Source organism: Paenibacillus sp. FSL H7-0326 (genome assembly GCF_001955535.1).
GTDB classification, from domain to species: domain Bacteria; phylum Bacillota; class Bacilli; order Paenibacillales; family Paenibacillaceae; genus Paenibacillus; species Paenibacillus shunpengii.
The window spans coordinates 57,672-173,014 of record NZ_MPVN01000003.1 but is presented as its reverse complement, the minus strand read 5'-3'; the positions used below and the strand labels follow the sequence as shown (position 1 = coordinate 173,014).

The 115,343-nt window shown below is 45.2% G+C and carries 96 protein-coding genes and 2 pseudogenes (2 of these 98 cut by a window edge); 22 read left to right on the top strand and 76 right to left on the bottom strand.

The annotated features are described in order from the left end of the window. Nucleotides 1-2,025, bottom strand: the 5' portion of a protein-coding gene (gene nirB, locus BK126_RS16700) for a nitrite reductase large subunit NirB (protein WP_076313695.1). The gene continues 402 nt to the left of window position 1, outside the view; the window shows 2,025 of its 2,427 coding nt (coding positions 1-2,025); it begins with the start codon at nucleotides 2,023-2,025; its stop codon lies off the left edge, out of view. A 412-nt stretch (nucleotides 2,026-2,437) separates the two neighbouring features. Here nirB (BK126_RS16700) and BK126_RS16695 point away from each other — a divergent pair, with 412 nt between their 5' ends. Both BK126_RS16695 and BK126_RS16690 read left to right on the top strand, forming a co-directional pair. Then, entirely contained in the window at nucleotides 2,438-3,025 is a 588-nt protein-coding gene (locus BK126_RS16695; protein ID WP_076313694.1) for an ANTAR domain-containing response regulator, read from the top strand. A gap of 21 nt (nucleotides 3,026-3,046) precedes the next feature. After that, complete coding sequence (locus BK126_RS16690; protein WP_076313693.1) at nucleotides 3,047-4,108, top strand: anthranilate phosphoribosyltransferase; 1,062 nt, start codon at nucleotides 3,047-3,049, stop codon at nucleotides 4,106-4,108. A gap of 134 nt (nucleotides 4,109-4,242) precedes the next feature. On the opposite strand, the gene BK126_RS16685 is transcribed toward BK126_RS16690, so the two are convergent. The 20 genes from BK126_RS16685 to BK126_RS16590 form a co-directional block, all read right to left on the bottom strand. Further along, nucleotides 4,243-6,798 carry a beta-mannosidase gene (locus BK126_RS16685; protein WP_076313692.1) on the bottom strand — a complete coding sequence of 852 codons (2,556 nt, stop codon included), beginning with the start codon at nucleotides 6,796-6,798 and terminating at the stop codon, nucleotides 4,243-4,245. Between the two features lie 102 nt (nucleotides 6,799-6,900). Further along, the gene (locus BK126_RS16680; protein WP_076313691.1) at nucleotides 6,901-8,646 is read right to left on the bottom strand and encodes a hypothetical protein; all 1,746 of its coding nucleotides are present in this window, start codon (nucleotides 8,644-8,646) and stop codon (nucleotides 6,901-6,903) included. A gap of 28 nt (nucleotides 8,647-8,674) precedes the next feature. After that, on the bottom strand, nucleotides 8,675-9,637 hold the full coding sequence (locus tag BK126_RS16675; RefSeq protein WP_076313690.1) for a sugar phosphate isomerase/epimerase family protein: 963 nt from the start codon (nucleotides 9,635-9,637) through the stop codon (nucleotides 8,675-8,677). Nucleotides 9,638-9,725: 88 nt separating this feature from the next. Beyond that, complete coding sequence (locus BK126_RS16670) at nucleotides 9,726-10,598, bottom strand: carbohydrate ABC transporter permease (protein ID WP_076313689.1); 873 nt, start codon at nucleotides 10,596-10,598, stop codon at nucleotides 9,726-9,728. Between the two features lie 22 nt (nucleotides 10,599-10,620). Continuing rightward, nucleotides 10,621-11,523: an ABC transporter permease gene (locus BK126_RS16665; RefSeq protein WP_076313688.1), complete on the bottom strand. Its 903-nt coding sequence runs from the start codon at nucleotides 11,521-11,523 to the stop codon at nucleotides 10,621-10,623. 82 nt (nucleotides 11,524-11,605) lie between these two features. After that, entirely contained in the window at nucleotides 11,606-13,207 is a 1,602-nt protein-coding gene (locus tag BK126_RS16660; RefSeq protein ID WP_076313687.1) for an extracellular solute-binding protein, read from the bottom strand. A 414-nt stretch (nucleotides 13,208-13,621) separates the two neighbouring features. Then, nucleotides 13,622-15,874 (bottom strand): helix-turn-helix domain-containing protein, encoded by a 2,253-nt coding sequence (locus BK126_RS16655; protein WP_076313686.1) that lies wholly within the window; start codon nucleotides 15,872-15,874, stop codon nucleotides 13,622-13,624. Nucleotides 15,875-16,189: 315 nt separating this feature from the next. After that, entirely contained in the window at nucleotides 16,190-16,996 is an 807-nt protein-coding gene (gene iolB, locus BK126_RS16650) for a 5-deoxy-glucuronate isomerase (protein ID WP_076313685.1), read from the bottom strand. Nucleotides 16,997-17,017: 21 nt separating this feature from the next. Beyond that, nucleotides 17,018-18,070: an inositol 2-dehydrogenase gene (gene iolG, locus BK126_RS16645; RefSeq protein WP_076313684.1), complete on the bottom strand. Its 1,053-nt coding sequence runs from the start codon at nucleotides 18,068-18,070 to the stop codon at nucleotides 17,018-17,020. A gap of 58 nt (nucleotides 18,071-18,128) precedes the next feature. Beyond that, nucleotides 18,129-19,229, bottom strand: a complete 1,101-nt coding sequence (locus BK126_RS16640) for a glycoside hydrolase family 88/105 protein (RefSeq protein ID WP_076313683.1) — start codon at nucleotides 19,227-19,229, stop codon at nucleotides 18,129-18,131. A 31-nt stretch (nucleotides 19,230-19,260) separates the two neighbouring features. Continuing rightward, on the bottom strand, nucleotides 19,261-20,157 hold the full coding sequence (gene iolE, locus BK126_RS16635; protein ID WP_076313682.1) for a myo-inosose-2 dehydratase: 897 nt from the start codon (nucleotides 20,155-20,157) through the stop codon (nucleotides 19,261-19,263). 57 nt (nucleotides 20,158-20,214) lie between these two features. After that, nucleotides 20,215-22,152, bottom strand: a complete 1,938-nt coding sequence (gene iolD, locus BK126_RS16630; RefSeq protein ID WP_143757740.1) for a 3D-(3,5/4)-trihydroxycyclohexane-1,2-dione acylhydrolase (decyclizing) — start codon at nucleotides 22,150-22,152, stop codon at nucleotides 20,215-20,217. Between the two features lie 24 nt (nucleotides 22,153-22,176). Further along, nucleotides 22,177-23,637 carry a CoA-acylating methylmalonate-semialdehyde dehydrogenase gene (locus BK126_RS16625; protein WP_076313680.1) on the bottom strand — a complete coding sequence of 487 codons (1,461 nt, stop codon included), beginning with the start codon at nucleotides 23,635-23,637 and terminating at the stop codon, nucleotides 22,177-22,179. 60 nt (nucleotides 23,638-23,697) lie between these two features. Beyond that, on the bottom strand, nucleotides 23,698-24,732 hold the full coding sequence (iolC, locus tag BK126_RS16620) for a 5-dehydro-2-deoxygluconokinase (RefSeq protein ID WP_076314087.1): 1,035 nt from the start codon (nucleotides 24,730-24,732) through the stop codon (nucleotides 23,698-23,700). 294 nt (nucleotides 24,733-25,026) lie between these two features. After that, on the bottom strand, nucleotides 25,027-26,037 hold the full coding sequence (locus BK126_RS16615; protein WP_076313679.1) for a LacI family DNA-binding transcriptional regulator: 1,011 nt from the start codon (nucleotides 26,035-26,037) through the stop codon (nucleotides 25,027-25,029). A gap of 202 nt (nucleotides 26,038-26,239) precedes the next feature. Continuing rightward, nucleotides 26,240-27,802, bottom strand: coding sequence for an ABC transporter substrate-binding protein (locus tag BK126_RS16610; RefSeq protein WP_076313678.1), 1,563 nt, complete (start codon nucleotides 27,800-27,802; stop codon nucleotides 26,240-26,242). A 40-nt stretch (nucleotides 27,803-27,842) separates the two neighbouring features. Further along, a complete protein-coding gene (locus BK126_RS16605; RefSeq protein ID WP_076313677.1) occupies nucleotides 27,843-28,751 on the bottom strand; it encodes a carbohydrate ABC transporter permease in 909 nt (302 codons plus the stop codon). A 21-nt stretch (nucleotides 28,752-28,772) separates the two neighbouring features. Beyond that, nucleotides 28,773-29,711 (bottom strand): ABC transporter permease, encoded by a 939-nt coding sequence (locus BK126_RS16600; RefSeq protein ID WP_076313676.1) that lies wholly within the window; start codon nucleotides 29,709-29,711, stop codon nucleotides 28,773-28,775. Between the two features lie 183 nt (nucleotides 29,712-29,894). Beyond that, the gene (locus BK126_RS16595) at nucleotides 29,895-31,511 is read right to left on the bottom strand and encodes a response regulator transcription factor (protein ID WP_076313675.1); all 1,617 of its coding nucleotides are present in this window, start codon (nucleotides 31,509-31,511) and stop codon (nucleotides 29,895-29,897) included. Next, entirely contained in the window at nucleotides 31,486-33,279 is a 1,794-nt protein-coding gene (locus tag BK126_RS16590) for a sensor histidine kinase (RefSeq protein ID WP_076313674.1), read from the bottom strand. The genes BK126_RS16595 and BK126_RS16590 overlap by 26 nt, the downstream gene beginning before the upstream one ends. Nucleotides 33,280-33,555: 276 nt before the next feature. Between BK126_RS16590 and nirB (BK126_RS16585) the strand changes: the two are divergent. The 3 genes and pseudogenes from nirB (BK126_RS16585) to BK126_RS16575 all read left to right on the top strand — a co-directional run bounded on the left by nirB (BK126_RS16585) (nucleotide 33,556) and on the right by BK126_RS16575 (nucleotide 37,185). Further along, nucleotides 33,556-35,974: pseudogene (gene nirB, locus BK126_RS16585) on the top strand (nitrite reductase large subunit NirB). Nucleotides 35,975-35,996: 22 nt separating this feature from the next. Then, nucleotides 35,997-36,320 (top strand): nitrite reductase small subunit NirD, encoded by a 324-nt coding sequence (nirD, locus tag BK126_RS16580; RefSeq protein ID WP_076313673.1) that lies wholly within the window; start codon nucleotides 35,997-35,999, stop codon nucleotides 36,318-36,320. Between the two features lie 31 nt (nucleotides 36,321-36,351). Further along, nucleotides 36,352-37,185, top strand: coding sequence for a formate/nitrite transporter family protein (locus BK126_RS16575; RefSeq protein ID WP_076313672.1), 834 nt, complete (start codon nucleotides 36,352-36,354; stop codon nucleotides 37,183-37,185). Nucleotides 37,186-37,263: 78 nt separating this feature from the next. On the opposite strand, the gene BK126_RS16570 is transcribed toward BK126_RS16575, so the two are convergent. The 4 genes from BK126_RS16570 to BK126_RS16565 all read right to left on the bottom strand — a co-directional run bounded on the left by BK126_RS16570 (nucleotide 37,264) and on the right by BK126_RS16565 (nucleotide 41,411). Beyond that, nucleotides 37,264-40,038, bottom strand: a complete 2,775-nt coding sequence (locus tag BK126_RS16570) for a family 10 glycosylhydrolase (RefSeq protein WP_256702887.1) — start codon at nucleotides 40,036-40,038, stop codon at nucleotides 37,264-37,266. Then, on the bottom strand, nucleotides 40,022-40,189 hold the full coding sequence (locus BK126_RS29850; protein WP_256702886.1) for a hypothetical protein: 168 nt from the start codon (nucleotides 40,187-40,189) through the stop codon (nucleotides 40,022-40,024). Before BK126_RS29850 ends, BK126_RS16570 begins: the two co-directional genes overlap by 17 nt. A gap of 147 nt (nucleotides 40,190-40,336) precedes the next feature. Beyond that, complete coding sequence (locus BK126_RS29125) at nucleotides 40,337-40,657, bottom strand: hypothetical protein (RefSeq protein WP_143042100.1); 321 nt, start codon at nucleotides 40,655-40,657, stop codon at nucleotides 40,337-40,339. A gap of 64 nt (nucleotides 40,658-40,721) precedes the next feature. After that, complete coding sequence (locus tag BK126_RS16565) at nucleotides 40,722-41,411, bottom strand: N-acetylmuramoyl-L-alanine amidase (RefSeq protein WP_076313670.1); 690 nt, start codon at nucleotides 41,409-41,411, stop codon at nucleotides 40,722-40,724. Between the two features lie 174 nt (nucleotides 41,412-41,585). On the opposite strand from BK126_RS16565, the gene psiE reads away from it, so the two are divergent. Continuing rightward, nucleotides 41,586-41,993 carry a phosphate-starvation-inducible protein PsiE gene (gene psiE / locus BK126_RS16560; protein ID WP_256209682.1) on the top strand — a complete coding sequence of 136 codons (408 nt, stop codon included), beginning with the start codon at nucleotides 41,586-41,588 and terminating at the stop codon, nucleotides 41,991-41,993. Nucleotides 41,994-42,115: 122 nt separating this feature from the next. Here psiE and BK126_RS16555 read toward each other — a convergent pair whose 3' ends face one another. From BK126_RS16555 to BK126_RS16535, 5 genes are all read right to left on the bottom strand, one after another. Beyond that, a complete protein-coding gene (locus tag BK126_RS16555; RefSeq protein WP_076313668.1) occupies nucleotides 42,116-42,571 on the bottom strand; it encodes a GNAT family N-acetyltransferase in 456 nt (151 codons plus the stop codon). A gap of 110 nt (nucleotides 42,572-42,681) precedes the next feature. Further along, on the bottom strand, nucleotides 42,682-43,698 hold the full coding sequence (locus BK126_RS16550; protein ID WP_218639254.1) for a pectinesterase family protein: 1,017 nt from the start codon (nucleotides 43,696-43,698) through the stop codon (nucleotides 42,682-42,684). A gap of 132 nt (nucleotides 43,699-43,830) precedes the next feature. Beyond that, complete coding sequence (locus BK126_RS16545) at nucleotides 43,831-44,157, bottom strand: antibiotic biosynthesis monooxygenase family protein (RefSeq protein WP_076313667.1); 327 nt, start codon at nucleotides 44,155-44,157, stop codon at nucleotides 43,831-43,833. Nucleotides 44,158-44,257: 100 nt separating this feature from the next. Further along, entirely contained in the window at nucleotides 44,258-44,848 is a 591-nt protein-coding gene (locus BK126_RS16540) for an SLOG family protein (RefSeq protein WP_076313666.1), read from the bottom strand. 84 nt (nucleotides 44,849-44,932) lie between these two features. After that, nucleotides 44,933-45,280 carry a hypothetical protein gene (locus BK126_RS16535; protein ID WP_076313665.1) on the bottom strand — a complete coding sequence of 116 codons (348 nt, stop codon included), beginning with the start codon at nucleotides 45,278-45,280 and terminating at the stop codon, nucleotides 44,933-44,935. Nucleotides 45,281-45,877: 597 nt separating this feature from the next. On the opposite strand from BK126_RS16535, the gene hflX reads away from it, so the two are divergent. Then, nucleotides 45,878-47,149 (top strand): GTPase HflX, encoded by a 1,272-nt coding sequence (gene hflX, locus BK126_RS16530; protein WP_076313664.1) that lies wholly within the window; start codon nucleotides 45,878-45,880, stop codon nucleotides 47,147-47,149. A gap of 74 nt (nucleotides 47,150-47,223) precedes the next feature. Here hflX and bshB2 read toward each other — a convergent pair whose 3' ends face one another. After that, a complete protein-coding gene (gene bshB2 / locus BK126_RS16525) occupies nucleotides 47,224-47,874 on the bottom strand; it encodes a bacillithiol biosynthesis deacetylase BshB2 (RefSeq protein WP_076313663.1) in 651 nt (216 codons plus the stop codon). Between the two features lie 15 nt (nucleotides 47,875-47,889). Then, entirely contained in the window at nucleotides 47,890-48,234 is a 345-nt protein-coding gene (locus BK126_RS16520) for a YojF family protein (RefSeq protein ID WP_076314085.1), read from the bottom strand. Between the two features lie 235 nt (nucleotides 48,235-48,469). Between BK126_RS16520 and BK126_RS16515 the strand changes: the two genes are divergently transcribed. Beyond that, entirely contained in the window at nucleotides 48,470-49,246 is a 777-nt protein-coding gene (locus tag BK126_RS16515) for a sporulation protein (protein WP_076313662.1), read from the top strand. 93 nt (nucleotides 49,247-49,339) lie between these two features. Here BK126_RS16515 and BK126_RS16510 read toward each other — a convergent pair whose 3' ends face one another. The 16 genes from BK126_RS16510 to BK126_RS16440 all read right to left on the bottom strand — a co-directional run bounded on the left by BK126_RS16510 (nucleotide 49,340) and on the right by BK126_RS16440 (nucleotide 63,714). Beyond that, nucleotides 49,340-50,092 carry a hypothetical protein gene (locus BK126_RS16510; RefSeq protein WP_076313661.1) on the bottom strand — a complete coding sequence of 251 codons (753 nt, stop codon included), beginning with the start codon at nucleotides 50,090-50,092 and terminating at the stop codon, nucleotides 49,340-49,342. Beyond that, nucleotides 50,089-50,958 (bottom strand): ATP-binding cassette domain-containing protein, encoded by an 870-nt coding sequence (locus tag BK126_RS16505; protein ID WP_076313660.1) that lies wholly within the window; start codon nucleotides 50,956-50,958, stop codon nucleotides 50,089-50,091. Before BK126_RS16505 ends, BK126_RS16510 begins: the two co-directional genes overlap by 4 nt. Further along, the gene (locus BK126_RS16500) at nucleotides 50,955-51,335 is read right to left on the bottom strand and encodes a GntR family transcriptional regulator (protein ID WP_076313659.1); all 381 of its coding nucleotides are present in this window, start codon (nucleotides 51,333-51,335) and stop codon (nucleotides 50,955-50,957) included. Before BK126_RS16500 ends, BK126_RS16505 begins: the two co-directional genes overlap by 4 nt. 200 nt (nucleotides 51,336-51,535) lie before the next feature. Continuing rightward, entirely contained in the window at nucleotides 51,536-51,682 is a 147-nt protein-coding gene (locus BK126_RS29460; RefSeq protein WP_179085557.1) for a hypothetical protein, read from the bottom strand. Between the two features lie 137 nt (nucleotides 51,683-51,819). Beyond that, entirely contained in the window at nucleotides 51,820-52,098 is a 279-nt protein-coding gene (locus BK126_RS16495) for a YkgJ family cysteine cluster protein (RefSeq protein WP_076313658.1), read from the bottom strand. A gap of 114 nt (nucleotides 52,099-52,212) precedes the next feature. Further along, complete coding sequence (locus BK126_RS16490; RefSeq protein ID WP_076313657.1) at nucleotides 52,213-53,085, bottom strand: DUF1835 domain-containing protein; 873 nt, start codon at nucleotides 53,083-53,085, stop codon at nucleotides 52,213-52,215. Nucleotides 53,086-53,143: 58 nt separating this feature from the next. Then, nucleotides 53,144-54,184: a DUF1835 domain-containing protein gene (locus BK126_RS16485; protein WP_076313656.1), complete on the bottom strand. Its 1,041-nt coding sequence runs from the start codon at nucleotides 54,182-54,184 to the stop codon at nucleotides 53,144-53,146. Between the two features lie 127 nt (nucleotides 54,185-54,311). Continuing rightward, a complete protein-coding gene (locus tag BK126_RS29845) occupies nucleotides 54,312-55,454 on the bottom strand; it encodes a C40 family peptidase (RefSeq protein WP_076313655.1) in 1,143 nt (380 codons plus the stop codon). Then, complete coding sequence (locus BK126_RS16475) at nucleotides 55,451-56,554, bottom strand: dipeptide epimerase (RefSeq protein ID WP_076313654.1); 1,104 nt, start codon at nucleotides 56,552-56,554, stop codon at nucleotides 55,451-55,453. Before BK126_RS16475 ends, BK126_RS29845 begins: the two co-directional genes overlap by 4 nt. A gap of 70 nt (nucleotides 56,555-56,624) precedes the next feature. Further along, nucleotides 56,625-57,548, bottom strand: coding sequence for a S66 peptidase family protein (locus BK126_RS16470; protein ID WP_076313653.1), 924 nt, complete (start codon nucleotides 57,546-57,548; stop codon nucleotides 56,625-56,627). A 104-nt stretch (nucleotides 57,549-57,652) separates the two neighbouring features. Beyond that, nucleotides 57,653-59,278 (bottom strand): peptide ABC transporter substrate-binding protein, encoded by a 1,626-nt coding sequence (locus BK126_RS16465; RefSeq protein ID WP_076313652.1) that lies wholly within the window; start codon nucleotides 59,276-59,278, stop codon nucleotides 57,653-57,655. A gap of 104 nt (nucleotides 59,279-59,382) precedes the next feature. Beyond that, nucleotides 59,383-60,459: an ABC transporter ATP-binding protein gene (locus BK126_RS16460; RefSeq protein WP_076313651.1), complete on the bottom strand. Its 1,077-nt coding sequence runs from the start codon at nucleotides 60,457-60,459 to the stop codon at nucleotides 59,383-59,385. 6 nt (nucleotides 60,460-60,465) lie between these two features. After that, on the bottom strand, nucleotides 60,466-61,392 hold the full coding sequence (locus tag BK126_RS16455; protein WP_076313650.1) for an ABC transporter permease: 927 nt from the start codon (nucleotides 61,390-61,392) through the stop codon (nucleotides 60,466-60,468). 3 nt (nucleotides 61,393-61,395) lie between these two features. Next, complete coding sequence (locus BK126_RS16450; protein WP_076313649.1) at nucleotides 61,396-62,328, bottom strand: ABC transporter permease; 933 nt, start codon at nucleotides 62,326-62,328, stop codon at nucleotides 61,396-61,398. A 15-nt stretch (nucleotides 62,329-62,343) separates the two neighbouring features. Then, a complete protein-coding gene (locus BK126_RS16445; protein WP_076313648.1) occupies nucleotides 62,344-63,168 on the bottom strand; it encodes a M55 family metallopeptidase in 825 nt (274 codons plus the stop codon). 222 nt (nucleotides 63,169-63,390) lie between these two features. Beyond that, nucleotides 63,391-63,714 (bottom strand): DUF3870 domain-containing protein, encoded by a 324-nt coding sequence (locus tag BK126_RS16440; RefSeq protein WP_076313647.1) that lies wholly within the window; start codon nucleotides 63,712-63,714, stop codon nucleotides 63,391-63,393. Between the two features lie 384 nt (nucleotides 63,715-64,098). Here BK126_RS16440 and BK126_RS16435 point away from each other — a divergent pair, with 384 nt between their 5' ends. The 4 genes from BK126_RS16435 to BK126_RS16420 all read left to right on the top strand — a co-directional run bounded on the left by BK126_RS16435 (nucleotide 64,099) and on the right by BK126_RS16420 (nucleotide 68,296). Then, nucleotides 64,099-65,775 (top strand): PhoX family protein, encoded by a 1,677-nt coding sequence (locus BK126_RS16435; RefSeq protein WP_256209680.1) that lies wholly within the window; start codon nucleotides 64,099-64,101, stop codon nucleotides 65,773-65,775. A gap of 63 nt (nucleotides 65,776-65,838) precedes the next feature. Continuing rightward, nucleotides 65,839-66,078, top strand: a complete 240-nt coding sequence (tatA, locus tag BK126_RS16430; RefSeq protein ID WP_076313646.1) for a twin-arginine translocase TatA/TatE family subunit — start codon at nucleotides 65,839-65,841, stop codon at nucleotides 66,076-66,078. Beyond that, nucleotides 66,075-66,815, top strand: a complete 741-nt coding sequence (gene tatC / locus BK126_RS16425; protein ID WP_076313645.1) for a twin-arginine translocase subunit TatC — start codon at nucleotides 66,075-66,077, stop codon at nucleotides 66,813-66,815. The genes tatA and tatC overlap by 4 nt, the downstream gene beginning before the upstream one ends. Before the next feature lie 161 nt (nucleotides 66,816-66,976). Next, on the top strand, nucleotides 66,977-68,296 hold the full coding sequence (locus BK126_RS16420) for an MFS transporter (RefSeq protein ID WP_445321889.1): 1,320 nt from the start codon (nucleotides 66,977-66,979) through the stop codon (nucleotides 68,294-68,296). 69 nt (nucleotides 68,297-68,365) lie between these two features. On the opposite strand, the gene BK126_RS16415 is transcribed toward BK126_RS16420, so the two are convergent. The 3 genes from BK126_RS16415 to BK126_RS16405 all read right to left on the bottom strand — a co-directional run bounded on the left by BK126_RS16415 (nucleotide 68,366) and on the right by BK126_RS16405 (nucleotide 71,308). Then, nucleotides 68,366-69,265, bottom strand: coding sequence for a chemotaxis protein (locus BK126_RS16415; protein ID WP_305954044.1), 900 nt, complete (start codon nucleotides 69,263-69,265; stop codon nucleotides 68,366-68,368). A 182-nt stretch (nucleotides 69,266-69,447) separates the two neighbouring features. Next, complete coding sequence (locus tag BK126_RS16410) at nucleotides 69,448-70,374, bottom strand: AEC family transporter (RefSeq protein ID WP_076313643.1); 927 nt, start codon at nucleotides 70,372-70,374, stop codon at nucleotides 69,448-69,450. Nucleotides 70,375-70,408: 34 nt separating this feature from the next. After that, nucleotides 70,409-71,308 carry a serine/threonine protein kinase gene (locus BK126_RS16405; protein ID WP_076313642.1) on the bottom strand — a complete coding sequence of 300 codons (900 nt, stop codon included), beginning with the start codon at nucleotides 71,306-71,308 and terminating at the stop codon, nucleotides 70,409-70,411. A gap of 359 nt (nucleotides 71,309-71,667) precedes the next feature. Here BK126_RS16405 and BK126_RS16400 point away from each other — a divergent pair, with 359 nt between their 5' ends. From BK126_RS16400 to BK126_RS16390, 3 genes are all read left to right on the top strand, one after another. Continuing rightward, nucleotides 71,668-72,297: a chromate transporter gene (locus tag BK126_RS16400; RefSeq protein WP_076313641.1), complete on the top strand. Its 630-nt coding sequence runs from the start codon at nucleotides 71,668-71,670 to the stop codon at nucleotides 72,295-72,297. 10 nt (nucleotides 72,298-72,307) lie between these two features. Then, on the top strand, nucleotides 72,308-72,844 hold the full coding sequence (locus BK126_RS16395; RefSeq protein WP_083655933.1) for a chromate transporter: 537 nt from the start codon (nucleotides 72,308-72,310) through the stop codon (nucleotides 72,842-72,844). Nucleotides 72,845-72,983: 139 nt separating this feature from the next. Next, on the top strand, nucleotides 72,984-74,807 hold the full coding sequence (locus tag BK126_RS16390) for a UbiD family decarboxylase (RefSeq protein ID WP_076313640.1): 1,824 nt from the start codon (nucleotides 72,984-72,986) through the stop codon (nucleotides 74,805-74,807). 177 nt (nucleotides 74,808-74,984) lie between these two features. On the opposite strand, the gene BK126_RS16385 is transcribed toward BK126_RS16390, so the two are convergent. From BK126_RS16385 to BK126_RS16365, 5 genes are all read right to left on the bottom strand, one after another. Then, nucleotides 74,985-75,662 (bottom strand): hypothetical protein, encoded by a 678-nt coding sequence (locus BK126_RS16385; protein ID WP_076313639.1) that lies wholly within the window; start codon nucleotides 75,660-75,662, stop codon nucleotides 74,985-74,987. 130 nt (nucleotides 75,663-75,792) lie between these two features. Then, nucleotides 75,793-76,758: an amidohydrolase family protein gene (locus BK126_RS16380; protein WP_076313638.1), complete on the bottom strand. Its 966-nt coding sequence runs from the start codon at nucleotides 76,756-76,758 to the stop codon at nucleotides 75,793-75,795. A gap of 16 nt (nucleotides 76,759-76,774) precedes the next feature. Continuing rightward, entirely contained in the window at nucleotides 76,775-78,253 is a 1,479-nt protein-coding gene (locus BK126_RS16375; RefSeq protein WP_076313637.1) for an ABC transporter substrate-binding protein, read from the bottom strand. Nucleotides 78,254-78,316: 63 nt separating this feature from the next. Next, nucleotides 78,317-79,195: a carbohydrate ABC transporter permease gene (locus tag BK126_RS16370; RefSeq protein WP_256702884.1), complete on the bottom strand. Its 879-nt coding sequence runs from the start codon at nucleotides 79,193-79,195 to the stop codon at nucleotides 78,317-78,319. A gap of 14 nt (nucleotides 79,196-79,209) precedes the next feature. Further along, complete coding sequence (locus BK126_RS16365; RefSeq protein ID WP_083655969.1) at nucleotides 79,210-80,079, bottom strand: ABC transporter permease; 870 nt, start codon at nucleotides 80,077-80,079, stop codon at nucleotides 79,210-79,212. 214 nt (nucleotides 80,080-80,293) lie between these two features. Between BK126_RS16365 and BK126_RS16360 the strand changes: the two genes are divergently transcribed. From BK126_RS16360 to BK126_RS16350, 3 genes and pseudogenes are all read left to right on the top strand, one after another. After that, nucleotides 80,294-82,060, top strand: coding sequence for a PucR family transcriptional regulator (locus BK126_RS16360; RefSeq protein ID WP_083655930.1), 1,767 nt, complete (start codon nucleotides 80,294-80,296; stop codon nucleotides 82,058-82,060). A gap of 160 nt (nucleotides 82,061-82,220) precedes the next feature. Beyond that, a pseudogene (locus BK126_RS16355) lies at nucleotides 82,221-83,433 on the top strand (MFS transporter). After that, the gene (locus BK126_RS16350) at nucleotides 83,430-84,062 is read left to right on the top strand and encodes a TetR/AcrR family transcriptional regulator (RefSeq protein WP_076313635.1); all 633 of its coding nucleotides are present in this window, start codon (nucleotides 83,430-83,432) and stop codon (nucleotides 84,060-84,062) included. The pseudogene BK126_RS16355 and the gene BK126_RS16350 overlap by 4 nt, the downstream one beginning before the upstream one ends. A 159-nt stretch (nucleotides 84,063-84,221) precedes the next feature. Here BK126_RS16350 and BK126_RS16345 read toward each other — a convergent pair whose 3' ends face one another. Together BK126_RS16345 and BK126_RS16340 are read right to left on the bottom strand one after the other, a co-directional pair. After that, nucleotides 84,222-85,568 carry a glycoside-pentoside-hexuronide (GPH):cation symporter gene (locus BK126_RS16345; protein ID WP_076313634.1) on the bottom strand — a complete coding sequence of 449 codons (1,347 nt, stop codon included), beginning with the start codon at nucleotides 85,566-85,568 and terminating at the stop codon, nucleotides 84,222-84,224. A gap of 83 nt (nucleotides 85,569-85,651) precedes the next feature. Continuing rightward, on the bottom strand, nucleotides 85,652-87,595 hold the full coding sequence (locus BK126_RS16340) for a glycoside hydrolase family 127 protein (protein ID WP_076313633.1): 1,944 nt from the start codon (nucleotides 87,593-87,595) through the stop codon (nucleotides 85,652-85,654). A gap of 217 nt (nucleotides 87,596-87,812) precedes the next feature. Between BK126_RS16340 and BK126_RS16335 the strand changes: the two genes are divergently transcribed. Beyond that, nucleotides 87,813-88,691 carry a helix-turn-helix transcriptional regulator gene (locus tag BK126_RS16335; RefSeq protein WP_076313632.1) on the top strand — a complete coding sequence of 293 codons (879 nt, stop codon included), beginning with the start codon at nucleotides 87,813-87,815 and terminating at the stop codon, nucleotides 88,689-88,691. A gap of 143 nt (nucleotides 88,692-88,834) precedes the next feature. Next, nucleotides 88,835-89,863, top strand: a complete 1,029-nt coding sequence (locus BK126_RS16330) for a serine hydrolase domain-containing protein (RefSeq protein WP_076313631.1) — start codon at nucleotides 88,835-88,837, stop codon at nucleotides 89,861-89,863. A gap of 119 nt (nucleotides 89,864-89,982) precedes the next feature. On the opposite strand, the gene BK126_RS16325 is transcribed toward BK126_RS16330, so the two are convergent. The 7 genes from BK126_RS16325 to BK126_RS16295 form a co-directional block, all read right to left on the bottom strand. Beyond that, nucleotides 89,983-90,933, bottom strand: coding sequence for an ATP-grasp domain-containing protein (locus tag BK126_RS16325; protein ID WP_076313630.1), 951 nt, complete (start codon nucleotides 90,931-90,933; stop codon nucleotides 89,983-89,985). A 21-nt stretch (nucleotides 90,934-90,954) separates the two neighbouring features. Then, nucleotides 90,955-92,097 carry a M20 family metallopeptidase gene (locus BK126_RS16320; protein WP_076313629.1) on the bottom strand — a complete coding sequence of 381 codons (1,143 nt, stop codon included), beginning with the start codon at nucleotides 92,095-92,097 and terminating at the stop codon, nucleotides 90,955-90,957. Continuing rightward, entirely contained in the window at nucleotides 92,097-93,107 is a 1,011-nt protein-coding gene (locus BK126_RS16315) for an ABC transporter ATP-binding protein (RefSeq protein WP_076313628.1), read from the bottom strand. The genes BK126_RS16320 and BK126_RS16315 overlap by 1 nt, the downstream gene beginning before the upstream one ends. Next, complete coding sequence (locus BK126_RS16310) at nucleotides 93,082-94,104, bottom strand: ABC transporter ATP-binding protein (RefSeq protein WP_076313627.1); 1,023 nt, start codon at nucleotides 94,102-94,104, stop codon at nucleotides 93,082-93,084. Before BK126_RS16310 ends, BK126_RS16315 begins: the two co-directional genes overlap by 26 nt. Then, on the bottom strand, nucleotides 94,076-95,011 hold the full coding sequence (locus BK126_RS16305) for an ABC transporter permease (RefSeq protein ID WP_076313626.1): 936 nt from the start codon (nucleotides 95,009-95,011) through the stop codon (nucleotides 94,076-94,078). Before BK126_RS16305 ends, BK126_RS16310 begins: the two co-directional genes overlap by 29 nt. Before the next feature lie 15 nt (nucleotides 95,012-95,026). Continuing rightward, nucleotides 95,027-95,977: an ABC transporter permease gene (locus BK126_RS16300; RefSeq protein WP_076313625.1), complete on the bottom strand. Its 951-nt coding sequence runs from the start codon at nucleotides 95,975-95,977 to the stop codon at nucleotides 95,027-95,029. A 77-nt stretch (nucleotides 95,978-96,054) separates the two neighbouring features. After that, a complete protein-coding gene (locus BK126_RS16295) occupies nucleotides 96,055-97,653 on the bottom strand; it encodes an ABC transporter substrate-binding protein (protein WP_076313624.1) in 1,599 nt (532 codons plus the stop codon). 156 nt (nucleotides 97,654-97,809) lie between these two features. Here BK126_RS16295 and BK126_RS16290 point away from each other — a divergent pair, with 156 nt between their 5' ends. Beyond that, nucleotides 97,810-98,694, top strand: a complete 885-nt coding sequence (locus BK126_RS16290; protein ID WP_076313623.1) for a LysR family transcriptional regulator — start codon at nucleotides 97,810-97,812, stop codon at nucleotides 98,692-98,694. 139 nt (nucleotides 98,695-98,833) lie between these two features. On the opposite strand, the gene BK126_RS16285 is transcribed toward BK126_RS16290, so the two are convergent. The 3 genes from BK126_RS16285 to nfsA all read right to left on the bottom strand — a co-directional run bounded on the left by BK126_RS16285 (nucleotide 98,834) and on the right by nfsA (nucleotide 102,013). After that, the gene (locus tag BK126_RS16285) at nucleotides 98,834-99,796 is read right to left on the bottom strand and encodes an aldo/keto reductase family protein (RefSeq protein ID WP_179085556.1); all 963 of its coding nucleotides are present in this window, start codon (nucleotides 99,794-99,796) and stop codon (nucleotides 98,834-98,836) included. Nucleotides 99,797-99,820: 24 nt separating this feature from the next. Next, nucleotides 99,821-101,185 carry an LLM class flavin-dependent oxidoreductase gene (locus tag BK126_RS16280; RefSeq protein WP_076313622.1) on the bottom strand — a complete coding sequence of 455 codons (1,365 nt, stop codon included), beginning with the start codon at nucleotides 101,183-101,185 and terminating at the stop codon, nucleotides 99,821-99,823. A gap of 75 nt (nucleotides 101,186-101,260) precedes the next feature. Further along, on the bottom strand, nucleotides 101,261-102,013 hold the full coding sequence (gene nfsA, locus BK126_RS16275; RefSeq protein ID WP_076313621.1) for an oxygen-insensitive NADPH nitroreductase: 753 nt from the start codon (nucleotides 102,011-102,013) through the stop codon (nucleotides 101,261-101,263). Between the two features lie 246 nt (nucleotides 102,014-102,259). Here nfsA and BK126_RS16270 point away from each other — a divergent pair, with 246 nt between their 5' ends. Further along, a complete protein-coding gene (locus BK126_RS16270; protein WP_076313620.1) occupies nucleotides 102,260-103,399 on the top strand; it encodes an NAD(P)-binding domain-containing protein in 1,140 nt (379 codons plus the stop codon). A 65-nt stretch (nucleotides 103,400-103,464) separates the two neighbouring features. Here the strand turns inward: BK126_RS16270 and BK126_RS16265 are convergent, their stop codons facing one another. The 8 genes from BK126_RS16265 to BK126_RS16230 all read right to left on the bottom strand — a co-directional run. Further along, the gene (locus tag BK126_RS16265; protein WP_076313619.1) at nucleotides 103,465-104,835 is read right to left on the bottom strand and encodes an ABC transporter substrate-binding protein; all 1,371 of its coding nucleotides are present in this window, start codon (nucleotides 104,833-104,835) and stop codon (nucleotides 103,465-103,467) included. 15 nt (nucleotides 104,836-104,850) lie between these two features. Then, nucleotides 104,851-106,194 carry an LLM class flavin-dependent oxidoreductase gene (locus BK126_RS16260; RefSeq protein ID WP_076313618.1) on the bottom strand — a complete coding sequence of 448 codons (1,344 nt, stop codon included), beginning with the start codon at nucleotides 106,192-106,194 and terminating at the stop codon, nucleotides 104,851-104,853. Between the two features lie 21 nt (nucleotides 106,195-106,215). Continuing rightward, nucleotides 106,216-107,565, bottom strand: coding sequence for an ABC transporter substrate-binding protein (locus BK126_RS16255; protein ID WP_076314078.1), 1,350 nt, complete (start codon nucleotides 107,563-107,565; stop codon nucleotides 106,216-106,218). 32 nt (nucleotides 107,566-107,597) lie between these two features. Further along, the gene (locus BK126_RS16250) at nucleotides 107,598-108,917 is read right to left on the bottom strand and encodes an LLM class flavin-dependent oxidoreductase (protein ID WP_076313617.1); all 1,320 of its coding nucleotides are present in this window, start codon (nucleotides 108,915-108,917) and stop codon (nucleotides 107,598-107,600) included. Nucleotides 108,918-109,134: 217 nt separating this feature from the next. After that, nucleotides 109,135-110,109, bottom strand: coding sequence for a carbohydrate ABC transporter permease (locus BK126_RS16245; protein WP_256702882.1), 975 nt, complete (start codon nucleotides 110,107-110,109; stop codon nucleotides 109,135-109,137). A 21-nt stretch (nucleotides 110,110-110,130) separates the two neighbouring features. After that, nucleotides 110,131-110,997, bottom strand: coding sequence for a carbohydrate ABC transporter permease (locus BK126_RS16240; RefSeq protein WP_076313616.1), 867 nt, complete (start codon nucleotides 110,995-110,997; stop codon nucleotides 110,131-110,133). Then, a complete protein-coding gene (locus BK126_RS16235; RefSeq protein WP_076313615.1) occupies nucleotides 110,994-113,267 on the bottom strand; it encodes a DUF5696 domain-containing protein in 2,274 nt (757 codons plus the stop codon). The genes BK126_RS16240 and BK126_RS16235 overlap by 4 nt, the downstream gene beginning before the upstream one ends. Continuing rightward, nucleotides 113,264-115,343, bottom strand: partial view of a YIP1 family protein gene (locus BK126_RS16230; protein ID WP_076313614.1) — the 3' portion only. Its footprint extends 71 nt past the window's final position; only the last 2,080 of its 2,151 coding nucleotides appear in the window; the start codon falls outside the window, past its right edge — the gene reads right to left on this strand; the stop codon is at nucleotides 113,264-113,266. The genes BK126_RS16235 and BK126_RS16230 overlap by 4 nt, the downstream gene beginning before the upstream one ends.

Sequence of the window (115,343 nt, the reverse complement as noted above, 5' to 3'; positions counted from 1 at the left end):
ACAACCGGATACCGCCATTTTCACTTTATGCGGAGCATTTAATCCTTCGAATGTCTTTTCAAGCCGGATGCCCATCGCGATGGAGTCCTTCGTTCCAAATCGACAGAAGGTTGATCCCACACAGGTCTTGACCGTGCGGAGTGTTTTGCCATAAGCATGACCAGAAGGCATATCGAGATCCTCCCACATGCTAGGCAAATCTTCTTTCTTGACACCAAGCAGATCGAGACGCTGTCCACCTGTGAATTTCACCATAGGTACATCATATTTTTCCGCAACCTCAGCAATCCGCTTCAGTTCACCCGGAGAAGTAACACCGCCATATATCCGTGGTACTACTGAGAACGTTCCATCCTTTTGAATGTTCGCATGATAACGCTCGTTCGTGAAACGGGACTCCTTCTGGTCTACATATTCAGACGGCCATAGCATGCCAAGATAATAGTTCAGTGCGGGTCTGCATTTGGTACAGCCTTCCGGCTCATTCCAGCCCATGACGTTCATGACTTCCTTCACATTCTTCAGACCCATTTCCTTAATACCTGCAATGATCTCCTCACGATCAAGTGTTGTACAGGAACAGATCCCTTCCTTCATTCCTGTCTTCGCTGCATCCCCTGCATAAGCGGTAATCAGCTGTTCAACGATCGGTTTACAGCCGCCGCATGAAGCTGATGCTTTGGTACAGCCCTTGACTTCAGCAACACTATGACAGCCCTGACCAATGGCATCAACGACAGTCTGCTTCGTAACGCCGTTACAGCCGCAGACGATTTCGTCCATGGGCATATCCATGATTTTGGCACCTGCAGAGGCCGTATCCAGCTTCATTCCAAGAAGCAGCTCTTTCTCTCGTCCCGCAATCGACTCCCCGCTGCGGATAAGCGAGAACAAGGAAGCTCCATCATTTGTATCTCCGAACAATACGGCTCCAACCAGCTGATCACCGCGGAGCACGATTTTTTTGTAAACACCGTCGATATCATCTTGGTAACGCAAGGAACGGGTATCCTCTGTATCCAGATAATCACCTGCCGAGAATACATCGACACCGGACACCTTCAGCTTCGTCGAAGTAACGGAGCCGTGATAACCCTGGTGCTCCACATTCGCCAAATGTTTAGCCAGCACATTCCCTTGCTCATAAAGGGGTGCTACCAACCCGTAAGTAATTCCATTGTGCTCTGCACATTCACCTACCGCATATACCCCCGGTATACTGGTTTCCATACTGTCGTTTACGATGATTCCACGTTTCACCGCAAGTCCGGCACTCTTAGCAAGTGTTACATTGGGCAGAATGCCGACAGCCATGACAACCAGGTCAGCAGCCAGCTTCTCCCCATCCCGGAATTTGAGCCCACTTACACGCCTCCGTCCGACTAGCTCTGCCGTTTGCTTATTCAGTAAGAACTTCATACCCTGCCCTTCAAGCTCCTTGCGCAGCATGGTTGATGCTGGAATGTCGAGCTGTCGGTTCATTAGATACTCACTGTTATGAATGACCGTCACATCCATGCCCAAATTCAGGAGACCACGCGCCGCTTCTAGGCCCAGCAATCCTCCCCCGATGACGGCCGCCTTCTTATAATTAGCGGAAGCTTCAAACATCGTTTCACAGTCCTTCACATCTCGGAAGCCGATAACGCCTTCTTTATCCGCGCCGGGCAGAGGGAGTATAAATGCTTTAGATCCTGTTGCAAAAATCAACTGATCATATGGCGCCTCTACTCCTGATGCGGAAGTGACCGTCTTCTTCATTGTATTGACTTCAATAACAGGATCCCCTGTATATAAGCGAATATGATGCTCCTCATACCAAGACCATTCATTTATGATAATGTCATCTACTGACGTTCCACCCGCGAGTACCGAAGACAACATGATTCTATTGTAATTTGGGTAAGGCTCCTCCCCGAAAACGGTTATTTCGTATTTCTCCGGTGCAAGCTTGAGCAGATGCTCAATGGTTCGAATACCAGCCATCCCGTTACCGATAAGTACTAATTTGCTGCGTTCAGACATATTGTACCTCTCCCTTCCGAAATCCCTCTCTTTATGAACAAAAAAAGCCTGCCGCGCTATCAACAGAGAACACAGTTGTTCCCTGGATCAAACGAGGTCAGGCTTCGTTGCCATTCCTAGACGAATACGCCATTGTATTCGAAGACGTTTATGAATTTGATGTTATTACTATAATTTGTTTTTTATTTTATGTCAATATACTTTACGCAGTGTTCCATGTTACATTAATATCTATGTATAATAAACTGATTTGACGTGAGGTTTTCTCACAAATTTAATAATAACAGTGTGTTTTTTCACAAAATAAGGATTGCTTTTTGGAAACAAACGAGAGAAAATGAACAAAATGATGAAACGGAACCAATCCATGGCATTATGATTTTTCAACAAATAAGGAGGTGCCCAGGCTTCCATGCGTTCTTTATTACTTGTAGAAACCCATGTCCAAGATGCCGGCCTGACGCAAGAGCATACTCGCCCCCAATCCCTGCTGGAGTCCAGTGGTTATCTTGTTCTCGCTGCGGGTAATGAAGCCGACATCCACGCGCATATATCCAAGGCAGACGCCGCCATCTTGCACCTGCCTGTGTACGAGATTCAGTCGTGGAGCGAGAAGCTGATTCAGATCAAGCCTCTGCCTCTCTTGTGGTGGTGCAGTCCGGATGCAGCTAGTGCTTCTATCACTTCCTGTGAAGTCGAGGCACCCATTGATGGAATATTGACTCCTGCCATGAAGGAGCATGAGCTTGATTGGACGCTGCACTTTAGTGAGAAACGTTTTTTTGAAAGACAGGAATGGGCCAGTGAACGCAAACAGCTGCTCGCCAGGATCGAGGATCGTAAATGGATTGACATGGCTAAAGGTATTCTTAGTGATATTAATCGTATTAGTGAATCCGAGGCTTACGACCTTCTCCGCAAAAAGGCGATGAATGAACGAAAACGGATCGTAGACGTCGCTGTCTCCATCGTCAAGGCCCATCAAATGCTCAAAGCTTAAGCATCGTAAGGAGGTAACCCTATGAATATGAACCATTTTCTTAAGGAAGTGGGCAGAGGTAAAAGAGGCTCTCGTGATTTGACCTACGAGGAAGCCGCTAGGTGTGCAGAGCTAATCTTGTCACAAACGGCAACGCCTGTTCAGATCGGTGCTTTCCTTGCATCAGCAAGACTCAAAATGGAAAGCACGGATGAATTAAAAGCATTTGTTGACATTTGCCGTAAATATGCTGATCGCAGCTATGCTCATGAAGGCATTGATTTTGCCGGGCCATATGATGGACGCAGTAATTCTTATTACGCCTCACTAGCGACCGCGTTTGTCGTTGCAGCTGCCGGTGTCAAAGTAACACTACATGGCTCCGAGCCGCTTCCTCCCAAATGGGGAGTAACCTATCCGGTATTGTTCAGAGCACTCGGTATCAACACAGATACCGCTGATGACGCCAGCTGCCAGCAGGCAGCGGAAGCGAGCGGCGTACGCTTCGTACAAGCAGAACGATACAGCGGTAGGCTGAGCGGGCTTCGTCAGCTCCGTGAGGAAATGGGGCTGCGCACCATCTTTAATACTGCAGAGAAGCTGATTGATTACAGCCACTCTCCTTATCTGGTGTTTGGTATTTTTCATAATACCGTGTTTGAGAAAACAGCCAAGCTGTTGACGGATTTGAACTATCGAAGGGCTATGATCATTCAAGGATCGGAAGGCTCCGAAGACTTGCATATCCACAGGCCAACCCGGACCTATCTTGCGCAGAATGGTCAGACCACACTGCTCGTGCTTGATCCCGAAATGTATGATATTGATTCTTATGTTCCTGATATAAAATGGACCGCAGCCAAGCAGGCTGAAGTCACGCTCGAAGTTCTGCAAGGCAAAGGGATGATGCCGTTTATGAATCAAGTCATCTTTAATGCAGGTGTCCGGTTATATATCGCAGAGCATGCACCTTCGATCGAGGAAGGTATTTATATCAGCAAATCTCTACTTGAGAATGGAGACGCCTGGAATACTTATCAGTTGTTCCGTGAGCATATCACCCCGAACCCGGAGCCGGCGAGTGTCGTGACGGAGTTGAAATGAATCCTTGTGAAGTAAACCATATAACAAACAAGCCCTCTCTCCTAATCATTGGAGGAAGGGCTTGTTTATGTGTGCAGCGTGTTATTCTGAGCTTTCAGTAATGAGTTACATCAGCTGCCGCTTCATCCATAAAATTAATGAATACGACTCGTCTGCTTCACTTGAGTAGCTGATGCCTCGTTAAGTGCACTGACTCTAAGCTCTGACCAAGGCAAATCTTCTCCATGACGATGTGTAATCGTTACAACTTTCTGCTCACCAGGAAGCAGATCAAAGTAGTTATCACTGAATTTGACATTTCCCTTAGGCAGGTCCAGCTTGACAAATCGAGCCATATGGTCCACAGCCGTTATCGTTACCGTGCTATTCATCTCATCTACCTGAACGTGAAGATGAGTCTTCTCCAGACTTAGATCCTTCGGGTCTCTTAAGTAATAGCGATTGGCAGGGACTTGCAGCGAGCTGGATGACAGCTCAATCATAACTTCACTAGGACCGAATCCTTGCAGGATATCTGCTTCATCAAGCACAGCATACACCTTCGACGAGATTGGATCTGCTTGTGCCTCATAGGAAGCCGCATAAATGATCTCTCCATCAAAAGTATATACCTTCAGGTCAATCACTCCACTCACGGACTTCGGCGTATCATTGACAAGCCATAAACGAAGCGGTTCACCAGCTTCATATTCAAGGGATAAGAGCAAAGGATGAAAGAATCGTTTCCCGTAGTAGTAAGAGGCCTTAGGCAGAAGCTCATAATCAATCATCGCCCAGCTTGTTCCCGGCCAGCTGTCATTTAACTGCCAGACCAGCGCACCACTATTGCGGTCATTATTTCGTCTGAAGTGCTCTATGCCATACTTCAATCCTTCCGCCTGTGTAAGCATAGAGAAATTCATGTACTCTTCAATATCGGACGGAATGCCTGTGTAGCCTTCCATTAACAATATCCCCTTCTGATGATTGGTGTCCTTGTTCCGGTAAGCCATTTCCTGGCTTCCCCAATAGAACTCGCCTGGGGGCATATTTTTCTCAAGTGTATAGCGATTAGCTGAGGCATGCATGCCAAATTCACTGCTAAACAGCGCATAATCTTGCTTATAATTCTTGAAGGTTACCCCTTGAATGCTGTAATCCAGCACGGGCTCTTCTCCATGCTTTCTTGGATAGACTGAGCCGTGCCAGACCTGCCAATTGTGCCGATCTCCTGTAGCGGGATCATTCGCATCCTGTCCTGACTCAGCGCCATAAGGTGATGAAGGCCAGTACGGACGGGAAGGGTCCAGCTCTTCAAGCAATTCAGGAATCAGCTCATGATAGATGCTCTCCCCGTAGAATGGACTCCGGATATCACCACTTGACGTCTTCATGTCATAGAGCCAATCAATCTCATTATTTCCACACCACAATGCAAGAGATGGGTGATTCCGCAGACGCAGCACATTATCTACCACTTCGCGTCTCACATTATCCATAAAATCCCGGTTAAAATCAGGGAACAGCGCATTTGCAAAAGCGAAATCCTGCCATACGAGGATACCTCTGCGGTCACACGCCTCATAAAAAACGTCCTTCTCATAAATGCCGCCTGCCCATACACGCAGCATGTTCATCTGACCCTCTGCCGCGAGATCAACCAGATCGCAGTACTTCTGATCCGGGATCGATCCGATCAGATGATCGGCAGGAATCCAGTTGGCACCTTTGGCATAGACTTTGACGCCATTTAGTATAAATGCGAACGAATTTCTATCCTGCGAGTCCTTCAGCGCCAGCTCGAGTGTCCGAATACCCAAGGCTTCTTCATAAGTATCAAGCAAGTCATCGCCATCATACAGCTTGACCTCAATGCTGTACAAATACGGCTCTCCCAAATCATGCGTCCACCAGAGCTTAGGCGCAGGAATTTCAAGCTTAAAGTCTGCACCCGCTTGTTCGACTGGAAGCTCAGCTGCAGCAGCGATCCTTCCATCATGCTCTACAATATTTATAGAAAGGCGATAATCCGCCTGCTTTACATATCTTTTAATAGCAGCGCTCACATGAACCTCTGCCTTTGCTTCCGATAGAGCTGCGGTCACTGACGCGATATGTTCAATCTTGGCATGGCGGTATTGCTTCACATGGACTTTACCCCACACACCGACAGTGACCATGCGGGGACCCCAATCCCAGCCAAAGTTCATGGCTGCCTTCCGAATCCATGGACGCTCTTTGGTATAGGAAGACCAATCAAATAACTCCTTGTCCTTATGATGCAGCGACAGCGGATCAAACTTGATTGCTACTGAATTCCACCCCTTACGGGCAATTCGGGTTATGTCAAACTGATGCGACATCAGCATATTGTCCGTCTTGCCAATCTCATGTCCATTCACATAGATGGTCGCGAACGTATCCAGACCTGCAAAATGAAGCTCGGTCTTCTCTCCGGCCTCACTGACCTGATCCAAGGTGAACGTTGTACGGTACCACCATTCTTTTTGCTCAATCCACCGGCTCTTGATGTCATTATGACCGTAATACGGCGGATCAATAATCCCCCGTTCCACTAAAGCCGTATGAACATCTCCCGGTACACTCGCCCCGATCCAGAATCGATCATCGAATCCTGGTGCGGCAAGCTCAAGCGGATTCTTCTCCCCAACGTCAAAATGCATCAGCTTCCATATACCTGACAGTTCCATCTCCAGTATGCCACTCCTCTTATTTTCTTTAGTGAACCTCTATTAGTGTACATCGGAGCAAACTATAATGGAAGCGTTATCAGTAAAATTAACCACAATCTGCTAATACAAAGAAGAAGATAATCTAATATGAATTGTCTTGCTGAAGGGTGTCATAACATTGGCGAGTACAACCTTACAGTTCGCGGGCATCGATGCCTCTCTTACTGAAGGAGCCTTGTGTTCAGGCCCAACTGCACCTGTCAGCTCAATCCAGTCTTCCCCGCAAGAATACCTCAGCGTACCACCGGTCCACATATAATGCCCTTCCTCTGTTTCCGACAATTCTCCAGAAGTAAACTCGCCTTCATTCCCAAATACAAATGATATTTGAGTCATAATATCCTCCAGCCCGCCTCCTTCCAGTTGGAGCGTCCAGCCATTCTCACTGCGAATGGCATCGATCTGCACTCGGAATGTCTGCTCATGTGTCAGCAAACGACGATGGTGTGGGAGCAGATACCATGGACTTATGGGCGTTTTTGACGTAGCAGGCAGGAGCCCTTCAGCTACAGGGCCGTAGTAGCCTTTTCTTTGTTCACCAGACATTCGATAACCGCCTGCCAGCTTCGTGATTTCCTGCATCGGTGTGTAGCCCGGATTAAAGAAGGAGGCCAATTGAAGTCCTAGCAGCCTTACCGTCCCATGACGCAGTGAGAAGAAAGAAGGTGTCTCTGTCATCAGCGTAGCACTGGTCCTCTCCTCCCGGATCCGAACAACAGGTGCACCAAAATCCGTATGGAGCCGGCTGTGGAATATACGTCCGTGATGGCCTGCTCCTTCCATGCTGTCCAAGTAACTCCCTCGCAGGAACTCTCCGTTCAGCATTTTTTCATATCGGCTTGGTACGGATTCCATAAGATTGGAAGCTTGCTGCAATTCCGGCTCCAGCAGCATCCTTACGAGCACATTAACCGAACAAACTCCCGGATTCTTCAGCACAGCTCCGGCCATATTCGCCATTCCGGCAAACTGGGCATCCTCATCTAACTGAGCCATGATGGCGTAGGGCAAAAAGTAAGGCGATAAATCATGATAACGCCCAAAATCCTGGCGCCCAGAATAATCAGTAACAATTTCTCCTGTTGGATGCACAAGATACATCATCATTCGCAGATTGAGCCGAACCGGATCAAGCAGCTGCGGAAGATTCAGCAGCCGGGCCGCATGTATAAGCATGATGTCACTTACCGCACTGTATATCCCGTTGCTCCGCTCCGTCCATTCTCCATCAGGAGTCATATCCATACCTTCCGCCAGCCATTCCTGTGCCCGTAGAACCGCCTCCTTCATCCCAAATAGCTCATGCAGAAAGCCGAGTGCAGCACACAGCACCCAGCGATGGTTGGGAGTATGACCTCCCCCTGTCAGTAGAGCTGGAATCGTGCGTTCCAGAAAGAGGCGCATATTTCCTAGTACAGTGGACAGAGGCTTCCAATCCTGAAGTTCCAGTAATTGGTACAGCTGAGCATAGCCAACTACGACAAAAGCCGTATCCGGCGGAGAATGAAAGTTCGTCCAGCCTGGAGAGATCGTGCCATCCTTGTGCTGCCTGCGCAGTACAAATTCCGTTGCAAGCTCCAGCCTTGAGAGCAGCTCCTCATCCCGGTAATAAGCTGAATCTGGGTTAACCAATGCAGCACCCCAATAGCTCATGTCTGTTGGTGTCCCTGTTGTATGGTTAACCCATGCAATCCCCGTTTCAGGATCCACCGTCCCCCCATAGTAACGACTGCCTCGATCAAGCACCTGTCTGGACAAGCCTTCCTCTACTGCTATGTCGTTGAATGCTACCAGTTGTTTGTACAATTAGGACTACCTCCTTATCCGTTCAAATTCACAGCGAATGTGAATGGGAATTTTCTTCGTTCAGCTTAGAAACAAGCAGCTGATGACTCTCGTGAATCTGTTCCGGCTGGCAGGCAGCCTTCAGTTCGTACACCTTGATCTGAGCCTGCTTAATCATCGGCAGATAAGCATCATAGAAGGTCACGTCATGGCTATGAACATAGGGACACCAATGATCGGACAGCCCGATCGTTTCGTGGATATGGACTCCTACTATATCATCCATCAGTCCCTCCATCTCACTTACACTATCGTATAATCCGAGCCGATCCATCATGATGGCATGCCCAGTATCATACCAGATACCAACGGGAGCACCTTTTAATGCGTTGATAATCACTTTTGCCTCTGCAAGTGTAGGAATTTGCTGCGGCTTAGAGCGGGTTTCAATGCCAAATCGCACATTAAGCCCTTTGGACAGTGTACGACTGCACACTTCATCCAAGCTCTCTATGATGGTTTGGACATAACCTCTGCTATATTCCTCCCGCCGCTCCATCAGCTCAGCCCATTTTTGACGATACGCATCAGTGTGTTTTCCTTCGCTGTTATAAATGGCGTACAGCTCCTTGCTTATATCCGTTGGAAAAGGTACCTCGCCGGGATGTACGACGACGGCCTGAGCACCATACCGATGTGCATACTCCGCCGATCCGATAAGCAATTCAACAGCCCGCTCCCGTTTATCCTTGTCTTCGAAGCCAAGTAATACGGAATCTGTTCCATAATCAGGATCGGGAATATACGGAAACGTATTATGGACACTAGAAACTTTAATCTTTCCCTGTTCAACCATCGGTTCAATTGTAGTCAGCATTTCTCGAGTTACACTGTAATTCAACTCCACCCGGCGAAAGCCAAGCTCAGCTATTTCGGCGAGCATGCTTTTGCCGACAGAATGACGCTTAATATTCCAGCAAGTTGAAAAAGAATACTCTCCTTTGTCCTGCATCCTCTGAAATCTCCCTTCTGAAGCTGTCCCACTGTGCAAGTGCAAATGATTAGTTCATAAACAAGCCCTGCCAGTACTCAGTGAATGCCTAGCCTTTAACAGCTCCAAGCATAACCCCGCTTACAAAGTACTTTTGCAGCCATGGATATACGCATAGAATAGGTACAGTAGCAAAAACGACGGTAGCCGCCTTTAAGCTCTCCGGTGTGAGCGGTGTACGGTTCGCCCCCTCCATCTGAGTCAGCTCGCTTACCATGTTGTTCTGTACCATCTGGTGCAGCTTTAACTGAAGCGGGTACAAATCCGGGTTGGTAATATACATCAATGAATCCTGAAATCCATTCCATCGTCCGACGGCGTAAAAGAGAGCCAGCGTGGCCATTACCGGCATAGACAGCGGCAATATAATTTTCAGCAGGGTGTGAAGATGGGAGCTGCCATCAATCTCGGCTGACTCTTCCAAACTGGACGGGATATTGTTGAAGAAAGAAATGAGGATAATCAGGTTAAACGGACTAACCAGACCCGGTAAAATAAGTGACCATACTGAATTGATCATCCCCAGATCTCGAATCAGCAAGTATTCGGGAATGATTCCGCCGCTAAAGAACATCGTAATAATGATGACGTACATAAACAGCTTGCGCCCTTTTAAATTCTTTTTGGTCAGCGGATAAGCGGCAGCAATCGTAAACAGCATGCACAGCACCGTTGTAGCCACGGTTAAGATCACTGTAAACCCTAGCGATTGAATCATGGATTGGTCTGAGAACACTTGTTTATATGCGTCCCAGTTCAGCTCAATTGGAAATATCGTCACTTCACCGGAAGTAATCGCTCGGTTAGAGCTCAGTGAAACGGCGATCGTATGCAGGAATGGAGCCAAGCAGAATAACACAAACAAAGCGACAAACGTAATATTAATGATGTCAAAAATCCGGTTTGAAGCACGTTCACTCATTTCTACATCCCCTTTCTCCTTGTTACAGGATTCCGTCACCCGTTACTTTCTTCGATATATAGTTAGAGCCGAGAATGAACACGAGTCCTACCACAGCCTGGAACAAGCCGACTACGGTGGCCAGCGTATACTGCCCGGATTCTAGACCGATCCGATAAACAAAGGTACTAAGGACGTCAGAATATTCACGCACTGCCGTATTTCCGATAATATACGGACGATCAAACCCGATACTGACCATTTTTCCTAGGTTAAGAATCAGCAAAGTAACGATGGTCGGCTTAATACTAGGCAGCGTAATATGCCATATCTTTCTCAAACGTGTAGCCCCATCCACCTCTGCCGCTTCAAACAATTCCTTATTAACACCTGTCAGAGCCGCTAAATACAGAATCGTCCCCCATCCCGCGCTCTGCCAAACTCCTGTGAACAAATAAGTAATAAGCCAAGAGTTTTTCTCGGTTAGAAACGGAATGGGATCGAGTCCCATGCTTATAAGCACTCCATTGACCATCCCTGACTGATTGCCAAACAGCTGATAGACAATTCCACCGATGATAACCCATGAAATAAAGTGAGGGATGTAAAGAATGGTTTGAGATATTTTCTTGAACCATGCCGATCGAATTTCAAACAGCATAATAGCCAGAATGATCGGGGCCGGGAACGAGACAAGCAGATCAAGGAAATTCAGCATAAACGTGTTTTTTAGTGTTGTGTAGAAATCCCGCATGGCAAAAACTTCACGGAAAGCGTCAAAGCCGATCCATTCACTGCCGCTGATGCCTTGGAACAAGTTAAAATCCTTAAAAGCAATCTGCACCCCATACATCGGGCCGTAGCGGAAAATGAGAAAGTATAGGATAGGCAGCAAAAGAAGCGCGTACAACTGCCAATAACGTTTAAAATATGCCGCTTTGGTCAATTCGGTCTCCTCCTATCGAGAAAAAAAGCCGGGACGATTAGCGGCCAGCACCACTCGCCACGGTTTCTTTAACTTATAGTTGTTACTCCGCTGGAAGTGCCTGAAGAGCCTGCTCCAGTTCTTTTTTCAGTTCCGCTCCGCCAATGGACATATAATCATTCATTTCCTGTTCATACACTTTCTCGAACTCCTCGGGTTTGGCCATGGCGGTCTTGACGATCATGACGTTAAGCTTGTCTTTTAATGCTGTACCATACTTGGACTCTGCTTCAATAGGCTTATCGAAGATAATCGGGCCGACTGTATCTGTATTGGCGATGTCTATCGATTGCCTTAACAGCTCTTGGTTATGCTCAGGGAAGCCCATAATCCATGCTTTCTCATTTGTGGCTTGATCTCCAATGTTCTTGCCATTCGAAATGATCGCCATGTCCCCAGCGTTAAACAGTCGATCCGCGAATTCCTGAGTAACATCCGTCTTCACTACCGGTATACCATCTACCAGATCGTAGTTTTCACCTTCAACACCGCTGTAAATGTCAATCAGATTATTCTCTGAAGCCATCCAGTCCAAATATTTGATCGCTTCCACAGCACGTTTGCTGCTCTTCGGAATCATAATGTACATTCCGTTAGTCCCGTAGCGGGATTTGATGTACTTGTTATCTGCATGAGCATTTGTATACACATCGACCGGAAGCACCTTGCTGCCTTCAACATTTTTGTACAAATTATCAAGTGTTCCGTCCTTGTAGAATAAAACGTCAACGTCTTCCGACCAATAGCCGACATTTCCGTTCTGAATATCCTTACCGAGCTGTGACTTGTCTTCATCCAAGCTGAAGTCCTTGCTGATTAAGCCCTCGTTGTACAGCTTGTTTAAAAATTGCATGGCATCCTTGAACCCTTCATGAAGAGGCAGCTCATAACGCTGTCCGTAGGTCAAGTCGCCTTTCACCGGCTTAATAAAGGAGTAGATCAAGGTTTCAAACTGAGCAGGGGCAAGCGCCATGCCCATCGGTATATTTTGACTGCCTAAATTACCGGGATCCTGTTCTTTAAACGCTTTCAACGTTGTGTAGAGCTCGTCAGTTGTCGTTGGTACCGGCAGACCTAATTTATCGAGCCAGTCCTGACGAATGTAGGAGCTGTAGCGGCCGGTTATCGCCCGCTTACCCGGGATAGCGAACTGCTGTCCGTTAAGCTGTCCGAATTTCAGCGTATCTTCACCAAGAAATTTCTTAAGATTCGGTCCGTATTGATCAATCAGCTCACCAACATCCGTCAGTCCGCCTTGCTGTGCGTAGCGATAAAATACGCTGGAATCGTACACAAAGACAATATCCGGCACATCGGTGTTGCTTGCCATAAGAACGTTTAGCTTGGTTACTTCCTCTGAGCGCTGAATGGGAACATATTCGACATCAATATTATTCGGGTCTCCAAATCGCTCTTGCACAAGATTGCTTAGATAGTTATTCGTGATCGTATACGGTGCCGGGCTGTTTCCCCTGTCAAACACTTCTACCTTTAAGGTAACACGCTCTCCTTCAGCAGTACTGCTGCCTGACGTTCCTTCATTAGAGCTTGCGGAACATCCAGCAAGCAGGGACATGATTAGAGCTGCTGTCATGCTAAGTCCGATTGCCTTTTTCAAGACTCCTCGATGTGCCTTTAGTGTCATCTTTCCATCTCCTTCACCGTTTGATGTGTTCAAAGTATTTCACAGGAGCTGCGATTTTGACAATAAACTAGTTTCGGCTCACCTCTCTAGGCAAAATCGGACTTTTGGTTTATGGGCAAACTATTTTCGTTAGGAGCAGCCTTATTCTAAGACAAGCCCTTACCAGCTTATTTGTTAACCTTGAATTCCCGAACTCGACGACTGACCAGAGAATAAACCATTTTCACATACTGCCTATATTCGCAAAAAAAGGCTTCTCTCCCTATTCCTCCGCATACACCACGTCAACTCATGAAAAAATAACGGCTTAAACAAAATGCATCCAAGCTTTCCCCTCACTTTAAGCAGAGGCCTGCATGGATGCATTCTTTATTGAGATTCAATCATGTCCTATGAATTCGTGACAGCTGTTTTCTATGTTTCAGTAACCGACGAATGACGCCTTATTCTCCGAAAATCCCCTGGTGTAATCCCTTCCAATCGTTTAAACACTCTTCCAAACGATATCGCATTAGCATAACCGACCTGAAGAGCTATATCTTGAAGCGAAGCGTCTGTAGCCAGGAGAAGCTTCTCCGCTTCCTTCATCCGAAGCTCTGTAACGAAATCCACAAACTTCATATTAAACTCCGTTTTAAATAGGTAGCTGGCGTATTTGCCGGAAATCTGAAAACGGTCACTCAGATGCTTTAAGGATAGATCCGGATTCGTGAAATGCTCCTCTATGTAATCCTTCATCTCATTAACCATCGCTCGATAGCTTTTGGTTTCACTGACTGAGACATAGGTGCGAAACAGGTCGGTTAAATATTCGAAGAGAATAGACTTAATGGTATCTAACGTCTCCGCTTCTTCCAGCAGTTTCATGGTGTTCTCAATACTCTCTCCCGACAGCTCCTCTTCAAGCTGTTCTGACATGACAGCAACCTCTCTGCTGAGCATTTGCAGCATGGTCTTGATTAAGGATCGGATATGGTCATCCGGTAAGTAATGCTTCTCGAAGGTGGCGAATATGTTCTCTAATTGATCCCGCCAATTACTGCTGGACATGCGAAACTGCTTAACAAATTCAGCGATCATCTGTAAATAAGTATATGTCTCTAACAATTGATGAGGCGATTCATTAGAACCGGAGAGCGTAATATCTCCGTTTCTCAGCAGTTTGTGCTGCATAGCTGAATCGGCAGCGATATAGGAATCACGAATTTTGGCCATTCCATCCGCTGCCGGTCCAATGCCAAAGCTGAGTGAGATTCGCAAATTTTGCTCAACCCAGGAACGGCACTCCTCAGCAACATATCTGATCGTATCCGTTAGATCCTTATTCTCTTGAGCAGCATGAAAAATCGCAGCTGAACGGTCATGTCCAATCCATTCTGCCCAGCACTGCAAGTTTGCGCCTCTTGCATGTTCCTGGAACACATTAATAAGTGCAAATTTGAGTGCGTTCTGGTCCCCTCTCGAATATCTCTCCTCGAAGAATTTCTCATAGCGATTAATTTCACACACGACAACAGCAAAGCAAGACGAAGATTGAATAACAGTAAATGGAGACAGCTCTCTAAGCCGCACAGCCATATTGTTGTCTAAATGTTCACCGTGTAACAGGTCAGAAAACAGCTTGCTGCGCTGCAGCAGTATATTCTCCCTGCTTTTCTTGTCATAGTCAGACATATGATGAATCAAATTTTCGAGCACGCCGTCAATCAGCTTCATTTCATCATTCTTTGACTCAGATAAATCCATCGTACGGATTTGATGAGCTTCGATTCGGTTCATAATGACCTGAATCGGCTTGTAATTACGCCGGGTAATGTATACCAGATATACAATTGCACATAGCACCGTCCCAAGAGCAATAGCAACCCATAGATAGGATATGACGGATACCCAGCCGAATAAATTTCCGGCTTTAATTCCGCTATCGATATACCACCCGAGCCGATCCAAGGGAATGGAATTAAGCACTTTCCCGCTCTCTTCCTCTTCACCGCCGGAATGCGCACGGTAGACAACCTGACCTTCACGGTCTACGATATGAAGAAAAGAAAGCTGACCATTAACCATGCTATCAACAATTTGCTCAATACCGCTCATCTTAACATTGACGACGAGTACTCCATCCGATCCGAATGGTAAAGGCAGACCCTTGTTAATGCTGAGCACGCGTACGGGCATACGCTGAATAAGACCCGCATCGTACTCCCTTACCCTTTGCCAGCCAGAGGGCAGATCACCTGCAGTTATCGTTCGAAGCCAGGCTTCATCCGAGAAGCCGTTTACTTCCTCCAGTCCGGTTTTCGTTAAAACGTTTTCATTATTCTTGTCATATAAATATACCGACTGAACAAGCGGAGAGCTGGAAGTAAGCTCCCGCAGACTTTTGGCGATCGCATAAACGTCATCTGTATCAACCTCGCTCTTGGTAAAATACTGCTTGTAAGCCTCGGTACTCTCCACAGACTCCAGTACTGACAATTCGATCTCCTTCAGTGTCTGGTCAATACGATCCACCAGATAGCTGGAAGCGATACGATCAGCCTTTTTTGTTTCCATCCGCGAGATATCATTAACAAATACAAAGGAGACAAATATAAGAATCGTTACCGTCAGCAAAAATATCGGAAAATAGGAAAGCAGCAATCGATGATACCAATTACGGGACAATAGACAACAACTCCTCTATCCTCGTCTGCTGATGAAGCCGTTCATAACGCTTCCACTTTCGTAACAGGCCAAATTAATTGGCTTGACGTACCCGTTTCTAGTTTTTGTCATTATAGCATACAGCTGTCCTATTGAGCCATACAAGTACATGAAGTACATCAATGAGCTGTATCACTATATAACGTCAAATCTCTTGCTTTTTTTTGCCAATAACAAAATGTAAAGTGAATAAGCTAAAGGACCTCACCTTGCGCCAATTAGCGAAGCTGAAGTCCCTCCCTGTCTTTTTGCACTTGAACTTTCACATGAATTCGTTCATTTTTTCTCAAAGAGCCATTCATGCTCTGGATCGTTTCGAAATACCCAGGTTCGTACCGGCCCTGCCATCACATTGAGATAATATGAATCGTAGCCGGGCGGAGCCGATACCGGATGATATCCTTCCGGAACAAGCACGACCGAGCAGTCTGTAACTGCCAGGGTCTCGTCGAGACTCCGATCATCATTGTATACTCGCTGAACTACAAAACCATGCGGCGGATTTATTCTGTGATAGTAGGTCTCCTCCAGATAAGACTCGTCTGGAAGCTGATCCACATCATGCTTGTGAGGCGGATAGCTGGACCAATTGCCCCCGCCTGTATGCACCTCGACAACAAGCAGACTCTCTGCTTCCTTCTGCTCAGGCAGGATGTTCACCACCTGGCGCGACATGCTTCCTGAACCGCGCGCTTCTATTCCCATTTCAGAAGGAGTGATGAGTCTTGCTGAATATTTACCTGTAGCCGGAGCTAAGCAAACTGCCAGCTCCACCTTGGTTAGTGCGGTTACAGTATAGCTCTTCTGAGCCGGAACATATACAGCATGTGGCGGGATGCCTTCAAACACCGACATGCGGCTGCCTATTCCCGCAAACTTCTGTCCCCCTGCCTCCACGTCAGCCTTTCCGGTAAGTAGAACGAGGCAGGCTTCATTTCCATCCGTGAATCGGGACAGCTTGTCTCCAGCTTGCAGCTGATAAACCTCAAATCCTACATATTTCCAACCTGCCGTCTCTGGTGTAACGGCCACAATGCACCCGTCCTTATCTGGTTCATCGGCCTTTATGATTAATCGAGACATGGACTCCCTCCTCTATCGTGATTATAAATTCACTGAGCTGCCGCTATCTGAAGAATGAGCGATAAGTGCAGCCAGCTTAACTGGCAATCCAGTCCGCAGTGATTCCTTCGCCGCTTCCGCTATCCTCTCTGCATGTAAACCGTCAAACCCTGAGCAAACAACAGGTTCATTCCGTGCAATGGCTTCTGCAAAGGCTGCCACCTCATCCATATAGGCCTGGTTATAGCGCTCTAAGAAAAAGTGGAACGGTTTATCGCGCAGAACAGCTGAAGCGGTAAATAATTCTACCGTTGTGGGACGACAGTTGTCCGCAGAAGCCGCACCTTGGTCACCGAATATTTCCACTCGCTGATCGTACCCGTAAACTGCCTGACGGCTGTTATCGATTACACCGATGGCTCCACTGGCAAAGGTAAGCGTTATAATCGCTGTATCTATGTCCCCATGCCGAGCAAACATTGGATCAATCAAGCTTGCACCTTGCACGTAGACCTCTGTAACTTCCTCATTCATTAAATAACGCGCCATATCAAAATCGTGGATGCTCATATCCATAAACATTCCGCCAGACGTCCGGACATACGCTTCGCTGGGAGGCATGGGGTCACGCGAGGTTATTTTTAGGACATGCGGCTTTCCTACCTTGCCTTCCTCCACAATTTGCTTCAATTTACGGAAGCTGGGGTCCATCCGCCGGTTAAATCCGATTTGAAGCTTTACCCCTGATTCCTCAACGATTTGAAGAGCCTCGGCTGTTTCTTCCTTTGACATGCTGATCGGCTTTTCGCAAAAAATGTGCTTGCCTGCTCTGGCTGCTTTTTTGATCCATTCAATATGAGTTAATGTAGGTGTACAGATAAACACCGCTTCAATCCCCGGGTCATTGATCACGAATTCACCATCGCTTATCACCTGTGTAATTCCGCGAACTCGTGCCCATTCCATCAGTTCCTCGGTTACAGTCATCTCAGCGATCGTTTTCAATGAAAATGCAGGCAGCTTGAGCAAATTGTCTGCGTGCAGCCTACCGATCCGCCCAGCACCGATAATACCGACTCCGATTGAGTTTTCCATATTTCTCAGCCTCCTGCACAGGTAATAATATTGAACCTTCATGTCTGAAGCATCAGTATCAACAGAAATACAGCGCCTCTCCTATGAGAACAATCGCCAGCGCCTGTCCATAAGCCATTGGAGCAATAATAATGTTCTTATAATCCTCTTTCACAGTTCCGATTGGTGTTCCGCCGGAGACGCCTTGAACCACACCGTCTTCATCCACTCTCTCGATTACAGCACGAACCGTTTTGAGAGCTGCCTGCTTATAAGAGGCAGGCAGCAGCCCCTTGCGCACGCCAAGCAAAATACCTGCGGCTATTGCAGCTGATCCGGACGTTTCTGTATAGCTGTCTGTATCGTCCAGCAGCGTATGCCACAGCCCGCTTTCATCTTGAAGTGACAGCAGTGCCATGACTTGAGCTTGGAATGTCTGCTGCAGATACAGGAATACCCCTTCGTCAAGATGAGGACGCATCAGATCAAGATACTCCGGTAATCCAAGTGCAAACCAGCTGTTCCCCCTGCACCAGAAGGCTTCGCTGAAATTGTGCCTTTCACCAAAATGCCAGCCATGATAGAACAGCCCCGTATTTTTATCATACAAATATTTGATATGTACAAGCAGCTGATGAATGGAAGTACGGCGCCAATCTTCGGCATCATATCGGACACCCATCTTGGCCGTAAACAGAATTGCCATAAATAAGGTGTCGATCCAGATTTCATTTTCGTGGAGAGTGATTTCGCTTGAAGCTGCACCTGTTGTCACATGCTGATAACCGTCTTCTTCTGTACGAGGTAGTTCATTCATCAGCCAATCCATCCATTCATGGCTCAGCTTCTGAGCTTCCTGCAGGTCCATCAATGAGAGAAGTGGTGCTGTTGTGTTGATATTGCGGCTGGGCAAGCCTTTGTTCAGCTGCTTTTGCAGCCAAGGCACTGCGTAGGAGGCGTACCTGTCGTCACTAAAATAATGGCCAATTTTGCTTAATCCGTACAGTCCAACACCTTGAGGCCAATCCCACTCCTCCATACCGAAGTCACGGGCGAAATACCCCCGCCGTTCTGCATCTGCCCCCATTTGCTGAAGCTCCTGTTCATTACTTGGACGCTCCAAACTCATGAGTTTATGCGTAATTAAATTCAGCTTGCCGATCAGTTCGCTTTTATCCATCTCGTGACTCTCCTTATCCCTCTGCAGCGAATTACAACCCGCATCGCTCCTTAATGTAACGCCGTGCTTTGATAGCGTATTCAAGGGGGTTTGCAATCGCCGGATCCTGTTCCGCCTCAACGACAAACCAGCCTGAATATCCTGAAGCCGCCAGCGTCGAAAAGATAGGATCAAAGTTAATACAGCCGTCACCCGGCGTTGTAAAAGCTCCGGCTTTGACCGCCTGCAGGAAGCTGAGTCCCTCCCTCTTAACCTGCTCCACCTGTTCCTTACGAATATCTTTTAAATGTACATGCTCAATACGCGATAAATGGGCTTTCAATACTTTTGCAGGATCTTCCCCTGAAAAAGCAAGATGACCTGTATCGAACAACAGCGCTACTTCGTCTGGATCTGTCATCTCCATCAGACGTCCAATTTCTTCGGCTGTCTGAACACCGGTACCCATATGATGATGGTAGACGACCTTCATTCCAATATCCCCCGCCAGCCTGCCGAGCTTGCCAAGTCCTTCTGCCAGCAAGGTCCATTCAGCATCGGTAAACACAGGCTTATGGGTAAAGAGCGGTGTCGTCATCTCACCCTGAATGCTCCGGCCCTGCTCAGAGACGACAATGACCTTCGCTCCCATGGCATGCAGAAAGTCACGATGAGGTATGAACTTCTGGGCCGTATCCTCATAAGGTCTGTTGGTAAGATATGCGCTGAACCATGCGCTGGCGATCTCCAGGCCCCGCAGGTCAAGAGCCTGCCGCAGCTCAACTGGATCGCGCGGATATTTGTTGCCGACTTCACTGCCTTGGTAACCGGCGAGTGCCATCTCACTAATGCATTGCTCGAAGGTATTGGCTCCCCCAAGCTCAGGCATATCGTCATTTGTCCAGGCGATGGGAGCAATCGCCAGCTTCACTGCATGTTCTTTGAACATTCTCAGGTTCGCTCCTTTACCGGTAAGGTGTATGTGGATTCACTATTTTTCTCTTCATTAATAAAGCCTGGCCTGCTCCAACCCCAGCCGTTTCCGTTCTTGTGCTGCGCGGATCGATTCGCTGTCCGCTTCCTCCGAAACTCCAACATGCCACCAGGCTCCGTATCCATGTGTCATGGTCTTTGGCAGCACCTTGACATCAATCAGGGTTGAAATCTTCTGCAGGCGAGCATCATCAATGGCAGCCTTAAGCTCTTCAATGGTACTAACCCGGTAAGTTACTGCACCATAGCCGGCTGCGCTTGCCGCATAATCTATCGCCATCAGTTTGCCGCCTAGCTGTCCGTCACTTCCCCGGTAACGAAATTCGGTTCCAATGCTGCCCATTCCATGCTCCATCTGCAGATTGTTTATACATCCAAATCCGCCGTTATCCAGCAGTATAATATTAATTTTCTTATTCTCCTGCAGGCTTGTCACAAGCTCTGAATGAAGCATTTGATAACTGCCGTCCCCGACAAGCGCGTAAACCTCGCGGTCCGGCTCAGCCAGCTTTGCTCCCAATGCACCTGCAATTTCGTATCCCATACATGAGAATCCATACTCCATATGGTAGGTGTCCGTTACGCTGCTCTCCCACATACGCTGCATGTCTCCGGGCAGGCTTCCCGCCGCACCGACTACGATGGCATCATTCGGAATACTTTCATTAACCACAGCCAGCACCCGGGTTTGAGTAAGTGTAGACCCCAGTACGGCTGCATACTCGTCAAGCTTATCATCCAAATGACCGGCAACCTCAGGCAGGAATCCTTCGACGGTATATTCAATTTCTGCTAGACGCTTTCGCTCACGCTCCCATTCCGCCTTAAGAGCGAAAATTTCGTTTTGATAGTCTGAATGGGTCCGGAATTCACGTTCTTCTAATGCAGAGGTCAGTGCATCAAGCCCCTCAGCAGCATCACATACGACAGGCAGCGCATCCAGCTTAGAAGCATGAAACGGTGAAGCGTTTAACGTAATAAATTGGACCTCCGGGTTACGAAACAGACTTTTGGAGCCCGTAGTGAAATCGGTAAAGCGAGTGCCTATTCCGATAACCAAATCCGCATCGGCAGCAAGCTTGTTTGCCGCTGCGTTGCCCGTGACACCGATACCGCCGAGATTGTAAGCATGGCTGCTCTCCACCGCGCTTTTTCCTGCCTGCGTCTCAGTGAAAGGTATTCCAAACACTTCAGCGAATGACTTCAGCTGCACTCCAGCTTCGGAATAGCGTACACCACCGCCGCTAATGATGATCGGCTTGCGCTTCTGGTTAATTAAATCTGCTGCTTCGGCTATATCACGCGGGTGAGGCAGGCGGCGTTCAATGCGGTGAATCCGCTTCTGAAAGAACGACTCTGGATATTCCCATGCTTCCCCCTGCACATCCTGCGGGAGCGACACGGCCACAGCACCCGTATCTGCCGGATCCGTCAGCACACGCATAGCGTTAAGCATAGCTGCCATCAGCTGTTCTGGACGGGATACACGATCCCAGTATTTACACACCGCCTTGAACGCATCGTTAACAGTGATTGCCGCACTATGAGTATGCTCCATTTGCTGCAGCACAGGATCAGGCTGACGTGAGGCGAAGGTATCGCTTGGCAGCAGCAATACCGGGATCTGATTGGCCGTAGCTGTTGCCGCTGCCGTCAGCATGTTGGCGGAGCCGGGACCAATCGAGGCGGTACAGGCCATAATACGTCTTCGTCTGCTTTGTTTAGCAAATGCCATAGCGGCATGCGCCATTCCCTGCTCATTACGGCCTTGATAGACGGTAAGCTCACCGGGATTCCTTTCGAGAGCCTGGCCCAAGCCAAGCACATTACCGTGGCCGAATACCGTAAAGATGCCTTGAACGAAACGCTGTGTTCCGCTGTCCGTTTCAATGTACTGATTATTCAAAAATTTGATCAGCGCCTGAGCCGTCGTCATTCTGATTTTACTCAAATTCATCCCGCCTTTCGTCCCTTATTACTGCCACCTGGCAGTGACCATTTTTTTACGGGTATAAAATTCAACACCGTCACTGCCATTCGCATGCAAATCGCCGTAAAACGAGTCTTTCCAGCCTGAGAAAGGAAAGAACGCCATCGGTGCCGGAACGCCCACATTCACGCCCAACATTCCGGAATCGATATTCTCGCGGAAATAACGCACCTTACTGCCGTCATTCGTGAAAATGCAAGCACCGTTAGCAAAACGCGAGCGATTTGCAATTTCGACTGCCTCTTCAATGTCTTTAACACGCATAATAGACAGTACTGGCGCAAACACTTCTTCCTGCCAGATTTTCATTTGCAGAGTAACCCCATCAAATAACGTCGGACCGATAAAGTACCCATCGCCTTTAACAGCCGTATCTGTGCGGCCGTCGCGCAGCAGCTCGGCACCTTCGGTAATCCCCTGTTCAATATAAGCGATAGTTCTGTCCTTATGGCTCTGGCGGATCACCGGACCAAGAAACGTACCTTCATTTAAACCATTACCGATAACTATGTCATCACATTCACGGAGCAGCTGGCTTATCAAATCATCCGCCACATCCTCCTGAACGGTTACGACGGAGCAGGCCATACAGCGTTCCCCTGCTGAACCAAACGCAGCAGAGATGATCTGTGAAGCGGTGCTGGCCAGATCTGCATCTTTTAACACAATGGAGTGGTTTTTGGCACCTGCCAAAGCCTGAACACGCTTCAAGTGGGAAGTCCCCTTCTTGTAGACATACTCCGCCACCGGCTGGGAGCCGACAAAGGAAATGGCCTTAACGTCCGGATGCTCCAGCAGCCCGTTCACCACATCATGTGCGCCGTGTACAATATTGAACACCCCTGCCGGCAGTCCAGCTTGCTCCAGCAGCTCGGCAAGTCGCGCTGCCAGCAGTGGTGTGCGTTCGGACGGCTTCAATACAAATGTATTTCCGCAGGCAATCGCGAGTGGAAACATCCAGCACGGAACCATCATGGGAAAATTAAAAGGGGTAATCCCTCCTACAACACCGACGGGGTAACGGTACATTCCTGATTCAATACCACCGGCGATATCCGGCAGCTGCCGTCCCATCATCAGTGTGGGAGCTCCGGCGGCAAATTCAACGCATTCAATGCCGCGCTGGACTTCCCCATAAGCTTCCTTATAGCTTTTTCCGTTCTCGACGGTGATCAGCTTCGCCAGCTCTTCCCAGTGATCCACCAGCAGCTGCTGGTATTTGAACAATATGCGTGCTCTTCTTGGCACGGGTGTCTTGGACCAGGCCTTGAAGGCAGCTTTTGCCTCTGCAACTGCCCGGCCCACCTCTTCCGAAGTGGATAACGGAACCTCCGCCAGTGTCTCACCCGTAGCGGGATTATAAACTGCTTCGGTTCCTGATGCTGATGCAGGAGTCCACTTTCCCCCAATATAGTTATCCAATACTTTCACTGCCTGCTTCTTCATACGACTCTCCTCCGATTCCTGATTTCGTGCATTCGGTTCTGTGATTAATCTGCTGCTTGGCTATGTCTTCGGAACTGTTTCCACAATTTCCTCATTATTCTGTATAAAATGGTCCAGCTCTTCAGCCGTAGGCATCGCGTCCGAGCAGCTGTGCCGAGAGATCACGATTGAAGCAGAAGCTGCACCTCGTTTCATGGCTTCCTCGACGCTCTCTCCTTTCATCAGTCCATATATAAACGCAGAGGCATAGGAGTCACCTGCTCCGAACGTTTTCAATACTTTCGTACGAAAAATACCACTTCGATGCGATCCTCCGTCAGCTGTATATGTGATGGATCCGCTCCCGCCGTGCTTGATGACAACAAGCTGTGCTCGATGCGAGAACCAGCGGCTCGCTGTGGACTGATCGTTAGAAACTGAATTACCGTACAGGCTTTCCATCATGTCGAACTCCTCGCGTGTTCCGATAATGCAGTCGCATTTCTCAGCAGCCAGATTGTAGTACACCGCCGTCTCGGCATTTGATTTCCAAGTATAAGGACGATAATCGAGATCAAAAAAAACTCTCGTGCCGTGCTTCACAGCAAAATCCAGTGCCAGAAACACCGCTTCACGGGAGGGGCTTTGTGCCAGAGCGGTTCCAGAAATAAGCAATATCTTCGTATTGCGAATATAGTCTTCCGAAATGTTCTCTGTACTGAGCAGCAGGTCAGCTGCATTATCACGGTACATCAATATGCTGCAATCTTGAGGACTTTTAATTTCGGTAAAAGCAAGACCTGTAACCGCGCCGGTCGTATCATCAATCACCTGGCTGTCGTCGATGCCTTCCTTGCGCAGGTAGCCTCGAATAAAACGCCCCATCTGGTCAGAGGCAAGTTTGCCGATAAAGCCGCAGCGTAAACCGAGCCTTGCCGCGCCTATCGCGATGTTAGCCGGTGAGCCGCCTACATATTTCGTAAAGGTTAATGTGTCTTCCATTGGGCGTCCTGTCTCGTTTGCGTTCAGATCGATGCATAGTCGACCGAGAGCTGCCAGATCCATCGATCTGTTGGGGTCAAACTTAAGAGGGAAGGGAGAGTGGATTGGTGTCATTTCGTGTTGATCGAAGTGGTCTAGGATCGGGCCACCATCAACATTAAAAGGCTTTCCTTTCATTGCTATTCCTCCTTAGGGATAGAAATCAACAATATATAGGGTAAGCGCTTAACCTACTATGATGCAGATTATATTCTATATGTAAGCGATTTACAATACAATTTTTGGATTAAGCGCTTCACTTAATTTTTTCTGCATCTATATTGCAAGGTGCGAAGTGTGAAGTGATAGATTCAGGAATGAAGCGTTTCATTTTAATGGAGAGTTGATATGCATAGTAAAGACCCCTGATTACTCAGGGGTCTTACTCGTGGAATCGCGAATAATAAGTTCAGGAGGCAGTGAAATCTTACGTTTTATCGCATCCGGATTGTCAATAGATTCATTCAGCAATTGCATTGCCTGCTCCGTCATGTCTCGAAGAGGCTGTGCAATACTGCTTAGAGAGGGATGGCAAATATCAGCAAGCATCGTGTTATCGAACCCGATGACGGATAGGTCTCTGGGGACGGACAAGCCGGCTTCGCTCGCCTCCTTTATTACCCCGATCGCCAGCAGGTCGTTGCATGCAAAAATAGCTGTCGGCCGTTTATCAGCCTGCTGCCCAAGCATTCGGCGGGCAACCTTGCGGCCGTTCTCCAGCGTAGCCGAGGTTTGAACCATCTGGTCTTGATGATCAAGGGAGAGCTCGTATGCCTTCAGCGCATCGATAAACCCTTGCTCTCTAAGCCTGCTTCCAGGCAAATTGTCAGAAATAATACCCAGCCTGCGATGACCGAGAGACAGAAGATATGCCGTTGCTATATAACCGCCTTTATAATCATCCACCGTTATGCTGTTGCATTCAAGCAATCGAATGTCAGCGGAGAAGAGAACAGTAGGCACCTTATCCTCAAGCAGCCGGTGAACCAGCTCGGGATTACCCGTATGGGAGGCAATGATGAGCCCATCGACACGTTTTCGCTGCAGGAGAGAGATATAGCGGGCCGCTTTGTCATCATCACGATCCGTACTGCAAATAATGAGGTCACTGCCTGTCTGCTGAGCATAATCCTCAAAGAAACGGGCAGCCTCTGCAAAGAATGGATTCGCAATGTCAGGAACCATCAGTCCAATGGTGCCCGTGCGCTGACTGGTCAGTGCTGAAGCGACCATGCTGGGCTGATAATTTAACTTCTCCATGACACTGCTGACTTTCTTCCGTGTCTTATCACTAATGCGGCCGTTATTATTCAGCACCTTCGATACAGTAGCAATGGAAACCCCCGCCTCCCTCGCTACGTCATATATGGTTGGTTTCATCCTTTTTTCGTTCACCTTTAAGATTTGTCGTCTAGTTCATGGGTTGCAAAGACGTGTTAACCTGCATGTCTGATATTATAGGAAATTTACATCGTATTGGCAAAAAAATTTGATTATGAGATCTCCTTGCTCCCAAAATAGGAAAGACCAGCACCCGCTTGGGGTGCTGGTCAGAAATGATGACACCAATAATATCCTAACCTTATTTCTTGGCCAAAAATGCATCCAGCTGCTTCTGCTTCTCCGCTATGATCTTATCGATACCCGCTGCCTTCAGCTTCTCTGCATACTTGGGAATCATTTCATTTGGATCTACGGCACCGGAGGTCAGTGCAGGCTTGAACTGCTTGTTAACATTGTTGACAGCAGCAATCTCGTTCTTGACCGGCTGGCTATTGAACGTGAATCCGAGTGCAGGCGATTTCACACCTCTGGCATTAAAGTCTTTAAATTTATCCCATTTCTCTGGATCTTCATTATCCCACAAGTAGTTTAGGAATTGGTTTCCAAGCTGCCACTGAGCACCCGGGTTATAGGTTCTGTTGTTCGGATCGGTTCCTTCAGGAAGACTGATGATGCTGTCACTGCCTTCTTTTTTCACATAATGTGTGCCTTCAATTCCAAAGTTAAGCAAATTATTGACAACCGGGTCGGAGTGCAGCAGGTTAATGACCTGCATGGCCTTCTCCGGATTCTCAGAAGTACGGGAGATGGCTAGCATGGCTCCTGAGGTATCACCTGTCGTTATGGTCGGCTGCGTCATCTCAATCTGAGTGAGCGGGAATCCGACATAGCTCTCTTCTTCCTTGTCCTTGCCCGGCTTCATCCCGTCCGTCCACATAAACACTTTACCTGCCTTGGCCTGATCTTTAGGGAAGACGGTCGAGGTTGCTGCATCACTATTAATGTAGCCGGCCTCATACCATTTGCGGGCAAGCGCTGCTGCTTCCTTGAATTCCGGTGTCTCCACCTCATTCAGCACTGTAGTTTCGGAACCCATCTTACGTATAACACCCGGAACAGAGGCGTCGCCGAGATAGTCCCAATCCAGGTTATCAAGCAGACCATTTCCTGTAGAGTTGGACATGTAGAATGGAGTCACGCCCGGTTCATTCTCTTTGATGGTCTTGAGCAGCGGTTCCAGATCTGCCCAAGTCTTCACATTGGTTATATCCAATTTGTACTTCTCCAGCAGATCCTTTCTGACGAGGACACCACGGGTCGCTGCCAGCTCCTTGTTACTCGGTACGCCATAATTCTTTCCATCGACCTGGGAGCCTTCGAGGAAGGCAGGATCCAAATTCTTGACAATTTCCTGTCCATGAGATTCCAGCAGATCATTCAGCGGCAGGAACGCGCTCTTCGCCACGTTGACTGTGTAATTCTGCCAGGCTGCCGTAAAGATAATATCCGATTTCTCCCCCGACGAGATCATGAGGTTCAGCTTGTTATCCCATTGGCCCCAATCGATGGCATTAATCTTCAGCGTTGCGCCAATCTTTGGCTCCATATACTTATTGATCTCCGCTTCTACGAGTGCAACGTCCTTCTGCGGAGTTCCCGGATAGAACAGGGAGACTTCATAAGGCTTCTCCGTTTTACCACCTGAATCTGTACCTCCGCTCGTTCCTGTATTACTGCTCACAGGCTCCGCTTCTCCTCCTCCTCCGCAAGCACTCAGCACCATGACGAAGGTTAGAATTGCAGCGAGGAATAAAGGCTTCCTCCTTGCACGTGTCCCCCGAGCCTTTCTCTGTTGATTCATCTGCATAGACCTCCCAATAATGATTTATGAAAACATAAAATCAGCCTTTTACAGCTCCTACAGTCAGACCCTTGATGAAATAACGCTGGAAGAACGGATATGCGAGCACAATTGGTCCAATCCCTACGACCGCCATAGACATCTGCAGCGTTTTGTTCGGAAGATCCAGCATTCCACCTTGTGAAGATATCTGCGAAGCAACGTTGGAATTGCTCGTTAAATACTGGATATCCAGCAAAGTACGGTACATTAAATACTGCAGACTGATCGTTTTGTTATCCGAAATAAAGATCATACTCAGATACCAGTCGTTCCAATAATTCAGCGTACTGAACAGCGCTACCGTAGCAAGTACGGGAAGTGATAACGGCAGCACAATTCTGATAAATGTCCGCAGCTCTCCTGCTCCATCCACTCTCGCAGATTCAAGAATCGAGACAGGTATGGAATTGGCGAAGAAGGTCCGCATGACGAGTACAAAAAATGGAGACATCAGCATCGGCATGATCAGAACCCATAACGTATTTTTCAGATCAAGCAGATTGACATAAACGAGATACCAAGGTACCAATCCGCCGTTAAACAGCATGGTGAAGAAGATGAAGAAGGCGAAAAAGCCTTTGTACGGCAGGTCCCGCCTCGACAGCGGATACGCATAAAATGCGGTCAACGCTACACTGATGACGGTTCCAACAACGGTTACGAAGATGGATACGCCGTAAGAGCGAACGATCTGCTCCATATCTTTGAACAAGAAATCGTAAGCGCTTATACTAAACCGCTCGGGAATGAACTTGTATCCGTTTGCGATGACTGTTGTCTCATCTGAGAGGGAAATAGACAGCACAAGCACAAGCGGCAGAATACATATAGCGGCGTAGAAGATAAAAAAGGCATGAATGACAACCTTCGATTTGCCCGATATATGCAGCGGTTTACGGGAACTCATATCAGGAACTCTCCTCCTTGACTAGAATAGTGCGTTATCTTTATCGATCCTGCGGACGATGGAATTGGACACCAATACAAGCACAAATCCAACTACAGCCTGATACAAACCTGCAGCTGACGACATGCCGATGTCTCCACCAATCAGGAACGTACGGTACACATACGTATCAAGCACGTTAGTGACCGGGAACAGCGCACCGGATTCAAGCGGTACCTGATAGAACAGCCCGAAATCTGCATAGAAAATACGTCCGATCTGAAGCAGTGTCATAACAATCATTAACGGATAGAGGAACGGCACGGTTATATACCATACCTGACTCCATTTCCCCGCTCCATCCAGTACAGCAGCCTCATAATACTCTTCATCAATGCCAATGACCGCAGCCAAATAAATAACCACATAATAGCCAATGTTCTTCCAGGTATTGACGAAAGGCAGAATGTAAGGCCAATATTCCGTCTCCGTATACCAATCAATTGGCTCCTTGCCGAATAACGGCAGGAAGCTGGTGTTCATAAATCCTGAATCTTTGCCCAGGAAGGCAAGCACCAGATAACTTACGACGATCATGGACAGGAAGTAAGGAAGCAGCATCACGGATTGATAGAACTTGGATGAGAATCTCCCCTTTACTTCACTGAGCAAGATCGCCAGGCCTGCACCAAGCACCAGATTGAGTAGAATGAATACGACGTTGTAGGCCAGTGTATTGCGTGTAATCTCCCATGCGTCAGAGGTACCGAACAAGTACTTGAAATTGTCCAGCCCCGCCCACGGACTCCCCATAATTCCATCCGCGTAGTTCACATTCTTGAAAGCAATGACAACCCCAAACATCGGCAAATAATTGTTGATCAGCAAAAATACGACACCCGGCAAAAACATAAGGTACAGCACCTTGTATTTCTTAAGGTTGTACAGTATGGTCCTTTTTTTCTTTACTGTGTGTGGCATAGCTTTACCTTCGACTCCCCCTTCTCATAAGCTTCACAGCCCCTCCTACTGCAGCGGTAGCTTTATTATAAGAAGGTGTCGGGCCTGCCGAATATCACGTCTCGTAACCCCAGGTATGTGTTTTCATGACATCCGTCATTTATGCAAAAAGAACGACCGTTCTTAAACGACCGTCCTTTGTGTTTATTGCCTTTCTATCCGCTGACTGTACTCTCTTCGATACTGCTGGGGAGTCATACCTGTATGCTTCTTAAACATCTTCGTGAAATGTTGATAATTGTAATACCCGACTTTACTTGCAATATCGGTTACTGTCGACAGGGTTGTACAGAGCAGCTCCTTCGCCTTTGCAATCCTCGCCTGCGCAATATAATCCGAAATGGACAAGCCTTTTTCTTTTTTGAAAAGCCTTGATAAATAAGCCGGATGCAGCTCTGCAAACTCAGCCAGCTCCTCCCTGCCCAAGTCCTGATCAAGCCTTCCATTAATATACAGACAGACCTTCTCAATCGCAGAATACGTATCCTCCCCTTCTGGATGGAGAAGTGCAAATGCACGTGTAATTAACTGATGCGCCCAATCTCTGAGCGTTTGGATCGAGCGTGTCACTTCTCTCTCCATAGGCTCATCTCCTGAGTATAAGCTGTGTAGAGCAATACCGTTCTTGTGCAGAAGCGAAATGATGGTGTGAAGCAGCGCGTGATAAAATGACTCCAGCAGCTCAGCGGTGAGCGAGCTCTGTTGCTGCATCCAGTCAATGAGCTCATCTGTCTTTTGCAGTACTTCTTTGATTTTTCCGGTTGCCAGCAGCACGGCGATATCTTCGATCCAAGGCAGAGGCACCAGTTCCTTCACATCTGTATGTCCTGCGCGGTCTGAGCGGAGATAATAAACATCCTCACTTCCTGCGATATGGTGCCGATGCTCCTGCATCAGCATCTTATAAGCATCGGGAAGCTTCCATATGCTTGTATAATTTCCGATACAGCATGAGATCCGGGCCGAGAGATATGTACTGCATCGGGCAATATAATCTTTGCAATGATCCAGTATTTGATGGGCAGGAAGCGGCTCCTGGAGCAGGATAAGGACATATCCCCTTTGATCTAGAATGACATGTCCCGCTGCACCGCTGAGCACAATCTCCTCTGCCGCATTGCAGAGCCCGAACTCCAGGATATCCAGGTCCTTGGCCGGGAATATTCTGAGCCACTCCTCGACTTTGAATAGAATTGGCAGTATGCTCGCACTTCCCTCAACATCTGCGTGATAGATCAGCTTCAGCTCATGAAACTGAGATTCTGTGAGCGGAGAACGGCCCGAATATAGATCCTTCCAGAATTTAGTGATTCGCTTCGTACTCCAGAATCTCTCTTCATTTAGATAATCCCTATACTGTTCTTTTAATCGAGCAAATTCATCGTCAAGACTCTTTTTCTCCATAGCACGCTTTACGGTATGGATCAGATCAGCGGATTGAATCGGCTTTAGCAAATAATCGAAGCTGTGCATCTGAATTGCCTTCTGCGCGTAAGAGAATTCAGCATGCCCTGTTAAAAAGATGGTCTCCAGCTGCGGCACTTGCTCCCGGACCCAGCTTTGGAGTGACAGCCCATCCTCCTCCGGCATTTCAATGTCACAGATCATGATATCGATCTTCTCTTGTATGAGAACCTCTCTTGCTTCGTCAGCCGACATCGCCGTATAACACCTGTCAAATCCGATATCACTCCAATCCACGGCATGCTTCATGGCTTCCAGCGCGTAATATTCATCATCCACGATGAGCAAGCTGTACATCCTTATTCTCCTCTCTCACGTTGCTGCTCTCTGTATAGTTAATCGTCAAGTATACTAAGGCTCCGCCATCAGGGCCGTTCTCAAACTGTATCCGAGGCTCGAATCCCTTGACTTTCTCAAGCCGATGCTTGACATTCCATATTCCAATGCTTCGTCCGGTTGCTTCTTCAGGATGCAGCTCTCCCTGCTGAAGCCTTACGAGTACGTCCTCGGAGAAACCCGTGCCGTTATCCTGAATTCGTATGGTCAGCTGCTGTTCATCGGGGACATAATCAAGCATAATATCCAAATGTAGTATGCTCCTCCCTTTTCGGAAGCCATGGACAATTGAATTCTCTACAAAAGGCTGTATGGTGAGCGGTGGAATCAGCATTTCTTCAATATCCGGATTCATGGTCAGCCCATATTGCAGACGTTCAGGAAAACGCAGCTTTTGAATTTCGAGATAATTTTTAATATGCAGGATTTCATCCTTGATCGTAATCAGGCTTCGATCCGCCTGCATACTGAAGCGAAAATAGCCGGCAAGATGCTCCGCCATCTTCTGAACGAGCTCATGCTTGTGAAGTGCGGCAAGACTATGAATAATGTGAAGTGAATTGAGATAAAAATGCGGATTAATCTGCATTTGAAGCTGCTTGAGCTCAGCCTCCTGTACACGAAGCTGCTCCTCGTACATGCTTATCTTCAGCTGCTGGACTTCTTCGGTCATTTGGTTAAACGTATCTGTTACAAAAGTAAATTCAGGCGAAGAGGATGGTCTTAGCTTCACACTCAGATCGCCCCTGCTGACCTTTCTCATTCCGGTTATCAGTGTATTCATCGGTTTAAACAACACCTGTCTCAAGAAGAACAATACAGAGACAAGCAGTAGAACAGCCACGACTGGGATAAACCGGATAATCTGCTGAAATACAGGCAGGTTCCGTACAATGCTCGCTTCGGGCAGCATAACGACATAATGAATGGCTCCGTCATGTGCGGGAACGTCAATTAGTAAATATCGTTCTTCGCGTTCAGAATCACCTACGATTTCGTAGAGCGAATCCTCTTCTGACTTCTCTAATTGAAATGCGGACGCAAGCTTCACCACATTGTCAGGCACCACTGTGCCGGAGAGCGCCTCCCCTTCTCCTGATAAAATAACCGATCCTCCGCCTTCGCCCCAATCCGCACGGTGTATACGCTCATTCAAGCTGTTGATCGGCACCCAGGCCCCAGCGATGAATTGCTCGTTAATACGCACCGTTTTTACGAGATGATAGGTTCCCTTGGTCTGAACAATTTCCCATTTATGTGTCGGGACTTCTGCGTCTGCCGAAGCAGCTGCAGGCATAATGGCTGAGAGAGCATTTATTTTCTCATCATACCCCCGCTGTGTAGCTAGCAGCGTATCCTTATGAACGGTATCATACAGAAACAAGCCGTCCAGGAGATCATAGAACCCGAGATCTGTCCTGAATTTATTTACGATCCTCTGCTTCGCAATCGTGTAGTCTCCACTGCCATAGGGCAGAAAAAACAACGAAATGATATCTGGATCCTGTTCCCCCAAACTATATAAGTAGCGATTGGTTTCTTTAAGGATGCGCTCGTTCTCTTCGACATTTTTGAGGACATAGTTTCGGTTGGTCAGAGATACCTGGTCGCGAACCACACTCATCGCATACACATTGTTAAAGTATAGAAACAGCACGAGCGGAGCCATAATCAAGCAAAAGCCGGTGATAAATTTAAAACGCAAGGATGATCTTGAACGGAGTTTCATCTGCTGCACTCTCCACTTTCTATAACGAATGAAAACGTTATCAACTATAGCATCTTCTCTAATTCGCTGGAATAATAAGGAATCCTTTTTCCTGTTCATCATAATTTAAGGAAAATTATGATTGAATTTCAATTGTCAATCATTCCAAGCGAATTGTCATGAAGGTTACATAACAAGTTATAGAATTACAATTTATGTGATATGAATCACAATATATTCTCTTCACTTTCATTATGATAATGACATAAATAACGGATTACCTGGGGGGCAAGCATGATGAATACAACGAAGGAAAAATTGGTCATCATCGGCAATGGTATGGCAGGGATCAGCACGGTAGAACAGATCCTTAAGCTGACAACAAGATTTGATATTACGGTCTTTGGCAGCGAGCCTTATCCGAACTATAATCGGATTATGTTATCTTATGTTCTGGAAGGCAGCAAGACGGTAGAGGATATTATTCTGAACGATTTGGAATGGTACGACAATCAAGGTATTCGTCTTTATACAGGAACCAAAGTGGAACGCATCGACGCAAATACGCGTGAAGTGATTGCAGTGAATGGACTCAAGGTACCCTATGACAAGGTTATCATTGCTACAGGCTCAAATTCCTTTATCCTTCCTGTACCAGGCAGTGATAAACAAGGTGTGGTTGGTTTCCGGGACATTGCTGACTGTAATGAGATGCTTGAAGCGTCTAAACAATATAGCAAAGCGGCCGTAATCGGCGGCGGACTGCTCGGTCTTGAAGCTGCGAAAGGACTCGTCCAGCTCGGAATGGACGTTACTGTAGTTCACTTGATGGACACCCTCATGGAGCGTCAACTGGATCGAGATGCTTCACAGATGCTCTTAGCAGAGCTTGAGCGGCAAGGAATTAAGTTCAAGATGGGAGCACAAACGAAAGAGCTGTACGGTGACAACAGGGTTCAAGGATTGCGATTTGCTGACGATACGGAGCTGGAAGCCGATTTTGTTGTTATGGCAGTTGGCATCAAGCCAAATATCGGTGTGGCACGGGATAGCGGAATTGATGTAAATCGTGGTATCGTGGTCGATGATTATATGCGCACTTCTATGGAAGATGTCTATGCGGTCGGAGAATGTGCAGAGCATCGCGGCACTTGTTATGGCCTTGTCGCTCCTCTGTTTGAGCAAGGTATGGTGCTTGCCAAGCACATCAGCGGAGCAGATACAGCTCCTTATGAAGGCTCTGTGGTATCCACGAAGCTAAAAATATCGGGTGTGGATGTGTTCTCGACCGGCGAATTTATCGAAGGACAAGAGCACACGGTTATCTTCCAGAAGGACGATTGGAAACGTACGTATAAGAAAATATTGCTTAAAGACAATGTAATGGTCGGAGCCGTCTTGTTCGGAAATATTGACAGCTCTGCCGAGCTTCAGAAGCTGATCAAGCAGCACGCTGTTATGACAGATGAACTGTACAGCTCCCTGATGGGAACCGGCTGCGGCGGTCATAAGAAAGCAAGCGCAGTGGATACCATGTCTGATGATGAAATTGTGTGCGGATGTAATGGCGTTACCAAAGGTACAATTGTCAATGCCATTACCGTTGAAGGCAAGACCACTCTCGATGAAATTAAGGCATGCACTGGTGCTACACGCTCCTGCGGAGGATGTAAGCCTGTCGTAGAACAGATTCTGCAATATGTGCTTGGAGACGGATTTGCAGCTAATGCCAAACAAGGAATTTGTGGCTGCACCGATCTCAGCCGAGATGAGATTGTCGCGGAAATACGTGAAAAAGGGCTCAGCACCACCAAAGAAGTAATGAATGTGCTTGGCTGGAAGCAGCCAGAAGGCTGCTCCAAATGCCGCCCTGCCATTAATTATTATCTAGGCATGGTTCATCCGGGAACGCACAAGGATGAGAAAGAATCGCGTTTTGTTAACGAGCGCTTGAACGCCAACATTCAAAAAGACGGCACATACACGGTTGTACCTCGGATGTATGGCGGTATGACGACTCCTGAGGATCTCAAGAAGATCGCCGATGTTTCTGTGAAATACAATGTGAAGCTTGTCAAAGTAACGGGTGGCCAGCGCCTGGATTTGGTCGGTGTCAAGAAGGAAGACCTGCCTAAAGTATGGGAAGAGCTTGATATGCCATCAGGTTATGCATATGCCAAATCATTAAGAACCGTCAAGACCTGTGTCGGTTCCCAGTTCTGCCGATTCGGAACGCAGGATTCCATGAGTATGGGCTCCCTTCTAGAGCATAAGTTTTAAACGGCTCGATTTTCCTGCCAAGTTCAAGATGGCCGTTAACGGATGTCCACGGAACTGCGCTGAAGCCTGCACGAAGGATATCGGGATTGTTGGTAATGACGGCGGCTGGGAAATTTTTATCGGCGGAAACGGCGGAATCAAGGCTCGTCTTGCAGATTCCATCGGTAAAGTGAAGACAGACGAAGAGCTTATTGAAGTATGCAGTGCTGTAATACAGTATTACCGTGAAACCGGCAAGTACCTCGAAAGAACGTCTGAGTGGGTTGAACGAATGGGACTTGAACAGATCAAAGCCGTTGTCATGGATAATGAAGAAGAGCGCAAGGCACTTCAAGACAGAGTCGAGCTGGCCCTTCGTTATGTAGAGGATCCATGGAAGAAGGTTCTTGGAGACACAGAAGTACAGCAGCAATTGTATGGCGTGAAAGTGAATTGATCTCGAAAGGAGAATGCTCCGCATGAACACTGAGGCTAAAACATTCCACACCGCAGGACAAATCTCTGATTTCCCTGCACAATTAGGCCGGGTTGTTACTATTGAGGGTATAGAGATTGCCGTCTTCCATCTGTCGAACGGGGATATCTGTGCTGTAGAGAATCATAATCCTCATCCCAAAGGCGGTCCTCTTGCAGAAGGCATCGTATCAGGTCATTATGTGTACGATCCGCTGTATGATTGGAAAATTGACCTGTACACTGGTCAAGTACAGGAACCCGATACCAGCGCGGTTCAGGTCTTCCCTGTAAAAACCGAGAATAATACCGTCTTCATTGTAGTCTAGCACACCCTATAGGAGTGGAGGAATCGAATCCATGTTTAAACCCACAGTAGAAGCCATCATCGAGGCAGCGGTAAACAAGAGAGATCATATGAATGAACAGCTGCCCCGATATTTTATATCCACCCTGCTTGCAGGAGCCTATGTTGGTCTAGCCATTATCTTAATATTTACCCTGGGAGGCCCACTAGCGGCAGCCGGATCTCCCTTCCAGGGCTTGGTCATGGGTGCATCCTTCGGACTCGCCCTCACCCTGGTCATTTTCGCAGGATCAGAACTATTTACGGGTAACCATATGTTTTTTACCATGAGCACATTGGCTGGAAGAACGACGTATAAGGATACGTTCAAGAATTGGGGAATCGTATTTGTCGGCAATTTAATCGGCGCATTGCTGCTATGTCTTCTGATTCTCGGTACCGGATTATTCAAGGCAGCTCCTGCCGAGCACCTTATATTTACAGCTGCAGCGAATAAAATGACCGCTCCTTTAACCGAGCTGTTCTTTCGAGGAATATTATGTAACTGGCTCGTCTGCCTTGCCATCTGGATGAGCTTCCGGGCCAAGGACGATATCTCAAAGCTCGTCCTCATATGGTGGTGCCTGTTCGCATTCATCGCCAGCGGCTATGAGCACAGTGTCGCTAATATGACCTTACTGTCACTCGCCTCCCTGCTTCCAAATGCACCCGAAGTGATCACACTTGGAGGCTGGCTCCACAATATGATCCCGGTTACCCTTGGTAACATGGTTGGGGGGATCTTGTTTATGGGCATGGCTTACTGGTTTATCTCGCCGGTAAAATCCAAGAAAGTATCCAATGCTCCTACGGAACATGCAGACGCCGTTCATAAGCATGTATCATAGATTTATCCTTTAGTGATGGATTAACACAAACTAATAAATATGGCTCTGTGGATGATCCACAGAGCCATTCCTATTTCTTTATTTTTGGGAGGTAATCGTAACTGCCCTGCTCCCTAGACTCTCATTATGAAGCCGATCTGCAGCCGTAATGACATAGGTGTAAGTTCCTGGCGAAATCCCCGCATCCTCAAAGCTCTGCTTTTTCTGATCCGATCGCTGTACGATCATCCTTATATTTTCCGCATGATCCAAGTTACCTGCACTATCTCCATTGAAGCGATAGATGACATAATAGCCCTCATCACCGCCTCCTGAATTCCACTCCAGCCTTACTGCTTTTTTGGTGGAGTTGGCTTTCACTTTAACTGGAGCGTTTGGTGCCTGATTATCAAGCCATGGCATCTCCGGAACAAGTGCCGGTGCACTAAAGAGGTCATTACTAAGTCGATCCGTGATTCCAAGCACATTATCTGTAAACCATTTTGCACTGAAGAAGGCCCCGCCCTTGACCTCCTCATAATTCCGGTTATAAGCAATCTGATTCGGAATTTCCTCGGGGTTCAGCCAGCCATCTACTGTGCCATTACGGTATAGTGCCTGCCCTATATACAAATGAACATCCTTATTCGTGACAATGCCTTTCCACCAATCTGTCAACTTGTCGTATGCGGCCGGTCCATAACCCATGTACCAATATATTTGAGGCATAATGTAGTCGATCCACTCTTCATCGACCCATTTCTTAGAGTCGGCATAAATCGCATCATAGCTGCTAAGACCATTCGTATCTGAACCAGATGGATCTGTCGTTTTGTTTTTCCATATTCCAAAAGGGCTGATACCATATTTTACATTACTCTTCTCTTGCTTGATCGCTTCTCCGACTTCCTGAACAAAGCGGTTCACATTATCCCTGCGCCAATCTGCAATGCTTGAGAACTCGTTACCGTATTCCATATACGTATCACGATCTGGAAATTCTCCGCTTGCTGCGGGATATGGATAAAAATAATCATCAAAATGAACACCATCAATATCGTAATTTCTTACAACCTCTATAATGCTGTCGATAATATATTCCTTCGCCTCAGGGACACCCGGATTAAAATACAGCTTGCCTCCGTAAGATTCTACCCATTCTGGATGCAATCTTGCCGGATGATCCTCTGTCAGCTTGGTGATATCGTTGTGCATGCTGACTCGATAAGGATTAAACCAGGCGTGAAATTCCATTCCACGCTGATGCGCTTCCTCCAGCATAAACGCTAACGGATCATATCCTGGATCCACACCCTGCACTCCCGTAAGCCATTCAGACCATGGCGCATATTCGGACGGATAGAAAGCATCTGCTGTCGGCTTCACTTGTACGATTAATGTATTAATGCCGGTGTTTTCAAGCCGGTCGAGCAAATCACGGAACTGCTTCTGCTGCTCTATCGGTTGAGTTGTTCCTTTGATCGGCCAATCTATATTCTCTACGGTTGCAATCCACGCTGCGCGTACTTCACGCTTCGGTGCCTCCTGTGGAAGGTTTACTACGATATAAGCTGAGGCACTGATCCCGTTGTAAGTTGTCGTGATTCGAGAACCACCCACAGCATGTCCTGTCAATACACCATCCTCGGACACCGAGACAATCTCCGGCCGGCTGCTGGTATAACGAAGTCCTTCTGTAATTGGCACCGGCTCTGGAAGCAAAGAATAGATCCCATTCACTTGGAATTCATCTGTATTTCCGATGGTAAGAGCCGAGGGTCCAATAAGCTCCAAGCTTTGCAGCACAGGTACAGGTTCAGTTACCCTAACCGTAAGCTCAGCTCTGTGACCGCCATATTCAGCAATAAGCTTCGCCGTACCGGCTGTATGAGCTTGAATCATGCCGTATTCGTCTACCGTCAGCACTTCCGGATGGAGGCTAATGAGCTCAGCTTCATTCGTTATTAGAAAAGGTGAAGCATAATCCGCATATTCGGCATACAACCGAAGGGTATCAGAATCGCCTATTTCCAGCTGAGAGGGTCCGGACATATGAATAGATATAGGAAGAACCTCACCTTCCGTCACTTCTATTTCAATCTCTTCGGATACGCCGTTATGGACAGCCGTAATGAGTGCTCGGCCTGGTGATATAGCGTGAATTGTTCCATAGGTATCACTAGAAACTGTAGCGATCGATTGGTTACTGCTAGTGAAAGTGACCCCTTCTTCGAGCAGAACCGGGTGAGTTCCTCCTTCGCAGGTAGCATAGGTCGTTAGTTCAGCGGAGTTTCCCGCTTGAATAGGCTGTCCTCCGATAATATCAAGCCCATAGATATCCTGATCCGTATAAAAAGCGCTCAGTTGATCGAAATAGAGAGCACCACTATTTTTGTTGGTATCTTTTGTTTCTGCCACATAAATGTGGTTGAGTTTGAGCGGGGGAGTAAGCGCAGCCGGGATTTGCAGGGTAATGTACTTCCAGCCGGTCCAGCTTAATCCTGAAGCTGAGGTGAAATCTGCAGCGGTTTTGGTTCCGAGGGAGTCCTCTATTTGTGCTCTGAGCCAGTGATTACCACCATCACCATACACCCATATACCGAGTTTGGACGGCATTCCGGGCAGAGGTTTTCCGATTCCTCCCTGATCATTCTTAAACTGCATATATGCAGCAGAGGTTCCAGATTTTCCAGTGAAATCATAGGTAAGATTAACGGCATGATGACCATAATATATCGTTTGGGGTCTGTCTACGAGGGACAAAGAGGCCGAATTGGCTCCCACATAGAAGCTGGATAGCAGGCGGAGTGACTCAAATTCTTCAATCGTTTGCTTATATCGCTCTGTATGATTATCCTCAGCGTAAGCTGTCAACGTTGTTAATCTTAGACTGGAACTTCCCAACATTAGAAATAAAGAGATTATGAGTATGCATGACAGTAGCTGCTTCAATGAAAACTTGTTCAGCATTGACACGATTACTGATCACTCCTTCGTAAAGGCGGATTGTTGTAACTTGCGTCATGACCGCAGCTCCTGTTAAGGCTGCATCTTGTACGCTAAAGCTCTCTTCCAATCTATTCATATGTTCTAAGTCTATGAATTATTATGCAAAACTCCCAGCACAAAAAAATCAGCCTAAATAAAGGCCGACTCATCAAAAAAAGGAGTATTAGTCTAGATGCCGCTCGTACATAAACCACGAACAGAATCGAACTAGGGGAACAAGCAGAAAGATAGCACCCACATATCCATTAATAAAAATAAATGAAATGATGGAGAGCAGAATTGATACAGCAGTCATCCAATTGGATGCGGTCCCGTTGATCGGCTCATCACTGATAACGAAGGATTGACATCCCTTGAGAGCGCTGGCATAACAAGCATTATGGTAAGCCAATAATGACATGAATGATAAGCTGACGACCAAATCGTGTCTGGATTCAATCTCTGCATGACAGTGTACACAGAATATAGTTCTAGTATGTCCCACAGCGGTGCCTCCCTATCTGCTACAATTCCAGCTATTATACCACAATATGGTAATTACATCATCTCTACTTCACTCGCAGTACTTGCCCTACATAAATGGTATAGTTCGCATCGAGATCATTCCACGCCTTAATATCCGCAAGGGTACTGCCATACCTCCGGCTCAGTGCATACACCGTATCTCCGCTTACGACCGTATGATAAATAACATTTGTTTTCTTGACCAGGTTAAAATTTTTTACGAGTCCATTCACATGTCCGCGCGCTACAGCATCGAGATGCGCATTAGACGAGAGCAAAGCAGCATCCGCTGCGGAATCTATGAATCCATTCTCAGTTAGAATTGCTGGCATATTAGATTCTCTTAATATGTGAAAATTAGCCGATTTACGTCCCCGATCTGTCATTGCGATCATCTTCATGATTTCTGTATGAATGTTTGTCTGATAGGTTGTGGTGGGAGCTGTCGAACCTGGATAAATAAAGTCCTCATAGCCTGTACCCCCGCCGGCATTAATGTGAATAGACAAGAAGTAATCTGCTCCCCAAACGTTAGCAGCATCGGTTCTTTGCGTCAGTGTGACGGTCTCATCGCCTGTACGGCTCATCAGTACAGATACATTCTGATACTCAGCCAGCAGGATCGAGCGGATCTTGGATGCAATGGTAAGTGTCAGCGCTTTTTCTTGAAGTCCATTCCCTACTGCTCCGCTATCTGTTCCTCCATGGCCCGGATCAATAAATATTTTGACCATATTGATCACCTCCACTCCCATTCTATGATTTTGTACTGACTTATGCTTGGACACTTCCAGTCGATTCGTAGAGAGAAGTTACTTCTGTAATTGGACTGATATGCATAAACTAGTTATTGATTCATATGAAGCTATACAAGCTATATGCCTTGTTCGAGGTTAGGAGTGATTGAAGTGAAAGAAGCCAAAAGGGAATCCTTCATCGCCAAGTATTTACAACAGCTGTTAAACGTCATGCTCTTACTGCTTGCAATTATCCTGTCTATGTTTCTTGTCCGTAAAACGATGGTCATTCTTGACAGCTTATTGATTCAAAGCGAGCCAACCTCCTACTACTATCTTACCGAAGGAATATTGGTTTATTTTCTATATTTTGAGTTTCTATCTCTTATTGTGAAATACTTTACGCATAATTACCACTTCCCTCTGAGGTACTTCATCTATATCGGTATCACTGCCATTATTCGGCTTATCATTATTAACCATGAAGATCCAATCGATACCTTTACGTATTGTCTCTCTATTCTTGTTCTTGTGATTACCCTCTTTATAGCAAATACGAGGAATTTAGATGCGAATTAATATCAGTAAGCTGCACATTTATCAAAAAAATAAAAAAGCAAGGGAGCATTATCCTTGCTTTTTGGTAGTTTACATATTCAAGAAAGTCCAATCCAGCTATTGAAAATTCCGCACAGCTTACGTTATAACACTTTCGTCATGAAGACACTATATGGATCTTCTATGTAATCCGCAAACGGAGGGCAGTACTCAAAGCCGCATTGTTCATACATGATCCTTGCGGGGATAAAATCATCCGTCGATCCTGTTTCCAGTGAAAGTCTTCCGTATCCACGATTCTTCGCCTCGGTTATAATGTGATTCAGCATCAGCCTGGCGACACCCTTTCGCAGATGCCCATCAGCGGTTCGCATGGACTTTACTTCACCATGTTCAGAATCGAGTTCCTTAAGAGCTCCGCACCCCAGCAGTTCACCGTCTTCCCATACACTCCAGAACGTGACCTCAGGCTGCTTCAAGCCGTTCAGATCCAGCGCATGTACGCTTTCAGGAGGAGAATGATCGAGCATGCTTGCTATATGATGTCTTATCAAATGTTGAATCTCCACACCGCTTAAATCGTCAATTCTAATCTCCATCCGTATCTGTCACACTCCTGTTTTTATTAGCAATCATCTCGTAATCTGAATTCATCTTAACAGGATATGGGGATGTACAAAAGTAGAATTTTCTGCTGCCGCTAGGTATTTCAACTCTTCTTCAGAGTCGGATTCCAACCGTCATTCCCCTGTAGGACCACAGCCGGTGAATAGGTATGAAGCTGCGCTGGCTCAATTCCCTTAGCCCACTCGACTCTCTCACCTTCAGCGCCAGGACCATGACTGTCATACTCCACATAGCCTACCGTCTGCTCTCGCTCCCGCTTCCCCCAATTGTGCCAGCCTGCGGTGTGAATATGCTGCCCGAGTTCGCAGTTTATAAATGCGGTTTTGGCATATTCACGCCATGGTCTGCCTAAATACACTGACTTCGGCTCTGCATTACCCGTTAAGGTGCAGTTCCAGAACACATACCCGAAATTCACGTCTCTCGCCGTCGATGCAGCAGTTATATATCCTGGGGCTGTACTGTCTATAATTCCGTCTCCATTTACATTTCTGCGCTTGGAGAACACCTCGCATTCTACAAATACCGCCGTCGCCGTACCAAAAATAAAATCAACATCTCCTTCGATATAACAGGACTCATAATATTGACGCACAGGGCGTCTAGGGAAAATGTCACGCGGACCTCCAAAGCTGCCTCGATCGATCGGCTGTTCCGGAAGCGGCCCCGTAAATAGAGTGTCCTGATGTCCAAGCAATCGACAATGGTAAAAAGATACCCGATCACCATCCACATAGGCCGCGATGGCTTGACCAATCGACTCCCCATTTCCTGCACTGTTTTCTATGGTCAGATGACTGACCGTTACATCGTCACTGGAAATTAAGAGGGTATATGTATTAAACGTGTGATACGGACTGCCGTCCGAAAATAACTTGCGTGCATAATCTCCGTATGTAATGATGGTCTCTTCCGCATCCTCGCCTACAAGATGAATCCCTGGATGGCTTAGATGAATCTTCTCTTGATATGTACCTGCTCTTATATATATGGTACAGCGCTCAGAGCTCCCGGCTCTAAGATTGGGGATTTGATCCATCGCTTCCTGAATTGAAGTAAAGTCAGCCGTGCCATCTTGTGATACCGTTATTTCAATCACTTGATTAGCCCTCCTTTAGCAAAAAGAACCCGATCAATCCTTAGACTGAATGAGTTCTCCTATGGCTTATTATTCATTATTCATCGTCATTCAACGACAGTGGTTGATATTAACATATTAATAGAGAGGTAGTTATTCAGCAACCGTCGCCTTCACCTCGTACATGGATACTTTCGTCTCCAGCAGATAATCCGGTTTCTCTTGATTCCGGCTGTTCCGATGTCCTGCAATATGAGCGGGGCTCTTCTCCCAAGCCTTCCAGGCATCTTCAGATTCCCAGCGGATCATCACGACAACCTCTTCTACTTCTTCGTCCTTCTTGCGATTTTTCTTCACCATCACAGTACGGTCAATAAATCCAGGAATTTCAGTCATCGGACCGCCAGGCTGGCCGAAACGCTCAACGACAGCATCGCTGTAGCCTTCTTTAACGGTAATTGCTCTTATTTGAATCAGCATGTGAACATCCTCCATATCATAGACAAGTATAAAAATATAGTAAACGATAATGATTATCAGTGTCAATGAAGGAGTGTTCTTTGATTGCAAAATTGTAAATTCACATCCACTCGTCATCCTCGCCCTGTCTATCCTCGAGCATTATAGAAGCACTCATTTCGTCTGCCATATTCTGAATATCCTCCGAGTAGATCAGAGTCATTCCGTAGCCGTCCTCTTGATGCTTTTTAAGCGCTTTTTCTTTAATATAACGCGGACTGCCGGGACCGTTATCTTCATCATAAACCAGTAGAATATGATCTGTCTTACGAAAGAGAAGCTCGTCTCTCGCCGCAAACTGCCATGGACCCGCATAGGGCTGCTTGCTGACAATACCATAATAATCGACATTTCTTATAATTTCTTCGTAATATTCCTTCTTGTCGTCAGACCATTTTTCTTCCGGATTCATAAATGCAGATATAATGGACAGCTTCAGCTGCGGGTATTCTTTCTTAAGTTCATTGACCACCTCGCATGCCCACAAATCTACACCATATTGACCTGGGGTGATAATCCACTCGGCTCCTTCTTCAATGAGCGTAATCAGCTTGGATCGGATTGCTTGCTTAATATAAGGAATACCAGGGTGCTTCTGATTGAAGATGCCGAGCTCATTGGCCCGGTATCCAGTAACTAACACGTTTTTCATAGCCTGTCTTTGTCATACCGCCCTTCAATGTCATGTGCTTCTATATATCCTAACATACATGAATCCATTTCATAATAACTCCCGCTATTTTCTGTTCACAATAAGCAGCTCTGTTCTTCGTGTCTCATACGTATGCGAGATCCCTTCCTCGGAGAGGACTCCCAGTTTAATCAGGCTTGCTATTTTTCCACTATCCGCCTTCGACAGGAGCTTCCACACCTCTGGATCCGGCAATGCTTTATACAGCAGCTCGTCATCATATTCCTTCCTGTTCTGGACAACGATTCTGGCTTCATATTCTCCATGCTCCATACGGACCGCATTCTCTGCTGTAAGATGACCAATCATCTCCAGGCGCAGGCTTGACAGCTCGTCATCTATTTCTTTCTTCAGCTTCTTCAGCTCAAAATAACGCTCCATTTGATCCATCATCTCATCATCACGCTCCTCTTCATGTAAGTGTATGCAGTCAGCCCAGGTTCAAGGACAGATCCACCGCTTAACGGGTAGAAAACAGTTATAGTCAATGCATGCCCATTGAATTATGTATAGAGCTATGCTAAGATAGCGTTAACTTTAGGAACGGAGGGATACCGCTATGATTAATTGGATTCGAGTTAGATTTTCTTTTGCCCTTAACTAAATAGGCAAAGACTCTGCACTTATGTGTAAGGCAGAGAACTCGGATTCGATCTATCCATATGCTGGTATTTCACAGAAGATAGACGAAGAGGACAGGAGTGAGATCCCTGGCCTCTTTTGTTATACAAATAAACGGGTGTGTCCTTAACCATGTAACCATGCCTATTGTGCGTGCGGTGTGATTTTAGGACCCATGCGGTATAGGATGCTGTGGAAATCGCAGTTAAGCACTGGCTATTTCAGATGTTTAATGCTTGTTCACAGATCTAGTCCCTTACCGGGCTGTACTCCCGTAGTAACTCCGAGTTCTCTTGAACCTGTACACAGGCAGAAGGTTTAGCCTGTGTTTTTTTATATTTCAGGTGTAATCATAAGGAGGACGATGGTATGACACAACCATTTAAAGATAAAGCAGTAATTGTAGGACTACAAATGAACAGCCAAGAGGATTTTGAACACTCCATGGAGGAGCTTGGCAATCTCGCCAACGCCTGCGACATTGAGCTCGCAGCCGTGCTCACACAAAAGGCAGAACGTATTCACCCAGCACACTATATAGGCAGCGGGAAGATTGAGGAGCTCTCTAATCTGCTGAAGATGCTGGAGACTACCATTGTGATCTTTAATGATGAACTCTCTCCTTCTCAGGTTCGTAACCTCGAGAAGAAACTGGATGCCGCTGTCCTGGACCGGACAACACTGATCCTGAATATTTTTGCGGAGCGTGCAAGATCAAGAGAATCCCAGCTCCAGGTAGAGCTGGCAAGACTTCAATACGTACTACCTAGATTGTCTGGAATCAGTTCTTCCTCAGGGAGACAACGCGGCGGGGTCGGTACCAAGAACAGAGGCTCAGGAGAAACCAAGCTGGAGCTAAGCCAAAGACGGATTGAAGAGAAGATTACAGAGCTGAACCGTGAACTGGAGCTGCTCGTATCCCAGCGTCAAACCCAGCGCAGACGACGCCAAAAGACCGAAATGCCGGTAGTGAGTCTGGTCGGCTATACGAATACAGGCAAGTCCAGTCTCATGAATGCCATGCTTGATAGATACGATGCTGCAAATGAGAAGGCTGTACTGGCCAAGGATATGCTCTTTGCCACCTTGCAGACCTCGGTCAGACAAATCTCGCTCCCGGATCGAAAGAGATTTCTGCTGACCGATACGGTTGGATTTGTAAGCAAGCTTCCGCATCATCTCGTCAAAGCCTTTCGTTCAACACTGGAAGAGGTGCTTGAATCCGATCTGCTTCTGCACGTTGTAGATGCGAGCAATCCCGATGCCGAGCAGCTGATTGAAGTGACCAATCAAACGTTGAAGGAGCTGGGTGCCGATAAAATTCCGGTTGTCTATGTTTATAACAAAATCGATCTCAGCAGCGAATTAATGAACGAGATCCAGGTTCGGAAGCCAGCTGTCTTTGTATCGGCCAAAACAGGTCAAGGACTGGATCAGCTGGAAGCTGCTATCAAGCAGCAGCTGTTTGGGCATTATGAGCGAGTGGCACTAAACATTCCATATGACCAAGGACATCTTCTCTCCTATTTCCATGAGCATGCGAATGTCGAGACGATTCATTATGAAGAGGATGGCACGAAGCTGACCATAGAGGCTTCGCCTGTTGAAGTGAAGAAATGGAGCCATCTGCAAGCAGAATAAGAAGATAAAAAAATAGCCAACCCCTTGTAACGAAGGGATTGGCTATTATCTTTATTATCCGTATAATGCATCTGTTATTTTAGTGGGTAAGTCCAGAAGTATTCCGTCATCAGCCGCTCTGCAAATTGCTTGTCCTTGAGAAGCGACTCACCTGATAAGATACGGAACTGTGAGCTGTGTGCTGCGATGGACTGTACCTTATTGAGCTTAAATTTCTGAATGTCATAGAATACATCCGGTTCACCGATAGCTTCCTTGTGACCGTTCGAGAACGCCAGGCATTGCACAACAGGTCTTCGCTCCCGATCCATTGCTTCAACTACTCTGACAACCGCTGCACCCGTTGCATCATGATCTGGATGTACACTGTAGCCTGGATAAAATGTAAATACAATCGAAGGATTCAATTCTTCAATCAGTGCAGAAATCGCTCCATCCAGCAGATCACGGTCTTCGAACTCAATCGTTTTGTCATGGAAGCCAAGCATCCGTAAATCTTGAATTCCGATCGCTCTACAGGATTGCTTCAGCTCTTCTTTGCGAATTTCGGGCAGCGTGACACGGTTCGCTATTGGAGGATTCCCCATATTCCGCGCCATTTCGCCCAGAGTAAGACAGGCATATGTAACCTGTGCTCCTTCGCTTGCAAATTTGGCCAGTGTTCCTGACATTCCGAAAGATTCGTCATCCGGATGCGGAAGTACTACTAATATATTTTGCGTCATAAGAACCCCACTTCCTTAAAACAACGTTCTACTGAGCAGCAAAGATACGATCAATCGACCTTCTTTGTCATGGCCTGCCAGCAGAATGCGTCCTTCTTCATTTTCTTCCCAATGCGTCAAACCTTCTGTATAAACCCAGCCTTCTTGTGTCTTCAAGCCAACTCTATAGTAGGTATCACCAACAATGGTTCCTTTGCTGTATCTCACCGGCACGTTCTTGATGAAATTTGCGGCTGGATGCTTCGAGCTATCATTATGGGCTGCATAGGCACCCATCGTCATTTCCATATGAAGATACAAATCTTCGTTCGCGTACCGGTCAAGCTGCTCCTGCACCATGGCTATATTTATTAGCTGCATAACAATTCCTCCGTTACTCCTGCCATCCGTGAGCATTTGCAGATCACAGGTATGACTTCTCCTAGCCTTCACGATACTCCTTATTCGTTAACAGGCTCTTATAGCAGTATAGCTTAAAAAAAAGCGAAAATAAAATGATTCATTATAAATTTATTCCATCTCAACGAAACTAGTCTGACTTATGCTGCGTATATGGAAGAGTAATGTATGAATTTATAAGGAGGCTGCTTATTCTATGTCGTTCTTTAATAAAATGCTGGCCAAAGTCGGAATTGGGGCTGCAGAAATTGACACGCTATTAGAAAAAACATCTTATGTACCCGGTGAAACGGTGAAAGGTGTGGTTCGCATAAAAGGTGGCAGTGTTGAACAAGAAATCGAGAAAATATATATTCAGCTGATGACACGCTACATTCGTGAACAGGATGATCGGAAAGTAGAATATAACTATACACTTGCCAAATTCAACGTATCGAAGAACCTTCGGATTGAGAGTAACGAGCAGCTGGAGATTCCATTCTCCTTCCCACTGCCGCTTGAAACACCGGTAACATATAATCGTCAGCCGGTTTGGCTGAGTACAGGTCTTGATATTGAGATGGCTATTGATCCCAAAGACCATGATTCAATTCAAGTCGAGCCACATCATTATATGTCTGCTATTTTTGAAGCCGTAGAATATCTCGGATTCCGATACAAAACTTCATCCTGTGAGCATGCGTCTAAACTAGGCCGCGGTGTTCCTTTTGTACAAGAGTTTGAATATTACCCGAGCAGTTCCTTCTCTGGACGCGTTAAAGAGCTTGAGCTCATGATGAATCTGGATCATGACGGCGTACATGTGCTAGTAGAGGTTGACCGCAGAGCACGCGGACTTGGAGGATTTTTCGAACAGGCTTTCGATTTGGATGAGCGTCATGTCAGACTATACTTCGACCGGTCGGACATTGCCCAAGGCACAGAGCATATTGCTCGTCAGATTGAGCGTGTTATTCATGATCAATCCAGATAACTTATACAAAGAACGCTGGTTTATTCTCACTTCGAGTGAGAGAACCAGCGTTCTTTTCGTCGTATGATGGTAAAAGCATTCTTGTTACACGCGCTACTTTATTTTGATAACGATGTTTCGGGATATCAATCGGTGGAGGAGGATAAACACAGCAGCAAGGACCAATGAAGTAAGCATCGCCGTTGTCGTCGTGGGCTCTATAGGATAGATTGGAAGCCAGTCAGACAGCAGCTCCACTGCATCACCGCCGCCCCACACCATATCAAGGAGGATTAGACCAGCGAGTCCTACGGGTATCGATAGCAACCCGCCGAAGAAGCCAAAGCGATAGAAGCTCATAGAGACCATCCATCCTGCTAAATAATAAACTAGAAACTGCAATGTAAATATTATAAACGGCATCAAGCTAAACATCTCATATCCAATAACAACGGATTCTTGACGGGGTATTCCAGCCCATCCCAATATCAAGTACTGAACACCTGAAAGAATCCACATGAGGATCGGGAGAAGGATGGATAGAAGAATGACAGCTATTGTAGAACCTACAAAATAATCCTTCCTAGTTACCCCTTGATGAATATAGTGCTTCAGGAAAGCATAAGAGGATATAATTCCGATTACGAGCATGTAGGTCTTAGATGCAGTAAGTCCAAAATTCATAAAATACATGGAGGCTGGTGATTCCATTTCAGAAACGTTCAGCTTGATGAAATCCGGAAGCAGAAGTATCAAAAACTGAAACAGAAACAAAAATGAAACAAACCACAGGGTCCAAACCAGCTGGACATAAAACAGATCGAACGCGATCTTCTTGCTGTTCTCAAAAGGTTTCATTTCCATCATGATTCTTCCTCCTCCGTTAATTGAATGAATAAATCCTGCAGCGGGACATTCCCTAATTCAAGCCCCAATTGCTGAGCAGTTAGGCGCTGCTCCTGTGATAACTCCCCATAGATGACTGCTGATTTCGTACCGCCTAACTGCTGTACATTCAGCACTTTCATCCCCTTCGTAAATGCATCGACGGTGGAAGCTGCTCCTGTGACAGTAGCTCCTCGAGACAAGATCTCATCTGAAGTCTCTTTGAGTACAAGCTGTCCTTTGTTGATGATTATGACTTCTTCGAACAAATAATCCATTTCAGATACCAGATGTGTAGACATGATAATCGTCCGAGGATGGTTCGCATGATCCTCCAGCAGCTCCTTATAGAACAGCTCTCTAGTCGGTGCGTCCATTCCTAGATAAGCTTCATCAAATAAAGTAACGGGAGCTCGAGCCGCAAGTCCAATCGTTACGTTAACGGCAGACTGCATCCCCTTGGATAGACTGCTCATCGCCTTATTCAGTGGAAGCTTAAAGCGTTTCGCTAAATACAAGGCATAATCCATATCGAAGTAGGGTCTGTAGCGTTCAGCCGATTCCAGCATTCCTTTTACTTTTTCCGTCTCAGCCGAGTAATCCATCTCGTACACAAAAGCCACATGACGCATAATTTTGGCATTTTCATAAGCGTTCTCTCCATCAATACGAAGAGTACCTTGTGTCTGGCGTCTAAACGATGCGAGTATGGTTAATAAGGTGGTCTTACCCGCACCGTTTCTCCCCAGCAGCCCATATATTTTGCCACTGTCCAAACTTAGGGATAAATTATCGAGCGCTACATGCTTCCCATATTTCAGACCGAGCTGATTCATCTCAATGATCATGAATTCGTCCCCCTTGCTCTTCGTTGTTCAATTAACTTAATGAGCTCCTGATCTGTCATTCCGAGCTTCTCTGCTTCCTGCAGCATCGGCAGGATGTATTGATCCGCAAAAGCACCTTTACGCCCTTCAAGCAGCTTCTCTCTTGCCCCTTCCGCGACAAACATGCCTACACCTCTCTTTTTATAAATAATCTCTTCATCGACCATAAGATTGATCCCTTTCGAAACGGTAAGATGGTTAATCTTATAGAACTGCACGAGTTGATTGGTTGATGGAATTTGTTCGTGTTCTTTAATCTCACCGTTCACGATCTGGTCTTCGATCTTTTCCTTGATTTGCTGAAAAATAGGTTTGTTATCCGTTAATCCTCTACTCAATTTACGCTCACCACCTGTTCACCATCCGTCGTTCGATATATGGTTATATAGTCATGTATATAACCATATCACATATTTATGACAAGTCAAGTTGAATTGACACCTGATTTGCCTAAATACAAAAAAGACTGAAAAAGAGTCCAGTCCTCTTTATCCAGCCTTTTTCTCATGTCATATTCGTTGAGAGATCGATTCACTTATCAGCTAATCAGAAATGAGGCAGGAAGCTGCTCAGCCTTACCAGGCTCTTTCCATTTTTGGCTGTCTCTCTCCGGTCGCTCCACGAAAGTCAAACGTTCCATTTTTGGCTGTCTCTCTCCGGTCGCTCCGCGAAAGTCGTTCGTCATCCAAAAATTCCACTCGGAGTGTTTGTTAGGGTCCAGTGTTCCCCTCTGGACGTACAAAAAAGCAACCGTCCTCGGTAATAACCAAGGACGGTTGCAACGTAATCACGTGTGTTATGGATCGTTCTCCGCCTCTTATATCAGCTTGTTCTTGTCATTTTGGGAGCTGGTGCAGTCCATCTCTCCCATTCCGTCAGCGTGCTGAAGGCCTCATCATTCGTATCACCGCACATCGTCGGTTCAGCCTTTAGTCTGCTGCATACTTTGGGTCTTTCGGGAAGGCCAAACAGCCTGCATTTGTTGTCCTCTGTCAGCTGAACGCATCTTACGCCGGCGGGTTTACCTTCAGGCATCCCTGGAATCGGAGATGATATGGACACCACGATACAGCATGCCCCACAACCGGTTCTACATTCCATCTTCTACACCTCTCATTATAGCCAGTTCGCAAGCCAAGGCTTATTTGTACTAGCTTATGCGAAAGACATAGCGCATTATAACTGCCTGTTTTATAGAACTTGAAGAACCTGAATCTAGCCTGTCTTTACACTATAACGATGCAGCTGTCCGGGTGCTCCCTTGAACTGCAGCTTCTTGGTTTCAATCAGTGATCGCAGTCTAAATTCCAAGAAGTCTTTGCGCAAATAATAGCGATGAAGCTTAACAAGCACCTCAGCCACAACCCTGGAAGCAGGAACGTAGTGATCATCAAATTGTAAACCCAGCTCTGTCACAACCTCATCAATGATATCATCCAGTGCGTTCTCATCGCTGCATTTAAACTGATTGTTCTCCCATAGTCGGAGCGGTAGATCCTTTAGAGAGAGATCTTGCCATTCGTTGGTAAGCTGGATTCTTTGTTCATCACTTAGTGAAGCCTTCTGTTCCAACCGACCCAGCATTGGAATAAAATGTTCCTTTTTAAGCTGGGCTAGATTAACGGGTAATAGAACAGGCATCTTATTCTGAGCCTCTTTGTCACTAACTTCACTTAAAAATAGCGTTTGGAATTCCTCAGCAGCATTGTTTAATACGATCTGTACTTCCCGATCTTGTAGCAAATAAACCGCAAACCGCAAACCGATCTGATCATGTGCATGATCTCCATGCCAGATCGTAATTCTGCTGCCTTCCGGAATCGCCTTGATTGCTCTGATGACCGTTCCTATCTGATGCTCGGGATTGTACGTATACAGTTTGTCATAATTGGACAATCGCTGGGACATCCACGATATACGACTGCTCTCTCCATCCGTAAGATCGATGCCAGACAGTGGTCCATATGCAAACCAGTCATTAAACGAGAGTAATTTGTGTGAATGACGAATTTCCGCTTTATGTAATGCAGCTTTCATGACTCCCTGCTCTGACATCCCAAACATTAAATGAACATGCTGCTCCGTCATGTATGCCACCTCTTTCTAAAATAGGGATGTAATTCAGCCATTCCCGGTACGACGAATGTTATACCTTCGCAGGCTTCAGATAATACTGGTGAGTCTCATTAGGAACACCAACAAATTCAAGCTTCTTATTCGCTATTAATGATCGAAAACGATATGATATCAGATGGGCACTCATTAATTCAGGATAACGCTCAAGTATAGGATCAATCAATAGTCCTGCTGACACATATTCCTCGTTATGAATATATTTATCCTCCACCCTATGAAGAAGGTTACATTGTTCGTGAATGACTTCCATGATTACAGAATCGTAGGCATCTTCCGCCAAAAACAGCAGTTTACCTTCTATTAATACGCGCAGCATTTCACTGCGGCCTGAAATATCCCGCCATTCACTGGCATATCGTGCTCTATCCTCTTCTGATAACAAATTCCCCTGAATTCTCTGTATGAGCTGAGAGACATCTTCCGTTTGGAGCTGATGTAAGACCGTGTGGTCCAATTCTTTATCAACAACGGGTAAAAGATTTAGCGCAAGTAGACGCTTATACTCTTCTTCAGGATTTAAGATCCGGATTTCTGCCTTGACTCCACGAAGCAAATGCAAAACTAAACGTGAAAATGTATAGTCATGTGCATTGCTTCCTGCCCATATCGTAATCAATTTATGATCCGGAATATTCTCTAGAATCGGCTTCATTGCTGCAATATGATGTAGTCCGTTACTATAATAATGATCATAGCCCATATGATTCATCATCCACATGTAACGTTCTGTTTCATATTGCTGCTGGTCAATATGGCGCAACGGTCCAACCGCATAGAAATCTTCCAAGCTGTATACTATGGATTCCTGCCGTTGCCCTGCCTTCGACAAGGAGACCTTTAGCTTACCTGCAGTGGATAAATTAGAAGTTATATAGATTCTAGGAGTATCTTCTTGAGTTAATTTCTCGATTCGAGATTCTTGTAAAGATCCACGCCACATTTCCTTAATTCTACGGCCCAGTTCTTCGCTCTCCGAGCCTGAATCTCCGATTGAACAATCGCTTTGTTGCAGCACCCAATCTACAAATTGCTTTAATCTATAGTGATCCATCTCGTTAATTTCATTATTATAATTAACCCTAATTGTAAGTCCCCATTTCTATAGTTGTAAAATGGTTAGATGATAAAATGTTGTATAAATCATAAAGTACTATAGAATCACATGGTTGAAATACCGGCTAGTCATAGTATCTTCTGGATGCGCAATGCTCTTTAATCAATTTGTAACTTGTTAATTCCACCACCTCAATACAGCTCTTCGAATCCGGAGAATGAATCATTTTCCCGTCTCCTATATATATACCTACGTGATGAATGCGGCCTTTTCCTTCTTCATATGCAAAAAAAAGCAGGTCTCCCGGACGCAGCTGATTACTCGCTGCTTCTGTTCCTGCTAGAGCCTGATCTGAAGCATCCCGCGGAATGGTAATTCCTTGAGACGCATACATACTATATGCAAAACCCGAACAATCATAGCCATATGAGGACAGCCCCCCCCACAAATACGCCAGGTCCAGAAATCGACTTGCTTCTGCCGCAATGCGGCTCCCTATGTCTAAGCCTGTTCCAATACAGTGTTCTAAGATAGTAACATCCGTTTTGTTGAGTACACCTACTCCATGAGGAGAATGAACATAAACCTCTGTATCTCTCACTTCCATTAATGGAAGCCTTGTTAAATAGCTGAGTTCCAAGTAAGATACTCCTGCCTTTTCTGATAATAACGCCATCCTGGCAAATTTAGCACGAACTTGAACCCGCTTATTTTGAACTTGAGCATGCATACGAGTATTAACCACAGTATTCATTTGCTCTTGGACGTTATTCCCCAGAGGAGTATTCATTTGCTCTTGATTGGTATTCTGCACTTGAGCATTCATGTGCTCTTGAACTTTAATGTGCTCCTGAGCGCTCTTCTGCTCATATGAATTGATTTGCACCTGTGCATTTAATCGTACTCCGCTGTCATGTGCAACGTCACGGCTCCATTCCGTGAGCTGAATATAAGGAACCCAGCCCGGATATCCGAGCGGATCCTTCTTTGTCGCTTGGTTAGGTATGCGGATGTTCGCCCATCCATCTCTCACCTCTAAGACTACTACCTCCTCGGCATATAGAACCTGGGTTTGGATGCGATTGGATATGCACAAATCCAGCCGTTCACCCGTAGTCAGACTGCCAATCCAGCCTCTCATATCCATTGGATTGTGCAGCACGCTCACATCCATTGCCCGCGGGGACTCCGGTGTGGTCCATACCGCAGCAACCGGAACACTCACTGTCATGTTTTTCAGTCCGGGCCTGTATTCAAAAGGTTTCATCCGGTTACCCCCATTCCTTCTTGAATGCGTACATCATGAATTCCGAGTCCAGCTGCATCCGTAAATCGGATAATCCTGCCGTCATAAACAACACCGCCGTTTATATCTCTGCCATCCATCATTAGCGGCGCGTCAAAATCAAATCTTGTTATGTTTTTCTTGCTGGCTGCAAAATGGGCGGCCGCGGTTACCGCTACTTTGGATTCAATCATGCTTCCCACCATACACTCTACACCGTATTCTTCGGCAAGCTGATTAATCATTTGAGCCTTGTAGATCCCCCCGGCTTTCATCAGCTTAATGTTGATCAAATCGGCAGCTCGATGTTGAAGCACTTCAAGCGCCTGACTTGGAGTGAATACACTTTCGTCAGCCATAATGAGCGTATCCACAGCGTCTGTTACGGTCTTGAGCCCTGTCAGATCACCCGCTCTCACGGGCTGTTCCACCAGTTCAATATTCAGGTTCAGATCCTCCAGCTTGCGGATACAACGAATCGCTTCCTTTACCTGCCAGCCTTGATTGGCATCCAGCCTGATCCCTATCTCGTTACCGACACGGCTGCGAATTTCTTGAATTCTGGCAATGTCCTCTTCGATCGGATCTTTCCCCACTTTAATCTTCAGCACATTGAAGCCCTCAGCTACACAGCGCTCCGCATCATCTGCCATTTCTGCCATCGTTCCCACACTTACTGTAAAATCCGTCTCAATCCGGTCCCGATATCCACCAAGGAATTGATATAGAGGCATACCGCTGTACTGTGCGAGCAAATCGTAAATCGCCATATCCACTGCCGCTTTGGCGCTGCTCGAGCCGACCATGACCGTATGTATTGTCTGTAATAGCTGCTCGTAAGCAAGCAGGCTTCTGCCCTGAATAGCAGGCCCCAGGGTATGAAGTACAGCTGACTCAATACTGTCAAGACTGTCTCCTGTTATTACAACGGTAGCCGGTGCTTCACCCCATCCAATTCGTCCATCACTGGCTGTCATTCGAACCAATATGGATTCACTTTGCGTAACAGTTCGTAATGCGGTTTTAAAAGGCTTGATTAATGGCGTATATTTGCGCATGACCTCAATATTCTGTATTCGCACTTTAATGTACCTCCTTGATATTTTAAGCCAGGATCTATCCCAAATCCCACAAAAACAATTCATTCAACACCTACCCGAACTGGAGCAGCTTGCGACTTGTATCCAGCTGTGCAGGAAGCCCTAAAGGAATGGCGATATTCGGGGAACAGTGGCCGATTCGAAACCCACCCATGGCGGGTCTGCCCGCCTTCGTAATATAATGCTGTATTACCTCTTCCAGTGATAGGGACATTTCTCGCTTAACTGGATCACAATGATGAAAATCACCAACGATGATACCCGCTGCTTCCGTCAGCTTGCCTGCTTGAAGAAGCTGATTCAGCATGCGGTCTATGCGATAAGGCTCTTCGCCAATATCCTCGATCAAGAGAAGCCTGCCTTCCGTATTTATCTCGTAAGGAGTGCCAAGTGTCGTCACAAGCAGCGAGAGATTGCCGCCGACGATAACTCCTTCTGCCGTTCCAGGCAAGAGAACCTCAAGTGGAGAAATTGCCTCTGTATAGGGTGGTATATCCTTACCGAACAATATATCAAAGCCTTGTAGGGTAAGTGGATCAACGGAATCAGCGGCCAGACAGGTCAGCATAGGTCCATGAAATGTGATTAGACCCGTACGCTGAAAAATGGCGTTATGCAGGAATGTAATATCACTGTAGCCCCAGAAAAATTTCGGATGACGCCCAATAAGCTCATAATCCAGCAGATCTGACATTCTTGCCGTTCCATATCCGCCTCTGGCGCATACAATCGCTTTAATCTCTGGATTGGCGAACATGTCATTCAGTTCCTGAGCTCTGTCTTCATCCGTTCCGGCTAAATATCCGTATTCGTTGTAGACTGTCTTGCCAAATTGAACCTGTAAGCCAAGACGGAGCAGGTGATCGGCTGCCTTCGTTATACGAGCACTGTCCCCCGGACTTGCCGGAGCCATAATTCCGACCTTATCCCCCATACGTAATGGATCAGGATATATCGTATTAAACTCTGTATTCATCTCCTTCGCTCAACTCCTCTCGGGCACGTATAGAAAGGAACTCCCAGTGATCTGGTTCGATCACCGGGAGAACCTGCAAGCATTAGCATGTATGAAGTCTTTGCTTATTGTAACTCTGCGTACTTGTAATCAATATATCCGTATGCATGCCTCAGCACCCCAGTTAAATGATCCTTCTGCAAGTACACGGAATTATAGAAATACATCGGCATGATCGGCATCTCTTCCATAAGTATGCTCTCTGCTTCATGCAAATACGTAAATCGTTTCTCTACATCCGGCTCGCTGTAAGCAGCTTCTATCAGCTGGTCATACTCACTATTGCTCCAGCCTGTCCGGTTATTAGGACTACCGGATACAAATATGTCGAGGAAGTTAATCGGGTCAGCAAAGTCAGGGAGCCATGAGCTTCTTGACATTTGGAACTGAAGACTCTTCTGCTCATCGGTCAGCACCTTGCTCTCCTTGCTCGCCAGTGTGATATCAATACCTAGATTCGTTTTAATCATGGCCTGCATTGTTTCCGCAATTTTCTGATGAAGATCATTCGTGTTGTAGGATAAAGTAACGGACGGAAGCGTATCATATCCTTCTTCCTCCATCCCTTCGCTTAGAAGACGTTTCGCTTCTTCAATATCAAACTTTACCAGCTCGCCGCCCTGTTCACGGAAGTCCCCTCCGTTCTCACCTTCGAGCAGGCCATAGGAGACCAGCCCGGTTGCCGGCTTATGCTTCTGCTTGATCACCAGATCTACAATCTGCTGTCTGTCTACAGCCAAGGTAAAGGCTTTACGGATCTTCGCATTTGTGAAAGGTTCCATCGTAGTATTAAAACGATAGAAGTACGTTCCTGCTGAATCCTCAATTGTTGCTTTACCTTCGTCGATCAGAGATTGAATTACATCCGGCGGCAGGGTTCCCGTAATATGCAATTCTCCACTCTCATACAGCTGATAAGCTGTCGTCGAATCATCTACCATCTTCATCGTAATGCCATCCAGCTGAACATTTTCAGCATCCCAATATTGATCATTTTTCACCATTTGAATCTCAGCATCATGCTTCCATTCCGTCAATTTGAACGGTCCGTTGCTTAGAATGGAAGAAGCCTCCGCTGCCCACTGCGCATTTCCTTCAACGGTTGCCTTATGTACGGGGAAGAATGCAGGGTTCGACATCATACCGAGAAACCAGGGAGCGGGCTTGTTCAGCTTTATTTCGAGGGTATGTTCATCTACTGCTGTAACCTGTACGTCATCTACAGTTCCTTCTCCCGAGTTATACGCTTCAGCTCCTTCAATAACATAGGCGAGCGTTGCCGATGCAGCGCCAAGATTTGGATCCAGCATGCGTTTGAATGCAAATTCAAAATCCGAAGCCGTAACCGGGTCACCGTTAGACCACTTCGCATCCTCCCGCAATGTGAACGTATACTGCTTCTCATCTTCTGTAACTGTCCACTCACTGGCTACTCCTGGACCTGGGGTGTGGTCTTCCTGAAGACGGGTCAAACCTTCCATGAAATTATTCAACACATCATTTGAGACCTGATCAAAACCAACAGGCGGATCAAGAGACGTCGGCTCCTTACCATTATTAACGAGCAGAATCTTACTGTTCGCATCAGCAGCGTCTCCGTCTGCTCCACTACCCTCTCCTCCACAAGCCGCCAGCACAAGACACAGGATCACAATACAGCACGACAACAGCATGGACCGATGTTTCTTCATTGATTACTCCCCCTTAAGTTTATGAATGTGTATGGAATCAATTTCATAGCTGTTTCATATTGAAATTGATTCGAATTCCGGCAATATATGTGTCTATTATTCGCTCAACTAATAGAAGAACGAATCGCCGGTTCAAGCACTTTTGGTGTAGGTACAGATTTCTTCGGAAACACACCCTTGGAGCGTTCGTCGAGCAGCCAGCAGGCGGCTGTATGTTCAGGCGCTCCGTCCATGCTGACTGACGGCGGATCATAAGAATCGCACACTTCCATTACATATGGACAACGGGCAGTATATGGACAGCCTTTGGGTGGAGAAAATAAATCCGGCGGGGTTCCGGGTATGGATATAAGCGGCTTGCTGCGATCACCGTCTACACGGGGCATGGATGCAAGCAGTCCTTGCGTGTACGGATGCTTTGGATTATAGAAGATCTGCCTTACCGTACCGGATTCCACAATCTTACCTGCATACATGACACAAACACGGTGGGCTAAATTAGCAACAACTCCCAAATCATGAGTAATCATGATAATGGATACACCGGTTTCTGCCTGCAGCATTTTAAACAAGTCCAATATTTGTGCCTGGATCGTTACATCAAGTGCTGTTGTGGGCTCATCTGCAATAAGAATGGAAGGATTCCCTATGGCAGCGATCGCAATCATGACCCGTTGTCTCATCCCGCCGCTGAATTCATGCAGATACTGTTTCATCCGCGCCTCCGGATCTTTAATACCGATGAGCTGTAACATATCCATAGCGCGTTTCTTCGCCTCTCCTCTGGACAGCTTCTGATGATGCCTGATTCCTTCCATCAGCTGCTCGCCAATCGAGATTGTGGGATTTAGTGCCGTCATCGCATCCTGAAAGATCATCGTGAGTTCGCTTCCGCGAAGCTTTCGTATCTGTTTCTCGCTCATGCTGACGAGCTCCGTATTTTTATACTTAATGCTGCCCTTATTAATCGTAGCTGTTTGCTTGGGTAAGAGACGCATGATGCTTCTCGCGGTCACACTCTTGCCGCTTCCAGACTCCCCTACAATCGCCAGCGTTTCTCCTTTATAGAGGGTTAAATCAACGCCTCGCACAGCCTGTACACTCCCGCCGTATGTAGCAAACGAAACATGCAGGTTATGGACTTCGAGCAGCGGATCTGCCCCATCATTCCTCGTTGCCATCTTGTGTTACCTCCTCTGTTTCGGATCGAATATCTGATGGAGACCGTCACCCAGCAAATTAAATGCCAGCATCGTCAAAGAGATAAATAAGGATGGGAAGAGCAAGCGCCACCAATATCCGGACAAAATCGTAGACATCCCGTCATTGGCCATCGTCCCCCAGCTTGCAAGCGGCGCCTGTATACCAAGACCGAGAAAGCTGAGGAACGCTTCTGAGAATATGGCCGACGGAACCGAGAATGTAACCTGCACAATAATGACGCCGAATGCATTAGGCAGCAAATGTCTTCGAATAATGTTCCACGATCCTGCCCCCAGTGCTCTGGCAGCAAGCGTATATTCAGATGATTTCAACTGCAGAACCTGTCCACGCACGATGCGCGCCATTCCAATCCATCCCGTCGCAGTTAGTGCCACGATAATTGTAAGCAGCCCGGGACCCATGGCGACCATAAGCAGAATAACGATGAGCAAATAGGGTATTCCGTACAAAATATCTACAAACCGCATCATGACATTATCGATTCTTCCGCCGAAGTATCCGGCAATCCCTCCGTAGATAACGCCGATTACAAAATCAATAACAGCCGCAATCACACCAACGCCGAGCGAAATCTGCGCCCCGTATATAATACGGGCAAATACATCACGTCCGAGATCGTCCGTCCCAAACCAATGGGCCGCAGAGGGCTGCTGATTGGCATTCACCAAGTTCTGCTCTGCATAGCCGTGTTCAGCTATAAGAGGACCGAACACAGCGAGAATACCAAGAAGAATAATGACAATAAGTCCTGCAAACGCAAGCTTGTTCTTGTACAGCAGTATCCATGCCCTTTTCCATGCGGGAATGCGGGGTCTAACGATCGCCTCAGCCTCTCCAGCTTCACGCTTCATGGGTACAAATAGATGATCAGGTACGTTGGATGCTTGCATAACCTAGGCCCCTTTCTTATGAAGTTTGATACGCGGATCAATCAAGCCGTACAAAATATCAACCAGGAACATCATCATAATGAGCAAAGCACTATAGAATACAGTCGTTCCCATAATGACGGAATAATCCCGGTTGTTAATGCCATCAACAAAGTATTTTCCCATACCCGGTATGGCAAAGATCTTCTCAATGACAAAGCTTCCTGTCAGCACATTAGCCAGCAGCACGCCAAGCAGTGTAATCACCGGAAGTACTGCATTGCGCAGACCATGCTTCACGACGATGACGAGGGGTGGAAGGCCTTTGGATCTAGCGGTATCCATGTAATCTTGAGTGAGTACCTCAATGAGGTTTGCACGAGTTAACCTTGCGATTGTCGCAATCGGTCCTGCCGCTAGAGCCAGAGCAGGCAATACCATGTGCTTCCAGGTTCCCCATGTGGCTACCGGCAGAAGCTTCAGTTCAACCGCAATATATTTGATAAGCAGCGGGGCAAGCACAAAGCTTGGAATGGCAACACCAATTACGGCAAGAATCATGGCGATATGGTCAATGATCCCGTTTTTTTGCAGAGCAGCAATGGTTCCCAGAAGGATGCCGATGAGAATGGAGATGCATATGGCGACTATGCCCAGCTGAAATGAAACGGGAAATCCGCGTTCAATCATACTGTTCACGCTGTCGGGATAATGAGATATCGAAGGTCCGAGATCTAGGGTGAGAAGAGATTTCATATATTCAAAGTATTGAATGTAAAGAGGCTCATCCAGATGATAGAAGGACATCATGTTCTGAATGACATTGGCATTCGCTTCCTTGCCGTCACGATCAAACGGTGACCCTGGAATCGAATGCATCAATAGGAAGGTAATTGTGATAATCAGCCATAACGTGACGACCATCGATATGAATTTCCGAAGAATATATTGTGCCATGACAGGGCTCCTTTATCAGCAAAATGCAGTTCTCATTGCAAGCTCAGTCATCACAAGCATGGCTTGGTAGGCTTCGAGGATGTCGTCTGCCTGATAGGATACCACCGGGGAATAACGTTCCATCCGGGTTTTGGGCATGAGATGGGCCCACTCTGCTTGACCATAATTGGCAAACTCTAATGTTAGTAGCGGCTTCTCTGGTGGAGTCAGCGGATGAACCCGCTCTTTGTTCGCTATGGCCTGAATCGTCTTCTCCCGCAGGAGTTCACCGCTCTGGGCGGGTGTCAAGCACAGGGCTGACGTGCGTGAGATTTGTTTTTTCACGATGGCCGTTGTGACATGTGGTATCAGCTCCTCGGCTTCCGCGGCAGTCTCATCATCCCCTGCCACAAGCAGGATTGGAACGCCATGATGTCCTGCGACATAAGCGTTGAAGCCAAGCTCTCCTACGGCCACATCATTAATGTACATATTACGAATACCGAAGATCATCGAGTGACTCAGCACTCCCGGACGTGCCGCTCTGGAATGATAGCCTAGAAAAACAGCACCCCCATAGCTGGAATCGAGACCCTGCATCATGGAGTAGGGCTTCACATCTCCAGATATTAACTGAGCTCTTGGATACAGCTCCTCAATAATTAAATTATTCATTTTGGAATGGCTGTCATTAACCACAACCTCATGAATTCCTTCACCAAACGACGTTTCGATCACATGATTGGCTTCAGCCGTCATAATCCGCTGCCCCCGGTTGTAGTTCCGCTTCGCAGAATCGACAAAAGTGTCATCCACAAGACCCGTGACACCTTCCATATCTATCGAAATGTACAGTTTCATGCTGATTGGCCCCCTATTAGTCGTAATTTTAATTCTGACGTTAAGGTCTTACTTGAATATAAAAAAACAGCAAACCATAACATGGGCAGCTGCTCCTAGCATGAGAACATGTCTGACCCCGATTATGATTTGCTGGATTTCATTTACGATGTGCTGTACGCAAGGCCTGTAAAGATGACACAGCCGGTACATGCGAATAAATAAAGCAGCCTATCTCTATATTTAATTATGGTTAACAATTGAACGATATTTCTTCTGTGCATCCTTATAGGCGACAATAATCGCCTTCTGAGAAGACCCGTGATATCTCGAACGAACCTGCTCGCTGATCGAATCGAGATCATGCATCGTCTTCCCGACAAACAGGGTTCTGACAAAGGCCGAGGTGAGCGGAATGGTCGAAGAGCATCCGGCATCTACAATCTTATCATTCGTCGTATCAATCACCAGACCGATAAAAAAAGCACTGAACTGCTGAGTAATCGGATTATTGACCGAGGTCTGTGCGTCGCCCACGATATATATCGTATCCGTATTATAGTCCAATGGCTTGTCCTCCTGGATCAGCTTCAGTTTAAGGGTTAATCAAGGATGCAAATGAGTCCTGTCCCGAGCTCCTGCGACTTGATTAGACAACTGAAGATGAATTGTGTAATTTATTCTAACAACAAACTCACTTATTTGTAAATAACCTTTGTGAATTTGTTTCAGCTATGTAAAATTATGATCAATGGTCTCCTTCCCCCTCTTCATTCAAGCTTAGAACATGTCAGTTGTATGTTATATAACAGCTGGAAATCATCCATTCAAATCTGTTAATTTTACATTTCAATTGCACTGGGATGATTTAGAATTTACAAACTACACTTATGCTTGTTTACATGAGGATTTGGCAAAATCCGACTGATAAATGACAAGGAGTGTGTTCTTTTGAGCGAAAAAACGATCGATCGCAAAACCTTTCTATCCTATCTAGGTACAGGTGCTGCTGCACTTGCTGCCGCTTCTGCTGGTCTTGGTACACTTGACGGCAAAGCCTCCGCAGCTTCGAGTGCGAACCACCTCTTCGGATTTAACACGAACAAAGTTACAGGCTTCTTTGATCCAATTGAGCCTACTATGGAAGACGAGCTCGTATTGCCAAAGAACTTTAAGTATGACGTTGTAGCCGCCTTCGACGATATTATTAACCCAGCAGGAGAAAAATTTGGGCAGGGTGCAGATTACAACGCATTTTTCCCCATTGAAGGCTCGAATACGCGAGGACTCCTTGTTACGAATCATGAATACACCAACATCTTTGCAATCGGTCCTGTAGCGGACAGCGGTCCGACCAAGAAACAAATCGAGCAAAGCCTCTATTACCAAGGGATGTCCGTAACTGAAGTGTACCGGGATGAGCAAGGGGTATGGAAGCTTGATCCGACTTCAAAATATGCACGCCGTATCACAGGCTTCACCTCCTTCGACATCACAGGTCCTGCCAAAGGCTCCGCAACAATTGGAAATGCAACCAAAGCACAGGGTACATTTGCCAACTGCTCCGGCGGGGTCACATTATGGAATACGGTGCTGTCCTGTGAGGAAAATTTTGAAGAGCTTGCCGGACAAGCAAAGCTGCCAGAGACCCACTATGGCTGGGTCGTGGAGATCGATCCTTTTGAAGCCTCTTTCCGCAAAAAGCATACTGCTCTGGGTCGATTCAATCACGAGAATACGGCAATGGGTATTGCCAAGGACGGACGTGTTGTTGTATACATGGGCGATGACAAGAAGGATGCCTGCGTATACAAATTTATTAGCAAAGGGAAATACAACAAAGCCATCGGCCGTTCCAATTCTGCCTTGCTTGAAGAAGGCACACTATATGTTGCCAATCTCAAATCAGGTAAATGGGCTCCTGTTACGATTGAGGCCGTGAAGGAGGTTCTCTCCTCCGACAGCTATAAGAATCCTTATGGCGTAACGGGTACGAAGGAAGAGCTGCTGAAAAAGTTCACTTCCCAAGCGGATGTCGTTACATATTGCAATCAAGCTGCTCTAATTGTTGGCGGCACTCCAACCGATCGTCCGGAGGATATTGAAATTTCGCCTTTCGACAGCACCGTCTTTATCTGCCACACGAATAACGATATTCATGGCAATATCCACGGTCATATTACACGTATTTTTGAAAACAACGATGATCTCGGATCTCTTGAATTCAACTTTGAAATCTTTGCTGCCGGCGGCAGACAATCCGGCTTCAGTTCCCCAGATAACCTTGCGTTCGATTCGAATGGCAACTTGTGGGTCGTAACTGACATTTCCACCAGCAGTCACAACAAGGGCGTATATAAATCGTTCATGAACAACGGTTTGTTCGTCATCCCTACAAGCGGCAAGAGCCAGGGACAAGCACTGCAATTCGCATCTGGCCCTAAGGATTCGGAGCTGACCGGTCCATACTTTACACCAGATGAACAAACACTGTTTATCTCTGTACAGCATCCCGGCGAAATGACTACAGACCTGAACAACCCAACAAGCACATGGCCTCACCGTAAGGGAGATAAGAAGGCCCGCTGTGGCGTTGCGGCAATTAGCGGATTCAAGCTCGGACTGTAAGTTTCGACGATAAGCTTTTTCTTCGATCATATTGTAATCTAACATTCAACAGGAGATGATATTATGCCTGGCATCGGAAATATCGGAATCGGCGGACTCATTCTGATTCTTATTATCGCACTTATCATATTTGGCCCATCGAAGCTGCCTGAGCTTGGACGGGCCTTTGGCCGGACACTCAGTGAGTTCAAGGGAGCCACCCGTGGACTCATGGGCGGGGACAACGATGAGGATGAGAAGAAAAAACATTCCGAAGCTGGCACTTCTGCTTCGGTTAGCAGTTCCGGAACGAAGTCACAATGAGTAACAATCCAAACGAATTAAATATGATTGGGCATCTGGATGAGCTGCGAAGCCGGCTCATTCGGACGCTCGTCACCTTCCTGCTCTGGATGGTCATCGCCTTTATCTTTGTGAAGGACATCTATGATATTCTCGTCTCGGATATGGAGCGCAAGCTGATCATTCTTGGTCCTTCAGATGTCATGTGGGTGTACTTCATGATCGCAGGTGTGGTTGCTGTTACATTAACGATTCCTGTGGCTGCTTATCAAATATGGAAATTCGTTCAGCCTGCTGTACCGACTGCTGCTCAGCGGTCTACGCTGATCTTTATTCCCGTACTTACTCTAATGTTCATTCTCGGCATTTCCTTCGGTTATTTCATTTTGTTCCCGATGGTGCTTCATTTTCTGAATGAAATGGCAGCTGATTCGTTTGAGACGATGTATACCGCACAGAAATACTTCACGTTTATGATTCACATGACGGTCCCGTTTGGACTATTGTTTGAAATGCCTGTCGTTGTCATGTTCCTGACCAAGCTCGGAATATTAAATCCGGCCAAGCTCGCGAAGGCACGCAAGGTATCCTATTTTATTCTCGTCGTCGTTGCCGTCACGATCACACCGCCGGATATCATGTCCGATATTCTTGTCATTATCCCTTTATTTTTACTCTATGAAGTAAGTCTGACGATCTCAAGAATGGTCTACCGCAAGCAGCTTCGGTCTCAGTCTGAGACGAGCCTGGCCGCGTAAGCTGACCGTTCCGCTTTTCAGGTTACATCACCAACAGCCCTGAGCATGCTCCTTCATTCCCGGGTGGAGCATGCTCAGGGCTGTTTTTGTTTTATCATCCTTATCTTGACAAACAGCTCTGCATAGAGGCTTAATAGATGAGGACAGGAGGAGAAGACATCTTGAGTATCTGGCAAAAATGGAAAGCGGAAATCAGAAGCTGGCCCCGCAATATCCAGCTTTTTTTTCTTGCAAACATCCTATATCAAATGGGCGGAGGCATGTTCTCCGTGCTCTACAATTTGTACATACAAGATCTGGGCTACGATGCAACGATGAACGGCACCATTATCAGCGTGCAATCCATTGCCACGGCAATCATGTTCATCCCCATAGGTCTGCTCGGGGACCGTATAAGCAAGAAGCCGATTCTCGTTATTGGAGCACTCTTTAGCGGACTAACCTTCATTGGACGGGCCTTTGCTATAGGTGAACCCCACCTATTATGGCTGGCTGTATCTTCAGGATTATTTGCTTCCTTCTTTCAAGTGCTCGCGATCCCTTTTCTAGCGGCCAATGTCTCTGAGCATAATCGACTTCGGCTGTTTAGCATTCACGCTTCCCTCGTGCTGGCAGCCCAGGTCATCGGCAGCTTCGGCGGCGGGGTACTTGCTGATGTGCTTGGGTTTATTGGGATTCATAGCATTTCCAGCTTACAGATTGTTCTGCTCCTGGGCGGCATAGCTACATTTCTTGGGACGCTTCCGTTATTTCTAGTAAAAGACTCACCCGTCATACATAACCCTGTATCTGCTATTCGCTCGAGCACCGTTTCTGAATCGAATATGAACACAAGTGTACATTCCAACACGGCAGCAGAGCAGTCCAAATCGGACTTTCGAATTATTAAGCACTTTGTGATGACACAGCTGCTGATCGGCATTGGTTCAGGCCTCGTCGTTCCTTATTTAAATTTGTATTTTACGGACCGGTTTCATATCAGTCTCAGCTTGATGAGCGCCCTGATATCTTTAGGCCAAGTGATGACCATCATCTCGATGATGATTGGACCTTCTCTTGTCAATCGGGTAGGACCCGTGCGAGCCGTTTTCATATTCCAAACGATGTCTCTGCCTTTCCTGCTGCTGACCGGCTTCACTTATTCTGTGCTCATTGCTTCCGTCAGCTTCTTATTTAGACAAGCGCTCATGAATGCAGCCAATCCAATCTTTTCATCGATATTAATTGACCATGTGTCAGATCGAAGACGAGGTATTGCGAACTCACTCATGCAGACTGCCTTTATGATCGGCTGGGCTACCATGGGACCTGTCCAATCCTATCTCGTTACAACCTACGGCAGCTATCAGGGCTATGCCATCACCTTCACGATCACAGGAATTTTATATGTCTTGGCTTCTACCTGGTTCTATATGGTGTTTCGGAAAAAACAAACCCATAAGAAGGAGTCTTCTGGTGGGCACAAAGCCTCCTCCATATGAACGAATTAAAAAAAAGCGATTTGCTATAAACGAATCTACAATCAATCCGTCCAGCAAATCGCTTCTGTATTATTTCTTTTTTTGTCCTATTGTTAGAGAACTGCGCTTCCTCGAGTCCTGACCTTGATTAATGAACGTATATGTTTCTGCAAGCTTCTCAGAAATGTGCCTAACCACCTTGCGGCTCTTCATATATCCACTATGACAGAAAGGGTTCCAGAAGCTCAGCGGATTACCCACATTCGTATCAATGTCCTGCTTTACTGCCTTCTCATAGGCAGGATCAATATTGCGAAGCGGATACCCCAAAATATCATCCTTGTCAAAAAAGTTAACCCACTCCCCTTGAAGACCAGGGTAAATCTCTTGTCCTTCCCTTGAAGGCACCACAATCGGCTTGCTAAAATCACGGTATCTCAGACTCCATAGCGGAAGTGTTGTACCCAAAGAATAAAAATGCGTCAAAGTATCTCCTCTCTCCAAGGGAGAAGTCGTATCGATTACTCCAGGAAAGTGCCTCGACTTGTACTGCAAATCGTAGAAAAAGTTACTCGCAATGACACTGCCCAGACTGTGGGACACAACACATAAAGGCGCCTTCTTCCCTGCTCTTTGGGATAAGCTGTGCAGTGCATTACTGATCGCCTGGTGCACCGCATCGTAATTATGCCCGTTCGTATCTACTGGCTGATAAGCGACAGCATCCGCCAAGTAATAGATCAGATAACGACGCAAAAACTTGTAGCGAAGCTTTTTACTTAACACCAGCTCCTGATAGATCCGTTCCTCCTCCTTACCGAATACATCCGCCCAATATACAGGCTCTACTTCAATATATGGCCTGGCGGAAGGCACCTGCATTATATCTGAGAAGGTTTTGTCCAGCTTCTTCATGAACTTCTCGGCATATTCCTTCTTCTGAAGCCCGAGTCCATGCACCACAATGACCGCAATCTTCTGCACCTTCACCCTCTCCCTCCATCATTAATCAGACAATAGAGCTACACATTCACGAGCTTCATAAAACCGAATGATGAACAATCCTGAAGTGAATACTCATGGAGATATGGGTATGTATGTTCCCTTATTGTATACGATGGAGATTCAATCGACCATTAGTCATAAGTCTTATTTTCCAGTTCGAGTCTGGCTTAAATTTGCAGCACTGCGATCGTTCCCGTTACTGTCAGCGTACTCAAGAGTGTCGAAAAAAAGACCGTTTGCGAAGAAAATTCCGGTTCATTATCAAACTGTACAGCAAGAATCATGCTGCTGAGTGATGTCGGTACCGCAGACGAAACGATCAAGGCCTTGGCAACCAGCCCCTCAATCCCCATCGTCCATACGGTTAGTGCGGCGAGAAGCGGACCGGCAATGAGTCTTAAGAACACAGATATGGCTACATTCGTGCTGCCCTTTTTCGCAAAAGTCCATTTCATCGCTCCGAGCTGTACACCGAGCGTAAGTAATGCCATACCGATAAAGGCAGTATATAAATAATTCAGCGGCGTCTGGATGCTATTCGGAAGAGGTACTTCAAGGAACCTCAACAGAAGCGCTGCGGGAATCGCGTAGATTACAGGCTGTCCGGCGATGGTTCTCCAAATATCCTTCAGCTTGGCACGGTGCGCATTGACGCTGTAAATTCCATATGTATTGGGTATAAATGATTGAAGCATAAGAATAATGACCTGCACTCCAAGCGTCAGCGGGTTGCCCGAGAAGGCAAGCTGGTTAATCGGCAGCCCATAATTTGCGCTGTTGGCGAACAGGACACTGTTTCGCAGTGCTGCAGGCATTCCACCCTCCAGCTTGCGAATTTTGATCACGACAGAACATACGACATATTGCAGCAGCATGAAAATAAAGAAGAAGCCGATCACCTGCCCAAACAGAGACATGGTAATGTCTGTCGTATATAAAAGATTAAACACTACAGCCGGGGACAGGATGTAAAAGTTAATGTTGGATAAGGTTTTGACATCAAGTCCTCTCGTACGTCGTACAATAAAGCCCACAGCAATAACAAGAAATAAGGGAATAACGTTGTTTAGCAAAATGTTTAAAAATAAGGCCATGATGTAATTTCCTTTCTATAGAAGAAGACTTCCTCTACTTAGAGGAATGATTTTGTTTCAAAACATGCAAATCATGATAGAACTCATCTGTACTTGAATAAGGCTCCTTCAGCTCAAGCAGCCGCTCAATGACCTCCTGTAACTCAGACGAAATGGACAGCTCCTCCTGCCAGCTCCGCTCGGTATCGGCGCCATCCTCAGATTCATAGGTCGAATACAGCATGAACAGCATAAAATGTCCAATATCTGCAAGATCGGATTGCTCCTCTGCCAGCTTGAACTGCGCTCCATTGGCACTGCGGGCAGACTTCGGAGGCTTAGCCGTCTCTGGCCTCCTTGTCTTCCTCATCTTTTTGGATGTTATCAGGCCCTTTCGATTCCTCTGGTACCCTAGCGGAGGTTCTTCACCGATCTGTCTTGCCAGACCAAAATCAATTACAGAGAGCCTCTCCTCTTGAAAAAGCACATTCGGAATTCGCAAATCCAGATGAACATATCCCTTCTTATGAATATACTGGACTACATCCAGCAGCTTCAGTGTCATCTCAATACAAGAGGCTTCATCATATATGCAGCCCTGCTCAAAGATCAGATCCTCGAGTGTATCTCCCTCCAAATAAGTCATGACAAGATAGGTATGCTTGTCTTCAACAAAAAAATCCAGCAGTTCAGGAATTTGCGGATGACCGAGCGCCTGAAGTATATTCTTTTCTCTTCTAAGCAAATGTTCTGCATATTCCCCTTTACTGGGCCTCGACTGCTTAAGAGCAACGACCGCTCCACTCTTCTGATCCAAGCATTTGTAAGTCATGCCATAGCTTCCTTCACCAAGCAGCTGCAAATTGACATAACGATCCCCAAGCACCGTATTTATTTCTGCAGGATAATCCCGCCACGCGGATAAGAATGAGCTCAGGAATGAAAAAAAACGCATAAATCAACGATTCTCCTTTGATGAATAGACTGTGAACGCTATTTCTTATGTTCGCATTGCCCATCTATTATAGCACCAATCCGTGAACGTGGACTCCGCGATTACGCCAGGATAATTTTCGATATCTTCAATAATGAGAGGGTTAGCCAATAGTACATGAGTACATGAGTACATGAGTACATGAGTACAGACGAAGTTTATCCCATTTTAGAATAAAGATTACTAAATTTTACAAATATATTCGATTCAAGAGGTGGAAATTTCACGCATAATCGCTAATTTACCAGCAGTTAATTTCATTTTGATAAAAAGATGCTATAATAACGATATATTCAGTCAACAAGAGGTGAAGACACCGCATGACATCAGGCATGAAGAACAGCATTTCACGTTATTTACAATTATTCTGGCTCTTCTTTAAGATAGGACCGTCAACCTTTGGCGGAGGATATGCTATGATTCCCGTGCTGGAACGGGAGATGGTGGAGAAGCGGGGCTGGATCAGCAGGCAGGAAATGAATGACTTAATGTCCTTGGCCGGGTCTGCTCCAGGTGGTGTTGGCGTTAACGCCTCTGCTTTTATCGGGTATCGGATAGGTAAAGTGCCAGGTGCTGTTGCCGCCACCGTTGGGATTACGCTTCCCACCTTTCTCATCGTTTTTATTCTAAGCAGCATCTATTCTGTCTTTCAGCATGAACCGAAGGTTCAGGCCGCGATGAAGGGTATCCACGGGGCAATTATCGGTCTGATTGCCGTCGCCGCTTATAACATGGCTAAGAACGCCTTGTTTGACCGTACCACGATCACGATTGCTGCAGTATCTCTTATTGTATTAATGGTAACAAGCATCAATCCAACCTTCATGATCCTGATTGGACTTGTACTAGGGATGATCATTATCTCTGTTAAGAAAAAACTCGGAATGAGCGTACAAACGGAGAAAAAATCGGCTTCGGAACATGCAGCAACAATCGAATATTACATTTAGGAGACTTACTATGCTGTACTGGGAATTATTCATTACTTTTCTTAAGATCGGCCTTCTATCCTTCGGTGGTGGCTACGCTGTTATCCCGATGGTTCAGTTCGAGGTTGAAAAATATAGCTGGCTCTCCGCTGAAGAGTTTCAACGAATCGTCTCTCTCGCCGGAATGTCCCCTGGCCCGGTTGCTACCAACAGCGCTACATTGATAGGCTATCATACCGCTGGCATTCCGGGGGCAGTTACAGCAACAACAGGCATCATCCTTCCCTCCCTGCTAATCGTCATACTGATTGCCGCCTTCTTTTTCAAGATCAACAAGAATCCTCTGGTACAATCCTCGTTCTACGGACTTCGTCCGATCATTACCGGACTGATTGTCTATGCTGCCCTTCATTTCGGCTTCAGTGGAAATGGTGAAACAATTTTTCAATGGAGTACATTTGCCACCTTACTCACGGCTGCAGCTGCTTTTCTGGCGATTATCAAATATAAGCTGCACCCACTCGTGGTCATTCTGCTCTCTGCATGTGCCGGAATCGTCTTATTTTGACAAATCAGCGAATTAAGCAATATGAAGTTGAGTATTTAATGGCTGGAAAGTACTATTAAAGGAAGAGCCATTGTATTTAGCTCAGCTTCATATCGTCAGAACATGTAGAATAGGCTCAGCTAGGAGTGACTTTATTTTAATGTACACAACACTGGAATCATGTTTAATTGACCTAGAGCGCCACGGACATCTGGTTCGGATACGGGAAGAAGTCGATCCCGAGCTTGAAATGTCCGCCATCCACCTGAGAGTATTTGAAGCAGGAGGCCCCGCTCTCTTATTTGAAAATGTAAAAGGCTCGTCATATCGTGCGGTATCAAACCTATTTGGAACCATTGAACGCAGCAAATTTATGTTCCGGCAGACCTGGGATTCAACTCAAAATGTGATTGCGCTCCGCAACGATCCCATGAAAGCACTTAAAAATCCGATTCGCCACGTCAGTGCGGCGACTTCGGCAATGAAAGCACTGCCTCTTAAGCAGGGGATATCCGGGTTCAAGGAGATTAAAATATCCGATCTTCCCTTAATCAAGCACTGGCCCATGGATGGAGGAGCTTTCGTGACACTGCCCCAAGTGTACACAGAAGACCCTGACAAAGCGGGTATTATGAAAGCCAACCTGGGAATGTATCGTGTGCAGCTTACAGGGAATGATTACAAGACAAACGAAGATATTGGCGTGCATTATCAAATTCACCGCGGAATCGGAATTCACCAGCACAAGGCTAATCGTAAAGGGGAACCGCTTAAGGTGAGTATCTTCATAGGTGGACCACCCGCACACACACTCTCTGCAGTTATGCCGCTGCCTGAAGGACTCAGCGAGCTATTATTTGCAGGTCTATTATCTGGGAGAAGGTTCAGATACGGATATGATGCCGACGGATACTGTATCAGTCAGGATGCGGATTTTGTCATTACGGGAGAGATTCATCCCGGTGAAACGAAGCCGGAGGGTCCATTCGGAGACCATTTGGGCTACTACAGCTTGACTCATCTGTTTCCGATGATGCGGGTTCGGAAGGTGTATGCCAAGCAGAATGGAATTTGGCCATTCACTGTCGTCGGCCGTCCTCCGCAGGAAGACACCGCTTTTGGCGAGCTCATTCATCAGTTAACTGGAGGTGCAGTTAAGCAGGAGGTGCCTGGAGTCAAAGAGGTTCACGCTGTGGATGCGGCAGGCGTCCACCCTCTGCTGCTTGCCATCGGCTCAGAACGATACACACCATATATCAAGGTCAAGCAGCCGGCGGAGCTGCTAACCATAGCGAATCGGATTCTCGGCACTGGACAGCTCAGCCTTGCTAAGTACTTATTCATCGCCGCTGAGGAAGAACAGACGCTCAGCACACATCATATACCGGAATTTTTCTCTTACTTACTTGAGCGTATTGATCTCAAGCGGGATATTCATTTCCAGACGAATACGACGATTGATACGCTGGATTATTCAGGCAGCGGATTGAATCAAGGAAGCAAAGTCATCTTTGCGGCTTGCGGAGACAAGAAGCGGGAGCTCTGTATGGAAGCTCCAGAACAGCTTCAAGATCTCCGCAATTTCGTTAATCCAAGACTTGTCCTGCCAGGCGCTGTGGCACTAGAAGGCCCTGCTTTCAGCAGTTATTCTGATGCTGCACAGCAGCTTGATGAGCTGACAAACGCGATCTCTATGCGAGGAGACATGCCGGGATGCCCGCTCATTATTTTGTGTGATGACAGTCATTTTCTAAGTGAATCCATCGACAACTTCTTATGGACAACCTTTACACGGAGCAATCCATCTCATGATATTTATGGGGTCAACGCTGGGTTTACTTTTAAACATTGGGGCTGTGACAACGTCATTATTGATGCTAGAACCAAGCCACATCATGCGCCTCCGCTCGTCTTGGATCAGGCTGTTGAAAAAAGAATTGAAAAGCTATTCACGAAAAACGGAAGTTTGAATGGCGTACTGTAACATCAAACTCAATAGCCTGGCAAGTTCCGAGTCCACCGATTGGAAGAGGAGGAACTAGACTAAGCATACAAAAAGGCAGCTTGTCGGCTGCCTTTTGTATGCTTCTTAATTTACGAGACCTTTTCATAATGCCGAGAGAAAACATGCACCTCGTAATTAACAGGTGCTACGGATTGATTAATACCAATCGGTCAGTTTTATGCTAGCATAATCCACTCCATACTCAACATCATGTTTGATAAGATCCCATGATTCTGCATTAGAAACACAGTTACTAAATGTAGATTTAAAAATTTCCAACGTCTTAGGAACGGCTTTGATGACGCGTTCAATTGGAGAACCAGATGTCGAATTAAAGGTATAAGTCGCTGTTTCAGCCGCAGTAATGGATGCAAATTCTAGACAAGCGATCATCTCATTTAGAATAAATTGATCCAGATTCGTTGGATAGTAGATGTAAGCATAGATACAGAATTCAGAGTCGCGTCTTTTTAAGCAAGGATAAGTAAAATTAACTTTACCCAATGGTGTTTTAAACGTTTTTTTGCAAGGAACGACTTTAAACTCGGGAACTGTAACACCTAGCAATCTTTGAGCATGAAATTCTTTATTGACAAGATTCTGCTCGTTTGGCAAGCTCAGATGACTCTCCAAATCCACAAAAGTATACCCGACTTCCTCGGGGTCTGGAGTTGTAATGAAGAATTGTGGCATTGAATTCAGGAGCTTTTGCTGTTCATCTGTTGGCAGATCCTTTAAATCAATAGCATCACCTAAGTCGGCAACCTCTTCATAGGGTATTGGCTTATCAGAACGATAAAAATTGTACTTATATTGAGTTAAAGAAGATGTCATTTTTGTCCTCCCATATTTTATTTATGGGCTAAACTATGCTGACCATTAGCCTAAGGTGCATGTCAGTCAAATGATTTGTATGGATGTGCTACCTACAACATATAACAACCATCTCTGTACTTGTCCAGCCCTATACCTCTACTTCATCCATTAACTTTAACTGCCGCTCCAATCTCGGGAATAATGTATAAGCATTTTGATATGCTATTTTCCTAAGATTATCGATGCTGATCGACTCCGCTTCAGTCAGGACCGACTCTCGCTGCAGCTTAAGAATGCTGTCTGATGGCCAAGGAATGTCCGCTCCAAAAAGAATGCGGGAAGGATCCACCAGCTTCTGAACCGTACCCAGATTCAGCGTGCTGTCATAATAAAGGCTAGATAGCTTGGCTATCTCTTCGTCAATCATTTCACCCGTTAGCTCCGTTTGCAAGAACTGCTCTTGTAGAACGGCTAGAGCAATCCGCCATTTAATATAGGGAACCATCCCTCCTGTATGAGGCAAAATAAAGCGGACATCTGGATAAGTTTCAAAAATGCGATGCACTGCCATGGTGGTTACGGCCCTTGTCGTGTCGAATGTCCCTTCCAGCAAAGCTGGGTTTAGACCGGCAATATGCTCCTTGATTAGGATCGGGTGCAGAAAAACGACCGCTTTCCTGCGATTCAGCTCCATAAGCAGCTCTTCATAGTCCGGATGACTCAAATATTTCCCTTGGTAGCTAGTCAGCATCGCAACACCGTCCAGATTTAATTCATCAAGAGCATAGCTGACTTCATTAAGAGCGGACTCAGCATCAGGCAACGGCATAGTAGCAAAGCCTCCATACCTCTCTGGGTAGCGTTCAATATATGAGGCAATCTCTTCATTAATACTTCTGGCCATATGATTTGCATCGGTTTGTTTCAGAAAGGTAAGATCACTTGGTGCAGACAAGATCGAGTATGTTATACCTGCGAGATCCATTTTGTCTATTCCGATTTCAGGGGTCCATTTGGGCATAAAGCTTGGAATGGTCATGCCGAGCTCTCTCTGCTTGGCTTGAAGAGAAGTAGATATAATGTGGTGATGAACATCAATAACTGGATAATTCATAAACATAGCACCATCCTTAATCTTTTTTATTGGTCAAAAGCCATTCATCCATCTGTTTCTGCTTCTCTTGGATGATGTCTTCAATCCCCGCAGCTTTCAATTTGGACACGTATTCCGGTATCAAGGCCGGATCGGATATTCCCGTCATAAATCCGGTGCTGTATTGATTATCTACATTTGTAACGGCGGTAATCTCATTTTTGACACCCGTGATATCAAAACTGAACCCCATTGCCCTTGATTTCACCGCTGCGTCATTGGTCTTCTGAACGGCAGTCCACATATCCGGATCATTCCCAGACCACACATAGGTCAAGAAATTATTGCCGATCAGGGATGGATTTGAAGCATATCCTGTACTGTCCTTTCCTTCAGGCAAAGCGATCTGATCTCCTTGCTTGACGTAATGCACTCCCTCTACTCCATTCACAAAAAGATTGATCATCTCTGAATCGGTATATAACAGTTCCATGAACTGCATCGCTTTCTCTGGCTGCTCACTATTTCTCGAAATGGAGATCATATTAGAAGAAATGCTGTTACGTGTCATGTAAGGCTCCTCCATAGGGATGCAGGTCAATTCAGTTCCTGCCGGTACCGATTCAGAGTAGCAGTCGTTAATGTTGCGGATATAGGATGCGGCCTTTCCGTTCTTAACCAGCGTGGCCGCTGTTTCCTGAGTTGTAGCAATGTCTTTGCTAAAGTATCCTTGTTGATACCACGAGCGCATAAGATTTACGGTCTCGTTAAAAAGCTCTGTCTCTGCAGCCTGTAATAATTGATACTCCTTTCCTTCAAAAGGCAGCACGCCAGCAGTAAGACCCAGGGGATCAAAATACATCATCGCGGTTCCGGGAGCCTCGGAGGTATTATAACTAGCCATAGGCGTAATTTCGGGCTTCTGTTCCTTCAGCTTCTGAAGCACAGAGCTAAGATCTGTCCAGGTACGGATATCAGAGGAATTAATGTTTAATTCTTTTAATATATCTGTTCCGATAACAAAACTTGGCGTGAGCGCCCAACCCTTTAAGCTTGGAATACCATAGGTCTCTCCTTTAATTTGCCCGGCTTCCAGACCATAGGAAGGAACCTCGCTTAATATCTTCGCCCCGTGAGTCGATAGCAGTTCGTCCATTGGTAGAAGCTGTCCTCGGCTCGCCTGGGTTTCAAAGCCCATCCATACACTGGTATATACGAGATCCAGCTTCTCGCTACCGGCCAGCATGAGATTCATCTGGTTGCCGTAGTTGGATCCCGTAATCGGAATCAGTTTTACAGTAGCTCCAATTTTATGCTGTGCCAGCTCACTCATGGCCGTTTCAACGCGTGACACATCACTGACATCTCCGAATACTGGATAAGCCATAGCAACCTCGTACTCCCCCTCTACGGCTGCCGCTTGTTCGTTATCACTGCCGTTCACACCGCATCCCGTTAACAATACGAAGACCGACAGAAGTGTGTAAATTCCCGGCTTGAACAGCTTCTTGAACATGTACCTTCGCCCTCCTCCATAATAGACCCCATTCATCTTAAGAGTTCTCACTCAATCTTCGCTTCAACCCTTCACAGCCCCAATCGTTAAACCTTTGACAAAAAATTTCTGAAAGAATGGATACGTTAAAACCAGTGGTAAAATACCGATAACAGCAATCGCCATTCTCACGCTTCCAATAGGAAGTGAAGTACTGACAGCTGCCCCGGACAAATTGTTCTGCTGGAGATACTGCACATCGGCAAGCATGCGGTTCAGTAGATTTTGGATACTAAATAATTTACCATCGTTAATGAAGATCAGCCCGTTATACCAATCATTCCAATAAGATATGAGCAGCATGAGCCCGATTGTAGCCAGGCTGGGTAACGAGAGCGGCAACACCATCTTGTAATAAATTTTCCACTCGCCTGCTCCGTCGACATATGCGGATTCTACAACTTCTGGAGGTATAGATACCGAGAAAAAGCTCTTCATGATAAGGATGAAAAAACCATTGGTCAACAAGTTAGGAAGCAATAAAGCCCAGATCGTATCTTTCAAGTTCAGCAATTCGGTATAGACGAGATAGTAAGATACCAAACCTCCGTTAAACAGCAGTGTAAAAAATACGAAGAAGGCAAACGCATTTCGGAATGGCAAAGTGCTTCTGGACAATGGGTAAGCAAGCAAAGTGGAAATCAGCACGCCTAGGAAAGTCCCTACTAATGACACAAGCACAGTAATACCGTAAGCTCTCGTGATGGTCTCTGCCTGGTCAAATAGATAACGGTATGCGTCCAAGCTGAACTCCACCGGGATCAGACTGTAACCGTGCTCCAGAATCGCTTTTTCATCCGTCAATGAAGCGGATACTAGCAATAGAAAAGGAAATAGGGCCATCATACTTAGAACGGCTAATACCATATGGGTTATTGTTTGGAAAATTCGGTTTTCCTTCACTTGTGGGCCTCCTTCTAGAACAGTGCGAGGTCTTTATTTCTTCTCCTCACCATTCCATTCATCGTTACCACTAGAATAAATCCGACAACGGACTGGTATAACCCGGCTGCAGATGACATTCCTAAATCCCCAAACGTCATAAGCCCTCTGTACACATAGGTATCAATAACATCGGTCGTGGGCTGCAAAGCGCCGGAATTCAGGGGAACCTGGTAGAAAAGACCAAAATCAGAGTAAAAAATACGCCCAACGTCCAGAAGAAACAGTACGATTATGGTTGGTGTGATCATGGGCAGGGTGATGCTCCAAATTTGCTTCCATTTGGATGCACCATCCAGAGTTGCTGATTCATAAAGGTCATGAGGAATGGCAAGGATCGCAGCTAAATAAACGATGCAGGAATAACCTATGATTTTCCACAAGTGAACAAAGGTAAGAATATAGGGCCAGTACTCAGGCGAGGTATACCATGACACAGGGTCTTGTCCGAGCAATGGAAGCAGACTTTGATTAATAAAGCCATTCTCTTCATTGAGAAAAGCGAGTACTAGATATGCAATGACTACCATGGAGATGAGATATGGGAGAAGAATAACGCTCTGATAAAATCTTGCAAGGATTCTGGTTTTGATTTCGTTTAATAGAATCGCTACGGTAATGGAAGCCGTTGTTCCCAGGATGATAAAAGCCCCGTTATACAAAATCGTGTTTCTTGTGATTCGCAATACATCCTGAGAGCTAAACAAGTAAGTAAAATTACTCCACCCCACCCATTCACTACCCCAAATACCCTTGGCGAAATTGATGTCTTTAAATGCAATGAAAATACCAAACATCGGTAAATAATTGTTAATGATCAGATAAATGATTCCTGGCAGCATCATGAACAGCAATACCGGATTTTTACGGATAAGCTTTGCATTTCTTTTAAGAACTCCCGTCTTCGGTGATCCTCTCTTTTTGTTAAATACAGAAGCATGTTTTCTCGTAATCAGCAATAGAATCCCCCCCTAAACTTTCAATACAGTCTTTAATATGTCAGATTTTCTGACTTCTTTTATTCTTTTTTCATTGTATCTAAATGAATAATGTTCGTCATTGTACATAAAATCTAATTTTTTCTTGTGTTTTCAGACTTATATAACAAAAACATTCCAAAACCAAGTAATTTATGTTATCTTTCATTACACAATTTATTATAAGGGGGTACTGCGCTTGTATTTAAAGCAGCTATTAAGTAATCCTATATTCTCAAAATCCGTGCTTCTTACTGGCAAATTGGGACTTGATCGATTAGTTGATTCAGTGAATCTGATGGATGCTCCTGACATCATTCACTACGTCAAACCGGGACAGCTGCTTCTCTCTAATGGTTATTTCATGAAAAAAGAACCCGCGCTTATGATGGATTTGATTCAACAGATGGACAAGCTGGGCTGCTCAGGTCTTGCCGTGAAGACCAAACGCTTTAAACTCGACATACCCAAGTCCGTTTTAGAGAAAGCCGAATCTCTTAGCTTCCCCATTATTGAGCTTTCCTCTGTTAATCATTCGCTAGGAGAAATTCTAGAACAATCGACTGGCTATCTGTTAGAGAATAAAAATCATGAGCTTCAATATGCAATTTCGATTAACAAGCAGTTCAGCTCAATGACTTTGCAAGGAAAGGGAATGGCACTTATTATAGAAACGCTCGCTGGTATACTGTCCGCCCCAGTAATTTTACTGAGCCACAGGCTGCAGATTGTTGAAGAAAGCGAACACTTTCAGGATGGAATGATACGAAGCTTACTAAACAACATCCTATCTGCTTTACAAGTACCCTTTAGTAACAAAGAACCTGATACACTCGGCCTTGTCCATTCGCTTGCAACGGATTATAGATACATGACTGTCTTTCCGATTCATACCTACCGTAATGAAGGGTATATCATACAACTAAACCGCGATTGGAAGATGGATAAATTGTTAATGATCGCAATAGAACAGGCTGCGCATGTAATTGGGATGGAATTTTCAAAAAACCAGGCCGTTAAAGAGCGCTCTCGAAGATACAAGAATGAATTTTTCTCCGATTTAATCGATGGATTCATATCTGACCAAGAGGCATTGCACAGAGGAAAAAAATATGGCCTTGATGCCTCAAGAAGTATGCTCTTATGTATCGCAAAAGAGGATGAGATTTCGAATTATTTGAAGCAACCTTCCCTATCTTTTGATGAAACAGCCATATCTCTTCGTGATAAAAAATATGAGTTGATTAAAAGGAGAATTTCGCTGCTCGGCATCCCTTTTACAATGTTCACAAAAAGCGACCAGTTTATCAGCCTGTTCTACGTGGAGGAATTGAAGTGGGATGAAATCGTATTTGTCCGCAAACTTGAGGAATTATCGAACTTTTTATACAACAATGAAGGAATGAGCTTCTCTTTTGGAGCAGGTAACTTATTCACCCATATCTTGGACATTCGTTTTAGCTATGAGGAAGCAGCAAAAGCTTTAACCTACGGTCAACAAATGGGGAAGCCACGCTTTGTTCACACCTATCAATCAAATGATGTAGGATATTTGTTTCGAATGCTACCTGTGGAAGAGCTTAAACATTTCTATGAGGATACATTTAAAGGCTTCCTGACTCTAAATGAAAATGAACGAGAAGAGCTGCTTAAGACGCTTCATGTCTATTATAAAAACCACTGCCATCTGCTTGATACAGCCAAGGAGCTATACATTCATCGCAACACGGTTATATATCGTTTAGAAAAATGCGAAAAAATTACGGGTGTTCCTCTAAAAGAAAGTATGCAGAGTTTAAGATTTCAGCTGGCATTTGCCATAAAACCACTTCTTTTCTCCAAAAAGTAAATCTATAAATTATGATTTGACCTGAATAATATGCATTTCTCCTCTACCAAACAAATGTTAAGTTTTTAATATACAACCTTCTCTTTTTTTCTTATAATGGTTTACATGATGTAAAGTTTACAATCTGTAAACCATAAACGCGTTTTCAAGGAGAAGAATTATGAGCTTATATCGATCCACGAAATTTCCGCTTTTTATCTTGATGCTTAACTTGTTTATCGCTTTGCTGGGTCAAGGCATGGTTATTCCTATTTTGCCGGAGTATCTGAAGCAATTCGATGCTGCGGGAGCGGCTGCTGGATTTCTTGTCGCTGCCTTCGGTGCGGCACAATTTATATTTTCCCCGATTGGCGGCAAGCTCTCAGACCAGATGGGACGTAAAAAAATGATCATGTTCGGACTGTTTCTCACGGTCATCTCTGATTTCATGTTTGCTATATCCAATTCGCTGCCTCTCTTGTATCTCGCTCGTTTCATTGGAGGAATGGGGCTAGGATTCATGGTTCCTTCCAATATGGCTTATGTTGCTGATATCACGACCTCAGACACACGTGCCAAAGGCATGGGATATCTAGGAGCTGCGATGAATCTGGGAATGGTCCTCGGACCTGGTCTCGGAGGAATCATTGCCGAAATTTGGGATAAGGGTTCCATATTTTGTCGCAGCAGGACTCGGACTTATTGCCACCGCTCTGACTCTTCTCATGCCAGAGACTCTTACAGATGATAAGCGGCTAGCAGCACGTAATAAAGTACGGGAACCTCTTGGGCAGCAGATCTCACAGTCATTTAGAACTCCATATTTCCCTTATCTCATCTTAATCTTTGTTATTACCTTTGGCTTGGTAAATTATGAGACCGTCTATGCACTCTTCGTTGAACAAAAATACGGCTATACAGCCGCACAAATCTCAATAGTCATTACCACTGGAGCCATCATTGGGATTATCGTTCAAGTGTGGCTCCTGCATCGTTTTATAAAATGGATTGGGGAAATTGGGCTCATTAGGCTGTCGTTAATCATGACCTCAATTTCATTATTGCTAATGCTCTTCCAAGTCAATCTAGTTTATTTGTTGATCGTCTCTTCCCTGTTCTTTGCGTTTAATGCCTTTTTGAGACCTACACTCAGCACACTCATATCAAACGCAGCAGGTGACAGACAAGGATATGCTTCAGGATTGAACACTACCTATACCAGCCTTGGTACCATTCTTGGACCTTTACTTGCGGGTATTTTGTTTGACTGGCATCTGCACTTACCGTATATCCTTGGTTCCATCGTTCTGTTGACGGCTCTTATCATCACCTATAACATGAACAGAAGCAGGAATACATCAGTGAAAGAAAGGAAACAGGTGTCTTCATCATGAACGAAAACTGGCAGCAAACTGTAAAAAACAAAAACCGTGAAGAACTAATCGCAGCTAGCAAACAGCTGTTTATGGAGAACAGCTTCTTAAGTGTCAAAATTCATGATATATGTAAATCCGCAGGTGTCAGCCGAGTTACCTTCTATAAGCATTTCCCTTCAATGGATGATTTGATATTTGAAATTCAAATGGAAATATTGCAGGCGATGACTGAATTTATAATGCGAGAGGCTACCCCTGAAATGAACGGTCTAATGCAGCTAGAATCGATTCTGAATCTGTGGATTGAGTACGCCAGAGTTCATCCAGAATACATCAAATTCATTCTGTTGTTCGATCTTCATTATGAATCCTATAATTCCAACCAGGAACTGAAGCAACGCTATGCGGAGTTCATTCACAAGAACAAAGAGCAGCATTTCTTATCCGATGCCTTGATATCAGGAATACGCGACGGTTCGTTAAAAGCGGATATTGATCCTATCAGTACGGCACCATTTATATTCACTTCCATGATGGGACTCCTTCAAAAACTAAGCATTACACCAATCAAAGCAGCAGACTCATATCAAAATCAACAAATGCCAGAACAATTTGTGAGCATGATTCTTCAGTACTTAAGATCATAGGGAGTATTGAGTCGGTGACATGATGTTTGAATGAAATGTTAGGGGAAAAATAAAGCATTAAACAAGCAAGGCAAGCTCATGTAAGTTTGAGCTTGCCTTGCTTGTCTATAATTATTTAAGTTCTGTATTGCTGACTACAGTAATCACATTAGACGATAACTATCTTCTAGCAGCTAATTCACCTTGAATCCGATGTTCATTTCGTTCAAATTTCTTATAGAAGAACATAGGAATGGTCCCGATCAAGAACACGATAAACGGCAGCCATATGAAGCTGAACTGGATTCCGGACAAAGCGGAGGCGGTCTGTGATTGACCAGCAACATAACCCATACTGCCCATAATCCAAGCGGGTACCGAGCCACCGATACCGCTGCCTGCTTTAATACAGAAGGCGCTTCCAATTGAAGTCAAGAAACCACTTGCACGAATTCCATTCTTCCATTCTCCATAATCCACAGTATCTGACAGCATCGCAAACGGAAGTGAGCAGGCAAATCCGGAACCCAGCGCACCGATAATCCAGCCGATAATAATGACGGTTAGATTCGTACTTCCCATCAGAATCATAACCTGACCAAGAGCCGCCAGCACAAGACCAACAATCATGACTGTATTCTTGCTGAGCTTCTTCACACAGAATGGGATTAGTACCATGGATATTAACTGCAATGAAGTTAAACCATTAATAAGCGGAACAAGATCCTTACTGCCCAGATTATATTCAAAGTAATAGATTACGGTGGAGGACCTTACATTCAGTCCAATCCAGTAGCATAGATTGGCAGCGACAACGAGCATCCACGGCCAGTTTCTCTTGATCGCACCGAAGCTTTTACGAATTGGTATCGGCTTCGTCTTCACAGCAGATACCTCTCGCAAATCAGCAAAGGCAACGAGGAACATAATAACTGCCAGTACACCGAACAAGGCTACCGTCAATGAGAAACCTCTCTGATCATTACCCTGTCCAAAAAAAGCAACGAGCGGCAATGTAAATGTGGTCGCTATGAAGAATCCAACATTTCCACCTACCATCCGGAACGAGTTGAGTATAACCCGCTCATCAGAGTTTGTTGACAAGTTAGGTAATATAGAAGTGATCGGCGTACTGATTCCTGTGTAGAGGACACCGGCAATAATATAGGTTACGCAGGCATATATAATTTTCCCAGTCTCGCTCAAATCCGGTGTAGTGAAGGTTAACACCATAAACACAGCGAAGGGTATACACAGCCACAAGAAATAAGGCCGGCTCTGTCCATACTTCGATTTGGTTCTATCAATTAGAATCCCCCACATGGGAGCATCAATGGCGTCAAGGATACGGGTTACAAGCAATAGGGTACCGGCAACGCCGATGGAGAGCCCAAATACATCTGTATAAAAGTACAATAAATAGCTGGAGATAACACAGTACAGCAGATTACCCGCGGTATCTGTCAAGGAGTAACTTAACTTGCGATGCAAGGGTACCGAACCATGTGCTTCATTTTGTTTACTCATGATGACCTCACCTCAAAATTAATTACTGGCGATCGATAACGTACGCGAGGATCACAAGATCCTCGCCATAGATCGGATATATCCTAATCTTCGTAAATCCAAACGCGCATTTCACCCTTCTGACGATTGCACCACGCATAATATGGTATAGCTGTAATCGTATGAGGAACATGCTCTGGCTCCCCTGTATAATAAAGGGACTGTGGTTCACCGATTCGATAACCCTCCGATTGAATTCGGACAATCCCTCCCAGCAAATCGGGAATAAATTGATCTTCTAATGAAGCATTTCGTGGCAGCCTTAGAGCCGCAAGACCTCCCCCATTATCACACTCTTCAATACAGTAGACGACAGGACCTCGCTGTAGAGCAATTTGTCCCTGATTCATAGATACCAGCGGATGGCTTCTAACCCGTTCAACAGGCATGGACAATATAAGTGAAATGATATCCCCATCGTTCCATACACGACGATGTTTTGCATAACCCTTATCCAAGTCTTCCAAAGAGATAACTTCTCCATTAACAGAGAGAACTGCTTGTTTACACCAATCCGGTATTCGAAGGGCAATTGTAAATTCAGCAGGTTCTTCTGTTTGAATCGTTAAGTTAATACGAGAATCCCAAGGATATTCATGGGTTTGAGTAATGCCGATCTCCTGACCATTCAGCGTGGTTTGTACTTGGCTTGCGATATATAAATGGGTGTATATCGTGTTCTCGGTCTGGGTATAGATCAGGTCTTCGACCGAAGCGATCATCCTCGCCAAGTTGGGAGGGCAACAGGCACAGAAGAACCATTTTTGCCGTTCAGTCTTGACATGCTCTTGATCCTTTCGTGCGCCTTGGAAGGGATTCACCTCAAGTGGATTGACATAGAAGAAACGCTTACCATCCAAATCCATACCGCTTAAGGTGCCATTATATAAAGCGCGTTCAAGTACATCTGCATATTTCCGATTCGGGTCTAATCGCAGCATCCGGTTTGCCCAGAATGCGAGTCCTACGGATGCACACGTCTCACAATACATGCTGTCATTCGGAAGATCATGATTGCATGTGAATGCTTCTCCGTTAACGGAAGAACCGATACCTGCTGTAATGTACATCTTGTGGGCTGTCACATCATCCCAGAGTGTCTCACAGGTCTCAAAGAGGTTCACATCCCCTGTCTTGGCTGCAAGATCTGCCATCGCAATATTCAAATACATCGCTCTAACTGCATGTCCCACAGCTTCCTGTTGTTCTCTCACAGGCTGATGTGCCTGCTGATATTCAAAGCCAAGGCCAAAGTTGACATTCTCCTCATCATTCCAGGTTGGAGCTGTATTGATTTGTTTTCGCTTTTCTTTTTCTTCCTCAAAATAAACCGGCCGCTGGCCACGCTGATCTATAAAATATTGGGCCAGTCTTAAGTACTTCCTATTATCTGTTACTTCATACAGCTTCACTAATGCCAATTCAATTTCTTCATGACCATCGTAACCGTGAAGCTTGCCTTCCTCCGGTCCAAACACTTCATCAATTAAGGCCACATACCTCTCCATAATCTGAAGCAGTTCTGATTTACCGGTAGTTTCATAATAAGCAACAGCTGCCTCAATGAAGTGTCCTGCACAGTACAGCTCGTGATTATCTCTTAGATTCGTCCAGCGATTATTAGGTTCTTTCAGCAAGTAATATGTGTTCAAATATCCATCTTCCGCTTGAGCCCTTCCAAGGAGTGCAATGACCTCATCCGCATTTTGCTCTAATTTAATGTCGGGGAAGTCTCTTAAACTATACGCGACGGTTTCCAGCCATTTCGCTACATCACTATCCTGAAATACGGTACCGTAATGTTCACCAGTCGATTCCCCAGCAGCAATCTTGAAATTCTCAATAGCATGGCTCGGCTCTGTATCCGGAAGTACATCATTCAGTGCTTTCCATTGGTAAGGAATGACTTCTTCAGCCACAATCTTTTTGTACTTTTTCCAAAATGTATCCTGAACAGCGACACACTTGGTACTTCTAGCAATATGCATAGGACAAAAATCCTCCTTCATAAGTAGTAACGCTTTCAATGTTGTTATAATAGGAGTAAAGTAAATATAAAACCGTTAGCGCTAACCCGATTTATTGTTTTACAGCTTCATTGTAGCAATCACTTTCAATCAAAAAAATCAGGATATCCAACTAATAGTTGTACGATTTCACACTTCATGTTGAATCAGCACAGTCAAAGGAGGAGGCATTAACATCATGAGCGATTCATCCTATTTGTCTTTTTTAGTACCTCCAATGCCTTATTTTATTGAGGGTAATATTACGAAATATTCGAAGGGGGATTTGCATCCAAACCGATTTAAATTAGGGTATTTTGACGTCATTATTGTGAAGGAGGGCATGCTTCATATTGGTGAGGAAGAGCAGAAATGGAAGTTAACAGCGAATTCAATTCTTATTCTGGAGCCGGACAAACATCATTTTCCAATTGAAGCCTGCGAAGTGGATACCACTTTTTATTGGTTTCATTTTCAAACAAACAGCACCTGGTGCAGCCAAGAGGAGCCTGCTCTAATTACGCCGAAGTCTCCGGTTCCAACCTTACATTTTCATTCAGAACATACAACCATTCATCTGCCCAAATTCCAGACTGCATTGAATCCTAATGAGCTGTTTGCTTCACTGGATTTATTGCTGTCCTCTACACTTAAGCCGAGGAAGCTTGCCTTGTGGGAGTCCCAGCAGACCTTTGGCAGGATATTTCAAAGTCTCGAATACGATCAATATTACAAGAATAGTCCTATTCAGCTGGCAGAGCAGATTGAAATTTATTTGAAGCAAAATTACAAGCATCCCATTACCAACGCGGATCTTTCACATTATTTTCATGTACATGAGAACTACTTGGCCCGTTGCATGAAGTCTGCCTTTCATTGTACTCCACTGGAATATCTAATGTTGTACCGATTGGAGCAAGGAAGGATCTTGCTGCTCCAGACAGATTGGTCAATTCAGCGTATTACCGAGGAAGTTGGATTCTCTCAGGTGAGCTACTTTACTCGATGCTTTAAGAAGAAAAATAGACTCTCGCCGCTAAAGTATCGCAGACAATATTCTAAACCGATGAATGGATAAAGCAGCGCAAACAGCCCCTGTATAAATTAGATGTGCTAGCATCAGATGTTGTAAAGAACCATTATAGGCATTTACCACCACACTCGCGGTCATTCACCATGCTAACATGAATTATATACTTTGATAGTCTGGAGATGAATGAAATGAACACCAAGCTGCAGGAACGAATTCAGGGACTTATGGAACAGTATCATTTTTCGGGAAGCATTTACGTAAAATCTAACGGCGCTGAAGTGCTGAAGCTCAGCCACGGTTACGCAAACCGTTCAGAGCATATTCTAAACCAAGAGAATACTCGCTTCGGAATTGCTTCAGGTTGTAAGTTGTTCACTGCGATAGCGATCTGCCAGCTTGTTGAGCAGAAGAAACTCGCTTTCACTACAACAATTGAAGAATGTCTCAGCGCCTATTCCTTTCCATATTTCGATCCAGATATTACCGTTCAACAATTACTAACGCATACTTCAGGTGTCCCAGACTATTTTGATGAAGACGTAATGGATGACTTTGAGGAACTGTGGGTTCAACGACCTATGTATCATATCCGTCGTCTGGAGGATTTCCTCCCCTTGTTCCAGAATGAGCCTATGAAGCATCCTGCTGGCAGTAAATTTCATTATAATAATGCTGGTTATATTTTGCTCGGGCTAATGGTAGAGCAGGTAAGCCAAATGACTTTTCAGGAATACGTAGAAGAGCATATTTTTACGAAGGCAGGAATGACTGACTCAGGTTATTTTGAAATGGATCACTTGCCTGAACGGACAGCGCTTGGCTACATCCAGACGGAAAATGGCTATCGTACTAACATCTATTCGCTTCCGGCAAGAGGAGGGTCTGACGGAGGTGCCTATGTGACAGTGGGTGACATGATGAAGCTGTGGGATGCGTTGATCGGAGGAAGACTACTGTCTGCGGAGCTTACAGATCTGCTTCTAACTCCACATGTACAGGTGAGTGAGGACTTGGCGTATGGATATGGCCTATGGATCACACAGCATAAGGATACGCAGCAAATTGAGAAGTATGTACTTATGGGGTATGATCCGGGAGTAAACTTTCGTGCACTCTTCTATCCTGATCATTCACTGCTTGCAGTTGTATGTTCCAATCGTTCGGATGGCGCATTTCAAGTCATTAACGAAATCGAACAAGAATTCAAATTTAAGTAATATAGATATCTTCAGCAAAAAAAGTCCAAGGACAAATAAACAAAAGACAAATCATGCCTTCTTAATCCGAATGCATGGTTCTGTCTTTTGCTATTTGTTTGATATGGTTAACGTGCTTTTTAAGAACCTAATTGAATTTCACGTTTTAAATAGTCAGATAAGATTCTCGCAATTTCTTTCATACCGGATACGTCAGCGAGGCTTTCAGCTTCTGGATTATAGTTCGTGTTCGTATTAACGTCATAGGTGTAGGCTCGACCCGTGGAATCCGTTATAAATTCAATGCCTGCAAAGCTGATCCCGTTCTGCGCAAGAAAGGCTTCGTACTTAGGTATTAATGGACTATTAAAGCCATCGATGACTTCAAATTTTTTCCTGGCCTGCTCTTCTTCGCCAACCGGACAATACTGGTCTCCGATTTGACAAGCATCCGCCGGACATAACTGAAATCCTTCCGAGGTATCTACTCTCACAGCATAATAGAACTTACCGTCTATGAATTCACAGCGGGTAATATAATGTTCTTCATTCCGAATATACTGCTGAATCAATGTTACCCCATCAATGGATTCCTCAAAAGCTTCGCTGTCCACGTACGTCTCCAAGCTGTCTATGCTTTCAAACAAATAAACGCCGAGCCCCTTTCCTGCCCGATTATGTTTCGTGATAAAAGAGCGGTAAGGAAAGTTGTTTGCAGCCTCAACGATTGCTTTTTTTCCTACTGCAGCGATGGTAGCCGGTGTCTCAATCCCAAACTTTTGAAGCTCTAGGTACTGTTTAACTTTATTGACTTCAAGCTCTAATGCACGGCTTGTATTCAGCACGGTTCTTCCGTGATGCTCTAGCCAGGCGAGCACATTTGAGGTGTATTCAGGTGCGTAACGATGATTGCGAGAATGTGAGGAAGCACTCATTCGGTTATAGAATATGCCTTGTGGCGGACGCTGACTTAAATCCAACGCGCCCTCATCTAGATGCCAGAACTCATGGGGCACTTCCATTTCTTCAAGAGCCTCGCGAAGCGGGAGAATCCAGCTTTCATTCTCGTGAATAATATATGCTTTTGTCATAACTGCTTTTCCCCTTAAACTTTATTTATGACTGCTGAGTCGATCAATTACATTAGCAAGGAGCTTAACCCGAGGTACAAGTGATTCGATAACTAAATATTCGTCTTTACTGTGAGCATGGCCGCCTCTTGGGCCTAGCGCATCAATTGTAGCAATCCCGACAGAGGAGGTGATATTACCATCCGAACCGGAGCCTACCTTTTTATCACTCAGCTCCTCCCCGAGGTACTTTGCTTCCTCACGTATAATATTCAATAATTCCTCCGTAAGCTCGTTTTTGATCATTGGAGGTCGCGTAATGCCTCCTCTAAGCTCTAAAGATGTACCTTCAATATCCACTCGTGAACAGATATCCCTAATGCTCCGATCAAGCTCATCTGCTTGCTCCGGCGTTTCCATCCGGACGTCAATGTTAGCGAACGCATGAGGAGCAATTGTGTTGCTAGAAGTACCTCCGCCAATGACTCCTACATTAACATGGATGCCAGCTTCGGCATTTGTTAAAGCGTGGAGCTTAATAATCTTATGCGCCAACTCTCCAATTGCACTACGGCCTTTTTCAGGCTCAGCTCCCGAATGGGCGGCAATTCCGGATACGGTCAAGTAGTATTTGCCTCCCCCTCTTCTGCCGGTTACCAGCGTTCCGTCCTCATCGCTTGGCTCCACGATCAGCGCGTACTTGCTTAAACTTGCATGTTTCTCAATTAACGGCCGGGAATGAACGGAACCTACTTCTTCATCCGAATTCAGAATTACCTTAACGTTCTTATAACTGTGGCTACCCGTCTCGATCAAATGCTTAATCGCATAAAGCGTCGTGATTTGACTGGCTTTCATATCGAATACTCCAGGTCCATATGCATTTTTTTCATCTCTTGTGAAAGGGCGTTCTGCAACCGTTCCCTCTGGAAATACCGTATCCATATGAGCAATAATGAGAATCTCCGGCTGGTTTGCTTCAGGATGGGTAATGACCAGATTATTGCCTCTTTCTTCTTGAATGTCGGATTCAACCTGAAAACCGATATTTTTATAAAGATTAGCTAAGGTCGTTCCCACTCGATCAACGCCTGATTTGAGAAAAGTGCCGCTCTCGATATTGACGATCTCTTCAATTAACGATAACATTTCGTTTTCTTTTTGATTCCAATTGATATTGGACATTAGAAATCCTTCCCTTCTGCTTGATCGTTATATAAATGGCATTGCACGCTATGACCGGACGAAATTTCGAGTGAAACGGGACGTACCTGTTTACACACCTCCATTGCATATGGACAGCGCGTATGAAACACACATCCCGAAGGCGGATGAAGCGGGGATGGAATATCCCCTTGCAATATGATCCGTTCCTTCTTTAATTTGGGATGAGGGGCCGGAACGGCAGATAGCAGGAACTGAGTGTACGGATGAAGTGGATGAGTGAACAACTTATCGGTTGGGGCTTGTTCTACCAAATGTCCGAGATACATGACGCCGATCCGGTCGGCAATGTGCCTCACCACACTAAGATCATGAGCAATGAATAAATAGGACAGCCGATATTCGGACTGAAGCTCGATTAATAAATTTAAAATTTGCGACTGAATGGATACATCTAGCGCAGAAACCGGCTCATCACATACGATCAGCTTGGGCTGCAGGGCAAGGGCTTTGGCTATCCCAATCCGCTGCCGCTGTCCTCCGGAGAACTCATAAGGAAATCGGTTCGCATGCTGAGCAGTAAACCCTACTCGTTCGAGCAGTTCAAATACTCTTTCCTGTCTTTCCTTTTTTGTACCCTGTCCATGTATCATCATTGGCTCAGCAATGCTGTAACCGACTCGTTTTTTGGGGTCCAGTGAAGAATGCGGATCTTGAAAAATCATTTGCATGTCTTTTCTAAGCGCTTTAAGTGCCTTGGATGGAAGAGAAAATATGTCGCGATCTTCGAAATAGGCTTTGCCTGAAGTCGGTTCTGCCAAGCGAAGCAGGGTTCTCCCCGTTGTACTCTTCCCGCTGCCGGATTCTCCTACTAAACCGTAGGTTTCTCCCTTATAAATTGAAAAGCTGACGTCCTCTACAGCCTTCACATGATTTTTACGCAAAATCGATCCGCTTCTGGACACAAAGTGCTTTGTTAAATGCTCAATCCGTAGCAGCGGCTCTTCAGTATGGCTCAAATTCGAGTTCATGTTCCGCCCCTCCATTTGCTGCAATTTCTTTGTAGTGCCAGCATCTTACTCTGTGTCCATCCGAAGCTTCCTCTAATGCTGGAGGGCTTGTACGGCAAATCTCCGTTGCAAAAGGACATCTTGGTGAAAATCTGCAGCTGTTACTGACTTCGTCCATTTGCGGTACGGTGCCTTTAATTTCATATAATTTTCCCTTTCGTACACCTTCGATCTGTGGGACGGATTTCAGCAAACCGAGCGTATAGGGATGGAAGGGATGATCAAACAAAGTAACGACATCTGCTTCCTCTATGACTTCCCCCAAGTACATGACGATGACCCTTGAGCACATTTGCGCGACCACCGATAAATCATGAGTTATGAGCATAATGCCCATCCGAAGAGTGGACTTCAGCTCATTCATGAGTTCAAGAATTTGCGCTTGGATCGTCACATCAAGTGCGGTTGTCGGTTCATCCGCTATTAACAGCCGAGGTTCACATGAGAGTGCCAGTGCAATCATAACCCGTTGTCTCATCCCCCCAGATAGTTCATGAGGATATGCATGAAGCCTCTCTTCAGGATCAGAAATCCCCGTTAAACTAAGCAGCTGAACGGCTTTTCGTTTGGCTTGTGATTTTCCGAGCTTTTGATGCAGCATGATAGCTTCCGCAATCTGATCTCCAATCGTATATACGGGATTTAATGATGACATCGGATCCTGAAAAATAATCGAAATATCATTTCCGCGGACCGAACGCATTTTTTCTTCGGACAACTGCAACAAATCAACGCCGTTATAAATGATCTGCCCACGGTATTCCGTCGTCTTCTCATCGAACAGACGCATAATAGACTCCGCAGTAACGCTTTTTCCACAGCCCGATTCGCCTACAATTCCTACAGTTTCTTCAGGAGCAATATGGAAGGATACACCATCGACCGCCTTCACAATACCGGTTTCTGTCGGAAATATGGTCGTTAAATGTCTAACTTCCAAAAGTGGAGTCTGACTCATGAAGTTCCCTCCCTGTTTTGTTACTTATGTTGTTCTTCTTGAGCCGCTTCCTGGCCTTCGTCTTTGGATCAAGGAAATCCCGCAAGCCGTCTCCGAGCAAATTAAGCCCAAGAATCATCAGTATGATGCAAGTACCGGGATAGACGGTCATCCACCAGGCATTAAAAATGACGTTTTTCCCATCAAGCAGCAAATTGCCAAGACTCGGGGAAGGAGCCGGAATGCCTGCTCCCAAAAAGCTAAGAGATGCTTCAGTAAGAATCGAGACCGCAAAGATAAAAGAGGCCTGGACAATCAATGGAGAAAGCACGTTAGGCAAAATATGAAGACCAATAATACGAAAAGGACCTGCACCCTGTGCTCTGAGTCCCTCAATATAGGTTTTTTCTTTAATGACGAGCGCCGCGGATCTGACGATTCGGGCAATTGATGGAATGTATACGATAGATAAAGCGATTATGACATTAAAGGTTCGAGGACCCATAATAGCGACGATGGAAATAGCAAGCAAAATGGACGGAAAGGCATATAATCCATCACATATTCTCATTAAAATGTGATCACACAAGGAATAGTAAGCAGATAACAGTCCTACGAGCAATCCGAGAATTCCCGAGATTAACGTTACTGCTCCACCAACCATGAGAGATACTCTGAGTCCGTACATAACACGGGCGTACACGTCTCGCCCGAAATTATCCGTTCCGAAAATGTGTTCCCCGCTTGGCGGTTTTAACCGATTCAAAGTATCAATAGCCAATGGATCATGGGAAGTGATCCATGGAGCCAAGAGCGAAGCCAGCGTTACGAGACTAATTAATATCGTACCCGTAGCCAGCAGCGGATTCGTCCAGTACCTCCGCAGTGTGTTACCAGCAGGAATTTTTATTGGCTTATCTGATATCATCTGACTTCTTCCTTCCTATCGCCGGTTCAGCTTAATACGCGGATCTAGCAATCCATACAATAAATCAATCAACAGATTAAGCAAAACGTAAGTAATTGTAATAAGCAGGATGCTTCCCTGAATAAGCGCGAAATCTCTCCGTTCAATCGAATTAATGATTAATTGCCCGATTCCGGGAATGTTAAAGACGGTTTCAATGACAGATGCTCCTGTAATGAGCGTTCCGAATGTTTCGCCGATTACCGTGAGAATCGGGATGAACGCATTCTTAAGCGCATGCTTATATACAACGATCTTTTCTTTAAGCCCTTTGGCTCGTGCCGTTTTGATGTACTGCTCACTCAGAACCTCTATCAGGGATGAACGGGTCATACGCGCGATTAAAGCGGCTTGCATTGCTCCAAGTGCGATGGCGGGTAGCAGCAAATAACGCAAATGTTCCCATAATCCTTCGCTTATAGGTCTGTATCCAGCGACGGGGAGCCACTGCAGTTCAACGGCAAAAAACAGAATTAAAAATAATCCCAATAAAAAACTTGGCACAGAAATCCCCAGCAAGGAAATGCCCATAACAGCTTGATCTGCAAGAGTCCCTCTCTTCCTAGCCGCCAGAATTCCCATGAACAAAGCGATAACGACCGCAATAATTTGCGCCAAAACAGCGAGAGATAACGTTGGCTGTACCCTGCTAAAGAAAGCCTCCGTTACGCTCATATCCATAAATATGGAATCCCCAAGATCGCCGGTAAGGACGCCTCCGAACCAGGATATAAACTGCTGATACAGTGGAAGGTCCAGTCCAAGCTGTGCCCGAAGCTCAGCTACGCTTTCTGGACTAGCCTCGTCTCCCAAAATAACGCTGGCAGGATCACCCGGCGTCAAATGTATAAGCAGGAATACAACGACAGCCACGACTAGCAGAATAGGTATCAAAGATAAAACCCGCTGCAAAATATATTTGGCCATAAGAGTTAACTCCTTTGAATACCGTATTTATAGTGAACTGCCTACCTTTTTTGATAGACAGATCACATAATCAGGTCTTATTCGTCAAGTGAAACGTTCCATAATATAGGTCCTACGAGATCGTCAAAGCCTTTAACGTTATCCCGAACAGCAATTAAGTTCTGGATGTTGCCGAGCTTGATGATCGGGAGGTACTCCCAGTTCTTCTCGTTCAGCTGTTCAACGAGCGGTTTTGCTTCTTCTATCGATGCGGCAGCCTGAATTTCACCCAGCAAATTGTCAATCTCAGGACTGTCTGTCCAACCTGGATAATTTGCACTTGATTCCAAGAACGGGTATTGGTGAATGGTCGCACGAGTAGCAAAGCTCACCGCGAACAGATCAAAGTTGTTCTCGTCTGTCCGGCGTTCCTGAACTGTAGGCCAATCATAGACGTCCAGCTTCGCATTGACTCCGATAGACTTAAGCACTTCTTGTGCGACAACCGCCAAATTATACTGTTCAGGATAATCACGAGTCGTAAGGATCACTACTTCTTCACCGTCATAATTTGATTCTTCCACTAGTTGTTTCGCTTTCTCGATATCATTCACATTATATTGTTCCGCACCTGCATCACTGTACCAATCCGTCTGGGAGGTTAGCGCAAGCGACGAATCCAGTTCGTAAAAACGACTGTCACTGTATGCAGCCGTAAGAGCCTCGTCATAATTCAAGGCTGTGTTGAATGCTTGTCTTAACTTCTGATCCGAGAATGGACCTGCCTTCTTGTTGAATACATATGTCACTATACCGCCTTCGCTGAAATAATTGCTTACGCCGTCCGTCCCTTCAATTTGATCCGCGTTATCAAAAGGAATGCCGAACGCCACGTCGTATTCACCAGTCATAATCCCAGCAACTCTTGTTGATTCATCCGTTACATAACGGAAGTAAATCTCGTCTAAATATGCGTTTTTCTTGCCGCTGAGCCCATTCGATTCGGTTTCCTCCCCCGCGTAGTCCAAAAATTTATTCAGATGCACATATTGGTCCGTGTTCCACTCCTCCAGTTTGTAAGGTCCCGTTCCAATGAACTCCTTAACTCCCTCTGGACCTGCGGTGTCAATGACCTCTTTGGGCATGATTCCGGGAAACGGAGAGGTGTCAGCAAGGATGTAGGATCCGACAAGAGAAGGTTTCTCCAGTGTTAGCTTCACCGTATAATCATCCACTTCCGAAAATTGTGCTCCTTGCAGATTAGCCTGTCCTTGGGTCGAAGTTGACAGCCACTTTTCCATGGAAGCGACCACATCTTCTGCTTTCATTTCTTTCCCATTATGAAAAGTAACACCTTGGCGCAAATGGAAGGTGTAGGTTTTACCGTCCTCACTAATCTCGTAGGATTCAGCGAGCTGAGGCACGACCTCATAGTTTTTATTCAACGTCAATAGCTGCTCATAAATATTACGAGAAACATCCCTTGTAGCTTGATTGGTCGTCAAATGAGGATCGAGTGTAGCTGGATTGGCGGGATATGCGATGTCGAGTGTACCTCCCGAGACGGGTGTTGTTTCCTCGGTTTCCTGTTCTGAAGATTGGTGACCCGTTGATTCTGGGGTACTACTGCAAGCAGTAAGAATAAGAATGAGAACTGTAATTAACCCACGGGAGGCCCATTGAGAATAATGTTTCATGTACAAATTTCACTCCTTAGTCGTTGAATTGTCCAATATACTATAGTATTCCGCTTGGAATTGTTTATAATATATCATGAGCTTAATAGAACTCATATCTAAGGATCGTAATAGACTCTATTACAAAGTTTAATACTTCACCTATGGGGGAATATCATGGACATCCAGTACTTTATTACTTTCCGTGAAGCCGCACGCTGTCAGAGCTTGACAAAAGCAGCTGAGCAGCTGAATTATGCGCAGCCCACAGTCAGCGTTCAAATTAAGAAACTTGAAAATCATTTCGGAACAAAGCTGTTTGAAAGAAACAGCAACAAATTGAAACTGACCGATCATGGATCCAGGTTGCTTACTTACGCAGATAAGATTGTGGAAGGGTACATGGGGGCCGAAAATTTATTCATTCCTGATTCATCGGTAGATTTGAGGATAGGAACGACGGAAACGCTTGCCGCATTTCTGCTCCCTCCCTACTTTCAAATGTTCCGCAAGAAATATCCCAAGCTGAATGTCACTTTTTTCCCCACGTCCGACGAAGAGAATATTCGCAAGTTAAAAAACAACGAAATCGATATGGCGATCGTTCTGAATACGCCGATATCGGCACCAGATTTAAGATCTCTATCTATTCGTAATGAGGAGCTCGTATTCATTTGCCCTAATAACCACCCGCTGAGCGGAAGGGATGATGTATCCATTCATGAGCTGAATAACAGCCCTTTCATTTTTACGGAAAAAGGATGCACATACAGAGAAGCACTGGAACGATCCATGAACGAACATGGGGTATCCTATGAAACGGTGTCTGAGATGGGAAGTATCGAAGGTATTAAACAATGCGTAATTTTTGGAATGGGTATTGCCATGATTCCCAAAATTGCTGTTGCCGAACAGCTCTCTAAGCAATCTGTATCTGGTTTTTCGATTAAACATGGTGCAATCCAGCCATTCTACTCTCAAATTTTGTTATCTAAAAATAAACATATAACTGCACCTATCAATTACTTAATCTCCTTGCTATCAGCAAATGGAACCTTATAATGAAATACACAAATTACATATAAAAAGAGTACTTACTATACAGTAAGTACTCTTTTTATACATTCAGTTTTTACTATGATTGCTGTCCTGCTCCTTAATGATCACTATTTCTCATTTACTAAATAAAAAGTTCGACTAATTAAACTAATAGCGTGGTGTTCTGAATCACGTCAGTGATGCGTTTTTCTATTGCCTCGTCCAAAGTTATCCCCGAAGCCTTAACATTCTCCTCTACTTGCTCAGGACGACTTGCTCCAATGAGTGCACTCGAGACATTTTGCTCACGCAGAATCCATGCAAGTGATAATTGACTTAAAGTTATTTGAAGTTCATCCGCTATCTCTTTTAGCTGATATACTTTTTCTAGCTTGTCGCTAGTTATCTTGTCTTTGAAATTCTCATGTTTTGCTGCCCTTGAATTTGATGGAACATGTCCTCCGATGGTGTACTTTCCTGTCAAAAGACCTTGCGCTAATGGAGAGAAGACAACCTGACCAAATCCCTTCTGTCTCCCAAGCGGAATGATTTCTTTCTCGATATATCTCTCAAACAGATTGTATATTGGCTGATTTACGATAATCCGATCGAGCAAGTATTTATCTGCGATTGCAAAGGCTTCAGTAATTTGAGCAGCGGACCACTCACTGACTCCTATATATAGCACCTTTCCTTGTCGTACCAGATCATCGAATGCACGGAGCGTTTCTTCCAGAGGTGTTTGATTATCAAACCGATGACTGTACAGAATATCAACATATTCAAGACCCAGTCGTTTAAGACTTGCATTAGCAGATTCAATCACATGTTTACGGGATAAGCCACGGTCGTTGGGTCCATCACCCATCTTACCAAATACTTTTGTAGCCAGTACATATGATTCCCGGGCATAGTCTTTAAGCGTTTCTCCAACGACTTTCTCAGCTTCTCCCTTTGCATATACGTTTGCTGTATCAAAGAAGTTAATGCCTAATTCATACGCTTTTCGAATGGAGTTAACCGCATTTTCACGTTCTACATACCCACCGTATGTGAGCCAGCTCCCTAGGCTGATTTCGCTGACTCTTAACCCGCTTGCTCCTAATTGACGATATTGTATAGACATCTCGTATCCTCCAGTATAAGATTATTAATCTGCATATGTTTCAAGATTTTCATTCTGTTGTTTGATCGCCCATATCGCTCTATTTTTATTCTCAGGTCTTGATAAACCAAGATTTTCACGTAAAGTCTTTCCTTCATATTCAGTACGGAATAAACCACGGTTCTGCAGTTCTGGAATCACTTTATTCACAAACGTTTCCAATCCTCCAAAATAGATATGAGGCAGGATATTAAACCCATCTGCTCCATTCTCCTTGATCCATGTCTCAATGAAATCAGCAGTCTGTAATACGGAGCCTGTAAAGGATACATGGCCATGACCAGCTGCGCTTCTGGCGATGAATTGGCGAATGGTCATTTGGTCTCTGCGCGCAGCGTCAACAACAACCTCTTGCCTGCTTGTAATGCCTGACTTTATTGACCCAAACGGCTTAGCTTTATCAACCGGAACAGGTGCATCGAGCGAATACTCGGAGAGATCAACTTCAAAATAACTGGATAGCCTCTTTAGAGCAGCCTTCGTATTCAGCAAACCGTTAAATTCTTCTTCAATCTCTCTAGCTTCAGCTTCTGTATCTGCAACAATCGGACTAAGCCCAGGCATAATAAGGAGTTCATGGGGACTCCTTCCATACTTACTCAATCGGGATTTGACATCGGTATAGAACTCTTGAGCAGCCCCAAGAGTCTGTTGGGCTGTGAAAATGACTTCTGCGGTCTTTGCAGCCAGTTCTCTTCCTCCCTCCGATGAACCTGCCTGAACCAATACGGGGTAGCCTTGCGGTGGTCTCGGGATATTAAGAGGCCCTTTTACAGCATGATATTGACCTCGAAATTTAATTTCGTGGACTTTGTTTGTATCGATAGACACACCCTTCACCTTGTCATAAATTAAGGCGTCTTCCTCCCAGCTGTCCCATAGCTGCTTTGTGATCTCAACAAATTCATTGCCAATTTCATACCTTTTTTCGACGTCAGGGTGCTCATCTCTACCAAAATTTTCAGCGTCTGCTTGAGAATGTCCGGTTACAATATTCCAAGCGGCTCGACCTTTACTGATGTGATCTAATGAGGCAAACTTACGGGCAACGTGATAAGGATCATTATAAGTCGTGCTTACAGTCGCTATTAGACCTACCCGCTCTGTTAATGCAGCAAGTGCAGATAATAAGGTGAACGGCTCAAGCCTTCTTCCAAGACCAGAGTAATTATCAGCTGTGAATAAAGAGTCAAATAAACCACGTTCTGCTATCCTTGCAATTTCGACGTAGTATTCCAAGCTAAGGTCCTCTTGGGGAGCAGAATCCGGATGCTTCCAAGCGGCTGAATGGTGGCCTGAACCTCGAAGGAATACGTTAAAATGTGCCTTTTTACCGGTTAAACTACTCATTTGCTATAACCTCTTTCCGTTCGTAATCAGACGTTGTTTCTGTAATCAGTGGTAATCGAATTACTAATTATTTGGTCATGTCAAATCAAATCCTCGTCTTTTCAGAAAATCATACATATGCTCACGATGTCGCTCTCCGTTAAATCTTTTAAGCATCTCCTTAGACCATCTGGTGTTCGTCTCACCGCCTTTACCGCCGCCCTTGCGTGTCGCATAGTAACGAGAAGTGATTTCGTCATAATCCTGAATGTATGTCGAAAGTTTATCGCTTTGATACAACTCCTCATAAAAAACAGCATCAAAAGGAAGTCTTGGTCTAATGTCAGGCTCTTGGTTCGGCACACCGATACACATCCCAAATACGGGATAAACCAGGTCTGGAAGTGCCAGTAAATCACTCACTTCCTGCGGTCGATTACGAATACCTCCTATATAAACGATTCCGTAACCTAAGGACTCCGCTGCTACAGCAGCATTTTGTGCAGCTAGAGTAGCGTCTACCGTTGCTAGTATGAACAGTTCCGTGTTCTGTTTAAGCTCTGCAGATTCATGAAGTTGAATAGCTTTACTAATCTTGTTTAGATCAGCCAACCAGATGAGAAACAATGGACTTTCTTCAACTTGTTGTTGATTTTCTGCCAGTTCACCTAATCTGCTTTTTCTTTCTTTGTCCCTAACGATAACGGCACTATAAGCTTGAATATTGGATGAAGTCGATGCTGCTTGGGCAGCTGTCAAAATTTCATGCAAATGACCCTCCTCTAGTGGTACGTCTTTAAATTTCCGAATCGAACGATGGGACTTTAACAACGTTATCGTTTCGTTCATTAAGCATTTCTCCTCCTGTAGATGGATATAAAAAAAACCGAAGACACTCTGACCAAAGTGTCTCCGGTTGTCCGGTAGCCTAATTAACCAATAAATCCTAGTGATTTAATTTGATTTACAAACCAAATCTACCATTTATAAATGTTGTTGTCAACTAAATTATATATAATTTTACTTGTATTCCAATATTATGAATATATAATACAGATATAAAGTAATCTATCAAATGCATAAGGAGAATAACTTATGACAGAGCTAATTATCATTGGTGCAGGACCATACGGTCTTTCCCTTGCTGCCCATGCAGAAGCCGAAGGTCTTTCTTATGTTCTTTTGGGACTGCCAATGCATTTTTGGAAAGAGCAGATGCCGCAATCGATGTTTATCCGCACAAATCCCCAGTTTGTCAGCTTGTCAGATCCTCGAGAGTTATTCACTATTCAGAAATTTTCTGAGGCTACAAACATACCTCTTTCTTCACCGCTTCCTCGCCCTGTATTTGTAGATTACGCATTCTGGTTTGCACAACAAACTGCTATTTCAATTACGTGTGAACTTGCTGCTGATGTCAGCTATAACGGTGAGCAATATAAAGTCACAGGGGAATCAGGTAAAGAATGGTCTTCAGAGCATGTTATTATCGCAACGGGTCTTCAGCACTTCTCGTTTATTCCAGCCCCTCTCTCCTCCCTCCCTGATTCAAGGATCTCACACACATACGGTAAGACAGACTTTTCAGCCTATAAAGGCCACAAAACCGCCGTAATAGGCAGTGGACAAAGTGCCTGGGAAGCTGCAGCGTTATTACATCTTGCCGGAAGTGATGTTGAACTGATTTTCAGATCAAATGCTCCTAACTATTCTGAAGAAGACAACTTAATTTCCGGCCAAAAATTAATTGATTCGGCTAAGCAATTTTATTTATATTCTGATCACCAAAAGCAAGATATATGGAAAAGGCCTCGAAAGAGCAGTGTAGCGTATTTTTTAAAGCCATTTGTCGAAGGGAAGATTACAATGTTCCCAGCATCGCAAATTGTAAGAACCGACATTCTAGATAACCAAGCAGTTCTTAGTTTTTCAAATGGTAATGAGCGAAGCTATGATCAAATTATTGCCGCAACAGGCTACCAAATAAATGTAGAAAAACTTCCTTTTCTATCCCCGAATCTTCTGCATCTTGTCGAAAAAGACCCTTTCACTCATCGTTTTCCTATATTAAATGAGAGGTTCGAATCTAATGTTCCCGGCTTATTCTTTGCTGGTCCATTGGCAAGTCATTCCCACGGACCTGCATTCGGCTTTGTCGCTGGAATCCGAGCTGCATGTACCTCTATAATTTCTTACCTATCAGAGAAAACTAAATATCGAAGTGAAAGACTCTAGTAACCCTACCATTTTTGGCCGCCTCCTGATTTGAGGAAGACGAAAGGAGGCGGCCCATTATATGGTTACAAGTCTCCGAGTGTTGTCCGCAGTGTCTCCACATCTTTGTTAATGGCATCCGTTGCTTTCCGTATAGCTGAATTAACATCAAGTCCTTTCACAGCCATATCCTCTGCAGCCTCTGTTAAGCGCTGAGTGATTTCCAGCTCATATGGATGAATATAATGTTCCTGCAGGGGTTCGCCAATAAACACGTTTTCTACTGTTTTCCCTTGCAAGACAGGAATATCAAGACCATATTCCGACTCTAACTCTTCGTTTATAATGGCAGGGACCCGGCCATTACGGGCAAGGATGCGTTGTCCTTCATCCGACAAAATCTCTGAAATAACTTGAAAAGCCTCATCTTTGTACTCACTTTGGCTGTTAACGGATAGAGAATGAATTTGCGCTTCCCTGGTTTTACCTAATTGATCTTCAAAGTTCGGTGCAGGCGCAATGTCCCAATTGAACTCTACACCTTGCTGTCTAAGCTCCTCCAAGGGACCAACCATGTTAGCCAGCCAAGTCACACGCATCGCAATCACCTGATCCTTCATAAATTGATCGCGGCCCCAATTCCATGTTCCATCAGGAGTTACATATCCTTGTATATCAAATATCCGTTTATTGAGTTCAAATATACGGTGCCATTCCGGAGTATCTAAAGCAGCATTCCCAGTCTCCTTATCCACATACGGCAATCCAAGCCCCTTAGCAAGCCCTGTCAAATTGTCAACGGAAAGTCCGATATAGTTAACTCCGTTTTCTGTACGCGTCAACTTCTCGGCGATTTCCAACACTTCGTCCCATGTCATTTGTTCATTGCTTGGGTACTCGACACCGAACTTATCAAATATATCTTTGTTATAGTAAAGCACATGCTGATTGGCGTTAAATGGAATCGCATAGATCTCCTCACCCTTGCTCATTTCCTTGATATAGTCATACAAAATGGGTTTAATTCGGGAATCGTCAAACTGATGGCGTTCGATCAACTGGCGAAGATCTTCATATGCGCCTGTGCGAATAATTCTTTGATGGGAAGATGACGAGGAGTAGATAATATCAGGAACATGTGTTGAAAGTACCTCTTCCGGCGTCGTAGTCGCGGCCGGTGTTATTCTTTCAATTGTTACATTAGGATACTTCTCTTTGATGGGGTCCGCTATTAGAGTATTAAACTCGACATCAGGGAATGTTCCACTTGTGCTGTAAAAGGATAATGTAATTGGTTCATCACCAAGTTTTTTAAAGTTACCCGTCTGCTCACCGGATTCCCCAGATGGGGAGGTTACCGAACTTCCTTGAGCAGCTCCGCCGGACTCGTTGCCAGTGCATGCAGTAAGGAGTGTTAACACTAGTGCAATCGTCATCCATAATCTGTATTTACTCATTGTAATATTCTCTCCTTAGATATTCTGCGTATTAGTAATACTTGAAATTTGCCGATAACTTAAGCTGTTTTGCGGACGCCGAAGCCCAAAGCGGTCTCTTAAGGTGTTTCCTTCATACGAATTCCTAAATAAGCCCCTGTTCTGCAATTCAGGAATAACTTGATCTACAAATACTTCCAACCCATCTGGGTAAATTTGGGGCATAACATTAAACCCGTCAGCGGCTCCATTTAAAAACCAAGTTTCAATCACATCAGCAAGCTGTAATGGAGTGCCTGTAAATGTATAATGCCCTCTGGCCCCTCCAAGACGGCTGATCAGTTGCTTTAATGTCAACCGTTCTTCGTTGATTAAATCCAGTATCAATTGATGGCGGCTTTTATTACCATTCACTTCTTTAGTTTCTCGCAGGCGATGTATAGGAAGAGGAGAATCCAGCGGATGATCTGTTAAATCGATGCCCAGCCTTTCAGAAAGTCTAGCCACAGCCCCTTCCTTGTCAATAAAATTAAATAGGGCTTCCTCTATATCTCTCGCCTCGGACTCGGTTTCCGCTATAATTGGGCTAATGCCCGGAAGAATTTTGAGCTCATCTGGTGATCTTCCATACTTAAAGAGCCTAGATTTGACGTCGGCATAGAATTGCTGAGCACTGCCGATACTTTGATGTGCAGTAAATATGACTTCTGCTATTTTGGCTGCAAATTCTTTACCCGCTTCTGAGGATCCTGCCTGTACAAGCACAGGATATCCTTGCGGAGGACGCGCGATGTTTAAAGGTCCCTGAACGGAATAATACTTTCCCTGATGATCGATCGTGTGCACTTTATTCTTGTCTATAAGCTGCCCAGCCACTTTATCATTCCTTACTGCATCATCCTCCCAGCTGTCCCAGAGCTTCTTCACTACGTCTACAAATTCATCCGCCTCTTCGTACCTAAGTGAGTGCTCCGGATGCTCTTCCCTTCCGAAATTATGAGCTGCTGAGCCGGCACCGGTGACAATATTCCAACCGGCTCTACCTTTACTAATATGGTCCAATGAGGCAAATTTCCTCGCGACATGAAAAGGATCATTATATGTCGTTCCAACCGTTGCAATCAAACCAATATGCTTGGTTCGGCTAGCCAGCGCAGCGAGCTCCGTAAAGGGCTCTAATTTGTTTGATCGTCCGACATAACCATCTGCAAGAAAGACTGAATCCATCAAACCTTTCTCGGCTGTTTGTACTATTTTGAGTATGTGATTAAAGTCCAGGTTAAGCTCCGGTTCTGCCTGCGGAAGACGCCAGGAAGCTTCGTGGTGCCCCGTTCCGTACAAGAAAGCATTTAAATGCAATTGGCGTGCACTTGTGTTCATTGCTATTCCTCCTTCTTTTTTCTATTGTCCAATCGTTGTCTTTAGTGTTTCAACATCCCTATTGATCGCTTCCGTCGCTTTTCGGATCGCAGAGTTCACATCTAATCCATTAATAGCCATATCCTCCGCTGCCTCTGTAAGACGGACGCTGATTTCGGGCTCGAATGGGTGCTGATAGTGTTCTTGAATCGGCTCACCTATGAAAACATTTTGAACAGATTTTCCTTGCAATACGGGGATGTCCGCTCCGAACTCTGTTTCCAGCTCTGGGTTAATAATGGACGGCACACGCCCATTTCTCGCAATAATCCGCTGCCCTTCATCAGAGAGCAATTCAGCAAGAACTTGAAAAGCTTCATCCTTATGTTCGCTTTGGCTATTGATAGACACAGAATGAATCTGTGCTTCTCTTGTTTTTCCTAATTGATCGCTGAAATTCGGAACAGGAGCAATATCCCAGTTGAACTCGACTCCTTGCTGTCTTAATTCTTCAAGGGGTCCAACCATATTAGCAAGCCATGCTGCCCGCATTGCAATGTTCTGATCCTTCATAAAGTGATCGCGATTCCAGTTCCATGTACCATCCTGTGCGATATATCCTGGTATTTCATAGATTTCCTTCAGTTTTTCAAATACTCTGACCCAGTCCGCCGTATCTATAGCTGCCTGCCCTGTTTCCCGATCCAGATAAGGAAGACCAAGAGATTTCGCAAGTCCAGTCAAGTTGTCTACGACAAGGCCTACATAGTTAGTGCCGTTCTCGGTACGCGTTAGCTGCTTTGCTAAATCAAGCGCCTCATCCCAAGTCATTTGCTCATCCGTTGGATAGGCCACTCCAAACTTGTCGAAGATATCCTTGTTGTAATAGAGAATATGCTGGTTTACGTTAAAAGGCAGAGCGTAAATCTGATCTCCCTTGCCTTTGGTTATTTCCTTAATATAATTGTAAGCAATCGGTTTAAGACGACTCTCATCAAATTGATGCTTTTTTATCAATCCGGTCAAATCTTCGAAAACCCCTGTCCGAACAAGCCGCTGCGATACACTTGAAAATATAATATCGGGCACATGAGTAGAGAGGACTTCTTCAGGGGTTGTGTCAGCAGCAGGAGTTATGCGTTCGATGTTGACATTCGGATATTTAGCATGGATGGGTCCGGCAATCATTGTTTCGAATTCGACATCCGTAAATGTTACTCCGCTAACGTAAAAAGAAAGAGTAAGCGGTTCGTCCCCGAGCTTCTTAAACTCACCTAGTTGGCTGGATGATGCATTTGCCCCTGGGTTTAACGATTCTTCTTGACCAGATTGCTGGCCTCCACTGCACCCTGTTAACAACACTAGGACAACAATGATTCCAATGAAATACATATTTCTCACTTATGCTTTCACCTCCGTAATAACTAACGATTCTGTATATACCGGACATTTTCAATTCGTTTTAAACCAAGACTTTCCCTCAATGTCTTCCCTTCGTATTCGGTGCGAAATATACCTCGGTTCTGGAGTTCGGGAATTACTTTATCAACAAAAACCTCTAATCCTGTCGGAACAAGCTGCGGTAAAATGTTAAATCCATCTGCTGCGTGATTAGTAAACCAGTTCTCAATAAAATCAGCCGTCTGAATTACCGATCCTGTAAACGTGATATGACCATGCCCTCCATTGCTTCGATATAAGAGCTCTCGTATTGTAAAATTCTCACGACGAGCTGCATCCAGCACCACTTCCTGGCGACTGCGAATTCCATTAAATTCTTCAGAAGGTTTAGCTTTATCAAGCGGTACCCTATCATCTAAATCATAATTGTTCAGGTTAACTGTAAATCGCTCGGACAGTGCATTCAGTGCCTGTTCAGTATCAACTAGAGAATGCAGCTCCGTTTCCAGCTCACGAGCTTCAGCTTCAGTATCTGCCACGATGGGTGCAAGGCCGGGTAAAATGATGAGTTCATCATTTGTTCTGCCGTACTTAGCTAATCGAGATTTAACATCAAAATAGAAATTCTTTCCTGCATCGAATGTCTGTTGTGCTGTAAAGATGACTTCCGCTGTCTTTGCTGCTAGCTCTTTACCACGCTCAGAGGAGCCTGCCTGAACAAGAACAGGGTATCCTTGTGGGGGACGAGGTATATTAAGCGGTCCCTGAACAGCATAGGTATGTCCCTTGAAATGGATTTCGTGCACCTTATTCGAATCAATTAGCCTGCCTCCTGCTTTATCAAAGATCAGAGCATCATCTTCCCAGCTGTCCCAGAGCTGCTTGACCACCTCGACGAACTCTTCGCCGGTATGATAGCGGATGGAATGCTCCGGATGCGCATCTCTTCCGAAATTATGAGCTGCAGAGCCTGCTCCTGTAACTATATTCCAGCCAGCTCTTCCTCCGCTGATATGGTCCAGTGAAGCAAACCGTCTGGCTACATGAAAAGGGTCATTGTATACCGTTCCAACGGTTGCAATAAGACCAATATGTTCTGTTACAGAGGCTATTGCGGCCAACTGAGTGAACGGTTCAAGTTTGCTGCCATTCCCTGCATACCCATCTGCTAAAAACACCGAATCTAGCTTTCCTCTCTCTGCTGTTTGGGCAAGATATGCAAGATAATGAATATCAAGTTCCAGGTCAGGACGCGAATCAGGATGTCGCCAAGCTCCTGCGTGATGGCCTGTTGCCCTTAGAAATACATTTAGATGTACCTTTCGCTCATTCTTTTTCGTCATTAGACACACCTCTTTCTTGTTTTTTAGCCACAAACACAAATAACCGGAGTTGCCTAGTAGGGCAATCTCCGGTCGTCCGGTCGATTAATTTTATTATTCTGATGTGAATACAATGATTTGTATGAATTTATCACTGTTATCTATTTCTGTCAATTGGATCATCAGTATTTACTGAACTCCTGCACATACGAGCTCATACGTATCTCTTGTTGCTCAGCTATTCAACGAGCCCAGTTCTTTCTACTCCTTCAATAAACCAACGCTGGGCAAACAAATAAAGAACAAGAAGCGGCATAATAATGAGGAAAGAAGCTGCCATTTTAATGGCTTCTGCATAGACTGTAATTTCCCCAGCACCTGCTGCTAGTTCCATCTCACCAGCCATTCTGGCAAGTGTAATCGAGAGCGGGACGTTCTCCGCAGTAAACATATAAAGTGACGGAAAATAAAAATCATTCCAGTTCCATACAAAGGAGAACAGAATAACCACGATCGTTGCAGAACGGGAGATCGGAAACATCACACGGAAAAACATCCGGAAAGGACCTGCACCGTCTATGCGCGCAGCTTCATCAAGCTCCTTCGGCAGCGTGGAATAAAAGGATCGATAAATGATTACAAACAGCGCTCCCTTCAAGCCGTGACCAAACAGAGCTGGTATAACCATGGGCAAGAAGGTGTTCATCCATCCAAACTCCTTAAAGAGCATAATGGAGGGAAGTATGGTGACTTGAGGAGGCATAATGAAAGTAAACAATAATAGTGTTCCCCATAATTTTTTAAAAGGAAAATCAAGCCTCGCAAAAGCATATCCTGCCATTGCGCAGGAAAATACCTGAAGGATTGCTACTGCCGAGGCTAAGGAAAGGCTGATGAGAAAGCTTTTCCCATAATTCAGCATTTCGCTGGCTTCCTGCAAATGCCCGAGAAAAATAGAGCGCGGCACCCAAATAACAGAGGGATCTAAAATGTTTTTAGCGTCTTTTACCATTGTTGTTAGCATATATAGAATGGGTTTGATATAAATAAAGGCGATATTTATTAATATAATGTAGATAATGGCTTTAAAGAGAAGTCCTTTATCCATTTCGGTACCAAGTATCCGGTATTTCCAATGTTGCTTACGGATATGCCAACTGTTCTCCGATAATTTGTTCAGTGTAATTCCGCCCGGTTTTCTTTCAATCTTCACTTTTGCAGCACCTCCCTTGTGTTATCTTTTGCCCGCGAATGCTTTATCAACACGACTAAATGTAAGTAGTGTCAATAGAACAAAGAATAAGATGATCGAGAAATAGATCCATGCGAGAGCGCTAGAGCTCCCATAATTCGTTGTGTTGACCATGCTGATTATTGGGTTAGAAGGAAAAGTAAACAAATCAACAACTGTATACATCAAATTGAGGAAAATATACGGGACTAGTCCGGGAAGAGTAATCTTCCAGAAGGTGTTCCAAGGACTTGAACCGTCAATACGAGAAGCTTCATAGACAGAAGCAGGGAGGGTTTGACGTCCTGCCAGAAAAATCAGGATTTGAACACCCGAATACCATAATACAAGTACAAAGGAAGAGAGAACATTCTCAATGGGTTCTGCCCACGCTGCCGGAACGTATTCCCTTAAGTAGTAATCAATACGCAGCGTCTCCATCATACTGAGTGAACCCTCTCCTTGAGCTATGAATTCCTGAACGATTTGACCTGAGGAGAAAATGACGGGCAAAAAGAATATAACCCTGAATAAGGTTCTGCCTGGAAATTTGGCATTCAGTAGAATGGCAACAATTAACGAGAATACCAATATAATTGGAATCATCATCGCTGCTTCCTTTAGAAAAGGAAGCAGTTGTTCATAAAGCAGGCTCCCATTCGCAACCAAAATCTCTCTATAATGCTGAAAACCGATGAACGAATATTCTACCTTGTTTACTCCGATTTTCACTTGATGAAAACTCATGTAGAGTGAATAGCCCAGCGGAAATGCAACAAAGGTCAAGAAACCTACCACCCAGGGTGCTATAAATAAAGTCCCCTCTATTTTTCTCAATAGGTGTGCATTCAGTCTATGCCCACGTTTCATATGGAATCCCCGCTTTTCTCAACAATAAAATCCTGAGCAGGAATATACACATCCTGGCTGTCATAGGGCTTATCGTTATAGTTTACGAGAATTCGGTAACCACCCTCATATACGGTTTCTTTCACTCCCGAAGCCAAAGTACGGTGTCCGGTAATAAAGCGATTCTGAACTTCCTTTAGTGCCTCATTCAATTTTTGATATTCTGAGTTAATATGCTCCGTCCAGTTGTCATATTTCAAACTATACTGCCAAAGCGAATACGACTGCCGCGTATTTTCAGCATTAGTTCCGCTTAGAATGTAGGATGGATATGCGCCGTACTCCATATTTTGAAGAAATCCACTTTGCCATTCATCTCTTGTGTTGGACCACTCTAAAGTGTACGAACGAAGACCGTGAAGTACGATTTGAGCAAAAGGAATGGATTCACTTACGAATACGTCATAGGAATAATCGCTTGATAGCAGATGAACATGATCGGATTGATCTAATAGATAGAAGTTTGAGTTACTTCCAATAACAGACCCCAACGTTTCCTTAGTTTGCTTAAAAATATTTTTCTGGATTTCTACCACCTCTGATCTGTCCGCCATGTACCTAGTATTAAAATCTGTATTAACCTGTTCACCGATCCCGTTCTCAAAATAGATACCGTCTGCACCAAGCTCTTTAAAATCAGCGAGATCAGAATATACTTCTTTTTCGTAATACTCCGGGCTTACGAACCTGATTTTTTGCTCTTCTCCTCTCTCCTGCTCTTCGAGTACCGTACCGGCAAGATTCCGAAGTCCGTCCCTTCTCCACCAAAATCCCCCATTTCCATCGGTATTCCTTGTATAGTTAGCTGTCAAATATACAGGGATGTTTAACGAATGAGCAAACTCTATAAAACTTCTCATTCCACTGTTTCCTCCGATGCGCCTATCCACTGGAAAATAATCACCGTGTGAACTATACCCTTCCTGCTGCCATCCGGAGTATTGAACCTGCATGTTTGAAATTCCGAGGGCATGGATATCGTTAACTAGCTTTGTCGCTTCGTCCGTAGTCGTGACCTTCAGATAAGAATCAAATAAAAGTCCCTTCTCCGCATCTGCTCCAACTATGTCGAGAAATAGCGGGATATCTTGTCCTGCTGCCGTCTGTAATGGTTCAATCCCCTTCTCCGACATCAAATAGTCTCGGTACTTTTCAGCCATACCGGCATAATTACTCTTATCACCCGTAAGTGGGTAATATCTTGCTGATCTGCTTGCTGCTTCAAACGCTTCTCCACTGTAAGTATAGAACCCCTCTCCTGTACTTCTGCTAACGCTTTGAAAGAATCGTTTTCGGTACTGCCATTCTGTTGTAACCCAGTTCGAGCTGCCAACTGACCCTCCGGGAGCAGCGTATATGTTGGCATAATACTCCCCTTCACTGACAATAGCGAGAAATGCCTGTTCACCTGATTTCATTCCAAATACCGGCATAGCAATACGCTGTCGATTTGTATTTTCGCTATAGTAGGATTGATCTGGACCATACACGCTTTCATTATAAGTAAGCTGCGGCATAATTCTATTTTGATCAAAGTGAATTAGCGAACCAGAACCGTCTGGAAGCATAATATACCCTTCTTGTCCTTGTGAGGGTTCTGCTCCAAATAACGGGTATAATTTAACATTCAATAAACTAAGCTCCCCTTCAATAATGCCATCATCCATTAGTTTGGTTTCCACATAGTCTTCATGAAGCGTTACTTCAATTGGAATCTTAAATTGTGCTTTGGGAAACGCAAAGGTGACTTTAAAGCCATCACCCTTTAATTGAAACTCCTCCAAATAGCCTCCATTTTCAACAAGTCCCGCCGTAACCGAAGCAGATTTATAATTGCTGGCATTGACATATTCAATCAGAATAGGCGAAAGCAGATGATTTTTCCAAGTTCCCGTTGCGGTTTCCTTCTGCCAGTGCTCCGGATTTGGATAGGAGCGCCAGATGTCGCCCGTCAGTTTATCGATGATTTGAAAATGGCCTGTTGAGCGATCTGCTGTTAGTTTCAATTGATTGTTTTCGGCCATCGTCTGAAATGCCTCTTCCGATGGAAGCACCGCTTTATAAAGCGGACCACTATATCCACTGAACTGTTCAGTAGCTGACACTTCGACAGCTTGATCATTTCCGTCAAAGCCCCATATTTGCCAGAGAATCCATCCGATCATGATGAGGAGCAGCGATATAATTGATGCTTTAGCAATAGTGGGATAGGAAACGACACGCCTTTTCATCGGATAATCACCTCTTGATACAAGGAATTTATAAAGTTTACGAGCTCGATACTGAGACTAAGAAACAAAAAGATAAGAATGACGATAATGAGCAGCGTCAAAACAGACAGTAAAATAACGAACAAGGCTTCAACAAAGGTATAATTATGTACCCCTTGCACCATCCAAACGGTTAATAATACAATCCATATGATTATCGTAAACTTCAAAAATTGATAAATGGATAATTCATTTAAAGTAAGTACATTGGAAAGTAAAGTTAAGGGTATACCGATTAGAATAATCGGAAATAGGACGTAAGTGCTGCTATTAAATACGTCTCTGAATCTCCCTTCTCCTCTTAACAATGAGCTGACTAAATAATTCGAAACAACCCATCCCAGCCATAAGCCTACAAACTGAATCAACGGAGGTATTAAATCAATCCCTGCTTGAATTTCTGGATTGAAGACAAAGCTGGTACCTGCGCTCATGTAACCTAAGGAAGCAACTGAGAGGACAAGCAAGATTAGACTGCCTGCGAAACTTGCCTTGCTTTCATATCGAATGGCATAGAAACCATCTACCGGGTGTTTCATTACATAAAATACATGTCTTAATTGGTTAAGCAGCGGAAAGCGAATTTTAAATCGAAAGCCAAATCCACTTTTGGGCCGAAGTTTGCCACGTAGTCTTGCCCATGCCAGATATAGAATACCCGCTGCCAATGCCAGATTCATCAACAGGCCAAAATGCTTCTGGAACCATACCAAGCGATTCTCCCAGAAGGATTCCGAATAACCTCCGACAACTCCTGCGGCATAAAAAAGTTCCTCTGCTCTCTTGTATTCCTCTTTCTTGTATGCTGCTTTCGCCAATCCGATTAGTGCAGGGGTGTACTGCTCATTTAAACGGTGTACCTCCTCCCATAAGGGTTCGCTTTCCTCATATTTTCCTTCCTGAGTCAGCGCATTTGCTTCATGAACCAAATGGCCAAACTCAGATAATCGTAGCTTTTGGATCAAGTTATTTGTACTGTCCAGAACAAGCAGCTCTCCGTTCGAATTCGTAGCAATGGCCGATGGGGATTTGACAACACCTATTTTTGAGGTTGCCGTAATTACATCTCCTCCCCAAAAGAACAACAAATTTCCGTTGGAGTCATATTGGCTGATCATATTCCAAAGCCCATCAATAACTGTCATGTTTCCTGATGCATCAACTGTAATATCATTTAATTGGGGCAGAGCATCTCTTTGCGTATGCTGATGAAACTCCCCGTAACTACGCTCACTTTGGAGGTGGGAAAAATCCCCCTTTCCTGCTAGCTGATCCAGACCCGCAATATTCAACTTTTTTATTTGATCGGTTTCTATCTCTTTCGTTACTGTGTATATGAATCCATTGTTATCAATTGTCGCATTTGCAATAGCACCGGGCAGTTTTTTCAATTCTCTTTGATACATTTCGCGGGTATATACAAATCGCTTAAAAGCATCAAATAGCGAAAACTCTGCTTTGTTGGGTCCAAAAAATCCAATAAAGTTTCCATCCGGATCTAATTCCAGCAATCCTTGATAAGCGCCAAGCGATGTAATATACAAAAATCCACGCTTATCTACAATCAAATTGACTGGATCGTATTTATAGTCTTCCGGCAAATATTCCGTTTCAGGGCGAGGAAATTCTTTAACCAGCTTTCCTCTCGCATCAAGCTTAATAACTCGATTATTCCCTGTGTCCGCAACATAGATAAAGCCTGCTTCATCAACGTATAAACCGCTCGGTTTATTTAGAGGACTCTCAGCAACAACCAACTCTCGAATAAAAACACCTTGATCATCAAGCTCTACAATCCGATTGTTTCCTGTATCGGCAATATACATATGATCCTTCTTATCAACAAAAAGATCTTTCGGCTGATGAAGCTGCCTTATTTCAGTCTCCTGGTTATCAATGTCTTTCTCCGCCGTAACTTCCATATCGTACCCTATAATTTCTGAAGGCAAATAGGCTGCCTGAGTTTGTATTAATTGACCAAAACCATCTTTGTAATATGTGTCATACGGCAACTGGGAAGCATCTATGTTAGTTGCT

Bases quoted from the DNA above. Each gene is read 5' to 3' on its own strand.
- BK126_RS16695 (WP_076313694.1), top strand. From the start codon at position 2,438: ATGCGTTCTTTATTACTTGTAGAAACCCATGTCCAAGATGCCGGCCTG.
- BK126_RS16690 (WP_076313693.1), top strand. From the start codon at position 3,047: ATGAATATGAACCATTTTCTTAAGGAAGTGGGCAGAGGTAAAAGAGGC.
- BK126_RS16685 (WP_076313692.1), bottom strand. From the start codon at position 6,798: ATGGAACTGTCAGGTATATGGAAGCTGATGCATTTTGACGTTGGGGAG.
- BK126_RS16675 (WP_076313690.1), bottom strand. From the start codon at position 9,637: ATGCAGGACAAAGGAGAGTATTCTTTTTCAACTTGCTGGAATATTAAG.
- BK126_RS16670 (WP_076313689.1), bottom strand. From the start codon at position 10,598: ATGAGTGAACGTGCTTCAAACCGGATTTTTGACATCATTAATATTACG.
- BK126_RS16660 (WP_076313687.1), bottom strand. From the start codon at position 13,207: ATGACACTAAAGGCACATCGAGGAGTCTTGAAAAAGGCAATCGGACTT.
- iolB (WP_076313685.1), bottom strand. From the start codon at position 16,996: ATGTCTCGATTAATCATAAAGGCCGATGAACCAGATAAGGACGGGTGC.
- iolG (WP_076313684.1), bottom strand. From the start codon at position 18,070: ATGGAAAACTCAATCGGAGTCGGTATTATCGGTGCTGGGCGGATCGGT.
- BK126_RS16640 (WP_076313683.1), bottom strand. From the start codon at position 19,229: ATGGATAAAAGCGAACTGATCGGCAAGCTGAATTTAATTACGCATAAA.
- iolE (WP_076313682.1), bottom strand. From the start codon at position 20,157: ATGTTCAAAGAACATGCAGTGAAGCTGGCGATTGCTCCCATCGCCTGG.
- BK126_RS16625 (WP_076313680.1), bottom strand. From the start codon at position 23,637: ATGAAGAAGCAGGCAGTGAAAGTATTGGATAACTATATTGGGGGAAAG.
- iolC (WP_076314087.1), bottom strand. From the start codon at position 24,732: ATGACACCAATCCACTCTCCCTTCCCTCTTAAGTTTGACCCCAACAGA.
- BK126_RS16615 (WP_076313679.1), bottom strand. From the start codon at position 26,037: ATGAAACCAACCATATATGACGTAGCGAGGGAGGCGGGGGTTTCCATT.
- BK126_RS16610 (WP_076313678.1), bottom strand. From the start codon at position 27,802: ATGAATCAACAGAGAAAGGCTCGGGGGACACGTGCAAGGAGGAAGCCT.
- BK126_RS16605 (WP_076313677.1), bottom strand. From the start codon at position 28,751: ATGAGTTCCCGTAAACCGCTGCATATATCGGGCAAATCGAAGGTTGTC.
- BK126_RS16600 (WP_076313676.1), bottom strand. From the start codon at position 29,711: ATGCCACACACAGTAAAGAAAAAAAGGACCATACTGTACAACCTTAAG.
- BK126_RS16595 (WP_076313675.1), bottom strand. From the start codon at position 31,511: ATGTACAGCTTGCTCATCGTGGATGATGAATATTACGCGCTGGAAGCC.
- BK126_RS16590 (WP_076313674.1), bottom strand. From the start codon at position 33,279: ATGAAACTCCGTTCAAGATCATCCTTGCGTTTTAAATTTATCACCGGC.
- nirD (WP_076313673.1), top strand. From the start codon at position 35,997: ATGAACACTGAGGCTAAAACATTCCACACCGCAGGACAAATCTCTGAT.
- BK126_RS16575 (WP_076313672.1), top strand. From the start codon at position 36,352: ATGTTTAAACCCACAGTAGAAGCCATCATCGAGGCAGCGGTAAACAAG.
- BK126_RS29850 (WP_256702886.1), bottom strand. From the start codon at position 40,189: ATGACGCAAGTTACAACAATCCGCCTTTACGAAGGAGTGATCAGTAAT.
- BK126_RS16565 (WP_076313670.1), bottom strand. From the start codon at position 41,411: ATGGTCAAAATATTTATTGATCCGGGCCATGGAGGAACAGATAGCGGA.
- BK126_RS16555 (WP_076313668.1), bottom strand. From the start codon at position 42,571: ATGGAGATTAGAATTGACGATTTAAGCGGTGTGGAGATTCAACATTTG.
- BK126_RS16545 (WP_076313667.1), bottom strand. From the start codon at position 44,157: ATGCTGATTCAAATAAGAGCAATTACCGTTAAAGAAGGCTACAGCGAT.
- BK126_RS16540 (WP_076313666.1), bottom strand. From the start codon at position 44,848: ATGAAAAACGTGTTAGTTACTGGATACCGGGCCAATGAGCTCGGCATC.
- BK126_RS16535 (WP_076313665.1), bottom strand. From the start codon at position 45,280: ATGATGGATCAAATGGAGCGTTATTTTGAGCTGAAGAAGCTGAAGAAA.
- hflX (WP_076313664.1), top strand. From the start codon at position 45,878: ATGACACAACCATTTAAAGATAAAGCAGTAATTGTAGGACTACAAATG.
- bshB2 (WP_076313663.1), bottom strand. From the start codon at position 47,874: ATGACGCAAAATATATTAGTAGTACTTCCGCATCCGGATGACGAATCT.
- BK126_RS16520 (WP_076314085.1), bottom strand. From the start codon at position 48,234: ATGCAGCTAATAAATATAGCCATGGTGCAGGAGCAGCTTGACCGGTAC.
- BK126_RS16515 (WP_076313662.1), top strand. From the start codon at position 48,470: ATGTCGTTCTTTAATAAAATGCTGGCCAAAGTCGGAATTGGGGCTGCA.
- BK126_RS16510 (WP_076313661.1), bottom strand. From the start codon at position 50,092: ATGATGGAAATGAAACCTTTTGAGAACAGCAAGAAGATCGCGTTCGAT.
- BK126_RS16505 (WP_076313660.1), bottom strand. From the start codon at position 50,958: ATGATCATTGAGATGAATCAGCTCGGTCTGAAATATGGGAAGCATGTA.
- BK126_RS29460 (WP_179085557.1), bottom strand. From the start codon at position 51,682: ATGACGAACGACTTTCGCGGAGCGACCGGAGAGAGACAGCCAAAAATG.
- BK126_RS16495 (WP_076313658.1), bottom strand. From the start codon at position 52,098: ATGGAATGTAGAACCGGTTGTGGGGCATGCTGTATCGTGGTGTCCATA.
- BK126_RS16490 (WP_076313657.1), bottom strand. From the start codon at position 53,085: ATGACGGAGCAGCATGTTCATTTAATGTTTGGGATGTCAGAGCAGGGA.
- BK126_RS16485 (WP_076313656.1), bottom strand. From the start codon at position 54,184: ATGGATCACTATAGATTAAAGCAATTTGTAGATTGGGTGCTGCAACAA.
- BK126_RS29845 (WP_076313655.1), bottom strand. From the start codon at position 55,454: ATGAAACCTTTTGAATACAGGCCCGGACTGAAAAACATGACAGTGAGT.
- BK126_RS16470 (WP_076313653.1), bottom strand. From the start codon at position 57,548: ATGAATACAGAGTTTAATACGATATATCCTGATCCATTACGTATGGGG.
- BK126_RS16465 (WP_076313652.1), bottom strand. From the start codon at position 59,278: ATGAAGAAACATCGGTCCATGCTGTTGTCGTGCTGTATTGTGATCCTG.
- BK126_RS16460 (WP_076313651.1), bottom strand. From the start codon at position 60,459: ATGGCAACGAGGAATGATGGGGCAGATCCGCTGCTCGAAGTCCATAAC.
- BK126_RS16455 (WP_076313650.1), bottom strand. From the start codon at position 61,392: ATGCAAGCATCCAACGTACCTGATCATCTATTTGTACCCATGAAGCGT.
- BK126_RS16450 (WP_076313649.1), bottom strand. From the start codon at position 62,328: ATGGCACAATATATTCTTCGGAAATTCATATCGATGGTCGTCACGTTA.
- BK126_RS16445 (WP_076313648.1), bottom strand. From the start codon at position 63,168: ATGAAACTGTACATTTCGATAGATATGGAAGGTGTCACGGGTCTTGTG.
- tatA (WP_076313646.1), top strand. From the start codon at position 65,839: ATGCCTGGCATCGGAAATATCGGAATCGGCGGACTCATTCTGATTCTT.
- tatC (WP_076313645.1), top strand. From the start codon at position 66,075: ATGAGTAACAATCCAAACGAATTAAATATGATTGGGCATCTGGATGAG.
- BK126_RS16410 (WP_076313643.1), bottom strand. From the start codon at position 70,374: ATGGCCTTATTTTTAAACATTTTGCTAAACAACGTTATTCCCTTATTT.
- BK126_RS16405 (WP_076313642.1), bottom strand. From the start codon at position 71,308: ATGCGTTTTTTTTCATTCCTGAGCTCATTCTTATCCGCGTGGCGGGAT.
- BK126_RS16400 (WP_076313641.1), top strand. From the start codon at position 71,668: ATGACATCAGGCATGAAGAACAGCATTTCACGTTATTTACAATTATTC.
- BK126_RS16395 (WP_083655933.1), top strand. From the start codon at position 72,308: ATGCTGTACTGGGAATTATTCATTACTTTTCTTAAGATCGGCCTTCTA.
- BK126_RS16390 (WP_076313640.1), top strand. From the start codon at position 72,984: ATGTACACAACACTGGAATCATGTTTAATTGACCTAGAGCGCCACGGA.
- BK126_RS16385 (WP_076313639.1), bottom strand. From the start codon at position 75,662: ATGACATCTTCTTTAACTCAATATAAGTACAATTTTTATCGTTCTGAT.
- BK126_RS16380 (WP_076313638.1), bottom strand. From the start codon at position 76,758: ATGAATTATCCAGTTATTGATGTTCATCACCACATTATATCTACTTCT.
- BK126_RS16375 (WP_076313637.1), bottom strand. From the start codon at position 78,253: ATGTTCAAGAAGCTGTTCAAGCCGGGAATTTACACACTTCTGTCGGTC.
- BK126_RS16365 (WP_083655969.1), bottom strand. From the start codon at position 80,079: ATGATGCTGCCAGGAATCATTTATCTGATCATTAACAATTATTTACCG.
- BK126_RS16350 (WP_076313635.1), top strand. From the start codon at position 83,430: ATGAACGAAAACTGGCAGCAAACTGTAAAAAACAAAAACCGTGAAGAA.
- BK126_RS16345 (WP_076313634.1), bottom strand. From the start codon at position 85,568: ATGAGTAAACAAAATGAAGCACATGGTTCGGTACCCTTGCATCGCAAG.
- BK126_RS16340 (WP_076313633.1), bottom strand. From the start codon at position 87,595: ATGCATATTGCTAGAAGTACCAAGTGTGTCGCTGTTCAGGATACATTT.
- BK126_RS16335 (WP_076313632.1), top strand. From the start codon at position 87,813: ATGAGCGATTCATCCTATTTGTCTTTTTTAGTACCTCCAATGCCTTAT.
- BK126_RS16330 (WP_076313631.1), top strand. From the start codon at position 88,835: ATGAACACCAAGCTGCAGGAACGAATTCAGGGACTTATGGAACAGTAT.
- BK126_RS16325 (WP_076313630.1), bottom strand. From the start codon at position 90,933: ATGACAAAAGCATATATTATTCACGAGAATGAAAGCTGGATTCTCCCG.
- BK126_RS16320 (WP_076313629.1), bottom strand. From the start codon at position 92,097: ATGTCCAATATCAATTGGAATCAAAAAGAAAACGAAATGTTATCGTTA.
- BK126_RS16315 (WP_076313628.1), bottom strand. From the start codon at position 93,107: ATGAACTCGAATTTGAGCCATACTGAAGAGCCGCTGCTACGGATTGAG.
- BK126_RS16310 (WP_076313627.1), bottom strand. From the start codon at position 94,104: ATGAGTCAGACTCCACTTTTGGAAGTTAGACATTTAACGACCATATTT.
- BK126_RS16305 (WP_076313626.1), bottom strand. From the start codon at position 95,011: ATGATATCAGATAAGCCAATAAAAATTCCTGCTGGTAACACACTGCGG.
- BK126_RS16300 (WP_076313625.1), bottom strand. From the start codon at position 95,977: ATGGCCAAATATATTTTGCAGCGGGTTTTATCTTTGATACCTATTCTG.
- BK126_RS16295 (WP_076313624.1), bottom strand. From the start codon at position 97,653: ATGAAACATTATTCTCAATGGGCCTCCCGTGGGTTAATTACAGTTCTC.
- BK126_RS16290 (WP_076313623.1), top strand. From the start codon at position 97,810: ATGGACATCCAGTACTTTATTACTTTCCGTGAAGCCGCACGCTGTCAG.
- BK126_RS16285 (WP_179085556.1), bottom strand. From the start codon at position 99,796: ATGTCTATACAATATCGTCAATTAGGAGCAAGCGGGTTAAGAGTCAGC.
- BK126_RS16280 (WP_076313622.1), bottom strand. From the start codon at position 101,185: ATGAGTAGTTTAACCGGTAAAAAGGCACATTTTAACGTATTCCTTCGA.
- nfsA (WP_076313621.1), bottom strand. From the start codon at position 102,013: ATGAACGAAACGATAACGTTGTTAAAGTCCCATCGTTCGATTCGGAAA.
- BK126_RS16270 (WP_076313620.1), top strand. From the start codon at position 102,260: ATGACAGAGCTAATTATCATTGGTGCAGGACCATACGGTCTTTCCCTT.
- BK126_RS16265 (WP_076313619.1), bottom strand. From the start codon at position 104,835: ATGAGTAAATACAGATTATGGATGACGATTGCACTAGTGTTAACACTC.
- BK126_RS16260 (WP_076313618.1), bottom strand. From the start codon at position 106,194: ATGAACACAAGTGCACGCCAATTGCATTTAAATGCTTTCTTGTACGGA.
- BK126_RS16255 (WP_076314078.1), bottom strand. From the start codon at position 107,565: ATGTATTTCATTGGAATCATTGTTGTCCTAGTGTTGTTAACAGGGTGC.
- BK126_RS16250 (WP_076313617.1), bottom strand. From the start codon at position 108,917: ATGACGAAAAAGAATGAGCGAAAGGTACATCTAAATGTATTTCTAAGG.
- BK126_RS16240 (WP_076313616.1), bottom strand. From the start codon at position 110,997: ATGAAACGTGGGCATAGACTGAATGCACACCTATTGAGAAAAATAGAG.
- BK126_RS16235 (WP_076313615.1), bottom strand. From the start codon at position 113,267: ATGAAAAGGCGTGTCGTTTCCTATCCCACTATTGCTAAAGCATCAATT.